Below are 97453 nucleotides of genomic sequence, written 5' to 3'. Positions count from 1 at the left end.
AGCAACGGTGGTTGGCTGAAAACGCCAAAACGCGCGCGCCTCAAACAGGCAGGAAATTCCCCGACGGCCACTGCGCCGTCCCTCCGAGCAGCAAATCTCCGACGAGTTTTTCAACAGCATCAGCCCACTCTATGAGTTCGTACTGTGGGGTACGTGGATTCGTATCGCAGGGAATACAGCCGGATCGATAAATACTACCCCCGCGTGGGATGAGAGCCGGCCATCCACCTAAGCCGCATAGAGGGTTTGTGGTCGCATTTGCGTTTCACGGCAAACGGTGATCACTCACAGCGTTTTAGTGAATTATCCCCCGTGTTACTGCTTGGCTGCAGCCTTCATGATTCCCGCGCGCAGGATCGAAACCATCGTGTCAATTTGCGGTTTCGTTATCGTAAGCGGCGGCGACATGACGCAAGAGTTATAGATCGGACGCACGAGCAAGCCAAGGTCCTGACATGCTTCATCCACCTTTGAGGCGAAAGCGCAGTCGCGGTCTTCGTCGGGATTGCTGGCGTCAAGTTCGCATTCGACACCTGCCATAAGACCCACGACGCGCACGTCGGTTACAACAGGCAGATCGCTCAGGGAGTTCATGGCAGTGGCGAAATAAGGCGCGATGTCGCGCACATGTTCAAGCAACCTATTCTTTGCAAAGAAGTCGAGGTTCGCCATAGCGCAGGCCGCCGACGCGGGGTGGCCAGAATAGGTAAAGCCGGACGTGAACGCGCGATACTCGTTCGTTGACGCATTGATGTTGTTAATCAACCGGTCTGAAATAAGCAGTGCACCCATCGGCAAGTATCCCGATGTCAGGCCCTTGGCCGTCGTGATCATGTCGGGCTCGACTCCAAAGACGTCCTTGGATGCAAAGTGGTATCCTAGCCGTCCAAAGGATGTAACAACTTCGTCTGCAATAAAGAGAATGTCGTATTTTCGACATATCTCATGGCATCGCTTAAAGTACCCTTCTGGTGGAACAATCACACCACCCGAACCCATCACGGGCTCAGCGATAAACGCACCGATTTTATCTGCGCCCACCTCAAGGATTTTATCTTCCAGTTCCGTGATTAACATGTCTCCGAACTGGGCAACCGATGTCCCCTTTGGACGATTCTTAGGTTTGGGGTTGGAGATGAAATGGCAAAGGCCCTCTGCCATGTCCATATGAGCCTTTTCACTTTTCTTGCCCGAAACACTGCTGCTCAGATAGGTACTGCCATGATAGCCATTCACACGAGAGATGATCTGCTTTTTATCAGGGCGACCAAGGCAGTTATTGTAGAAAAAAACAAAGCGCAGCGCTGAATCGACAGCCGTAGACCCACCCGTGGTAAAAAATACATTGTTCAAGTCACCAGGCGCGATGCTGGCGAGACGTTGGGCTAATTTCGTCGTGACGGGCGCAGACATCGTCCAAGGCGAAAAGTAGGAAAGCTCACCCATTTGTTTCACAACCGCGTCGATGATTTCGCGGCGACCATGGCCGACGTTGACGCACCACATACCGCCTGGACCGTCGATAAGGCTATTGCCCTCAGCGTCCTTGACGTAAATGCCTGAACTGCCTTTGAGCACGGTTGCCTCATTCTGTCCAATTGCGGTGACATCCTGCCAAGGGCGCACGATGTGACTGTCTTCGCTGCGGACGGCGGTCGGGCTGTTTGATGTAGCTATCATGATGTGTCCTATCAAAGATCGCGAGTTGTCGCGACGCGTTGTTGCGACTTGGCAGCGCATTGTTGCCATTTTTATAGTCAGTTTTAATTTTGTAAGCAACTACAATATTTCTTGATTTTTGCCCCGAACCGCGCTTACATGGCTGTCATGGGATTACGTGAACAACAAAAAATCGAGCGAACGCAGCTTATCCTTGACGCTGCAGCCGAGTTATTCGGGCGCGACGGATTCGAGGCCGTGAAGGCTGAACAAATCGCCGAACAGGCGAAGGTCTCGGTCGGGACGCTTTACAACTATTTTCCGGGCAAGAACGAGATTCTGATGACCCTGATCGCCATGGAAAATGAGCGGCTTGAGGATATCGGGCAGGCATTCGCGCCGAATTTTGATGCACCTGCGGCTGACGTCTTCAGCGCCTTTCTTCTTCAATACTTTGCACCGGAAACGGTGCTCTTGAACAAGGCGCTTTGGCGTAAGGGTTTCGCAATCTCGTTTGCGGACGTCACATCAGACGAAGCACGACGCCTGCGTCGGTCTGACCGCGTCCTGAGTGATCATGTCGTGGCATTGGCAGAGGGCCTGCGGTCACGCGGCATGTTAAGGCCTGACCTGGATAGCACAGTTTTTGGCAGGACGCTTTTTAACAACGCGAACATGATGTTTCTCGATTTCGCCCGTTCGGAAAGCCGAACCTATCAAGATGTAACGGAAGGAATTGAATCCATGACGCGTGCACTAGTCGCGATTGCATTACCCCCAAAGAAACTGAAAAAATGATAAAAAGCCTACAGCTGGATTCCGATGCGCGACGCGGATTGTCGCAAATTAGTATGCCATTTGCGTTCTCGATCCTGTTGTTGGCAGCACCCCTTGCTATATTGCTCGCGATGAGCTTCTGGACGCAGGATTTCCTGACGCTGGATCGCACGTTCACGCTCGCCAATTTCAAAGAGACGTGGACCAGCCCGATCTATCGGACATTGATGCTGCGTTCACTCAAGATATCGATCATCGTCACTGTGATCACGGTCGGCCTTGCGTATCCGGCGGCCTATTACATGTCGTTTATAGCGCCCGATAATCGCAAGGCATTGCTGGTGTTCTTGATCACCATCCCGTTTTGGACCTCCTACCTAATGCGGATCTTTCTATGGAAGGTCATTCTTGGATTCAACGGGGTGGTTAACGGATCGCTTATGGGGTTGGGGATTATAGAAGCGCCGCTTGATTGGATAAGCTACAATCAGTTTGCTGTGATTATCACATTGAGCCATGCATGGCTGCCTTTTGCGGTACTGCCAATTTTTGTGGTGATGGAAAAGGTAAACCGGTCTTATCTTGAGGCCGCCCAAGATCTTGGCGACACACCGTTTCAGCGGTTTCTGCGGATCACGTTGCCGCTGTCCATGCCCGGCGTTGTTGCCGCCACGCTAATTGTCTTTATCCCGACGATTGGTGACTACGTGACGCCCAAGCTGGTCGGTGGACCAGACGGGTTGATGATCGCCAACATGATCGAAATTCAGTTCAAGAATGCCAATAATGCCCCGTTGGGGTCCGCGCTTGCCTTATCAGCCCTGATATTGGTCAGCAGCGTTGCAGGCATTTTCGTCTGGCTTAATCGTCGCTACCTGAAAGCAGAGGGCGCGGCATGAGCAGGCGCATTCTCACAGCGTTCATGTTCGTTTTTATTATCTTCCTTTATGCTCCGACCATATTTTTGCCAATCTTTGCTTTCAACGACAGTAGCATCATCGCATTTCCGTTGTCCGGGTTCACGTTTGACTGGTTCAAATCGTTGGGCGCTGCAGATGAGCTGCGCAAAGCCGCCGGGACCAGTCTTATCATTGCTTCCGTCAGTTCTATAATCGCAACCACGCTTGGTCTATTGGCGACGTCAGCGACGGTTCGATACCGATTTCCCGGCAAAGGTCTTGCGGTCGGCGCGATCATGCTGCCGATGTTTTTGCCTGAAATCATCATCGGTGTTTCCTTGCTGACCGTTGTGCTTCTGGCGGGGTTCAAGCTCTCGATCTACACGATTATTATGGGGCACGTATTGATCTGCACGCCATTTTGTATCGCAATTCTACGTTCGTCGTTTCAGCAACTTGATCCCAGTTTGGAAGAAGCATCGCTCGATCTCGGTGAATCCCGCGTTAATACATTTCGGAGGGTGACGTTGCCGTTGATCATGCCCGGTGTGATGTCCAGCCTTCTCATAGGCTTCACCATTTCGCTGGATGAGTTTGTGATCGCCTTTTTCCTCTCAGGAACCGAACCGACACTGCCAGTCTACATCTGGTCGCAGCTGCGTTTTCCCCAGCGAATCCCCAGCGTGATGGCCCTCGGGACGCTTCTGCTGATCCTGTCGGTCGTCCTTCTGACACTTTCCGAATGTCTAAGGCGGCGCAGCGCGCGTCGGCTTGGTCACAGAGCAACAAGCGGGGCTTTGTAAGGCGATGATCAAACTCTCCAACATCGAAAAATATTACGGCACGTACCACGCACTGCGCGGCGTGAACTGCCACATCAAGCAAGGTGAGTTCTTTTCGCTTTTGGGCCCATCAGGCAGTGGCAAGACAACGCTGTTGCGCACCATCGCAGGGTTTGAAGGGATCGATTCCGGCACTGTAACGATTGGCGGACAGTCAATGGCCGGGGTGCCGCCGAACATGCGGCCTACAAACATGGTGTTTCAAAGCTACGCTATTTTCCCACACATGAGTGTGGCGCAGAATGTAGCTTACGGACTTCGCTCGAAACGTCTGGACAAGGCCAGAACGGCCGAGATGGTGGCGGAGTCATTAGGGAAGGTGGGCCTTGCAGGCTACGGCGAGCGTGCCGCCCATGCGCTGTCGGGGGGGCAGCGCCAGCGGGTTGCTTTGGCACGCGCACTGATTCTCAAGCCGAAGGTCTTGCTTCTGGACGAGCCGCTTTCCGCGCTCGACCGCAAGCTTCGCGAAGAGATGCAATCAGAGCTGCGCCGGTTGCAACGCAGCCTTGGGATCACCTTTGTTCTGGTGACCCACGACCAAGAAGAAGCGCTGACAATGTCGGACCGCGTTGCCGTGATGTTTGAAGGGCAGATCGCGCAACTGGACACTCCACATGCGCTCTACAAGCGACCCGCCTCCAAACGTGTGGCGGAGTTCTTTGGCGCGATGAACATCCTTAAAGCTGATGTCCTTGAGGTAAAGGGCGACATCGCGACCACCAGGATCGAAGGGCTTGGTGTCGCTGATCTTGTGTTCAACCCACAACAGGCAGCCGACGCATCAGGGTCCTACTGTGCGGGGGTGCGCCCTGAATTGATGACCATTCTGGACGATGGCGCGATGGCTTATGACAAAGAGACGCCCGCAATCGTGACCGATGTCGAGTACCGTGGAGAGCTGACGTATTACGACGTCAAATTCGAAGGCTCTGACACACCGGTTGTCGTGTCGATGCGCAACACCAGCAACCGCCAAATGAGAACAGTCGGACAACAAGTCCGCATCGGCTGGGAGAGCGCGTCGGCGGTTCTCTTGCTGAATAAAATATGAACCAACACCGGAGGCTATGAATGCTGAGAACCTTGAAACTAACGACGGCGGCAATCGCTGTCGTTTCCTTGCCAACCTTTGCCAAAGCGCAGGAACTGATTGTTCTGGATTGGTCCGGCTACGAAGACCCCGGCTTTATCGGTGCCTACGTCAAGGAGCATGGTGGCACACCGAATTATTCATTCTTCGGTGAAGAGGAAGAGGCTTTTCAAAAGTTGCGGGCCGGTTTCGAGGTCGACGTCGCACACCCCTGCTCGCAGTCCGTGTCGAAATGGCAGCTGGCCGGTTTGATTGAGCCGCTTGATACCTCGCGCATTGATCGATGGGATGACGTGAACGAAATCAAGGAAAGATTCGTGATTGACGGCAGTTATTACATGCTGCCGACCGACTGGGGTACGACGTCCTTGGTCTACCGCACCGATCTGGTGGATGCGTCCAGGATGAATAGCCTTCAGGTGTTCCTGGACGCTCAATACGCAGGCCGCATGTCCCTGCCCAACAATGTTGATGATGTTTACGCGCTCGCGTTTCTGGCCACAGGGATCACCGACTGGACTGCAGCGACGCAGGAGCAGTTTGAGGCCGCCTCTGCGTGGTTGCGTCAGGCGCACCCCAATGTCTTGACATACTGGGCGGACGGCGCAGAGCTGGATCAGCTGATGACCACGGGCGAAGTAACTGTCGCATGGGCTTGGAATCAAACGCCTACGAACCTTTTGAGCGAGGGCATACCGGTTGCCATCAACCGTGAGGCCACCGAAGGGTCCTCAACGTGGTTCTGCGGCTATGTGAACGTGGTTGACGGACCAAACACTGAAGACTTGATGTACGACTTTTTGAACGCATGGATGGAGCCTGCTTCAGCCGAATATATCGTCAACGAATGGGGCTATGGCCACGGCAACCAGACCGCCATTGCGGCCTTGCCTGTGGAAACACTGGATCGTATCGGCCTTGGCCCTGTTTCCGCGCCAGTACTGGCACAGGCTCCGCTCGATAATCGGCTGCGCGAGCAGATGATTGTCGAATTCGAAAATATCAAGGCTGGTTTCTGAAAAGAGCCAGTACCGACCCAGGGACGCAGCCTAACGGCTGTGACCAGTCACAGTAGGATACAGTGGTGAGCCCAACAGGATTCGAACCTGTGACCCACTGATTAAAAGTCAGTTGCTCTACCAACTGAGCTATGGGCCCATCACGAGGCGGTTCCTATGGGGGGTGGCCGTTGGCGTCAAGCGCAAAAATCAATCCATCTGGCGGAATCGGTCGATGCGGCCTATATCGCCGCCATGACGTATTCTCATTCGACCGGGCTGCCCTTTCTCAAGATGCATGGGCTGGGCAACGACTTTGTGGTGATGGATCTGCGCGGCGGGCTGGCCCGGCCGGACGCGGGCCTTGTCGCGCGCATCGCGGACCGCCATCGCGGCGTGGGCTTTGACCAGCTGGCCGGTGTCGAGGATTGTGACGACGCCGACGCGCGGCTGGTGTTCTGGAATGCCGACGGGTCGCTGTCGGCGGCCTGCGGCAATGCCACGCGGTGCATCGCGCGCTGGCTGATGGACCAGACGGGGGCCGGGTCGCTGCGCCTGCGCACCGATCACGGCGTTCTGCTGGCTGAGGATGCGGGCGGCGGCCTGACGCGCGTGAACATGGGGCCGCCGGTGCTGGACTGGCAGGCGATCCCGCTGGCGCGCGATGTCGACATCGACCATCTGCCGATCGCGGGCGGCCCGGTGGCGACGGGTATGGGCAATCCGCATGTGACGTTCTTTGTCCCCGATGCGGATGCGGTCGATCTGGACCGGTTCGGCCCTGAACACGAACATCACCCGCTGTATCCGCAGCGCACCAATGTCGAAGTCGTACAGGTCCTGTCGCGGAGCGAGATCCGGCTGCGCATCTGGGAGCGCGGGACGGGGCCGACGCTGGCGTCCGGGTCGTGTTCCTGTGCGGCAGTGGTGGCCGCCGTTCGGCGCGGTCTGACCGATCGGCGCGTCACGGTGCACGTGCCCGGCGGACAGCTGTCGATCGACTGGCGCGAAGACGGCGTCTGGATGGAGGGTCCGACCGCCATCGTCTTTCACGGCACCCTGACGCCCGCGTGGCTGTCATGAGCGCGCCCGTCTTTTCCACCTTGGGCTGTCGCTTGAACGCCTATGAGACCGAGGCCATGCGCGAGATGGCCGCGGCTGCGGGCCTGTCCGGCGCGGTCGTCGTGAACACCTGCGCCGTCACCGCCGAGGCCGTGCGCAAGGCCCGCCAGGAGATCCGCCGCCTGTCGCGCGAGAACCCCGGCGTCCCGGTCATCGTCACCGGCTGCGCCGCCCAGACCGAGCCCGAGACGTTCGCCGCCATGCCCGAAGTGACCAAGGTCATCGGCAACCACGAAAAGATGCAGCCCGACACATGGGCGTCCCTGCGTGCCCCCGACCTGATCGGAGAGACCGAAAAGGTCGTGGTCGACGACATCATGTCGGTGCGTGAGACGGCGGGCCACCTGATCGACGGGTTCGGGCGGCACCGTGCCTATGTCCAGGTCCAGAACGGCTGCGATCATCGCTGCACCTTTTGCATCATCCCGTTCGGGCGTGGCAATTCGCGGTCGGTTCCGGCGGGCGTGGTGATCGAGCAGATCAAGCGTCTGGTCGACCGCGGCTTCAACGAGGTCGTGTTGACCGGAGTGGACCTGACCAGTTGGGGCGCCGACCTGCCGGGCACGCCGCGGTTGGGCGATCTGGTCATGCGCATCCTGCGGCTGGTACCGGACCTGCCGCGCCTGCGTATCAGCAGCATCGATTCGATCGAGGCGGATGAGAACCTGATGCTGGCCATCGCGACCGAACCGCGCCTGATGCCGCATCTGCACCTGTCGCTGCAGGCGGGCGACGACATGGTGCTGAAGCGGATGAAGCGCCGCCATCTGCGCGACGACGCCATCGCGTTCTGCGAGGAGGCGCGGCGACTGCGGCCCGACATGATCTTTGGCGCCGACATCATCGCGGGTTTTCCGACCGAGACCGAGGCGATGTTCGACAATTCGCTGAAACTGGTGAATGACTGCGGCCTGACCTTTCTGCATGTCTTTCCCTATTCGGCGCGCAAGGGAACGCCCGCCGCGCGGATGCCCGCCGTGGCCGGACCCGCGATCCGTGACCGGGCCGCGCGTCTGCGGGCCGCGGGTGATGCGGCCCTGCGCGCGCATTTGCAGGCGCAGGTGGGGCGCACGCATCGCGTGCTGACCGAAGGTCCGCGCCTTGGCCGGACCGAACAGTTTGCCGAAGTCACCTTTGCCAGCGACCAGCCCGAGGGCGCGCTGATGACCCTGACCATCACCGGTCATGACGGGCACCGCCTGACAGTCTGACGCAAGGGGGGCGCTGCCCCCAGTTCGGCTGGGTATTCCCGCAAAGCAGAAATGGCGGGTTGTGGGGACGCGCGGCGGCTTTTAGCCTGTTGGTCCGGAGGAGATGAATGACCGTGATCCTGTATTCCCATGACAGCGCCCGCCGCCATGTGACGCCCGAAGGCCACCCTGAGCAGGTGGCCCGTTATGGTGCCGTGATGGCGGCATTGGAGGGACTGGCGCTGGACCGGCGCGAGGCACCGGTGGCCGACGATGCCGAGGTCCTGCGGTGCCATCCCGCCGCCTATCTGCAGGGGCTGCGCGATGCGGTGCCGCAGGCGGGCACGCGCCAGATCGATGCCGATACGCATCTGTCGCCCGACAGTCTGGAGCCCGCGTTGCGTGCCGTTGGCGGGGCCTGTGCGGCGGTCGACGCGGTGCTGGCGGGCGAGGCGCGCAGCGCCTTTGTCGCCATGCGCCCACCGGGGCATCATGCAGAGGCCGAGGTTTCGATGGGGTTCTGCCTGTTCGGCACGGTGGCGATCGCGGCAAAACGGGCGCTGGATCATCATGGGCTGGACCGGGTCGCGGTCCTGGATTTCGACGTGCATCATGGCAACGGCACCCAGGCATTGTTGTGGGACGAGGCGCGGGTGCTGTTCATCACCAGCCAGCAATCGCCGCTGTGGCCGGGAACAGGGGCTGTGTCCGAACGGGGCGCGCATGGGCAGGTGGTGAACCTGCCGCTGCCGCCGGGATCGGACGGGGTGCTGGCCCTGTCGGAATGGCGGACGGCATTGGCGCGGATGCGCGACCTTGCGCCGCAGTTGGTGCTGATCTCGGCCGGGTTCGATGCGCATCGCGACGACCCGCTGGCACAGCTGGACTGGGACGACGACGATTACGCCGCGTTGACGCGCGAGATCCTGGCGGCGGCGGGCGGGGCACCGGTGGTATTCTGCCTGGAAGGCGGCTATGATCTGGGTGCCTTGGGTCGCAGCGTGCGGGCCCATGTCGATGTGCTGCTGGAGGCCGATCAATGAGCGATATCAACACCCTTTCGTTCGAGGACGCCATGCGCGAGCTGGAGGCCACGGTCGGCAAGCTGGAAACCGGAGAGGCGACGCTGGAGGAATCCATCGCGCTGTACGAACGCGGCGCCGCCCTGCGGGCCCATTGCGAGACCCGCCTGCGCGAGGCCGAGGAGCGGGTTGAAAAGATCACCCTAACCGCCAACGGCCAGCCCGCCGGCACCACCCCCGTCGAGGGTATGTGATGCAGGACCGCCTTGCGCGCGTCCGGACCGATGTTCAGGCCGAACTGGACCGCGCCATCGCGGCATTGCCGCCCGGCGATCTGCGCGATGCGATGGCCTATGCGGTCCAGGGGGGCAAGCGGCTGCGGGCCTTTCTGGTGATGGAATCGGCGTGGTTGCACGGGGTGTCCGACGATGCCGCCCTGCCGGTGGCGGCGGCGGTCGAGGCGCTGCATGCCTATAGTTTGGTCCATGACGATCTGCCCGCGATGGACAATGATGACCTGCGGCGCGGCCAGCCCACGGTGCATGTCAAATGGACCGATGCGACCGCAATCCTGGCTGGCGATGCGTTGCAGACGATGGCGTTCCATCTGTTGACCGACCCGCGGATCGGTGCGGCCGATGCCCAGGTGCGGCTGGTGTCTGCACTGGCGCAGGCGTCGGGCGCGTCGGGCATGGTCTGGGGGCAGGCGCTGGACATTGCCGCGGAAACTGCGGGGACGCCGCTGGACCTGGATGCGATCACCGAACTGCAGGGCGGCAAGACCGGCGCGCTGATCCGTTTTGCGGCGACCGCCGGGCCGCTGATCGCGGGCGACGACCCTGCGGCGCTGGACCAGTATGCGGTCGCGCTGGGGCTGGCCTTTCAGATCGCCGACGACATCCTGGACGTGACCGGAGACGAGACCGTGACCGGCAAGCGCGTCGGCAAGGATGCCGATGCCGGCAAGGCGACCTTTGTGTCGTTGATGGGGCTGGACGGCGCACAGGCCGAGGCGCGGCGACGTGTCGCCATGGGCACCGACGCCTTGTCGCAATATGGTGATGACGCCGGGAACTTGCACGATCTTGCGCGTTTCGTTATCGAGCGCGACACTTGAACGCCCGCCCCGGAGGAGGGCCAGCCATGACCGATCGACCCAAGACGCCGATTCTGGACCGCGTTAGCCTGCCGTCGGATTTGAAGACACTGACCGACGGGCAACTGCGCCAGCTTGCCGATGAGCTGCGGGCCGAGACGATCAGCGCCGTCAGCGTGACCGGCGGCCATCTGGGCGCAGGCTTGGGCGTGGTGGAACTGACCGTGGCACTGCACGCGGTGTTCGACACGCCGCGCGACAAGCTGATCTGGGACGTGGGTCACCAGTGCTATCCGCACAAGATCCTGACCGGGCGGCGCGACCGCATCCGCACCTTGCGGATGGGCGGGGGCCTTGCGGGGTTCACCAAGCGCGCAGAGAGTGCCTATGACCCGTTCGGTGCGGGGCATTCGTCGACCTCGATCAGCGCGGCGCTGGGCTTCGCGATGGCGCGCGAACTGGGCGGCGATCCGGGCGACGCGATCGCGGTCATCGGCGACGGTGCCATGAGCGCCGGCATGGCCTATGAGGCGCTGAACAACGCGGGCCACGAGGGCAAGCGCCTGTTCGTAATTCTGAACGACAACGAGATGTCCATCGCGCCACCGGTCGGCGCCATGTCATCCTATCTGACGCGTCTTTATGCAGGGGGTCCGTTCCAGGAGCTGAAGGCTGCGGCCAAGGGGGCCGTGGGCCTGTTGCCCGACGCCCTGCAGGAAGGGGCGCGTCGCGCCAAGGAAATGCTGAAGGGCATGGCCGTTGGCGGCACCCTGTTCGAAGAGCTGGGCTTTTCGTATATCGGGCCGGTCGACGGGCATGACATGGAACAGCTGCTGCCGTTGCTGCGCACCATACGTGCGCGGGCCGACGGTCCGGTCCTGATCCATGTGGTGACGAAAAAGGGCAAGGGCTATGCCCCGGCCGAGGCCGCTGCGGACAAGGGCCATGCGACCGCCAAATTCGACGTCGTTACCGGCGTTCAGGCCAAGGCGAAATCGAACGCGCCCAGCTATACGGCCGTTTTCGCACAGGCACTGATCGACCAGGCTGGGCGCGACGACCGTATCCTGGGTGTCACCGCCGCGATGCCGGACGGGACGGGTCTGAAACAGTTCGCGCAGCGGTTCCCCCGGCGGTGTTTCGACGTGGGCATTGCCGAACAGCATGCCGTGACCTTTGCCGCCGGTCTGGCCGCGGGGGGCATGAAGCCGTTTGTCGCGATCTATTCGACCTTCCTGCAGCGTGGCTATGACCAGATCGTGCATGACGTGGCGGTCCAGAACCTGCCGGTGCGATTTGCAGTCGATCGGGCCGGGTTGGTGGGCCAGGATGGCCCGACCCATTCGGGGGCCTATGACACCGCGTTCCTGGCCAACCTGCCGGGATTTGTCGTGATGGCCGCCGCGGACGAGGCCGAACTGGTTCACATGGTCGCCACCGCCGCCGCCCATGACAGCGGCCCAATCGCATTCCGGTTTCCGCGCGGAGAGGGCACCGGAGTCGAGATGCCGGAACGCGGCCAGATCCTGCCCATCGGCAAGGGCCGCATGATCGCCGAGGGCAAGGGCGTGGCCATCCTGTCCTTTGGCACCCGCCTGTCCGAAGTGATGACCGCCCGCGAGGCGCTGATGGCGCGGGGCATCACGCCGACCGTGGCCGATGCGCGCTTTGCCAAACCGCTGGATCGAGACCTGATCCTGCAGCTTGCCCGCGACCACGAGGCGCTGATCACCATCGAGGAGGGTGCCGTGGGCGGCTTTGGCAGCCATGTTGCGCATCTGCTGGCGGAGGAGGGGGCCTTTGACCAAGGGTTGCGGTTCCGGTCGATGGTCTTGCCGGATGCGTTCGTGGACCATGACGCGCCACGCGCAATGTATGACAGCTCTTGCCTGAACGCCCAGCATATCGAGGACAAGGTTCTGTCCGTGATGGGCGTCCAGTCACTGGCCGCGCGGCGGACCGACCGCGCCTGACATTTGTCGGCTGATCCCGTTCAGGGGTCAGCCGGTTGCATAACTGCGCACCAGCGCGCCTGCGATCATTCCCCAGCCATCGACCACGACAAAGAACGCCAGCTTGAAGGGCAGCGAAACCACCACCGGGGGCAGCATCATCATGCCCATCGACATCAGTACCGCCGCCACGACCAGATCGATGATCAGAAAAGGCAGCGCGATCAGGAACCCGATCTCGAATGCGCGCTGAATTTCGGACAGCATGAAAGACGGGATCAGCACGGACAGGCGGTCGTCGGGTCCGGTGCCGGGGGCGATCTCGGCCAGGTTGGCCAGGGTGTCCGGGTCGGTGCGGGCGGCCATGAACCCCTCGAACGGAACGATGCCACGCTGGAATGCCTCGGCGATGCCGATCTGACCTTGTTGAAGGGGCAGGCCGGCTACGGTCCATGCCTCGCGCAGGACCGGGTCCATGATGAACCAGGTCAGAAAGATCGCAAGGCTGACGATCAGCATGTTTGGCGGCGACTGCTGCAGGCCGATGGATTGACGCAGGATCGACAGGACCGTCACGATGAACGGAAACGCGGTCACCATGATCGCGATGCCGGGCGCCAGCGACAGCGCCGTCAGCACCAGGACCAGTATCACGGCGTTGTCGCCCAAACCCTCGCCCAAGGCGCTGCCCAGGTCCTGTGCCAACACCGATGATGGCAACAGGGCCGCGACCGCGACAAGGGCCGCGGCGCGGATCACGCCGCCCCCGTCGCGCCCAGCACGCGCACGCACAGCCGGTCCTCGGCCGAGCCGTCGCCTGTCAGTTCACCCCGCGCGATGACCTTGTCGCCCACGCAGATCTCGACCCCGTCCTCGATCGCCTGGTCCAGGACCAGGATGTCGTCTGCGCGCAGCGAGGACAGCTGCGAGACCGTCTGGCGTGTTCGGCCAAGGCGGATGGTCACCTCTACCTGAATGGTGTCGGTGTCGATCAGATGTTTCAGTGCGTCCATGTGCTGTCCTCCTGGGTGATTTCCGCGATCAGGGCGCGGATGTCGCCCGCGATGCTGTCGGGGGTAAAGTCGATGTGTCCGCCCTGCAGCGTCACCGTGATCAGGTCCTGCGGCACCGTCGCGACGTCGATGCCCTCGAGGCCCGCTTGCGTCAGGCAGCGGCGAACCATGTCAGCCAACCGGTCGCTGCACGCGATACGCAGGCTGACGGGGGCGGCGCGTTGTGCCAGATGGGTCAGTTCAGTCTGAAGTGCTTCCTCCAGACGGCGCGACGACAGCGGGGGGGCCATCAGATCCAGAACCTGGTGCAGGATCGGGGTCAGGGCATCGACCGCCTCCTGGCGCAACTGGCGGCGGTGGGCCTCGTCGGCCGCAAGGCCTGCGGCGACCTGCGCCAGACTGGCGTCCAATGCGCGCAACTGATCGTCCTGTGCCTGCGCGCTGGCCTGTGCCATGCCGTCGGCAAATGCCTGGTCAAGGTCGGCCTGGGTATAGGTCACCTCGACCCTGCGGGCTGCAACCGCGTTCGAAAACGATTCAAGCTTGAAGAGGGCCAGGCTCAATTCACCTTCTCCTTGTTGTCGATCCAGCCGGACAGGATCTTGACGCTCTCATCATGGCGGTCCTTCATCATCGCCTTGAGCCGGGCAACCGGATCGGCGGGCGGTAGCGCCAGTTGCTCAAGGCCTGGAAACTCGATCGGCACGATCCGCGGGTTGTCCGGCGAGGCATCATCGTCGATCATGCCCGTCAGACCGCTCATCATCGGCGGCATCGGTGGCAGGCTGTTGTCAAGCATCGGGACCGGGGCGGGCGCACGGTTGCGCATCATTGGACGCAGCACCATCAGGATCACAGCCAGCGCGAAAAAGCCGATCAGCGCGATGCGAGCCAGGTCGTTCAACGCCAGTCGGTCCAGAAAGCCCGGTGCGGCAAGGGTGCCGTTTTCGCCCAAGGCGGCGAAGGGCAGCGACTTGACCGTGATTTGGTCGCCGCGCGCCTCGTCATACCCCACGGCGGACGCGACCAGTTCGCGCAGGGTCTGCAACTCGGCCTCGGGACGCGGAGTCAGGGTCGTCTCTCCGTCGGCACCGGCCTGCGGGACCCCGTTCACCAGCACTGCGACAGTCAGGCGGCGGGTCGAGCCGGGCTGGCGCTGAACTTCACGGGTCGTGCGGCTGACCTCGAAATTGGACTGCGTGCGGTTCTCGGCGCGACTGCTTTGGCTGGTGTCGCTTGGCTGCTCCTCGGCATCGGGCAGGTTCGAGGCGGCGGTGACCGCCCCCGTTCCGGTCGAATTGCTTTCGTCCGTCGTTTCCTCGGTCACGGTCGAGATCAGGGCGCGGGCCTCGGGGTCATAGCGCTGTTCGGTCAGCAGCTCGGTTTCCGTCAAGAGGTCTAGGTTCAGCTCGACGATGGCATTGCCGATGCCGACATGGGGTTCCAGGATGCGCTCGACGTTGCGCTTCATCTCGGCCGCACGGTCCGCACCGGTCTGATCCTCGGTCGCAGCGATGATGCCGCGCTGCGAATCGATAACGGTCACGCGGTCTGGCTGCATGCCGGGCACACCCGATGATACCAGGTATTTCAGCGCTGCGGCCTGTTCGCGGGTGATCGTGCCACCGCTGGTCGTCAGTGTGACGGACGCGCTGCCGTTCTGCTCACGGCGATACCCACGACCGCTCTCGATTGCCAGATGGACGCGGGCGGACTGGACGTTGGGCAGGGCCAGGATGGTTCGCGCCAGCTCTCCCTCCTTGGCGCGCCAATAGGCGGCGTCGAACATCTGCGACGTGGTGCCGAACCCCGACATGCCGTCCAGCAATTCGTACCCTGTGCTGCCGGCGGCGGGCAGGCCCTCGGCCGCCAGATCCATGCGCAGACGGTCGCGCTGATCGGCGGCCACATAGATTGCGTCGCCGCGCACCTCATAGGGAACGCCGGCGCGTTCGATGCCGGCGATGACCTCGCCGGCCTGCGCGCTGTCCAACCCACCATAGATCAGGGCCATGCTGGGGCGGCTGGCCATCCAGCCGAACCCCGCGATCACCAGGAACGTCCCAAGAAAGGCCGCCCCCAGGATCATCCGCTGTCGAGAGCTTCGCTCGTTCCAGTAGTCCTGCAGTTTTTGCAAAACCGTTCCTTTCGAATCATCGCGTCATGGTCGTCTGACCCTGAAATGACATGGGCCACGTTAAGATTTGGTTAGTCGCGACCTGATATTTCGGTCTGGTCAGGACGGAGAATCACGATGACCGACATTGTTGCGGCAGCCCCCGAAAAGGCCTCCGGAAAGAAGGGGTTGCTAATCCCGCTCGTGGCGACGCTTGTGCTGGGCGGGGCGGGATTCGCCTCCAGCTATCTGGAATTTTGGTCGCCATCCGGCATGCTTTCGGGCCCTGAGGCCCCGGTCGCGTCGACCGAGCATATGGCCGTCGAATTCATCGACGTGCCCACGATCGAGATCGTGATCCCCGGCGGCCGTGCCCGCAGCCTGATCATGTCCGCCACGATCGAGACCGACACGACACACAAATCCGAGGTGACCCACCTGATGCCGCGCGTGTCGGACGCCTTCACGACCTTCCTCTCGGGTGTTGATCCGGCGGCCTATGAAAAGCGCGGCGTCCTCGAGGTGATCCGCGCCGAACTGGTTACGCGCACGCGTTTTGTCCTGGGCGAAGAGCCGGTCAAGGACCTTCTGATCACGGAGTTTCGATTCAAATGACCTTGGAGCAACTGATGCAGCTGATGCTGCTGGCGGCCTGCGTGGGCCTTGGGGTGTTCTGCGCCACCCTGGCCCGACGGCTGCGGCGGATGAACAACCTGGAAAGCGGCCTTGGTGGCGCCATCGCCGTCATGGCCGCCGAGGTTGATCGTCTGGAACGTGCCATCCGGTCCGCCCGCGACGAGGCGACTGCCGCCAGCGAGCGCCTGGCCGACGAAATAGAGACCGCGCGCCGCGAACGCGCCATCTGGGACTTGCGTCAGCGGATCGGCGCCGCCGCCTCCGAGGCACCCCAGCCCATGCCTTCGGGCCGCCGCCTGCGCAAGCGCGAGGTGTCCCATGGCTAGGCATCTTCTGCCTGCGCTGACATTGCTGTTCGCGCTGCCGGCCGGCGCGATGATCTGGCAGGGTCAGGATCTGTCACGGGTCTTTGCCGCCGTCGCCGCGCCCGCCGATCTTCTGGACGGCTGTGGCGATGTCCCCGAGGCCGTTGCTCTGGCTGAGGAACTGCGCGATCGCGCGCTGCGCATCGAACGCTATATGGAATCCATCGATGCCCGAAAGGCGGAGCTGGCGCAGGCAGAGGCTACGCTGCGCGAACGTCTGGCCGAACTGCGCGCCCAAAAGGGCAGCATCACCGCCCGCCAGGATGGTGCGACCCAAGCCGTGCGTACCGACATCGACCGCCTGATTGCATTGTACAACCAGATGAAGCCCGCCGAGGCGGCCGCAATTCTGACCAACCTGCCGGCCGATTTTGCGGCTGAGATCCTGATGCGCGTCCAGCCCGAAACGGGCGCCCGCATCATTGCCGCGGTAGAGCCGCGTCAGGCCGCCCTGCTGACCGCCCAGATGGGCGCGCGCAGCGTCCGCAACCCATAAGGAACCCCGCAATGTTCGGTTTCGTCGGAATTTTCCTTACGATTGTCATGGTCTTTGGCGGCTATCTGTTGGCCGGCGGCAAGATGGGGGTGATCCTGCACTCGCTGCCGTTCGAGATGATGATGATCATGGGCGCCGCCGTCGGCGCCTATCTGTTGGGCAATGACACGCATACGCTCAAGGCGACATTGGGCGGGCTGATCCGCGCCTTCAAGGGGCCGAAATGGAATGCCCAGGATCACCAGGACGTGCTGTGCCTGATGTTCCAACTGCTGAAGATCGCCAAGGAAAACCCCGTGGCGCTGGAACAGCATGTCGAAAATCCGGGCGAATCGCCGATCTTCACCGCGTACCCCAAGCTGGCTGCAGATCACCATGTCGTGTCGCTGATTACCGATACGCTGCGGTCTGCCAGTCTGAACTATGACGATCCCTATCAGGTCGAGGACATGCTGTCCCGCCGCATCGCCGTTCTGAAGGAGGAGGAGATGCACGTCCCCCATGCCCTGCAGAACATGGCGGATGCGCTGCCCGCCCTGGGGATCGTTGCGGCGGTTCTGGGGGTGATCAAGACCATGTCGTCGATCGACCAACCGCCCTCGGTTCTGGGCAAGATGATTGGCGGGGCGCTGGTGGGCACCTTTCTGGGGGTGTTCCTGTCCTATGGGTTCGTGGCCCCGCTGGCTAACCGGCTTGGCGCCGTCGTCAAGCAGGACCTGGGGTTCTACGAGGTCGTCAAGTCGGTCCTGGTCGCTGGTCTGCATCAGCATGCCACCACACTGTGCGTCGAGGTCGGCCGTCAGACGGTCCCTGAACATGTGCGTCCCAGCTTCGATACGCTCGAAGGCGCCCTGAGAGAGCTGAAGAAGGCCGCGTGATGACCCGGATCGGCACGCTGTTCCTGATCGCATGCCTGACCGCCGGTCCTGTTGCCGCTGCCGGTCTGGACGGGTTCCGCCGGACCGCCGATGACTGGCTGCTGAGCGGGCAGGGGCTGCCGCGCGATTATCGTGTGACATTGTTGCAGATGAACAGCGCTGATCGCCTGCAGGCGATCGCCTATCTGCGCCGCATCGGCCTGCTGACAGAACGTCCCTGGTCGCTTGACGACCTTTTGCGCCCCGCGGCCACCAGAACGGAGCCCCGCGAATGACCCCCATCGCCGCCCTGCCGGGCAAGTCCACCAAGATCCTGGATGCGCCCCTGTTGGTCACGGGCGGCCTTGTGCTTGTCGTCATCTCGATGGTGATCCCGCTGCCGGCCAGCGTGCTGGATTTCGGCATCGCCATTTCCATCGCCACGGCCGTCATGGTTCTGGTCATGGCCTCTCTCGTGGAGAAGCCAACCGATTTTCAGGCATTTCCGGTCCTGCTGCTTGTCAGCCTGGTCATCCGGCTGTCGCTGAACGTCTCGTCGACCCGGCTGATCCTGACGGAGGGCCAGAATGGCAAGCAGGCCGCGGGCTCTGTTATCAACGGTTTCGCGGATTTCGTGGCGGGAGGGTCGATCCTGGTCGGGATCACGATCTTTGCGGTGATCTCTGTCGTGAATTTCATGGTCATCACAAAGGGTTCGGGCCGGATGGCCGAGGTTGCCGCCCGATTTGCGCTGGATTCATTGCCGGGCAAGCAATTGGCCATCGACGGCGATCTGAACGCCGGCGCCATCGACCACCAGGAGGCCAAGCGCCGCCGTATCCAGGAACAGCGCGAGATCAGCTTTTTCGGCTCGCTGGATGGTGCGTCAAAATTCGTCAAGGGTGATGCGGTGGCGGGAATCGTCATCACGCTGATCAACCTGTGCATCGGCCTGGTCGTCGGGATCTCGATCCACGGGATGCCCTTGGGCGAGGCGGCCTCGACCTATTCCCACCTGACGGTGGGCGATGGCCTGGTCAGCCAGATCCCGTCGCTGATCACCTCGATGGCGGCGGCACTGCTGTTGTCGCGGGGCGGTGCAACAGAGACAACAGCTGGGCTGATGTCGAACGAATTCGTGCGCAGCTGGCAGCCTGCCGCGATGGTTGCGGCGGCTATGGCCGTAATCTCCCTGGTGCCGGGGATGCCAAAACCGCTGTTTCTTGGGATAGCCGCGGGGATGGGCTTCATGGCCTGGCGGATCGCGCAGAAACAGCGCATCGCGGCCGAGACGTTGCCGGATCTGCCCTTGGGCGACAGCGGTATCAAGCCCGCCGCCCGCATCGGGGACGTGCTTGATACCGACGACATCAGCGTCGAGATCGGATCGGACCTGATCGTGACCGCGCTGGACCAGGCGCGGGGCCTGGGCAGTCGCATCACCAACCTGCGCATCCACATCGCCCGCAGCTTTGGCCTGATCCTGCCGGATGTACGCATCACCGACACGGACGACCTGCCGCCAGGCGATTACCAGATCCGCATCCATGGCGTCATCCGTGGCCGCGGTACCCTGCGCCCGGCCGAGATCCTGGCGCTTGGTCCCGATGCGGTGCTGGCCGACCTGCGCGGCGTCGCCGTCCGAGAGCCGGTTTATTCCAGCCCCGCCCGCTGGATCAACCCGGCGGATCAGGAGGATGCGGCAACCATGGGCGCGACGGTCGTCACCCCGATGGAGGTCCTGTCCACGCACCTGATGGAAGTCGTCAAGGCCAACCTGCCCGCGCTGCTGACCTTGGGCGCGATGCAGCGGCAGATCGAGGAGCTGAAGACATTGTCCGATACCGGGCGCGCCGAACGCTATCGTAAGTATTTCGACGCGATGATGCCGGAAAAAGTGACCCCCGAGACCCTGTTGGCAATCCTGCGCGCCCTGTTGGAGGAGCGGATCTCGATCCGCAACCTGCCGCTTATCGTGGATGCCATCTGCGAATTCCGCAGCGTGGAGTCGGCCGAGACGATCTATGAACTGGTGCGCAAGCGCCTGCGCGGCCAGATCACCCAGCAGTATTCGGACGAGGCCGGGCGCATCGCCGCCCTGCAGTTGCACCCGGCTTGGGAGGCAGAGTTCGTGCGCGCCGATGCGGAAACCGGTCGTGCCGGTGGCGGGGCCATGACCCCCGCCATGTCCAAGAAGCTGGTCGAGGCCGTGCGCCGCGCCCTGTCGCTGGCCGAACCGGTCGCCCGCACTGTCCTGGTCGCCCCCGACCACCGTCGGCGCATGGTCCGCGCGGTGCTGGGTGCCAACGGCATGACGGTCCCCGTCCTGGGCCTGGAAGAGATCGACCCCGCCGCCGAACTGCGTCTGCTGGGCACGGTCGAGGCTGCGTGATGTGGGACCAGCTGCAGGCCATCGTGCCGGGATTGGACTGGGCGCTGGTGCTGGTCTATGTTCGCGTGCAGGCTTGCGTGGTGGCCCTGCCGGGCCTTGGCGAGCGCGTGATTTCGGCCCGGGTCAAGGTTGCGATTGCGCTGTCGCTGGCGCCGTTGCTGTCGGGCATCGCGCCGGGGCCGCAGGTGCCTTCGCAGCCCCTGGGCATGATCGCGCAGGTCGTAGTGGAGATGGTGCTGGGCTTTGCTACGGGCATCATGTTGCGGCTGCTGACGATCGCCATCGATATCGCGACCACGGCCATCGCCGCGACCGCGTCGCTGTCACAGATCATGGGTATCCAGAACGAAATGTCGCCCCATCCTATCGGCAACATGCTGCACCTGGCGGGCATGGCGGTTCTGATGGCAATGGGCCTGCCTGTCATGATCGTCGAACTGATGGCCGACAGCCTGCGCCTGTGGCCACCCGCCGACCTGCCCCAGATCGAGGGGTTGGTGATGGCAATCGTGCGGATGGTCGCCGACACCTTCTGGCTGGCAATGATGCTGGCCGCGCCTTTTACCCTGGGCGGGTTCCTGTACCAGGCCCTGTCGGGGGTCATCAACCGCGTGATGCCAGCCTTGCCGGTCGTCTTCATTGGTGCGCCCGCGTCCATCCTGCTGGCACTGATGGGACTGGTGATTCTGGCGCCACTGCTGGTCGGCATCTGGGCCGATGCGGTGTTGCGCTTCATGCTGCCGGCACTGCCATGAAGGATCGGAGATGAGCGAGGATACCGACGACAAGCAGTTCGAGGCCACCGACCAAAAGCTGCAGCGCGCGCGCGAAAAGGGCGATATCCCCCGATCGACCGAACTGAACGTGACGATGATGTATCTGGGCGCGTTCCTGGCCTTTTCGGTCATGGCCGGGTTCGCGGTGCGACAATGGCTGGCAATGGCCACGCGCGCGCTGGGCGCCGAAGGCTGGTCCGACAGCGGACCCGCCCCGATTGCGCGCGGCTTGGCCGCCTATGCGGCAACAGCCACGATCGGGCTGGCCGCGCTGGTGATGGGGGCGATCCTGCTGGGTCTGATCGCCACGCGCGCGCTGATCTTTTCGCCCCAAAAGCTGGCATTTGACATCAAACGCATCAATCCGGTCAAAAACGCAGCCCAGAAATTCGGCAAGGATGGCTTGGTAACCTTTGCGTTTTCACTGGGCAAGGCGGGGCTGGTCTGTGCGGGGGGCTGGTTCCTGTTCGTGTCGCTGCTGGATCGGATCGCGGCCTCGGCCATGGCGGATGGGCAGTGGGTTGCGGCCCTTGGCTCGATTCTGGGGCAGGTGCTGATGCTGGGGCTGGTCGTGTCGATCATCTTCACGGTGCCAGACATGTTGTGGAAATGGTTCGACCACCGCCGCAAGAACCGGATGAGCCGGCAGGAAATGCAGGACGAATTCAAGGACTCCGAAGGCGATCCGCATATGAAGGGCGCCCGCCGCCAGCGCGCCGTCGACATCGCGATGAAGCAGATGCTGGCCGACGTACCCACCGCGGATGTGATCATCGTCAACCCGACCCATTACGCCGTGGCGCTGAAATGGTCGCGCGGGTCGGGCCGCGCGCCCATCTGCGTGGCCAAGGGCACCGACGAGGTTGCCGCCCGCATCCGCGCCAAGGCGACCGAGGCTGGCGTGCCAATCTGGTCCGACCCGCCCTGTGCCCGTGCGATCCACGCGCAGGTCAAAGTCGGCGGCGAGATCGACCGCGCGCATTTCGCCGCTGTCGCCGCCGCGATCCGTTTTGCCGAAAAGATGCGACAGAAGGCCCGTGCCGGATGGTAGACACGATCAAGCAACTGCAGCAATTGGAACGCATCGCACGGCTGAAGGCCGAGCGGCAACTCAAGATGTTCGCGGCGTTCAACGCCCACATGACCGTCGCGCGCCAGCGTATCGATTCGCTGCAGGCCGCGCTGGCGCAAAGCTATGACAGCACCGCGCCCCTGACCCTGCCCGAGGCGCGCATCGCCAATGCCCAGGCCGGGCGGGCCGCGCGTGAATTGCGCCATGCCGATCAGGAGTTGCAGCGGATGCTGCCGCGGTTTCAGATCGCCCGCCAGCAGGCTGCCCGGGAATTCGGCCGTGCCGAGGCTCTGCTGGGCTTGGGTCAGGATGAGGCCGAACGTCGTCGCAAGGAGAAATACTGACCCCCTCGGCGGGATTGGACAGGCTGCGACCGGGATGCTAGGCACAGGACCAAGCCACGGGGAAAAGCCATGCTGCACAGCGATCCGAACACCGACAGCCACCGCAAGATCTGGACCGCCGAGGGCGCGCGCGCCGTCTTTGACCTGCCGCTGATGGATCTGCTGTTTCAGGCGCAGACCGTGCATCGCCAGCATTTCGACCCCAACCGCGTGCAACTGAGCCGCCTTTTGTCGATCAAGACCGGCGGTTGCCCCGAGGATTGCAGCTATTGCAGCCAATCGGCGCGCCACGATTCCGGCCTGTCGGCGTCAAAGCTGATGGAGGTGCAACGCGTGCTGGCCGAGGCGCGGCGCGCGCGCGACGCCGGTGCCACGCGCTATTGCATGGGGGCCGCTTGGCGCAGCCCCAAGGCGCGCGACATGCCGCAGATCGTCGCCATGGTCGAGGGCGTCAAGGCCCTGGGGATGGAGACCTGCATGACCTTGGGCATGCTGGACGCGGACCAGTCGCGTCAGCTGGCCGATGCCGGGTTGGACTATTACAACCACAATATCGACACCTCCGAGGCGCATTACGGCAACGTCATCACCACGCGCAGCTTTGCCGACCGGCTAGACACGCTGGACACCGTCCGGCAGGCCGGCATCAAGGTGTGTTCCGGTGGCATCCTTGGGTTGGGCGAGGGTCCGCAGGACCGCGTCGACATGCTGGTGACGCTGGCCAATCTGCCCGTCGCGCCCGAAAGCGTGCCGATCAACATGCTGATACCGGTCGAGGGCACGCCCCTGGCCGATGCCGCCCCCGTGGACCCCATCGATTTCGTTCGCATGATCGCCACCGCGCGCATCATGATGCCCCAGAGCCATGTCCGCCTGTCCGCAGGCCGCACCGCGATGTCCGACGAGATGCAGGCGATGTGTTTCTTTGCGGGGGCCAATTCCATCTTCGTGGGCGACACGCTGTTGACCAAGGATAACCCAGAAGAGGAAAGCGACATGCGCCTGTTTGCCAAGCTGGGCCTGCAGCCGATGCAGGCGCACGAGCATCATCCCGATGCGGCGCGGCGCGCCGAGCTGCTGGCCGCCGATCCGGCCATTCCGATTCTGCGCTAGGGTCGGGCCCGCGGCTTGGACCGGCTGGCGATCTATCGACGCGACCTGCAGGGTCTGGCGGGCGATGCGCGGCTGCGCAGTCTGGCCGAACGCCGGGGGATCGACTTTTCATCGAACGATTACCTGGGTCTGGCGCAAAGCGACAGGATGCGGGCCGCGGTACGCCGGGCATTGGGGCGGGGCGTCCCGGTCGGGGCGGCGGGGTCGCGCCTTTTGCGCGGCAACACCGACCAGCAGGCCGGATTCGAGGATGCCGCCGCGCGGTACTTTGGGGCCGGGGCGGCACTGGGGTTCGGCGGCGGCTATGTCGCCAATTTTGCTGTCATCACGACCCTGCCGCAGCGGGGCGACCTGCTGTTGATGGATGCGCTGGCCCATGCCAGCACGCATGAGGGCGCCCGCGCCGGACGGGCCGAGGTCGCCAGTTTCCGCCACGGCGATGTCGGCCACGCCGAGGACGTGATCACGGCCTGGCGCCGGGCGGGCAACACCGGCGCGATCTGGATCGCGGTCGAAAGCCTGTACAGCATGGACGGCGACCGCGCGCCGCTGGACGATCTGATGCGGTTGGCGGATGCGCACGGCTTTCTGCTGATCGACGAGGCGCATGCCACCGGCGTTTTCGGCCCGCAGGGGCGCGGGCTGGCCCATCACCTGGAGGGGCGCGACAACGTCGTGACGCTGCACACGCTTGGCAAGGCGTTGGGCGGGTCTGGCGCGCTGATCTGCGGGGCGCGGGTGCTGATCGATTTCATGGTCAACCGCTGTCGGCCTTTTATCTTTGCCACCGCGCCGTCGCCGCTGATGGCGTCTGCGGGGCTGGAATCGTTGGCGATGCTGCAGGACGAACCCTGGCGGCCGGCGACGCTGGCGGGGCATGTCGCGGCCTTCCACGACCAGATGGCGCGGCGCCTGCCGCAGGTCCCGCTGAGCGGCAGCCAGATCGTGCCGCTGATCGTCGGATCAAATGCCGAAACGATGGCCTTGGCCGCACAGGTGCAGGCGCGCGGCTTTGACGTGCGCGGCATCCGCCCGCCGACGGTGCCCGAGGGGACGTCGCGGCTGCGCGTGTCGCTGACCCTGAACGCCACCCGCGCGGACGTGCTGCGGCTGGCCGAGACGCTGGAGGAACTGTGGCCCGATACGTGATCACAAGCACTGGAACCGATGTCGGCAAGACGGTCTTTGCGGCTGGCCTGTGCGGGCTGATCGGGGCGGATTACTGGAAGCCGGTGCAATCCGGGCTAGCGGGGAATGTTGTGAATGATGCCGTTGCCGCCTGTCACGGAAGTACAGCGGCCCAACCCGGCACCGACCGCGCCGAGGTCGAGCGGCTGTCCGACGCCCGCACCCACCCCGAGGCCGTGCTACTGCCACAGCCGCTGTCGCCGCATCGCGCGGCGGAGCTGGCGGGCGTCACGCTGGACCCTGCGGTCTGGACCCCGCCCGATGCCGCGCGGCTGGTGATCGAGGGGGCGGGCGGCGCGCTGGTCCCCGTCACGCGCCAGATGCTGTTCGCGGACCTGTTCGCGCGCTGGCAGGTGCCGGTGATCGTGGTCTGCGCCACGGGCCTGGGCACGATCAGCCACAGCCTGACCGCGCTGGAGAGCCTGCGCGCGCGCGGGGTGCCGGTGCATGGCGTGGCATTCGTCGGCCCCGCGAATGACGACAACATGGCAACCATCGGCGATCTGGGTCGCGTCAGGGTGCTGGGGCGGCTGCCCGTACTGGACCCGCTGGACCGAAACAGCCTGTCCGCTGCCATGCAGGCCGCGTTCCGGGCGGAGGATTTCACATGAGCGCCGTCTGGCATCCGTTCTTTCAGCACGGCACCGAACCCGCTCCTCCACGCGCCATCAGCGCCCATGGCGCGCATATCCAGACCGATCGCGGGCCATTGCTGGATGGGATCAGCAGTTGGTGGGTGGTCACGCATGGCCACAACCAGCCCCAGATCGTCGAGGCGATCCGCCAGACCGCGGGGCATCTGGACCAGGTGATCTTTGCAGGCCTGACCCATGCCCCCGCCGAAGAACTGGCCGAGGCGCTGGTGGCGATGACGCCCGCCGGGCTGGACCACGTGTTTTTCAGCGACAGCGGATCGACCGCGGTCGAGGTCGCGCTGAAGATGGCGTTGGGATACTGGCGCCACGAAGGCGACGGCCGCCACCGCATCGCCGTGATCGAGGACAGCTATCACGGCGATACGATCGGCACGATGAGCGTGGGCGAACGGGGCGTGTTCAACGCCGCCTATGATCCGCTGATGTTCGGGGTGGACCGGCTGCCGTTCCCCGACGGCGACGGGGCCGCAACGCTGGCCGCGTTCGAGGAGCTGGCCGCGTCGGGCCGCATGGCCGCGCTGATCCTGGAGCCGCTGGTTCTGGGTGCGGGGGGCATGCGGATGTATGCGCCAAAGGTGCTGGCCGGGCTGCGCGCGATCTGCGACCGGTACGACGTGCTGATGATCGCGGACGAGGTGATGACCGGGTGGGGCCGCACCGGGCGGCTGTGGGCCTGCGATCATGCGGGCGTCGCGCCCGATATCCTGTGTACCAGCAAGGGTCTGACCGGGGGCGTTGTGCCGCTGGCGGCGACGCTGGCCACCGGTCGCATCTTTGACGCGCATCGGTCCGCAGACCGGCGGCGGACCTTTTATCACTCCAGCAGCTATACCGCGAACCCGATCGCCTGCGCGGCGGCGCTGGCGCAGGTGCGGCTGTGGCAGGCCAGCCCGATGCAGGCGCGGCTGGACGCGCTGACGGCGATGCAGGCCGAACGGCTGGCGGCGTTGGACGGGCGGTTCACGAACATCCGCCAATGCGGGACCATCGCGGCGGCCGATCTGGTCGTCCCCCAAGGCGGCTATCTGTCCAAGGTCGGGCCTCGGATGCGGGCGCACTGCATGGACCGCGGCGTGCTGCTGCGGCCCTTGGGGAACACGGTCTATGTGCTGCCGCCCTATTGCGTGACGGGGGACGATCTGGATGCGGCCTGGGGGGCCGTCACCTCATTCCAGGTCTAGGTCGACCCAGACCAGCCTGCGATGCGAGGCCAGCGCCACCTGTTCCGCCAGCGGATCGTCGGGCGCGGGCCACAGAACGCCCGACGCCACCACCGACAACCCCTGCGCAGGCAGGACATAGTCCAGCCGCAGGTTGCCCGGCGTGCGGTCGTATTCTGCCGTGTCCAGCGCGGGATCACCCCGCTGGCCGGCATTCGGCCCGGTCTGCGGGGGCTGCCATGCACCGCGGGGCTGGGGATCCTGCGTGACTGCGGCCAATGCCGTCAGCGTGGTCGGGTCGCCATCGCCATCCTGCGGATCGACGTTCAGGTTGCCCAGAATGACAAAGGGCGCATTGGGCAGGTGGGTCAGCCAGAAGGTGACCTCGTCATGGTTGCGGGCGGGGTTGCGATCTTCGAAAACCGGCGGGGTAGCGGCCAGTGCCAGCAGGTGCAGCGGGCCCGCGGGCGTGGTCAGCGCCACGTCCCAATGCGCGGTGCTGGACAGGCGCTGGATGTCGGCATGGGGGCTGACAGGCATCCGGTTGCCCGGCAGGTCGCGCCACAGCGTCGCGCTGTGGTCGGTGGCACCCGCGATGGGCAGGCGCGACAGCACCGCCAGCCCCCCCTGTCCGGTGAAGGCGCCATAGCCCTGCGCGTCGCGGGACCGGCCTGCGCGCCCGTCGCCGTCCAGATCCAAGCCGGTGGGCAGGCCGCGATTGGGCTGGGTCGCGTACTGGTGCGGCATCGCATGGCCGTGTTCGGCCAGCAGGTCTGCGAATGCGGTCAGCGCGCGATTATCCAGGTCCCAGTCCAGCCCGGTCAGCAGGATCGCATCTGGTGCCGCATGGGTAATCACCCGCGCCGCGGCCAGCACCTGTGGATCGTCCGCCATGATGTCGCGAAGCAGAAGACCCGGCCCGTTGCGCGACAGGCCGGGGTCCCAGGTGGCGATGCGCAGCGTGTCCGCCGCCGCCGGGGTCGCCAGCAGCAGCGCCAGGCCAAGCGCCCTTAGACCCAAGGGCGGGCCTGGGACATCTGCGTTTCGAACGTGTCGATAGCGGGGGCCTTTTCCATCGTCAGACCGATATCGTCCAGCCCGTTCATCAGGCAGTGCTTTCGGAACGGGTCCATGTCGAAGGCATAGGCGGTGCCGTCCGCACCGGTGACGGTCTGGGATTCCAGATCGACGCTGATGCGGGCGTTCGCGCCCTTTTCCGCGTCGCGCATGAGCGCGTCAACGGCGTCCTGTGGCAGGACCACCGGCAGGATGCCGTTCTTGAAGCAGTTGTTGAAAAAGATATCCGCAAAGCTGGTCGACACGACGCAGCGGATGCCGAAATCCAGCAATGCCCATGGCGCGTGTTCGCGCGACGACCCGCAGCCGAAATTGTCACCCGCGATCAGGATCTGGGCATCGCGATAGGCGGGTTTGTTCAGGACGAAATCGGGGATTTCCTGTCCCTCGCGGTCATAGCGCATCTCATCGAACAGGTTCACGCCAAGGCCGGACCGTTTGATGGTCTTCAGGAACTGCTTGGGGATGATCATGTCGGTGTCGATGTTGACCAGCGGCATGGGGGCCGCGATGCCGGTCAGGGTGGTGAAACTGTCCATGATGTCCTCAGGCCGGTTCGTGCGCGAATTCGCGGATGTCGGTCAGGCGTCCGGTGACGCCGGCGGCTGCGGCCATCGCCGGGCTCATCAGGTGGGTGCGGCCCTTGTAGCCCTGGCGGCCCTCAAAGTTTCGGTTGCTGGTCGCGGCGCAGCGTTCGCCCGGTTTCAACTGGTCGGGGTTCATGCCCAGACACATCGAACATCCGGCCAGCCGCCATTCGAAACCCGCATCGAGGAAAATCCGGTCCAGCCCCTCTTCCTCTGCCATGGCGCGCACCAGGCCCGATCCCGGCACGACCATGCCGCGCACGCCCGGTGCCAGCCTGCGACCGCGCAGCACATCGGCGGCGGCGCGCAGATCCTCGATCCGGCCGTTGGTGCAGCTGCCGATAAAGACCGCGTCGATGGCGATATCGGTCAGCGGCGTCCCGGCGGTCAGGCCCATGTAATCCAGACTGCGGCGCGCCGCGTCCACCTTGCCGCCGCCAAAGCTGTCGGGGTCGGGAACCGCTGCCGTGATGGGCAGCGCATCCTCGGGGCTGGTGCCCCAGGTGACGGTGGGGGCGATGTCCTCGGCACGGATGGTCAGGACCTTGTCGAAATGCGCGCCGTCATCGCTGAACAGTGTCTTCCACCACGCGACCGCGGCCTCCCACTGGGCACCCTTGGGCGCGTGGGGGCGGCCCTTGACGTAGGTGAAGGTGACCTCGTCCGGGGCGATCAGGCCCGCGCGTGCGCCGCCCTCGATTGCCATGTTGCAGATGGTCATGCGGCCTTCCATCGACAGGTTGCGGATCGCCTCTCCGCAATATTCGATGACATGGCCGGTGCCGCCCGCCGTGCCGGTTTCCGCGATGATGCGCAGGACGATGTCCTTGGCCGTCACGCCGGGCGCCAGCCGACCGGTGATTTCCACCTTCATGTTCTTGGATTTGCCCTGGATCAGGGTCTGGGTCGCCAGCACATGCTCGACCTCGGAGGTGCCGATGCCATGGGCCAGCGCGCCGAACGCGCCATGGGTCGCGGTGTGGCTGTCGCCACAGACGACGGTCATGCCGGGCAGGGTCCAGCCCTGTTCGGGACCGACGATGTGCACGATGCCTTGGCGGATGTCGTTCACCGGATAATAGACCACCCCGAATTCGCGGGCGTTGCGGTCCAGCGCATCGACCTGGATACGCGATTCCGCATTATCGATGCCCTGCTGGCGATCCAGCGTGGTGGGCACGTTGTGATCGGGCACGGCGATGGTGCGTTCGGGCGCGCGGACCGTACGGCCGGTCATGCGCAGCCCCTCGAAGGCCTGCGGGCTGGTCACTTCGTGGACCAGATGGCGGTCGATATACAGAAGGCAGGTGCCGTCTTTCTGGCGGTCCACCACATGGGCGTCCCAGATCTTGTCGTAAAGCGTGCGTGCGGGGGTCATGGCTGAGGTCTTTCGGCTGTGATGCAAAGGGGCGGACAGGCGGCCGCCGTCAGCCCTGCGCGGTCACGCCCAGCATCTCTCCGTAGAAGCGGCCCGGCAGGCGCGCACGGTCATGAATGTCGAAATAACGCATCATCGCGCCAGATTAGGCCAGCATTCGCCCGCTGGCAAGCGGGACCGCCCCAAGGAAAATGCTGCGAGAGATTGAGACGGGCCAAAAAGATGCTATGTTGGGGGAACCCCTGCGCCGGGGGTCATCGGCGCGCGGACCGGAGGATCACACCCTGTCACAAGACGCCCCGTCGGCCGGTCGGCCGACCTCGACCCAGCAGACCAGCCAGCATACCAGCGACGACATGCTGGCCCTGGTGCTGAATTCCCTAGATGACGACAAGGCCGAAGAGGTCGTCAGCATCGACCTGCGCGGACGCACGGCCATTGCCGACCACATGGTCATCGCCTCGGGGCGCAGCTCGCGCCAGGTGGGTGCCATCGCCGAAAAGCTGGCCGAACGGGTCAAGCAGGTCACCGGCCGCAGCCCCCGGATCGAGGGCAAGGATGCCGGCGATTGGGTGCTGATCGACACCGATGACGTGATCGTTCACGTGTTCCGCCCCGAGGTCCGCGATTTCTATCAGCTGGAAAAGATGTGGCTGCCCGCCGATGCGCTGGCCCGCGTGCGCGAGCCCGCCCAACCGTCAAGCTATCAGCCGCAGGACTGATCCGCACGCATGCGGATCGACATTGCCGCCGTGGGGCGACTGAAGACCGGCCCCGAGGCGGCGCTGGTCGCCGATTACCTGCAACGCTTTGCCAAGACCGGCCGCAGCCTTGGGCTGCCGGCCGTGTCAGTCGTCGAGGTCGAGGATCGTCGCGCCGGCACCATGGCCGCCGAGGCGGAACTGTTGTCCCGCGTCATCCCGCCCGGCGCGGCGGTGGTGATGATGGACGAGCGTGGCGATCAGCCGACATCGCCGGAATTCGCGGCGCGGCTGGCGGGTTGGCGCGATCAGGCGCGCGACGTGTGCTTCGTGATCGGCGGGGCGGACGGGCTGGACCCGTCGCTGCGCATGCGGGCCGATTGGCAGATCAGCCTGGGCCGGATGGTCTGGCCGCATCTGCTGGTCCGCGTGATGCTGGCCGAACAGCTGTATCGCGCCGCCACGATCCTGGCCGGGTCGCCCTATCACCGGGCATAGGTCGGCTTGGTTGCCGCCGCCGCCCGCGACGCGTAAGTAAGGGCAAAACCACGAGGCTCCGATGACCAAACCCGTGATCCTGTGCATCCTTGACGGCTGGGGCCAGTCCTTGCGCCCCGAACAAAGCGCCCCCGACCGGGCGGCGACCCCGAATTTCGACCGCTTGATGCGCGATTGCCCGCATGCGACGCTGGTGACTCATGGGCCCGACGTGGGCCTGCCTCGTGGCCAGATGGGCAATTCCGAGGTGGGGCACACCAATATCGGCGCGGGCCGCGTGGTCGCGATGGATCTGGGCGCGATCGACCTGGCGATCGAGGATGGCAGTTTTGCGCAGAACGCCCCGCTGCTGGACTTCATCGACCGGATGAAGGCCACCGGAGGGACCGCGCATCTGATGGGCGTCATTTCCGACGGCGGCGTGCACGGTCACATCGTCCATGTGCTGGCAGCGGCCCGCGTCGTGGCCGGGGCGGGCGTTCCGGTGGTGATCCACGCGATCACCGATGGCCGTGACGTCGCCCCGGATTCGGCGCCGGGTTTCCTGGCCACACTGCAGAACGGCCTGCCCGCAGGAGCGCGGATCGGCACCGTGGTCGGACGCTATTACGCGCTGGACCGCGACACCCGGTGGGAGCGGGTGCAGCGCGCGTTCGACGCCGTCGTGGCGGGACGCGGAGAGGCCGCGCCCGACGCTGCGACCGCCATCGCCACCGCCCATGCGCGCGGCGAGATGGACGAGTTCGTGCCGCCCTTTGTCATCGACGGCTATGCGGGCGCGCGGGACGGGGACGGGGTGTTCTGCCTGAATTTTCGCGCCGACCGCGCGCGCGAAATTTTGTCGGCATTGGGCGATCCGGAGTTTGACGGCTTCGACGCCGCCGCGCGGCCACGGTGGGCCGCAATGCTGGGCATGGTCGACTATTCGACCCGGCACGACAGTTTCATGCAGGCGGCCTTTCCCAAGAGGCAGGTCGAGAACACCCTGGGGGCCTGGGTCGCGGCACAGGGCCTGCGCCAGTTCCGTCTGGCCGAGACCGAGAAATACCCGCATGTGACGTTCTTTCTGAACGGCGGCAAGGAAACGCCGGAACCCGGCGAGGACCGCCACATGCCGCAAAGCCCCAAGGTCGCGACCTATGATCTGGCACCCGAAATGGCCTCCGTCGAGGTCACCGACACGCTGGTCCGGGTGATCGGGGAGGGGTACGACTTGATCGTGGTGAATTATGCCAACCCCGACATGGTCGGTCATACCGGCGATCTGGACGCCGCCGCGCGCGCCTGCGAGGCGGTGGATCGTGGTCTGGGCCGCATGCTGGAGTCGCTGGACGCTGTGGGCGGTGCGGCGGTGATCTGTGCCGATCACGGCAATTGCGAACAGATGATCGATCCGGTCACCGGCGGGCCGCATACCGCGCATACGCTGAACCCGGTGCCGGTCATCGTCTATGGCGCGCCGGGGGTCACCGGGCTGCGCGACGGGCGGCTGGCCGATCTGGCGCCGACGGTGCTGGCGCTGATGGGGCTGGACCAGCCCGCCGACATGACCGGGGAAAGCCTGATCATCCGATGAAGACCCGCCTTGTCCTGGCGCTGTGCGCCGCCCTTGCCGGTCCCGCCGGCGCGCAGACCAGCCCCGCCAATCAGGCGGTCGCGGATGCCGAGGCCGCCGCCGCCCTGCTGCGCGCGGCCATCGGCCAGCTGGCCGAGGCGGTCAGCGCCGATGATCAGGTCGTGGCCCTGACCGAGGTGATCCGCGGATACGAACTGGGCCTGGCCGCCCTGCGCGGCGGTCTGCGTCAGGCCAGCGGCCGCGAGGCCGAGCTGCGCGACCGGTTCGAGGCGCAGCGCGACCAGCTGGCCCGCGTGCTGGGCGCGATGACCGCGCTGCAGCAGAGCCCCGAATCGACGATGCTGCTGCACCCCGCGGGGGCGCTGGCCAATGCGCGGTCGGGGATGATCCTGTCGGGCGTCACCCCCGGCCTGCGCGCCGAGGCCGAGGCCCTGCAGGCCGACCTGGACGAGATCGCCACCGTCCGTCAGTTGCAGTCGAACGCCGCGGGCATGCTGGGCAGCGGTCTGGACAGCGTCCAGGAGGCGCGCCGACTGCTGGCCAGCGCCGTGACCGACCGCAGTTCGATGCCCGCGCGATACGCCGAGGACCCCGAGGAACTGCAGGAACTGCGCGGCGCCGCGCAGAGCCTGGACGATTTCGCGACCGGCATCGCACGGATGGAAAAGGACGTGGGCGCGCCCATGGACGATTTCGAGGGCGCGAAGGGCAGTCTGGCCCTGCCCGTCGTAGGCACCGTGCTGCGCCCCTATGACGAACCGGACGCGGCGGGGGTCAGCCGTCCGGGCTGGGTCATCGCCACCGCACCCGCGGCGTTGGTGCAGACGCCGTGGCCTGCGACAATCCGCTATCGCGGGCCGTTCCTGGATTACGGCAATGTGATGATTGTCGAGCCCGCGCGCGGCTATCTTATGATCTTTGCAGGCCTGTCGCAGGTCTTTGGAGAAGTGGGCGACGTTCTGAAGGCGGGCGATCCGGTGGGTTTGATGGGGGGCGCCGAAGCCCCCGCCCAGGAGTTCGGGTCGCAATTCGTCGCCGATGCCGCCCAGGGCGTCGAGGCCGGACGCAGCGAAACGCTGTATCTGGAGCTGCGCCAGGGCAATGAAACGCTGGACCCCGCCGACTGGTTCGTGCTGAATCCCGTCGTCGACCCGCAACAGGACTGAGGCAGGAAAAACCGCCATGAGACATTATCTGATCGCAGGCCTGGGGGGCGTTCTGGCCGGAGCCCTGGCCACCACCCAGATCGCCGGTCCACTGCTGGCGCAGGAGACCGCCGAGGGGAACACCTCTGTCTATGAGCAGCTGGAGCTGTTCGGGAACATCTTTGAGCGTATCCGCACCGACTATGTCGAGGCGCCCGAGGACAAGGACCTGATCGAGGCCGCCATCAACGGAATGCTGACCTCGCTGGACCCGCATTCCAGCTTTTTGTCGGCCGACGACTATTCCGACATGCAGACCCAGACCCGCGGCAGTTTTGGCGGCTTGGGCATCGAGGTCAGCCAGGAGGAGGGGCTGGTCAAGGTCGTGGCCCCCATCGACGACACTCCCGCGGCCAATGCGGGCGTTCAGCCCGGCGATTTCATCACCCATGTGAACGGCGAATCGCTGCTGGGCCTGCCCCTGGACGACGCGGTCGAGATGATGCGCGGCCCCATCGGGTCCGAGATCACCATCACCATCCTGCGCGAAGGCGAGAGCGAGCCGTTCGACCTGACCATGTCGCGCGACACAATCAAGCTGACCGTGGTGCGCAGCCGTGTCGAGGGCCATGCGGTCGTGCTGCGCGTGTCGACCTTCAACGACGAGACCTATGACACGCTGGAGGCCGAGCTGGAGAAGGCCGTCGAGGAGGCTGGCGGCATCGACCGGGTCACCGGATTTGTGCTGGACCTGCGCAACAATCCGGGCGGCCTGCTGAACCAGGCGATCAGCGTCAGCGATGCGTTTCTGGATGCGGGCGAAATCGTCAGCACCCGTGGCCGCGACCCCGAGGAAAGCGAACGCTGGAACGCCGAGACCGGCGATCTGGCCGAGGGCAAGCCGATGGTCGTGCTGATCAACGGCGGTTCGGCCAGCGCATCGGAAATCGTCGCGGGCGCGTTGCAGGACCATCGCCGCGCCATCGTCGTGGGCGAGAAGTCGTTCGGCAAGGGCTCGGTCCAGACGGTCATGCCGGTGACCGCCGACAGCGCCATCCGCCTGACTACGGCGCGGTATTTCACCCCGTCGGGCCGGTCGATCCAGGCCTTGGGCGTGCAGCCCGACATCCTGGTGGCCCAGCCCGCCCCGGCCCCAGAGGCCGAGGAGGAGGAGGCCCGCAGCAACAGCGACTTCAGCCGGTCCGAAGCCGACCTGCGCGGTGCCTTGGGCAACGATGTCAGCGACGAGATGCGCAAGCAGATGGAGACCGAGGCCGCCGAGGTCGAGGCCACCGCCGCGCTGCGCGAAGAGGATTACCAGCTGGCCTATGCGGTCGACGTTCTGAAGGGTCTGGCGGCGGTCAATTTCCGTGCCGAACAGGTGCCGGCGGCTGCGACGCCCGCAGTGACCGGCGAAGGTGCGGATGAGGAGGGGGCCGAGGCCGCCCCTGATCAGGGCTGATCTGATGGATGGACGCATGGGGCCGGGCGGCCTGCCGTATCGGCCCTGCGCGGGCGTGGTGTTGATCGACGAGCGGGGGATGGTCTTTGCCGGTCGCCGCATCGACCGCAACGCTGATCAGCCGCCCGCATGGCAGATGCCACAGGGCGGCATCGATCCGGGGGAAACCCCGCGTCAGGCCGCCCTGCGCGAACTGACCGAGGAAACCGGCATCGACGCGACCTTGGTCGAGGTGCTGGACGAGACGCCGGACTGGTTCTTTTACGATCTGCCGCCCGAGATGGTCGGCCGGATCTGGAAGGGGCGGTTCGGGGGGCAGTGCCAGAAATGGCTGGCACTGCGATTTCTGGGCACCGATGACGACATCCGCATCGACACCGCGCATCCCGAGTTTGACCGATGGCAATGGATGCGCGCCGAGGACGTTCTGGACAGCATCGTGCCGTTCAAGCGCGCCGTCTATGCCGAGGTTCTGGGCGCATTCCGCCCCCATCTGGCCTAGGGTTCGGGCCAGCGGTCCTGCAGGATTAGGTCGTCCAGCGGCAGGCGCGCGGCCCAGCCCCGGCTTTGCAGTTCGGGCTGGCGGTACAGTTCGGTGACATGCCCGATGCACAGATAGGCGACCGGCACGACATGGTCGGGCAGGTGCAGCAGGCGGCGCAGGTCGTCCTGACGAAAGATGCTGACCCATCCCACACCGATGCCTTCGGCCCGGGCGGCAAGCCACAGGTTCTGCACCGCACAGGCCGTGGAATACAGGTCGGTCGCCGGGTCATGGGTCCGGCCCAGGACGTGATCGCCGCCGCGGGTCCGGTCGCAGGTGATGCACAGGTTGACCGGCGCCTGCAGAATGCCCTCCAGCTTCAGCGATGAATAGAGCGCGTTGCGGTCGGGAAAGCGTTCGGCGGCTTCGGCATTGGCCGATGCGAACGCGTCGTGGATGCGCCCGCGCAGGGCGGCGTCCCGGATCAGGATGAAGTTCCACGGCTGTGACAGCCCCACGGATGGCGCGTCATGCGCCGCCTGCAGCAGGCGTCGCAGGGTCGCGGGTTCGACCGGGTCGGGGCGGAACTGGCCGCGCACATCACGGCGTTCACGGATCGCGCGATAGACCGCCGCGCGTTCCGCAGGCGAGAACGGCCCCGCCGGGGCAAGGCCGTCCGCGTCGCTCACCGGCGCAGCTGATCCAGCAGGATCGAGGTCGGATAGCCGTCGGGCGTCACGCCGACCGACCGCTGGAAGGCCGAGACCGATTCCATCGTGGCGGAACCGAACAGCCCGTCGATCTCTCCCTGATAGAAACCGCGTTGGGCCAGACGCTGCTGGATTTCCTGGCGTTCGGCGGTGGACAGGGTGCGGTCCTGGCGCGGCCAGGCGCCCTGGATGCCCGAACGGCCCGCGATGCGTTCCGCCAGATAGGACACGCCCAGGGCGTAGTTGTCCGAGTTGTTGTAGCGCAGGATCGACCGGAAGTTGTCGGTGATAAAGAACGCAGGCCCCCGCGCCCCCGCCGGCATGATGATCGAGCCGTTGCCCGACGGCAGCCCGCCGCCGCCCATCGTGCGCACGCCCTGTGCCGACCAGTCGCCGGCCGACCGCCGGGTGCCCTTGCCGATCAGGCCCATGTTGAAATTGGCGGGCAGCCGCACCTCGGCCCCCCAGGTCGCGCCGCGCTGCCAGCCGCTGCGGGCCAGATAGGCCGCGGTGGAGGCCAGCGAATCGGTCGGATCCTCGGACCAGATGTCGCGGCGGCCGTCGCCACTGAAATCGACCGCGTATTCCAGATAGGATGTCGGCATGAACTGGGTGTGGCCCATCGCGCCCGCCCAGCTGCCCAGCATGTGCTGGGGGTCGGTGTCACCCGCCTGCAGGATCTGCAGGGCGGCGATCAGCTGGTTCTGGAACATCTCTCCGCGGCGGCCGTCATAGGCCAGCGTCGCCAGCGACGGGATGATCTGCATTTTGCCGCGGTTGGCGCCAAAGTTCGATTCCATGCCCCAGACCGCCAGAACGATCTCGCGCGGGACGCCGTATTGCGCCTCGATCCGGGCCAGGACGGGCGACAGCTGCGCCAGCTTTTGGCGGCCCGTGGTGATGCGGACGTCGGACACGGCGCTGTCCAGGTACAGCCACACGGGGCGCGAGAACTCGGCCTGGCGACGGTCCAGGCGGATCACGTCGGGGTTGTAGCGGGCCAGCGCCATCGCGCGGTCATAGGTCGCACCGGATACGCCTGATGACAGGGCGCGGGACCGGAACTGTTGGACGAACTGCTGCAGGCCGGCCTCGTCGCCGGGATTGGCGGCCGGGATGGGGGTCACGGTGACGTCTGCGGGCGCACGGGGGCCGCCCGCGGCGGGCATGCGCGACACCGGCGACGCACAGGCCGCCAGCGCGCCGATCAGGGTGGTGGACAGAAGAATGCGGGAAAAGCTCATGGTGGATCGCCTGTTCTGGACTGCCGAAGTTTCTTGGCCCGGATCCTGATGGCCCGGATTGGTCTTCAGGCTGCAGTCTAGACGAACGACACCCGCTTGGGTAGGGCGCGGGCGCGCTTAGTGGAGCAGCGATTCCGGGTCGGGTGCCTCTCCGAACCACGGCGTCATCTGCGCGATGATGACCGAATTCTCGGCCAGCGCGCGGTCCATCAGCGCGCGTTCCGCCTCGTCGATCTCGTGCCCGTCGGCCAGACGTTCGTCCAGCGTGCCGTATCCGGTGACGTCCAGCGGGGCCATGTCGGCCTGTTTCAGGATCGCCACGGTCTCGCGCACCGCCTCGGGTTCGTCGTGGCCGGCGGCATAGCAGACAAGGCCCGCCCCGGTCGCGCCCTTGGGCAGACCGTCACCCGTCCGCCTGCCCAGTTCGACGACCAGCGTAAAGACCTTCATGGTTCACTCCATCGGTTTGGCGCCACCTTGGACGCTGTCGGCCCCTTGGGGCCATTCGGGGGCCTGCCACATGCGGTTGCCGCATTCGGGGCAGGGCGCACGGGTGGCGATGATCTGCGCGCCGGTGGACGCGCCGCACAGGGCACAACATGTCTGCCCATCCATCGCAAGCGCCTTTGCGGGTGGCGGCGGCCCGTTCAGCAGATGTTCGGGTGGCAGCAGCGACAGCCCCGGCCGCGGTTCGGTGCGGCGAAAGACCGACAGCCCGCCCCCGGCCTCCAGATAGGCGGCGCGCAGTTCGCCCAGATTGGCAACACCGGCCAGGCGCAGCATCGCCTTGATCTCGGCCAGGCCCAGATCGCGGTGCGACGCGGCATCGGGCAGGATGCGCCCGTCCGAGACCAGCGCCACGGGACGACCGTCGATGATCCGCTTGGCCCGGTCGAACCGCACGATCAGCCGGTCCAGCCCCTTGTTCAGCCCCACGACGACAGTGATCACCGCCATCGCCGCAAACAGGGGCACGTCGGGATAGAACATCGCATCGCCCACCGCCGACCCAAGTGCGATGACCAGCAGGAATTCCACCATCGACAGCTGGGCCACGCCGCGCCCGCCGACCCACCGGATCATCAGCAGGGCATAGACATAGACCACAACGGTGCGGAACAGGATTTCGGCATAGAACAGGGGGGGATGCTCGCCCAGAAACATCCGGGCGAGATCGAATGGGATGACCTGCTGGTCCATGAAGCGCCTTTCGCGGCGTGGATTGCCGCATGGCCTATAACCATGCCCTGACGTGGGGGTTCCGCCGCCCAGTTGGGCGGCTTTGTCGCACGAACCCATGCGCCCGTCCGATGCGTTGGGTTGCAACCGCCACAAGGAGCACATGATGACCCAACCGATGATGACCCTGAACGACGGGCATGCCATGCCCCAACTGGGCACCGGCATCTGGCAGATCGAGGATGCGGCGACCCCCGCCGTCGTGGGCGAGGCGCTGCGCCGGGGCTATCGCCTGATCGACGGAGCCGCCGCCTACAAGAACGAGGCCGGGATGGGCCGGGGCATCCGCGACAGCGACGTGCCGCGCGACCAGATCTTTGTCACGTCAAAGCTGTGGAACGACGCGCAGGGCCATGACGCGGCGCTGCGGGCGTTCGACGCGACCATGGACCGCTGCGGGCTGGACTATCTGGACCTGTACCTGATCCACTGGCCACTGCCCGCGATGGACGCCTATGTCGACAGCTGGAAGGCGCTGATCCGTCTGCGCGACGAGGGTCGCGTACGGTCCATCGGGGTCGCGAACTTCCACGAACCGCATCTGCGCCGCCTGATCGACGAAACCGGCGTGGCGCCCGCCCTGAACCAGATCGAGCTGCACCCGTCGCTGACGCAGGAACGGATGCGCACGGTGAACAAGCAGTTGGGCATCGTCACGCAAAGCTGGACCCCCCTTGGCCGCGGCGACAGCTTTGACGCGCCCGCAATCCGCGATGCCGCCGCGCGGACAGCCCGCACGCCCGCACAGGTGATCCTGCGCTGGCACGTTCAGCACGGGCTGTCGGTCATTCCGAAATCGGAAAAGCCGGAACGTCTGACCGAAAATTTCGACGTGCTGAGTTTCGACCTGACGCCCGAAGAGATGTCGGCCATCGACGCGCTGGACCGGGGCCATCGCACCGGGCCGGACCCTGAGACGTTCGATTATCGTCAGCCGCTGTAACCCAGCAGGCGGCGCATCAGGGGGCTGGCAGGATCCGCCAGCCCCTCGATCACGTCGAAATGGTGGCGGCCGGGGTCGATGACGCATTCGGTTGCCGCGCCCAGTCCCGCCCAGACATCCGCCAGCAGGCGTGCGTGGCGGATAAATTCGGGGCGCTCGGCCCCGCCGACCCATATGGTGACCGGAATGCCCGCGCGCGGTTCCAGCAGCGCAGGGCTTTCGGACGCAGCCTCGGCCGCGTCGATGCGCAGCGTGTCGTTCATCGCCGTGCGCATCAGCGGTCGCAGGTCTGTCAGTGGCGATATCGGGACGCAGGCGGTGACATGCGATGCCACGTCATCGGGCAGCACGCCCGGACAGATCATCCGCGCGGCCAGATGCCCGCCCGCCGAATGGCCGGTCAGTGCAATGGGGCCCGCAACCTGTGACGCCGCCTGCACGATCTGGTCGGCGACGATGCCGGTCATGTCGGCGATGCGTGCATCCGGTGCCAGCGGATAGCCCGGCATGATACAGGCCCAGCCCGCCGCCATTGCCCCCGCCGCCAGATGCGACCACAGCGTCGGATCGAACCGCATCCAATAGCCGCCGTGGATGAACACCATCAGCCCGCGCGGTGCACCATCGGGCAGGAACACATGCCCGCGGCCCAGATCCTGCGGCGGATGGGCCGTGCGAAAGGCCGCCGCCGCATCCGTCCAGCGGGGGACATAGGTGTCGGCATTCGGGATATGCGCGCCATTGGCATAGGCGTCGTCCCAATCGGTGATCTGGTACAGCATCGGTTCCCTCTCTTTCGGGCAGCCAATCGCGGCGCTATCGTGGCGTCAAGAGGGAGCCAGAGATGACCGATTTCACCAAGACACGCGCCGCATTCCACCTGCCGGACGGCATGACCTATCTGGACGGCAATTCACTGGGGCCGATGCCACGCGCCGCTGCGGATCGCGTGGCCGCGATGATGACGGATGAATGGTCGCAGATGCTGATCACCGGATGGAACAAGGCGGGCTGGTACGTTCAGCCGCGCAAGGTCGGCGACCGCATCGCGCGGCTGATCGGCGCGGGCGAAGGGCAGGTGGTCATGGGCGACACGCTGTCGATCAAGGTCTTTCAGGCGCTGAGCGCTGCACTGGCCCTGCGGCCCGACCGACGGGTGATCCTGTCGGACAGCGGCAACTTTCCGTCCGACCTGTATGTGGCCGAGGGGATCGCGCGCGCCCTGGGTGCGACCCTGCGCGTCGTGGCGCCCGACGCGGTCGAGGCCGCCATCGGTCCCGATCTGGCGGTGTTGATGCTGACCGAGGTCGATTACCGCACCGGACGCCGCCACGACATGCCCGCCCTGACCGCCCGCGCGCATCAGGCCGGCGCGCTGGCGATCTGGGATCTGGCGCATTCGGCGGGGGCGGTGGACGTGGACCTGTTGGGGGCGGACGCTGATTTCGCGGTGGGCTGCACCTACAAGTACCTGAACGGTGGGCCGGGCGCGCCGGCCTTTATCTGGACTCATCCCCGCCATGCCGAACAGGCCGAACCAATCCTGCAGGGCTGGATGGGCCATGCCGCGCCCTTTGCCTTTGACCTGGAATACCGCCCCGCGCCGGGGGTCGAGCGAATGCGCGTGGGCACTCCGCCGGTCATCGCGCTGAGCGCGCTGGAGGCATCGCTGGACATCTGGGACCAGGTCGACTTGACCGCGCTGCGGGCGCGATCGATCGAGCTGACCGAGGCGTTCATCGCCGGGGTCGAGGCCGCGTGTCCCGATCTGGTGCTGAACAGCCCGCGTGACCCCGCCCTGCGCGGGTCGCAGGTGGGGTTCCGCCATCCCCAGGGTTATGCCGTGATGCAGGCGCTGATCGCGGCGGGGGTGGTGGGCGATTTTCGCGCGCCCGACGTGCTGCGGTTCGGTTTTGCCCCGCTGTACAACGATCTGGACGATGTGTCGCACGCGGTCGCGACGCTGGCGCGGATCCTGAGCACGGGCAGCTGGAACCAGTCGCAATTTCATCAAAAGGCCGCTGTGACCTAAGGTAAGGGGGCTTTCAAAGTCGGTGAAAACCGTCGACAGATTGAGCCACAGATGTCGTGGATCGGTTCTGATGTTCAAGCTGCTGCCCCTTGTCCTTATGGTATTCGTTCCTGCGATGGCGGCGGCACAGACCGTCACCGACGACATCCGTGTTCGTATCGTGACGGCCCGCACCCAGCCCCTTGACCTGGAGATGCAGCTGTCCGGTGAAATCGAGGCTGTGGATACGCTGGAACTGGCCTTTCGTCAGGGCGGTCGCGTGACCGAGGTTCTGGTGGCCGAGGGCGACCGCGTCGTTGCGGGACAGCCCTTGGCGCGGCTGAACGCGGTTCAGCAGGATCAGGCGCTGAACGCGGCGCTGGCCGGTCTGGCGGCAGAGCGTGCGCGTACAGACCAGGCCCGGCAGGCGCGTGAACGCGCTGACGCGCTGTTGTCGCGGGGGGTCGGGACACGCGCCGCGGCCGATCAGGCGGAACAGGCGTTGTCCCAGACCCAAGGATTGTTGGAGCGTGCCGAAACGACGGTCGAACAGGCCCGCCGCGCCGTCGACGACGCCGTGCTGCGCGCGCCCGAAAATGCCGTCGTCACCGCCAAATCGGTTGCCCCCGGTCAGGTGGTCGCCGCCGCACAGCCGGTTCTGACCCTGGCCGCCCTGTCAGGGCTGGAGGCGGTGTTCCAAGCCCCGGACGATCCGTTGCTGCACGATATCCTGGGTCACGACGTGCGGATGGAGACGCTGGACGTCGATCGCCCCGACATGGTCGGCACCGTGACTGAAATCGCCCCTCTGGTCGATCCGCAGACCGGCACGGTGACCGTTCGCGCCCGTCTGCTGACGCCCAATGCCGGGACCGTCCTGCTGGGCGCGTCGGTGCGCGGTCACCTGAGCATGGCGATGGAACGGGGCATCGTTGTCCCCTGGACCGCCCTGATGCGGTCAGGCGACGATCCTGCGGTCTGGGTGGTGGACGACGATGGGCGCGTGACGTTGACCAAGGTGGTCATCAACCATTTTGCAAAGGGCACGATTTTTGTGTCGGAGGGTCTGACTGACGGTCAGCGCGTTGTGGGCGACGGGGCCCAGCTGTTGTATCCCGGTCGCCGTGTCCAGGCTGTCGAAGGGGATGTGCCATGAGGTTTCTGGCGCTTGCCACTTTGCTTGCGCTGGCCTGCGGGCCTGCGGCGGCGCTGTCCTTGCCCGACTGGCTGGGTTTTGGTGTGCAGGCCTCGGCGCCCGCGGGTCCGCCGCGCCCGGTGGTCAGTGTGATCGTGGACGACCGCGACGTCGATGCCCGATGGATTCCCGGCGTGGTCGAGGCGCGCACGCAGGTCCAACTGGGCTTTCAGACCCTTGGTCGGATGATCGCGCGGCCCGTCGATCTGGGTGATCAGGTCGCCGCAGGAGACCTGCTGGCGCAGCTGTCCACGGACGATCTGGCCGCGACCACCCGGGCCGCTGGCGCCGCCCTGGACGCCGCCGACGTGCAGAACCGCACGGCGCTGGCCAAGCTGGAGCGAACGCAGGCACTGGCCGAGCGCAACGTCGCCTCGGACGCGCAACTGGAACAGGCCCAGCAAGAGGCCAGCGCCGCGGCTGCCGCGGTGGAACAGGCCCGGTCGCAGCTGCTGCAGGCAGAGGACGCCGAGGGCCTTGCCAGGATGACCGCGCCCTTTGCCGGGGTCGTCAGCGCGGTTTTCGAGGCGCCGGGCGCGGTGGTTGGCGCGGGCGCGCCCGTGGTCCAGCTGTCCGCCCAGGACACCCCCGAGGTGGTGATCGACCTGCCCGAACAGGCGCTGGTCGGGCTGGCCCCGGGCGCAGAGTTCACCGTTTGGCATCGTACCGACACAACGGTTGAAATCGCTGCCGTGCTGGACCGTGTCGACCCGATGGCCGACAGCGCGACCCGGACGCGGCGGCTGTACCTGAGCCTGCCCCCCGATGCCCCGTTTCGCCTTGGCGCGCTGGTGCGGGCACGGTTCGGAAGCGTTGACGCGCCGTCCCTGTCCCTGCCTGCCGAGGCACTGGTCGCGACCGACGGTCTGCCCTTTGTCTGGCGGGTGATCCGCACCGACGGGGGCGCGCAGGTCGAACAGGTCCCCGTTCAGGCCGCCGCCCCCTTTCGCGGGCGCGTGTCCATCACCCACGGCCTTGACGCGGGCGACGAGATCGTGATCCGCGGCGTGAAATCATTGGCCCCCGGCCAGCCCGTCGGCCGGAGGCTGGAACCGTGAGCACCCCCAAGACCCGCTTCAATTTGTCCGACTGGGCGTTGAAACATCGCAGTTTCATATGGTTTCTGCTGATCGTGTCGATGATCGCGGGCACCATCAGCTATCTGAATCTGGGCCGCGAGGAAGACCCCGACTTTACCATCAAGACAATGATCATCGGTGCAGCCTTGCCCGGCGCCACCATCGACGAGACCCTGACACAGGTCACCACGCGCATCGAGACCAAGCTGGAAGAGCTGGACGAGCTGGATTTTACCCGCTCGGTCACCACCCCCGGCCAGTCTGTCGTCTATGTCGAACTGGACCCCACCATCCGCGGCCCCGCCGTTCCCGAAGTGTGGAAGCGGGTCCGCCAGATGATGGGCGACATCAACCCTGATTTCCCGCAGGAATTCGCGGGCTTTCAGTTCAACGACAATTTCGGTGACGTGTTCGGCAACATCTATGCCTTTACCGCCGACGGGTTCACTCCGCGCGAATTGCGCGACCGGGTCGAGGCGATCCGTCGTCAGGTCGCGGCCCTCGACGCGGCCGGCAAGACCGAGCTGTTGGGCGTGCAGGACGAACAGGTGTTCCTGGAGTTCTCTGCCGCTAGGCTGGCAGCCCTGGGCCTGAACCAGGCGCAGGTGATGCAGACGCTGGCCCAGCAGAACGCGATCGCGCCGTCGGGCGTGATCCATGCCGGGCCAGAGCGCATCCTGGTCCGCGTCGGTGGCCAGTTCGATGGCGCGGCCTCCATCGAGGCCGTGAACCTGCGCGTCGGAGAGCGGTTCTTCAATCTGGGCGACGTGGCGACGATCACCCGGGGCTATCAGGACCCGCCGACATCGCTGTTCCGCCACAACGGCCAGCCCGCGATCGGCCTGCAGATCGGCATGCGCAAGGGCGGAAACATCCTGGAATTCGGCGCCGAGCTGGAGGCGCTGATGGACCGCATCGCCGCCGACCTGCCCATCGGTATCGAGATGGCGAAATTTGCCGACCAACCGCACGTGGTCGAGGACGCCGTGGGTCATTTCGTCAAGGCCTTGGCCGAGGCCGTGGCCATCGTTCTGGTCGTCAGCTTCATCAGCCTGGGCCTGCGGGCGGGGCTGGTGGTGACGCTGACGATCCCGCTGTGCCTTGCGATCACCTTCGTCATTCTGCAGCTGTACGGCATCACGCTGCAGCGGATCTCGCTTGGCGCGCTGATCATCGCCCTGGGCCTCTTGGTCGACGACGCGATGATCGCGATCGAGACGATGATCTCACGGCTGGAGATCGGCGAATCGCTGACGGATGCCGCCAGCTATGCCTGGACCTCTATCGCGTTTCCGATGCTGACGGGGACGCTGGTGACGGTCGCGGGCTTCATCCCCATCGGGCTGAACAGTTCTGCGGCGGGCGAATTCACGTTCTCGCTGTTCGTGGTGATCGCGGTGTCGCTGATCGTGTCCTGGGTCGTGGCCGTGTTGTTCGCCCCCCTGCTGGGCGTGACCTTTCTGCGCGCGGACATGGGCCATGGCCACAAGGGTCCGGGTCGTCTGCGCCGGGGCTTTCACGGATTGCTCCGGGCGGCGATGCGGCTCAAGTGGCTGACCATCGCGGTGACGCTGGCGATTTTTGCGACCTCGGTCTGGGGCATGCGGTTCGTGGAACAGCAGTTCTTTCCGACATCCGACCGTACCGAGGTTCTGGTCGACATCACCGAACGCCAGAACGCGTCCATCGCGCGCACCCGCGCCGACATGGACCGGCTGGAGGCCAGCCTTGCCGACAACGACGACGTGCTGTTCTGGACCTCGTATGTGGGGCAGGGGGCACCGCGTTTCGTGCTGTCGATGGATGTGCCGACCGCGGGGCCGCATATGGGCCAGATCGTGATCCAGACGCCCGATCTGGCCGCCCGCGACCGGGTCAAGGCAGAACTGAGCGTGCTTGCCGCTGCCGAATTTCCCGGCGTGGACATCTATGTCAAGAACCTCGAGATCGGCCCGCCTGTGGGCAAGCCCGTCCAGTACCGCGTGACCAGCCCGGATACCGACGCGGCCCGTGACGCGGCCCAGGGTCTGGCCACGCTGATCGCGTCCGAGCCCCGCCTGCGCGATATCGTGCTGGACTGGAACGAGCCCGCGCGCATGGTCCGCCTGGTCGTGGACCAGGACCAGGCCCGCCAGTTGGGTGTGACCAGCGCCGACATCTCCCAGGCGCTGTCGGCGCTGTTCAGCGGCACAAACGTGACGCAGCTGCGCGACGACATTTTTCTGATCGATGTGGTGGCCCGTGGGGCGGCCGACGACCGTCAGTCGCTTGGTTCGATCCGCAACATGCAGCTGACCCTGGAGGATGGGCGTGTCGTCCCGCTGGCAGCGCTGGTAACGCTGGAATACGGGTCCGAACAGCCGCTGATCATGCAGCGGAACGGCCTGCCCACGGTCACGGTCAAGGCTGCCATCGCCACCATCGACCAGCCCGCGACCCTTGTCTCCGCGTTGGCCGCCCAAGTGGCCGAATATCAGGCGACGCTGCCCCCGCACGTCAGGATCGAGGTCGGCGGCAGCGTCGAGACCTCTGCCGACAGCCAGGCCCCCATCGCCGCCGTGGTGCCGGTGATGCTGTTGATCATGGCCGTGTTGGTCATGGCGCAGATGCAAGGTTTCCGGATGTCGCTGGTGGTGATTGCCGCCGCGCCCCTGGGCCTGATCGGCGTGGTGGCGGTGCTGGTGCCGTTCGGCGTGCCGATGGGCTTTGTCGCGATCCTGGGGATCCTGGCGCTGATCGGCATCCTGATCCGCAACTCGGTCATTCTGGTCCACGAAATTCAGGAACTGCTGCACAAGGGCCGCAGCCAGTGGGATGCCGTCTTCGAGGCGTCGGACAGCCGCGCCCGTCCGATCCTGCTGACCGCTGCGGCGGCGTCGCTGGCGCTGATCCCCATCTCAAGACAGGTGTTCTGGGGGCCGATGGCCTATGCGATGATGGGCGGTATCATTGCAGGCACGTTGGTCACATTGGTTTTTGTACCCGCGCTGTACTGCGCGGTGTTCCGCGTCAGACCACCCCAGTCGTGATCGAACCGGCGGGGGGTCCGGGGGGCGGCAGCCCCCCGGCCATCGCGGGACGCAAAGAAACGCCCCGGACATCATGTCCGGGGCGCCCTGTCGTCACTCGGCCGCGTCGCGTTCAGGTAAAACCCAATCGGGTCGTGGGAAATGGCAGGTATAGCCATTGGGGAACCGCTCCAGGTAATCCTGATGCTCGGGCTCGGCCTCCCAGAAATCACCCACCGGCTCGACCTCGGTCACCACGTGGCCCGGCCAGATGCCGGACGCATCCACATCCGCGATGGTGTCCATCGCGACCTGCTTCTGCGCGTCATCCACGTAATAGATCGCGGACCGATAGCCGGGTCCGATGTCGTTTCCCTGCCGGTTCGGCGTGGACGGATCATGGATCTGGAAAAAGAACTCCAGCAGCCGACGATAGCTGATCATGTCGGGATCGAACGTGATCTCTATCGCTTCTGCATGGGTGCCGTGGTTGCGATAGGTCGCATTGGGCACATCGCCGCCGGAATAGCCGACGCGCGTCTCAATCACGCCCGGCATCCGCCGGATCAGATCCTGCATGCCCCAGAAACAGCCCCCGGCCAGAACCGCGCGCTCAGCCATGATGCACCTCCTCGACCTGCGACAGGTAGTCTCCGTATCCCTCGGCCTCCATCCGGTCCCTGGGGACAAAGCGCAGCGATGCCGAATTGATACAGTACCGCAGTCCGCCCTGATCCTGCGGCCCGTCCGGGAACACATGGCCCAGATGGCTGTCGCCATGCGTGGACCGCACCTCGACGCGGACCATGCCATGGCTGACGTCGCGATGCTCGGTCACGTTGCCCTCGACGGGCTTGGTAAAGGCCGGCCAGCCGCACCCGGAATTGTACTTTGCGCCGCTGACGAACAGCGGTTCGCCCGACACGACATCGACATAGATGCCCGTGTCGAAATGGTGGTCGTATTCGCCGGTAAAGGCCCGTTCGGTGCCGTTCTCCTGCGTCACGCGATACTGCTCCGGGGTCAGCCGGGCGATCGCGTCGGGGTTTTTCTCATAGGCCATCTGGTCCTCCACGGATGGGACGGTTCGATCCCCTATATGGGAAGCGTTCCGCCCATCCGCAAAGGTCACAGGCGTGAAACGGCCTCTTTCGCGGCGTGATATTCTGCCGCAAGCTGGTCGATGCGCGCGCCCGCCGGTTCCACCGCACGGACCGCCCCGATTCCCTGACCCGCGCCCCAGATCGCGCTCCACGCCTTGGGTTTGGACGACCCGTCGCCGAAATTCATGGCGCTGGCGTCCGCCCCCGCCAGGTTGTCCGGGTCCAGCCCCGCCTTGCGGATCGATGGCGCCAGGTAATTGCCCGACACGCCGGTGAACAGCGACGAGGTGACGATATCGGCGGCCGTGCTGTCCACGATCATCTGCTTGTAGTCGGGCTGGGCATTCGCCTCTTCGGTCGCGATGAAGGGGCTGCCGATATAGGCCAGATCCGCCCCCATCACCTGCGCCGCCAGCACCGCGCGCCCCGTGGCGATGGACCCCGACAACAGCAGCGGCCCGTCGAACCATTCGCGGATCTCCTGGATCAGGGCGAATGGCGATTGCGGCCCGGCGTGCCCGCCCGCTCCCGCGGCGACCGCGATCAGTCCGTCGGCGCCCTTTTCGACGGCCTTCCTGGCGAACATGTCGTTGATCACGTCATGCAGCGCGATGCCGCCGCAATCATGGGCCGCCTGGTTCACCTCGATCCGCGCGCCAAGCGACGTGATCCAGATCGGCACCTTGTGGCGGTGACAGATCTCTATGTCGCGCTCCAGCCGGGCATTGCTGCGATGGACGATCTGGTTGACCGCGAACGGGGCCGCGGGGCGGTCGGGGTTCGCCTGATTGTGGCGGTCCAGCTCTTCCTCGATCCGGGTCAGCCAGGCGTCCAGCAGGGACGGCTCTCCCTCCCGCTCGCGCGCGTTCAGCGCCGGAAAGCTGCCGACGATGCCCGCCTTGCACTGTGCGATGACCAGGTCCGGCCCCGAGACGATGAACATGGGCGAGGCGATGACCGGAATGCGCAGGCCCTGCAGGATCGGTGGCAGCATGGATAACCTCCCTTGGATTTGCGCCACGATGCCCGCGCCTTGGGCAACGGACAAGCCGTGACGCGGCGACAGGACCCGACCTCTGGCCATCGCCAAGGCCGCCGCGTAAGCCGGGGCGGAATTGCATGTCGTGAAAGGCCCGCCCATGATCCGTCCCGCCCTTGCCCTGCTGCTCAGCGCCGCGCCGCTGGCAGCCCAGACCACAGATGATACGCCCCGTATCGCCGTCATGTCCGCATTTCAGCCGGAATGGATCAGCCTGCAGGCCGACCTGGAGGGGGCGGAAACACAGACCATCAACGGTACCGATTTCATCACCGGCACCCTGTCGGGACAAGAGGTCGTGCTGTTCCTGTCGGGCGTGTCGATGGTCAACGCGGCCATGACCACCCAGATGGCGTTGGAGCGGTTCGACATCGAAGCGATCGTGTTTTCCGGTATCGCGGGCGGCGTCGATCCGTCGCTGAACATCGGTGACGTGGTGGTGGCCGACCAGTGGGGTCAGTGGCTGGAGACGGTGATCGCGCGCGAAACCCCAGATGGGTTCGAACTGCCGGGCTTTCTGGAATCGCCCTTTCCGAACTACGACATGATCTACACGCGCGAGACGACGGTGGCGTCGGACCGCGGCGCGCCCGAAACGCGGTTTTGGTTCCCGACCGACCCGGCCCTGCTGGAGGTCGCGGCCCGCGTGGCTGAAACGACCGATCTGGCCGATTGCAACACCGACAACGACTGTTTGACCGCCCCGCCGCAGATCCGCGTCGGCGGAAACGGCGTGTCAGGGTCGTCCTTCATGGACAATGCGGGCGTGCGCGACTGGCTGTCCACGACGTTCCAGGCGCAGGTGGTGGACATGGAATCCGCCGCCGTGGCGCAGGTGGCCTGGGCCAACCAAGTGCCGTTCATCGCCTTTCGGTCGCTGTCCGACCTGGCCGGCGGCGGCGAGGGAGAGAACGAGATGGGCGTCTTCATGTCGCTGGCGTCCGACAATTCCGCGGCGCTGGTCAAGGCCTTCCTGGCCCAGATGCCCTGATGAAAACGGCCCCCGGATCGCTCCGGGGGCCGTGTTTCAGTGACCCGACCTTAGTGGACCGGCGGACGCGGGCCTTCGCCGATCGCGCCAAGCCGCGGCCCGGCCTTTCCCACGCGGTGGGCCACCAGCAGCCCGTCAGGACCGGCGCCGACCTTGACCGTCGCCCCGTCCATGACCTCGCCCGACAGCAGCAGTTCCGCCAGCGGATCCTGCAATGCGCGCTGGATCACGCGTTTCAGCGGGCGCGCGCCAAAGACCGGGTCGTAACCCTGGTCGGCCAGCCACATCCGAGCGGCGTCGTCCATGTCCAGTGTGATCTTGCGAGCCGCCAGACGCTTTTCCAGCCGCGCCATCTGCACCGTGACGATCCCGTCCATGTTCGTCCGCGACAGGCGACGAAAGATGATGATCTCGTCCAGGCGGTTCAGGAATTCGGGGCGGAAATGACCGCGGACCGCGTCCATCACCTGATGGCGGGCATCGCTGGCATCGGCGTCCTCGGGCAGGTGCGACAGCGCCTGTGACCCCAGGTTCGAGGTCAGGATGATCAGCGTCTGCTTGAAGTCCACCGTCCGGCCCTGACCGTCGGTCAGAACACCGTCGTCCAGCACCTGCAGCAGCACGTTGAACACGTCCGGATGCGCCTTTTCGACCTCGTCGAACAGGATCACCTGATAGGGACGCCGACGCACGGCCTCTGTCAGCACGCCCCCCTCGTCATAGCCGACATAGCCCGGAGGCGCGCCGATCAGCCGGGCCACGGAATGTTTCTCCATGAACTCGGACATGTCGATGCGGACCATCGCGCTGTCATCGTCGAACATGTATTCGGCCAGCGCCTTGGTCAGCTCGGTCTTGCCGACGCCGGTCGGCCCCAGGAACAGGAACGACCCCAAGGGGCGATCCTCGTCGTTCAGGCCGGCACGCGACCGGCGCACGGCATTGCTGACGGCGGTGACGGCCTCGGCCTGACCGATGACGCGCTTGCCGATCTGTTCTTCCATCTTCAACAGCTTGTCGCGCTGGCCTTCCAGCATCTTGCTGGTCGGAATGCCCGTCCAGCGTTCGACGACCTCTGCGATCTGTTCGGGGCGGACGGCCTCCTCGACCATCAGACCATCGGCGGAATCCGCCTCGGCCAGCTGGCGTTCAAGGCCGGGGATGACGCCATAGGACAGTTCCCCGGCGCGGCCCAGGTTCCCCTCGCGCTTGGCCTGGTCCAGATCGGCGCGGGCGCGGTCCAGCTGTTCCTTGAGGTCGCGCGACCCCTGCAGCTTGTCGCGTTCCGCCTGCCAGCGGGCGGTCATTTCGGCGCTGCGTTCCTGCAAGCCGGACAGGTCCTTTTCCAGCCGCTCCAGCCGGTCCCGGGAGGCCGCGTCGTCCTCCTTCTTCAGCGCCTCTGCCTCGATCTGCAGCTGCAGGATCTGGCGATCCAGCTGGTCCAGCTCCTCGGGCTTGCTGTCAACCTCCATGCGCAGGCGGCTGGCGGCCTCGTCCATCAGGTCGATCGCTTTGTCGGGCAGAAACCGGTCGGTGATATAGCGGTGCGACAGCGTCGCCGCCGCGACCAGGGCCGCGTCGCTGATGCGCACGCCGTGGTGCAGTTCGTATTTTTCCTTGATGCCGCGCAGGATGCTGATCGTGTCCTCGACGGTCGGCTCCTCGACCAGCACGGGCTGGAAACGCCGCGCCAGGGCCGCGTCCTTTTCGATATACTTGCGGTATTCGTCCAAGGTGGTGGCGCCGACGCAATGCAGTTCGCCGCGCGCCAGCGCAGGCTTGATCAGGTTGGCGGCATCCATCGCACCGTCGCCCTTGCCCGCGCCGACCAGCGTGTGCAGTTCGTCGATGAACAGGATGATCTCGCCTGCGGCGGTCTCGATCTCCTTCAGGATCGACTTCAGCCGCTCTTCGAAATCGCCGCGATATTTCGCGCCCGCGATCAGCGCGCCCATGTCCAGCGCCATCAGCCGCTTGTTGCGCAAACTTTCCGGCACGTCGCCGTCGATGATTCGCAGGGCCAGCCCTTCGGCGATGGCGGTCTTGCCGACGCCGGGTTCGCCGATCAGGACGGGGTTGTTCTTGGTGCGCCGCGACAGGACCTGCATGGTGCGGCGGATCTCTTCGTCGCGGCCGATGATCGGGTCGATCTTGCCGTCACGCGCGGCCTGCGTCAGGTCGCGGGCATATTTCTCCAACGCCTCATAGCTGTCCTCGGCGGATGCCGTATCGGCGGTGCGGCCCTTGCGGATGTCCGTGATGGCCGCGTTCAGCGCCTGCGCGTTGACAGACCCTGCGGTCAGCGCGTCGCGGGCGTTGGTGTTCACCATGGCCAGTGCCATCAGCACCCGTTCGGCGGGCACAAAGCTGTCGCCGGCCTTTTTCGCGACCGTTTCGGCCTCGTCCAGCACGCGGACCAGCGTGGGGTCGACATAGACCTGCCCGCTGCCCGATCCGCTGACCTTGGGCTGTTTTGCCACGGCGGCATCGACCGCCTCGCGCACGCGCCCGGCATCACCGCCCGCGCGGGTGATCAGGTTCGAGGCCAGGCCCTGATCGTCATCCATCAGCGCCTTGAGCAGATGTTCGGGCATGACGCGTTGCTGGTTCTCGCGGATCGCGATGGTCTGGGCGGATTGCAGAAAGCCGCGCGACCGTTCCGTGAACTTTTCCATGTTCATCGGCAGTACTCCTTTTGCAAAGCCCCCGTGCTGGTGGCGCCCTGTTGCGGCACGCCCCGGTCCGGGTCTGGTACGTTAGATTTGGGGGGGTCGCGGGGTGGTTTCAAGCGTGCCATAAGGCGTTCGGAACAAACAAGGGGACGCAGAATGGATGACCGGCTGATCGTGGCGCTGGACGTGCCGAACGCGGTGGCGGGGCTGGACCTGGCAGGCAAGCTGGGCGATTCCGTGGGGTTCTACAAGATTGGGCTGGGCATGCTGACCGGCGGCGGGCTGGCCCTGGCGATGGAGCTGAAGCAGGAACACGGCAAGCGCATCTTTCTGGACATGAAGCTGTTCGACATCGGCGCCACCGTCGAGGCCGCGGTTCGCGGTCTGGCGCAGTTCGACCTGGATTTCCTGACCGTGCATGGCGACCCGCATGTCATCGCCGCGGCAAAACAGGGCGCGGCGGGGTCCAGCCTGAAGATCCTGGGCGTGACCATCCTGACATCGCTGGACCGGGCCGACTTGGACGCAGGCATGATGCAGGCGGGCGATCTGCACCAGATCACCGTGGAACGCGCCGCCCGTGCGTTCGAGGCGGGCGCCGACGGCATCATCTGTTCTCCGCGCGAGGCCGCCGACATTCGTGCCCTGCCGGGATCGCGCCTGATAGTGACGCCGGGCGTGCGCCCGGCGGGTGCTGCCCTTGGGGATCAGAAACGGGTCGAGACGCCGGCATCGGCCATTGCGGCGGGTGCGGATCATATCGTCGTCGGCCGCCCGGTCTGGCAGTCTGCTGATCCGCGCGCCGCCGCACAGGCCATCCTGGCCGAACTGGCTTGACGCGTGCCGCCCCCGCGTCCCAGCATGGGGTGAAACGCGGGGGTGGCGATGGACGATGACGGCGGCGCGCAAAAGGTCCGCAACGAACTGGTCCTGTCCTTTCTGTCGGTGCGCCGCGCCATCGGCGCATTGGGATATTTCCTGCCGCTGGCACTGATCGCCTATGCGGTGCTGTGGCCAGAGCCGCTGCGGACCAGCATCTCGGCCTATTATCATTCGCCCATGCGCGAGGTATTCGTGGGCACCCTGATCGCGCAGGCCGTATTCCTGTGGAGCTATGAGGGGTTCCGCCCCGCTGCAGGCGAATGGATCACCGACAAGGCGATGGCGCGGCTGGCGGCGGTGTCCGTCGCGCTGGTCGCGCTGGTCCCGACCGACGGGCCTGACGGGCCATGCACCGCACTGGAATGTCTGGCCGGGCCGGGCCTGTCGGCGCTGATCCATGCGGTCGCGGCGGGGGTGTTCTTTGGGGCGCTGGCGGTGTTCTGTTTGGTGCTGTTCGTCAAGGGCGACGTCGACAGCCCGGAAAAGGCCGCGTCGAACCGCATCTATCGCATCTGCGGCTGGACGATCGTCGTCAGCATCGGCCTGATCGGGGTGCTGTTCGCGACCGGCCTGGACGATGCGCTGGCGGGTCTGCGCCCGGTCTTCTGGCTGGAAACGGCCGCCACATTCGCCTTTGCGACCAGTTGGGCGGTCAAGGGTGACAGCCTGCGCCCGCTGACCCGCGCCGTCATGGCCGCATCGCGGTGATCCAGCGGCGGAAATGCGGGATCGCGCGCGGGTGGGCGAGATAGTCGGCCACGGGCATCATGCGCCATTCCTGCCCCTCGTCACCGAACCGGATCGCGGCGATCCGGGCCGCGCTGATCTGTCCCGCGAACAGCCAGGACACCATGCCGGGTGCTGCATGCGACGGAAACGCCCGCCCGGTCAGCATATCCGGGGGCAGGTGCAGGCCGAATTCCTCGTCCAGTTCGCGCAGCGCGCATTCGACCGGCGTTTCCAATCCCTCGCGGCCGCCGCCGGGCAGGTCCCAATGCGCGGGAAAGGGCAGGTCGGGGCGGTCATCGCGCAGATATGTCAACAGCAGGTCGCCATGCGTCAGCAACAGTTTGGCCCCGTTGAAGCCTGCGTCGGTCATTCCGCGGCGACGCGCCCGCCCGACTGATCCTGACCCAGACCGGACAGGCGACCGATCATCCGGGCAATTCGCGCCGCAAAGTGTTCGAAATCAGCGTGGGGGGTGATCGTCGCCTCGTCCATGTACAGTGAGCGGTCGATCTCCAGCTGGATGACATGGATGTTCTGGGCCGGGCGGCCATAGGCGGAACAGATATAGGCGCCCGAGAACGGTGCGTTGCGGCGCAGGGTCCATCCCTCGGCCTCGACCGCGGTGCTGACCGCATCCGAAACGCGCGCCGCCGCCGACAGGCCGTGACGGTTGCCCAGCACCATGTCGGGCCGCGTTCCCTGTAGATGCGACAGTGCGTCATGGGGCATGGAGTGCATGTCGATCAAGATCGCCTGTCCGAATCGGGCGCGCGCCTGCGCGATCAGCCCGGCCAGCGCCGCGTGATAGGGGCGCCAGCAGGTATCGATGCGGCGGTCGGCCTCGGTCCGGTCGATCTGACGGTCGTGGATGACCCTGCCCTGACTGACCACCCGCGGAATCACCCCCAGCCCGGCCAGTGTACGCTGATTCAACGGGTGACGCGGAACGCCGCGCACGACCAGGGGGTCGATCTCGTCCGCGCCACGGTTCAGGTCGACGATGCAGCGCGGGATGCGCGCGGCCAGCGTGACCGCGCCAAAGGCCGTGGCGGGCGCGATCAGCCGGTCGATATAGGCATCTTCGGACGATCGCAGGGTCTGGATCGGCAGGCGTGTGCCCTGCAGGAACCAGTCCGGATAGTCGCATCCCGAATGCGGGGACGCAAAGATCACCCCCGACAACCAATGGCGGGGGCGGGTCACGACATAGGGCAGATCAGGCTGGGACAAGGCAGACCTCGGCATCCGGCGCGTCATTGCATATAAACCTGAAAAATTGGCATCCGATAGGCCTTGAATACCCCAATCACCTCGGTTAAAGACCTGCGGACCGAGGGGGTTGCATCGGGTTTTCGCAAGGAAACGTGATGGGATCACCAAGGAACGGGCGGTTAGCTCAGCGGTAGAGCACTACGTTGACATCGTAGTGGCCACTGGTTCGATCCCAGTACCGCCCACCATTTTTCGCCGCCCCCGGCCGTTTGTCGGGGGCATTTCGTTTTCCAATGCGGCTGCGACGCGCCGCGACGATGGAGAAAACCGATGAAGGTTCGCAACTCGCTCCGCTCGCTCAAGAGCCGGCACCGCGACTGCCAGGTCGTGCGCCGCAAGGGCCGCATCTACGTGATCAACAAGACCAACCGCCGCTTCAAGGCCCGCCAGGGTTGATCGGCGCGGTCCTGGCCGGGTCAACCGGCAGGTCACGCGGAAACGACAGAATCACCCGCCCCGAACAGGGCGGGTTTTTTCGTGCCCGGACCCTGTCCGCGTTAAGGTTTTATCAACTTTTTCGTACGACGCCTGACCCGTGCGCGGTAGTATTCGTGCATCGGCATGGGGCCGGTCGCGAACGGGGTCGGGTCGATGATCATTCTGGGCGGAATTCTGGGCGTTCTGATGGCCGGGATGATGGTCGACGTCAGCGCATTGACCAGCCAGCGGTCTGATGGCGACGACGATGATGACATACCCGCACCCGAGGATGAGGACAGCGAAAGCCTGCCCCCCACGATGCCCGAACCGCCCGACCACCAGCCGGACGAATCGGTGATCGACGGATCGGACGGTCTGGATTTCCTGATGGGCACGCCGGGCGACGATCTGATCCGAGGTCATGGCGGTGCCGACGATCTGCGGGGTGGCCTGGGGGATGACACGATCGAGGCCGGTTCCGGCGATGACTGGGTTCAAGGCGACGCGGTTTATGGTCCCGGCGGGGACGACCTGATCTATGGTGGCGAGGGTGACGACCTGCTGGCCGGACAGGGCGGCGATGACATGCTGTTCGGAGAGGATGGCGACGACACCCTGATGGGCGGCGAGGGTGACGATTCGCTGTTCGGAGGAGAGGGCGACGACGTTTTGGCCGGCCATGAGGGCGACGACCTGTTGGTATCGACCGGTGGAACCGACGATCTGGACGGGGGCGCGGGCAACGACGTGCTGATCGGCCATGACGGCCCCGAAACGGTCTGGATGAACGGCGGGGACGGAAACGACACCCTGATGCCAGGCGCGCATGATTTCGCATCGGGCAACGGGGGAGACGACACGTTCATCCTGCGTCAGGTCGCGGAGGGGTTCCCGACGCTTGCCGATTTCAACGGCGACCACGATCAGATCGTGCTGCATCTGGACGCACAGATCGCGCGCGATGCGCAACTGTCGCTGCGCGAGGATGGTGACGGCAGCGTGCTGCTGGAGGTGAATGGCCAGGCCGTGGGCCGCCTGCTGAACGCCGAGGCTCTCCGGTTGGGGGATGTGCGGATCGTGGCGATCGGCGGTTGAACGGGGTTTCCTTTTGGTGCGACCTGGGCTAGACGCGCGCATCCGCCGGGCATCCGGTCCGTGCGGTGCCCCATGGACCCTGCTGGACGACATCCCGGCCTGCGCCCTCACCCTTCACCTGAAAAGGAGATCCCGATGTCGATCACCGTCGAAGAAAAAGCCCGCGTCATCGCAGAGTTCGGCACCAAGGAAGGCGACACCGGTTCGCCCGAGGTTCAGGTCGCGATCCTGTCCTCGCGCATCGCCACCCTGACCGAGCACTTCAAGTCGCACAAGAAAGACAACCACTCGCGTCGTGGTCTGCTGATGATGGTCGCACAGCGCCGCAAGCTGCTGGACTATCTGAAGAAAAAGGAAGAGGCGCGTTACACCGCGCTGATCGCCAAGCTGGGCCTGCGTCGCTGATCCGACGAACCCGGTTATGATCCGAAACGCCCGCGACGTTGTCGCGGGCGTTTTGCGTTATCTGGGGCAGGTGTAGGGGACCGGCAGCGCGCCGTTGGTCTGGAAATCCTGGGAAATGGTCGCGGTGACGTCCTGACTTTTCAGGGCGCCTGCCGAGGACAGGTATCTGCTGTCCGAGCGTGTGCCGACATCCAACCGGAACCGCTGATCCTTGGGCGAATAGGCCAGCGTCGCCCCATCACACAGTTGCGCGACGGCACCCCTGCGGCCTTCGTCGATGTTCAGCAGCAGGGTTCCGGTGCCGGTATAAGGGCCTTCGGTGATCTCGCCGCCGCGCAGATATCCGCTGCGGGGATTAGCCATGGCGCTGGCCTGTGGGACGATCGCGGCCGACGCCAGGGCGATCTCGTCCAGCTTGCGGGCGATCAACGTCATGTCGATGCCGTCGTTGTCGTCCTGCAGGGCGGCAAGGCTGTCCTTGATGTCGGTGACATTGGAAAAGATGCTGGTCGTCTGCGTTTCGATCGTGCTGAGGCGTTCGGCGTTCGGGTCCTTGTCGAAATAGGCCATTGCCTTGTTCAGGCCGAACTCGCCCAGATATGTCATCGCGAACAGGACCAGCCCGATCGCGATAAAGGTGCCGTTGCTGCGCTTTTCGGAGTGACGCAGGAAATCGATGACGCGGTTGAACCTCCCGGGTTGTGGGTCTGTCACGGCGGCGGGATCGGTCGGATTGGTGCTCAAGGTCGGACCTCTTGGACGGCAAGGGAAATCATGGTCGGGGCGATATTGCCCCCACGGCCTGCGTTGCGAAAGCGGCGTGGTTCACCGGCATGCGAAATGCCTGGCGACTGTCGCCGCCGTGCCGCATCGCCCGCGTGTGCCGGGTTCGCGCGACTCTTTCCAACAGGGCGCTTTTCCTGTATGTCCCGGCAATCTGCGACGTGAGGTCCTGCCCCGGGGCACATGCAAAGGATAGGGGCGGCGGCAATGGGGCCGCGATACATGACATGGGTGGCTGGAGGGCCGGTGCACCCTTTGAGGAAATCAGATGTTTGATGAAGTGAAGAAATCGATCCAGTGGGGCCAGGAAACCCTGACGCTGGAAACGGGCAAGGTTGCCCGTCAGGCCGACGGCAGCGTCATCGCCACTTTGGGCGAGACCAGCGTCATGGCCAACGTCACCTTCGCAAAGGCGCCGAAGCCCGGACAGGACTTCTTTCCGCTGACGGTGCATTATCAGGAAAAATACTATGCCGCCGGCAAGGTGCCGGGCGGCTTCTTCAAGCGCGAGGCGCGTCCGTCCGAAAAGGAGACGCTGACCGCGCGCCTGATCGACCGTCCGATCCGCCCGCTGTTCGCCCCCGGTTTCAAGCATGAAGTGCTGGTGATGTGCACCGTGCTGTCGCACGACCTGGTCAACGATCCCGACATCGTCGCGATGATCGCCGCCAGCGCTGCGCTGACCATCTCGGGCGTGCCCTTCATGGGTCCGATCGCGGGTGCGCGGGTCGGTTTCTCGAACGGTGAATACGTGCTGAACCCCGAGGTCCAGGACATGGACCACCTGCGCAACAATCCCGAACAGCGCCTGGACCTGGTCATCGCCGGCACCGCCGATGCGGTGATGATGGTCGAATCGGAAGCCTATGAGCTGACCGAGGAAGAGATGCTGGGCGCGGTCAAGTTCGGCCATGACGCGATCAAGCCGGTGATCGACCTAATCATCGACCTGGCCGAAGATGCCGCCAAAGAGCCGTTCGATTTCCAGTCGCCCGACTACAGCGCGCTGTACAGCCGCGTGAAGACCGTGGGCGAGGCCGACATGCGCGCCGCCTATGCGATCCAGGACAAGTCCGAGCGTCAGGAGGCGATCGCCGCCGCCAAGACGAAGGTCAAGGACGCCCTGACCGAAGAAGAGCTGGCCGATGCCAACCTGGGTTCGGCGCTGAAAAAGCTGGAGTCGGGCATCCTGCGCGGTGACATCATCGGCGGTGGCGCTCGCATCGACGGACGCGACACCAAGACCGTCCGTCCGATCGTCAGCCAGGTCGGCATCCTGCCGCGCACCCACGGTTCGTCGCTGTTCACGCGTGGCGAAACGCAGGCGCTGGTCGTGACGACCCTGGGCACCGGCGATGATGAACAGATCATCGACGCGCTGCACGGCAATTCGCGCTCGAACTTCCTGCTGCACTACAACTTCCCGCCGTATTCGGTCGGCGAAGTGGGTCGCGTGGGTTCGCCGGGTCGTCGTGAAATCGGTCACGGCAAGCTGGCATGGCGCGCGCTGCAGGCAGTTCTGCCCGCGGCGACGGACTTTCCCTATACCATCCGGGTCGTGTCCGAGATCACCGAATCGAACGGTTCCAGCTCGATGGCGTCGGTCTGCGGCGGTTCGCTGTCGATGATGGACGCGGGCGTGCCGCTCAAGGCGCCGGTCGCCGGCGTGGCGATGGGCCTGATCCTGGAAGAGGACGGCCGTTTTGCTGTGCTGACCGACATCCTGGGCGATGAGGATCACCTGGGCGACATGGACTTCAAGGTGGCGGGGACCGAGAACGGCATCACGTCGCTGCAGATGGACATCAAGGTCGCGGGCATCACGCCCGAGATCATGGAACAGGCTCTGGCCCAGGCCAAGGACGGTCGTCTGCACATCCTGTCGGAAATGGCCAACGCCCTGACCGCAGGCCGGACCGAGTTCAGCGCCCACGCGCCGCGCATCGAGACGATGCAGATCCCGACCGACAAGATCCGTGAAGTGATCGGTTCGGGCGGCAAGGTCATCCGCGAGATCGTCGAGGTTTCGGGCGCTAAGGTCGACATCAACGACGACGGCGTGATCAAGATCGCGTCGGCGAACGCCGATTCGATCAAGAAGGCCTATGACCTGATCTATTCGATCGTAGCCGAGCCCGAAGAGGGCAAGGTTTATGTCGGCAAGGTCGTCAAGCTGGTCGACTTTGGTGCCTTCGTAAACTTCTTTGGCAAGCGCGACGGGTTGGTCCATGTCAGCCAGATCGCAAACCGTCGTCTGGGTCACCCCAATGAGATCCTGAAAGAGGGTCAGGAAGTCCGCGTCAAGCTGCTGGGCTTTGACGACCGCGGCAAGGTGCGCCTTGGCATGAAGATGGTCGATCAGGAGACCGGTGCCGAGATCGACGAAAACGCGCAGGAATCAGCCGAAGGCTGAAACTGCCCAAAGACAAGCGGTCGGCCATCAAGGCCGGCCGCTTTTTGCTCTCCTGAAGGAACGCAATCTTGCAAGATCTGGGCACGTTGTGGATCGGCGGCGAGCTGGGGGCGATGGAACGCGCCAGTCTCAATTCCATGACGCGACTTGGGCATGCTGTGACACTCTATAGCTATGCTCCGATCGCAGATGTGCCCCACGGTGTTCGTTTGGGGGACGCGTCCGAGATATTGCCTGCAGACCGGATATTGCTCTATCGCGACAAGCGAAAGCCAAGCCCGGCCTTGCATGCAAACCTGTTTCGTTACGCAATGCTGAACCTGACCGATGCGGCCTGGGTCGATCTGGATATCATTGCCATCCGACCGATACCGCGCGCTGACTATCTGATGGGGTTTGAAACGTCATCATCGGTGAACAACGCTGTTCTCAGATTGCCGCACGGCTCTGCGACACTCACGCAACTGCTCAGTTTCACATCCGAAAGTCGCGGAGTGCCGCCCCATATCCAGGGGGCGCGTCGTCTGAAATACTGGATCCGGACCTTGGGTCGTGGTTATCCCATCGAAAGCTGGGCATGGGGTAGTACGGGTCCAAAGGCGTTGACCATGTTTCTGGCGCAGAATGCCGAATTGCATCACGCGCGTCCCGTCAATGCGTTTTACCCGATTGGCGTGCATGACCATGATCAGTTTCTAGAGCCAGGTCGGTGGCGTCTGCGCGATGTTCTGGACGAAACCATTTGCCTTCATTTGTGGGGTAGTAGAATTCGTAAAACCTTGGCCGAGCGGTATGATGGTCAGGTTCCCCAGGGGAGCCTCTATGCCGAAATCCTTCAGACATTCACCGACGTAGACAAATGACCGAACCCCTGCTGATCCTGACCATGAAATGGGGCACGCTTTACAGCAGTGCCGACGTGAACCGGCTGGCGGCGCAGGTGCGGCGGCATCTGGATCGTCCGCATCGTTTCATCTGTTTTACCGATGATGCCGCAGGCCTTGATCCGCAGATCGAGGCGATGCCGCTGCCGGAACTGGGTCTGCCCGAGGGCCATTCGGACACGCGCTGGCGCAAGCTGGCGCTGTTCCGGCGAGACCTGGGCGGGCTGTCGGGGACGGCGCTTTTTCTGGACATCGACCTGGTGGTTGTGGACGACCTGGGGCCGTTCTTCGACCTGCCGGGCGATTTCTTTATCATCCGCGACGATGACCTGTTCCGGGCGAAACCGCTGCGCAAGGTCAATCCGGACCGCGACCGATTTCTACACAGCGTCGGCAATTCCAGCGTGTTCCGGTACCGGATCGGTGATCATGCCTATGTGCTGGACGCCTATCTGGCCGATCCGGTCGCGGCGACCGCCGGGTATGAGATCAGCCAGCAGTTCCAGTCGGCGCAACTGGCCGCGCGTGGTAACCTGCATTACTGGCCGAAGGGTTGGTGCGTCAGCTTCAAGAACGACTGCGTGCCGCGCAACCTGACCAGCTATCTGCGCGATCCGACCCTGCCCGAGGGGGCCAGGATCGTGCTGTTTGCGGGGGCGCCCAAGATGGAGGACGTCTTTGCCGGGCGCGGCCACAAATGGTACCGCCGCATCGGCGACATCGGGTGGCTGCGCCGTGCGTGGGAAAACCCGTGATCCGCGACGCGTTCCGGCAGTTCAAGCACCGTCGCCGACTGGCCCGCGCGCTGGCGGAAACTGCCACTCGCTTGGATCGCCCCGGCAGCCCGCATGACCTGCCTGCACCGCTGATCGTGTCGCTGACCAGCCACCGAGCGCGGTTCGCGACGCTGGCACCGACGCTGCGCGCGTTGTTGCGCCAGACAGTCCAGCCCGACCGCGTGATCCTGTGGCTGGACGAGGGCGACCAGCAGCACCTGCCCGCCGAGGTTCAGGCGATGGCGCGGCTGGAGATTCGCGTCTGTCCGCTGTGGCGGTCCTACAAGAAGATCGTGCCGACCCTGCAGGAACACCCCGACGCCTATATCGCCACGGCCGATGACGACCTGTACTATCCCGTTGATTGGTTGGCGCGTTTGGTGGTTGCCGCGCGACAAGGCGCGGGCATCGCTTGTCTGCGCGCGCATGGCGTTCTGATGGAGGGCGAGCGTCCCGCCCCCTACGAGGCGTGGGATCACAATCTGCGTGTGCCGCAGTCCGGGCCGCTGATCTTTCCGACGGGTGTGTCGGGGGTGATCTATGCGCCGGGCGTGTTTCACGCTGACGTCACGCGCGACGACCTGTTCATGCGTCTGGCACCCGGGGCGGACGACATCTGGCTGTATTGGATGCACCGAATGGCCGGGTCGCAGCCCGTCAAGATTGGGGACCGCGCCCGCATTTTCGAATGGGAGGGCAGCCAAGCCGTCAGCCTGCGGTCTGTGAACCGCCCCGCCGTGGGACAGGGCGGCAACGACCGTGCCATCGCCGCCCTGCTGGATCATTACGGCTGGCCGGTCTAGGCCGGGTCCTTGGCATAGCGCAGATAGGGCAGCTTGATGTCCAGGGGGCCGAACCTTTCCTCGGCCGCCTTGTCGTCCAGCGACAGGGCCACGATCACGTCCTGGCCCGGAACCCAGTTGGCGGGCGTGGCGATCGGCACGCCGTCCGTCTTGCGCACCGCATCCAGCGCCCGCATGATTTCCGCAAAGTTGCGACCGACCGACATGGGATAGGTCATGGTCAGGCGGACCTTCTTGTCCGGCCCGATGATGAAGACGGTGCGCACGGTGGCCGAATGGGCCGGCGTGCGGCCTTCGGTCGGCAGATAATATTCGGCGGGCAGCATGTCATAGGCCTTGGCCACGGCCAGATCGCTGTCGTCGATGATCGCGAAATTCGCGGGAACGCCGGCAACCTTGCCGATGTCGGCCTTCCATTTCTGGTGATCCTCGACGTTGTCGACCGACACGCCCAGCACTTTGGTCCCACGCTTTTCGAATTCCGGGGCCAGCTGGGCCACGGCACCGAATTCGGTGGTGCAGACCGGGGTGAAGTCGCGCGGATGGCTGAAGACGATCGCATAGCTGTCGCCGATCCAGTCGTGAAAGCGGATCTGCCCTTCGGTCGAATTGGCGGTGAAGTCGGGGGCCGTGTCATTGATGCGCAGGGACATGGGCGATCCTTTTCCGGTTGGTTGCGTTGTCCCATAGATAAGGGCGGCGGCGCGGAATGCCAGTGGGGGCGCAATGGAGCCGGGGTTGCGGCGCGGCGTGCGGGGTGACAGGATTTGGCCGAATGCCATTCAGGAGAACCAGATGCTGGACCAGCGGAAATTCTATATCGACGGAGCCTGGGTCGACCCTGTGCAGGGGCGCGACCTGGAGGTGATCGACCCCTCGACCGAGGATGCGGTGGCCACGATCTCGATCGGCGATCAGGCGGATACCGATGCCGCAGTCGCGGCGGCCAAGCGCGCCTTTCCTGCGTGGGCCGCAACGCCGCCTGCAGAACGGCTGGCCGTGGTCGAGCGTATCCTGACCATCTATGAGCGGCGCATGCCCGACATTGCCCGTGCGATGAGCCTGGAGATGGGCGCGCCGCAGGACATGGCGCTGACGGATCAGGCCGAGGCTGGGGCGTGGCACACACGGAACTTCATCACGGCCTTCAAGGACTTTCAGTTCATCCGTCCCTTAGGCGCCCATGCGCCGGGCAGCATGGTCGCGTGGGAGCCGGTGGGTGTCGTGGGCCTGATCACCCCGTGGAACTGGCCGATGAACCAAGTGACGCTCAAGGTGATCCCGGCGTTGCTGGCAGGCGATACCTGCGTCCTGAAGCCGTCCGAGATCGCCCCCCTGTCGTCGATGGTCTTTGCCGAGGTGCTGCACGAGGCGGGCGTGCCCGCAGGCGTGTTCAATCTGGTGAACGGCGACGGGCCCGGCGTCGGCAGCCAGCTGTCGGTGCATCCCGATGTCGAGATGATCAGCTTTACCGGGTCCGCGCGCGCGGGCATTGCGATTACCAAGGCGGCCGCAGACAGCCTGAAAAAGGTCGCTCTGGAGCTGGGCGGAAAAGGCGCGAACATCGTCTTCGCCGATGCCGACGACAAGGCGGTGGCCCGCGGAGCACGGCATTGTTTCTACAACAGTGGCCAGTCGTGCAACGCGCCGACCCGGATGCTGGTCGAGCGGTCTGCCTATGACCGCGCCGTCGAGATCGCAGCCAAGGTGGCCGAAGAGACCGCCGTGGCGACCGCCCATCAGGCCGGCGCGCATATCGGTCCGGTGGTCAGCCGCCAGCAGTGGGACAAGATCCAGGGCCTGATCCAGGCGGGCATCGACGAGGGCGCGCGCCTGGTCGCCGGCGGCACCGGCCTGCCCGAGGGGGTGAACCGCGGCTATTTCGTGCGGCCCACGGTGTTTGCGGACGTGTCCAACGACATGACCGTGGCCCAGCAGGAGATCTTTGGTCCGGTCCTGTCGATCATTCCCTTCGACAGCGAGGAGGAGGCCGTGGCCATCGCCAACGACACGCCCTATGGCCTGACGAACTATGTCCAGTCGCAAGACGGTGCACGACGCAACCGCGTGGCGCGTCAGCTGCAGGCCGGAATGGTCGAGATGAACGGCGAATCGCGCGGGGCCGGGTCGGCCTTTGGCGGTGTCAAGAAATCCGGCCGGGCGCGCGAAGGCGGCGTCATGGGGCTGGAGGAGTTCATGGACAGCAAGGCCATCAGTGGATGGGACCGCGACGCCTGACACGATACGCCGATATGCGTCCCGCGCCGCACCGGGGGGACTTCCCGTCCCCCCGGACCCCCCTACGGGGAACCACCGCGCGCCCTTGTTCCGCGTGGCCAGTTGCCAAATAGCGCCTTTGCTTGCGGGGTGCGTTTGCGGGGGGTATGACCCCCGCGCGCAAGTTGGCCCCTTAATGGGGGCCATCTTTCGCAGCTCCCGCCAGCCATGGAAAATTGTGCTTTGGCGCAGGCGTCAATAGATGTTTGCCAAGGAATATAGCCGACGCCATCGAGCGTCCTGATTGGCCGGGGGTTTCTTGCCCGGCCAGACGCCGAGCCATGAAATGTGCACGACCATCGTTTGGTTGAGGCCATTGCACGCACTTTCATCTGATGTCTCCAGCATCTGGGTACGGGACATCATACGACGGGGTTGTCCGTGATAAGGCGCAGCACCTCTGTCTCGACATCGTTTGGCCGCGTTTCGGTGCCGTCCCGCGATGTCAGCAGATCGCGGTCGAAATTCCCCGCTCACGCTACATTGCGCGAGGGCTGATGCTGTTGGATCGCGCCTTGAGGTAGACCGCGCAGGTGACACGTGCGGCCGCAGGGCCCGGCGCCTTGATGGGATTGGTCCGAGCTATCACCGGCGCGCAATGGATAACCCCGGGCCACCGTTGCCGTCATCACATCCGACACCGTCCTCGCCAGGTCCAGTTCCAGTACGTCCCGCAGCTGAATGTCCGGCAGGGTCACCTTCAGCGTCGCCGGGTCGGTCAGGGTGCGCGCCTTTGACAGGGATGCGGCCTTGATTGCCGCGCGGTCTAGGCCGGTCAACTGCTGTGGAGTTGGATGCGGCTCTGCTAGTCGTTCCTGACCGACAGCGCCTTGCGACAGGCGGCCGCGGCTGGCGCAAAATTACCTGCGCATCGCACGGACCGTTCCGCCCACTGTCAGCTCTATCCAGTCGCCCTTGCGCCACATTGGCGTTCAGGTCCAGCGCCGAACCCTTTAACACGCCGGGATCCAGCATCAGATGTTCCTGCGGCAGGACTACCGACAGGCCCAGCCGCGCCCCCTGTGACCGCGACGCACCCCAACATGGCCATATCTGACAGCAGCGCTGGCAGGTCCGTCAGCGTCAATGAGGTTCGCGGGCGGTTAGCTTAACCTGCAGGCTCAAGGTGATCGTCGGCAGGGTACCGAAATCATCCGCGATGCTGCTGATCAGTTGGGCTGGGATTGCAGCGCGCGACATGCGCCAACGCCTCACGCGATGGACCCCGGCGCTGAGCCTGGTGGACAGGATACAGACGCCCTGTCCGTTGCGGTTGGGGGCGGGTGCAATGCGGATGCGGGGCTGGTACGTGGGACCAGGGAAATGTGCGCGCCACCCGAGGGCGCGCGTTCCATTAGCGGGCAACAGGATGCGGGCGGTGGGCTGTTCCAGCGTCAGCGCGATGATGCAGCCATCGGTTCCCGGTAAGATCACCGACAGGCGGCGGTTGGAGCGTGTATTGCGATATTGTGCATTTATACGGGTGATATGGGCGGGGCTTTTGTCGCGGTCAGCCTGCGGTTCGCCGCTGCCAGCCCTCAGAGATCGGCGGCACACCCCCGATTGCATTACGCCGCCCATCAATGCGTTCGAAGGCATGGGCTGATACATGCTGGCCTGGGCTACGCGCAGGGCGACGGCCTGCTCTATATCCTTGACCAGGATGTATTCGCGACGCCTTGCCAGAAAACGGTCCGTTTTCCGGCAATCGCTTCGGCGCAGTGTCAGCGCCCCGAGCAAGTCGAACATTGGGTGATGTCGATGGTTGACCACCGCTAGCCGCAGGTGCGCGTCAAAGATCGACGCTGGCGACCGATCGGGTTCAGCCCCGGTCAGGTCGACGCAAAGCTGAACCTGCGTGAGGCTGTACTGTACCCATCCAAGCCAAGCACATCTCGTCTGTCCGGCGTTGTACGGGCCCGCATGTGTGAACTGGCATCTTCCGACCATAAGACGATGGATTAGGCTGACGGCAATGCGGTTCAGCAGCCCTGCAGATCACGGACGACCGGGTCTGATTCCGAAATGCCCTCATATGCCTGACCTTTCGGCAAAGCGGGCGGGGGCGCGCCATGGGAATGCCACGGGTTCAAGCGACCATGGCGATGGGGCTTTGTCCACAGCCTGCTTTGGCCGACCGCCCCGATCGGGGCGTGCCTGACCTCCTGCTCGCAGGAGAGAGCGGGAGGAACGCGCGCCGGTACGGCGGCCGGAGGCAGTGCGTCCGGCGCATGGACGATATCGGTATCGACACGCCGCCATCGCAGGCCAAAGCCAGTAAGACCACGGATAGCACCATCGATGCTGCCTTATCCAAGCACCCAGATCCCGCGCGATCAGCAGACCGGTATTGCGACCGCCGGCGATGCATACGACATGCGCCGATGCCATTGCCGACGCGCGGTGCGACATCGTTTATTGCGTCGCGCAGAAATGCCCCGCCACGGGCGCAAATCACTGCCTGCGCCATCGCCGGGAACGACCGACTCCGAGCATCAGGGTATCCGGATCGGGCGCTTTGGCGGAGTTGCAGTGGATACCGCTGCGGCAGCCATGTCGCGACGACGATGCATGGCGTCACGCTGCCGGGCCAGCGGCTGATTGTGCGCAATGCCGGTCGCAATGCCGCCAAGGTTCAGGGACGTTGCACCGTCCTTGGCGTGGCTGTCACGAAAGCACAGATGCGAATCCGTCTGGGCAAAGGAACAGACCTATCGTCAGCAGATCGCCACAACACAGGCGGACAACCACGGAATGCTGCTGGATGTAAGCTATATCAAGGTGATTTACCAACCCATCATAAATGGTTCTGATGCACCTCGCCTGACGATCACAGACAGAGGAATCACTGCGCGCTGAGGGGGACGGGATGGGCAGGGTGACGACGCGCAGCGCGATCTCAGCCCTACTGGCCAGCGTACGGGGCGAAGTGCCAACAGAATCGACACCTGTCAGTGAGGCAATATCACCGCGCAGGCGCCTGCATCGCAGGTACGACGCATGGGCATCCGGGCGACGGCGCGATGAGACTTGCCGGTTGATGAGCACCTCTTGACCGGCTTGTGTGCCCGCCGCGACGGATCGGTGGCGATGACGTGCGACCTGGAGATGGTCCGTGGCTATTTCCAGGGCCCACGCGAAAGCCTGCAAAAGGCAGGCGGGCTAAGCGACGGGCGGCGAGCAGCAGACAGTCGCGATGCAGATTGAGCTGACGTCGCGCCCGCAGATGGCCCTGCCGGACACGCTGTCAAAGGGTCTGGCCCCGCAGGCGGTCGAGCAGATCTTTCAGATCGTCAAGGCGAGCAAAGAGGGCGAGGGCATGTCCGGCCGTTTGGCCGGGGTAAACATCAGCGTGGTGTTGGCTTGTCCACACCAGTGTTAGCTCTTGGAGAAGGGGCACGTTATTATTCAGGGTCGGGCCACTTAACTGCGCAATAGCCCGGTCGTCATGCGTTGGCATATCGAACAATGGGCGAAATGCGTTCCGCCATATGCGCGGCGATCGCCGGGGCATGCGCTGACAGGCCCAAAAGTTACCATTGATTGTTGCGAAGAACTGAAACGCGCGGCGCGGTGCGCCAAGGCGCTGGGCAGAGCCCTGCCGCTGGCGCCGAGCCAGGATACCGCCTGTGCCGGCGCGTCTGCTGCGCGGTTGACCCGCTACGGTCACCGAGGGCGCGATGCTGATCAGTCTTCTGGCGGTTCGCTGGTCCGAGCTGTTTAAGGCGCAGCGCACGCAACCTCCTTTGGTGGCAATACCGCCCGCCCGGCCGCGCAGTTCGCCCACAGGTCAACGTCCCAGCCCGATCCATGAACCCGGTGGGCGAAAAGGTGAACTGGTGCTGTCTTGGCGGTTCCTGCGTGCCGCTGGGGTTGGGCTGTGCGGCATCGTGCTGAACTGTTGCAGTGATCATATGAGACCCACCGGGGTGAAATTTGAATCAGGGGCGCGGGGGGCGGATACCCCGTCCTGTCCGACGTCACCGGGTAGACCGGGTTGCAGGTCCGCGCGGCAGTCGACTGATCACGCTGAGCCCCGACCGGCTACCGGTCAGCTTCGCCATGGGTAAGTTGGCTGCAGTTCCAGACGGCACGATATATTGTGGTATTTCCGACGCGATCATCGAGATGTGGGCGTTCCACGCCGACCTTACTACCCACGCCAACGGCATGTTCACGCGTTCCGAACGGGTGGCTGCGCTGGTCGCCAACGCACCGTCGCTGAACGTCGCAAAGAGATGGAACTGATGACCGTACACGGGCCAGAATCCGTTGACGCCGGGCGGCCGGCATCAACCTGATGATACCGGCAGCCAGCCGAATGACAGAAAGGTCTACGAGGATCGCCGGAGCTATGAATAGGGCGCATTTGATCCGTTAACTTGTTTAGAACCTTTGATCCGGCGACAAGGATATCTGACCGGAACAAAGGGTACACATCATGGCTGCGGGCAAGGGGCTGAACGGGCCGTCCATCATCATCAAACGTATCGAGGCTGCGCCGGACGCTGGCCACCATGGCGGTGCGTGGAAAGTTGCCTATGCGGATTTCGTGACGGCGATGATGGCATTCTTTCTGCTGATGTGGCTTTTGAACGCCACCACTGAGGAGCAGAAGACCGGGTTGGCCGATTATTTTGCCCCCACGGTGATCCAGACCCCGTCGTCGAACGCCAGTGGCGGCGGAGTCGGGACCGAGGATGGCGTCCGACACGCGGTCGAGGCGCCTCTGCCGGACAGCGACAGTGCCGGCGATTTCGATGAGGTGGCCCGTGCTGTTCAGGACAGCCTGACAGGCACCGGCGCCGAATCGGCCCAGCTGACCAATCTGTTGCAGCACGTCGTCACCCGCATGACAGACGAAGGGCTGGTGATCGAACTGGGCGATCTGACCGACGCGCCGCTGTTCGTCGAGGATACCGCCCAGCCGCAGCAGGCCCTGTCCGAACTGATGGGAATCATTGCCCGTGTAACGGGCCATGTCAGGAATGACGTGGCGATTGCAGGGCATGTGCGCGCCTATCCCGAAACGCTGGTGGCATCGCCTGTGTGGCCCTTGTCTGATGCGCGGGCGCACACGGTGCGCAATTTGCTGGAACAGCAGGGTTTCAACGGCAAGCGCGTTCAGCGGGTCAGCGGATATGCCGACCGCAAGAACCGACGTGGAAACCCGATGGATCCGCTGAACAACCGGATAGAGCTGATTTTACTCAGGTAGGCGCCGCGGTTAGCCTTATCTTAAGCGTTCAGGAGCAGGGTAACAGGCAAGACCGAAATCAGAAGGGTGTCTGTCCATGTCCATCTCCTCTGCGATGAATGCCGGCGTGTCCGGTCTCACTGCGAACTCTTCGCGGCTGGGAACCATCTCGGACAATATCGCGAACGCATCGACCTATGGCTACAAACGGGTCGAGACAGAGTTCGATTCGATGATCGTCGGCCAGTCGGGCGGGCTGTACACCGCCGGGGGCGTACGCACCTCGACACAGCGGGTGGTGATGCAGGACGGCGCTATCGTCACGTCGTCTCATCCCTTGGACCTCGCGATGACCGGACGTGGGATGCTGCCGGTGACCACGTTGGCGGATGTCACAAGTGGTGCGGAGCCCACATTGCTGATGACCCGCACGGGCTCGTTCCGGCCCGACGCAAATGGCATCCTGCGGACGGATAGCGGGCTGGTTCTGATGGGCTGGCCGACTGCGTCGGACGGATCGCTGCCACTGGTTTCGCGGGACACTTCCGGTGCCCTGCAGCCGATCGTTATCGAGGCGAACCGTCCTGTCAGCGATCCGACCACACGTGTCGAGATCGGTGCAAACCTGCCCGCGACCGAGACGGGTCCCGACGCGGCTGGTGGCGCGCTTCCGGTCGGGGTCGAGTACTATGGCAACCTCGGAACGGCTGAACGGCTGGAAATGACCTTTACCCCGGATCAGACAAACCCCAACGGCCTGTCCAACAGCTGGGTCGTCGAGGTGCGTGACAGCGCATCCGCCAACGCCGTCGTGTCCAGCTTTCGTGTGACCTTCGATGACAGCCAGGCCCTTGGCGGTACCCTTTCCACGGTTACTCCCATCTTTGGCGCGCCTTATGATCCCGCCACGGGCACGATTGTGTTGGACGTGAACAACAACCAAAGCCAGATCGAGCTGTCCATCGGCACCTTTGGCGCCGCGACGGGTCTGAAGCAGCTTGCTGCGCCTTTCTCTCCATCGAACATAAGCCGCAACGGCTCCCCTGCGGGGCAGTTGGTCTCGGTCGAGATCGATGAGGCAGGGAGGGTCAATGCGACCTATGATACGGGCTTCGTCAAGACGCTGTACCAGGTTCCGGTCGTGGACGTTCCCAACCCCAACGGTTTGGAGGCGGTCGCGGGCCAAGCGTATAAACCATCTCGGGAATCCGGCAGCTTCTTTCTTTGGGATGCCGGCACCGGGCCGACCGGAGAGATCGCAGGCTACTCCCGCGAGGCGTCGACCACCGACATCGCCCAAGAGCTGACCCATCTGATCACCACGCAGCGCGCCTATTCGTCGAATGCAAAGATCATCCAGACGGTTGACGAAATGCTGCAGGAAACCACCAACATCAAACGCTGATCCACCCCTCAGAAGGTCGGATGAAGGAGGCCGGACATGAGCATTGCCAAGGCGATATCGAACGCGATGTCGGGACTGACCGCGACCGCGCGCGGGACAGAGACGGTGGCCTCGAACATCGCAAACGTCATGACGCCCGGTTACGCTCGGCGCGACATGGTCGTGTCCGCCCAACTTCAAGGTGGGGGCGTGCGCATCGATGGCATCACCCGTGTCATCAATTCCAGCCTGCTTTCGGAGTCGCGATTGGCCGCCTCGGCGGTGGGTGGCGGTACTGCGCGCGCGTCGTTCTATCAATCGATGGAGAAAACCATCGGCCTTCCGGGAGAGACGCATTCGCTGTCAAGCGCGCTGACGGACTTCCAGTCGGCGCTCAGCAGCGCGGCAACGCGGCCCGATGACGAAATTCGCTTGTCGCAGGTCGTCAGCACGGCCTCGGCGTTGGCAGACCGGCTGAATGCCGCATCCACGGCGGTGCAGGGTGCCCGCAGTTCGGCGCAGCGGAGCATCGCGTCGGACGTGGCCACCGTGAATGCCTCGCTGGAGCGGGTCGCCTATTTGAACACCCGCATTTCTGTTCTTGATGCGGATGGCAAGGATGCAACGCCGCTGATGGACGAACGTCAGCAGGTGATCGACCGCATTGCCACGATCATTCCCATCCAGGAGGTGGCACGTGATTCAGGCAAGGTTGCCCTGTTCAGCGCCGAGGGCGCGGTGCTGCTTGATGGCAGTGTCCCTGGGCGGCTTGGATTTTCGGGTGCGGACCAGGTAACCGCGGGTCAGGCGGTGGGTGCGCCCTTGGAGCTGTTGACCTTTAACGGCACGCCGGTCACCGCCGCACAGATGCGTTTGTTCAGTGGCGGGTCTCTGGCCGCGAATTTCCAGATCCGCGACGAACTGGCCCCGCAATTGCAGTCCGAGTTGGACGACATGGCCTTTGACCTGCATCAGCGGATGGCCGATCCGACGGTCGATCCGACCCTGGCAGCAGGCGATACAGGGTTGTTCACTGATGGTGGCGCGCTTGCCACCGCCGCGACGGTCGCGGGCCTGGCAGGCCGGATCGCATTGAATACGACCGTCGATCCGGGCCAGGGGGGGCAACTGTGGCGCCTGCGATCGGGGCTGCAGGCCACGACGGGCGAACCGACCGGCCAATCTGCTATCCTGTCTGCGTTGGTTCAGGCGATGGACGCCTCGCGCCCCGCCCAGCCTGGCAGTGGATTCGAGGGCAATGGCTCGTTGACCACACGTTTTGGCGCCGTCGAATCGCGGGTGTCGACCCGGCGGGTTGAGGCGGAGTCTGACCTGACCATCCGCAGCAGTCGCCAGTCGACCATTTCCTCCAGCCTGATGGCAGACGGCGTCGACAGTGATGCCGAGATGCAGCGCCTGCTGCAGTATGAACAGTCTTACGCCGCCAACGCCCGCGTGCTGGTCGCCGTGGACGATATGATCAACCAGATCCTGAGGATGTAGCCGTGACCCTGAACAGTATCGGTGACCAAGCCCGTGCCTACGCACTGCAGGTCGCCTCGAACCGGATCAAGACGACGCTGTCCACCCTGACCCAAGAGGTCGCGTCCGGGCAGGTCGCGGATATAGGCCAGCGCGTCGGCGGCAACACCCGCGCCCTGAACGAGATCGAAAGCCGCATTCAGATTGCTGGACAGCTGCGCGAAAACGGCAAGGACGCGGGTGTTCGACTGCAAGCGGTTCAGGATATGTTCGGCGCCATTCGGCTAAGCACCACCGATCTGGGGTTGGCCCTGGCGACCGACTCCTTTTACAGCCAAGCAATGAAGGACGCCCGATCGACCGAAATTGGCAATGCGTTCGAATCGGTGATCCAGCAGCTGAACGGCACGAACAGCAATCGCTTTCTGATGTCGGGAGAGGCATCTGATGTCGTTCCCCTATCAGATGCAGCCACGATTTTGGACAGCCTGCAAGCCATCGTCGCACCGATGACCACCGCAGCAGATATCGCACAGGCGATATCGGACTGGTTCGATTCGCCTGTTGGGGGGGGCGGGTTTTTGGACACTGCCTATCATGGCACCTTAGGCCAGCCGCAACGGATCACCGTCGGAGAGGGCGTGGCGGTTGAGATGCAGACCACCGGCGCCTCTGGTCCGGTACGTGACCTGCTGAAGGGTCTGGCGACCGCGGCGATCTTAAATCGCGGTGTTCTCGCGGGCGATGCGGACGAAACCAAGGCGCTGCTGGTGACAGCAGGCACCCTGATGATGGCCGGCGACAGCGCTGTTCTCGGAGAGATGGGACGGGTTGGCTTGGCACAGCAGACGGTCGAGAGGGCACAGGTTACCGGCACCACGACCTTGAACACGCTGGAACGGGCACGCACCGACATCCGCAGCGCCGATCCGTTTGAGACAGCAGCTGCCCTGACCGAAGTGCAAAGCCAGCTAGAATCGCTCTATGCGGTCCAGGCCCGGCTTGCCAACCTCAAGCTGGTGGATTTCCTGCGATGAAGACAATTCTGCAAGCGCTGATCCTGTGGATCGCGGTGGCCACCTCGGCCTTGGCCGTCCCGGTGCGGATCAAGGATCTCGCAGATTTCGACGGCGTGCGGGGCAACGACCTGGTTGGTTACGGCCTGGTGGTCGGCCTGGACGGATCAGGCGACGGCATGCGCAACGCCCCCTTTACCGAAGAGATGCTGGCCGGGCTGCTGGAGCGGCTTGGCGTGAACGTGACCGATGACGCGCTGCGGTCCAAGAACGTTGCGGCCGTGATCGTGACGGCAACATTGCCGCCGTTCGCGCGTTCGGGCAGCCGCATCAATGTCAATGTATCGGCGATCGGTGATGCGCAAAGCCTGCTGGGTGGCACGCTGGTCATGACGCCATTGAAGGCCGCGGATGGCAATATTTATGCGGTTGCCCAAGGCTCGATCATTGCGGGCGGGGTGGCGGCGCAGGGTGATGCCGCTCGTGTGGTCGAAGGCGTGCCGACGACAGGCAATATCCCTGTCGGCGCCAGAGTGGAACGCGAGGTCGAGTTCGATTTTGCCGGAATCGACGACATTCGCATCGCGCTGCGGAACGCGGACTTCACCACCGCCACGCGGGTCGAGGATGCGATCAATCGCGACTTCAACCGCCAATTAGCCGTCACGCTGGATAGCGGCACGGTCGTCGTGAACTTTCGCGGCTTGGGCGACGTGAACCCGGCCCGCGTCGTCGGCCGGATCGAAAACCTGCTGATTGAGCCCGAGGACCGTGCCAAGGTCGTAATCGATCACAAGTCCGGAACCATTGTGGTTGGTGAACGTGTGCGGATCTCTCGGGTCGCAGTGTCGCAGGGCAACCTGACCCTGCGCGTGGCCGAGGCGCCGCTGGTGTCCCAGCCCAACCCCTTTGCCGAGGGAGAGACAGTGACCGTACCCCGCACAGCAGTCGAGGTGAACCAAGAGCCTGGCATCGGGTTCGTCGAGGTCGCAGGCGAAACCAATCTGTCGGACCTGGTCGACGGACTGAATGCTCTGGGAGTTCGACCACGCGACATGATCGACATCCTGAAATCGATCCATTCTGCCGGTGCGCTGCATGCCGACCTGATCGTTGAATAACGATCAGCCGCGCAGAGCACCGGTCAGCGCCGACAACGCAAGGGCCGCCGTTCCCGACCGTGTCTGGCGATAGAACCCACCGCGCCGCAGTGCCATCATGGCCTGCGGCCCGTTGCCATTCAGCATCCTGGCCATCTGGTCCAAGCTTGCGCGGCTGTCCGGCGAAAGATCCAAGGGCGATAAACTGGCGTGGTTGGCGTGCAGCCAGCCACCGAACTGCCCGGCCATCAGCTTGCGCAGCCGCGCGGTCAGCGCAGGAAGGGTATCGTTCCGCCCGACCTCGGATCGTGAGTGCTGACGGTATAGCAATCCGGGTTCGGGATCGTGAATCAGCGTTGCGCCATATCCCGCGCTGACCTGATAGGCCCACCAGTCATGAGAGATCACCTTTGCCCGCACCGCATGCTGCGACGCGTGCTGCAGCAATGCAACGGCGTGGGAATTGAAAACTGATGTGTTGCCCGCCATGCAGGCCTGAACCAGCGCGTTGCGGAACCTAAGGGGCCGCAGGAACCGGCGCGACGGTGCCAATGGGCGCAATTCGGCATCGGTTATGATGGTGCGCGCGGCGTAATGGGCGGGGCCATCCCGACCCTGCAGAGCGGCAACGGCGCGCGCCATCTTGTGGGGAAGCCACTGATCATCCTGGTCGCAGAACGCGGCCAGTGCACCGGGCGGAACGTGATCCAGCAGCGATAGAAAGTTCCGTGTGGCACCCGCGCATGGTCCGTCAAGCAGCCGCACCTGTCCCGCAGGACGATTCGCTGCAAAGCGTTCGACGATGTCACGTGTTCCGTCGGTCGATCCGTCATCCGACACGATCAGCGACCAGTCCGGATGGGTCTGGCCCGCGATGCTGTCCAGTTGCGTGCCAATATGCGCCGCGCCCTGCCAGGTAGCCATCAGTATCACCACGTGATGCGTACGCAAAAGCTCCTCCGGAACCGCAGACACCCGGGGCGGTTGCCCCGGGTGTCTGCGGTTCTTGCCCGAAGGCGCGGCAAGGGCAAGCGGTCAGCCGGGCTGGCGCGCGATATCCTCGATCAGAACGGCATTGACGGGCACGTCCGTTGCGGTTTTGGCGGCCTGCAGCAACCCCTCGCGCAGGGTGACCAGGTTGCGGTCTGCGGTAAAGTTACCATCGAATCCGCCGGTATTGGCGTGGATCATCAGCTGGCGCAGCAGGGCGTCGCGCAGGGTGTGCTCTTTTTTCGACAGCGCGTCGAGGCTGGCACCATCGGTCTGCAATGTTACCGTCAGGATCATCACGTCCCGCAGGTCGCCCTGACGCATCAACGGAACGAAAAACTGGGTTGGAAACTGAAACCAGGCTGCGTCGGTCGGATCTCCGCCGGCGTCATGATTGTCGGTGCCATGGTCGCCCCCGCCATGGCCGTCATCGGCAGGGGCGGCATCGTGACCCTCCGCGGCCGTGGTTTCGGTGGCGGTGTTGGCATGGGATGCGGGCGCGCGCAGCATGTCGCCGCCGAATGCGCCGCCGATCAGGGCCAGCACGGGCAGGGCGATAGGGATGATTTTCTTGATCACGGGTACACCTTCAGTAGGGCAGGACGATGTCGGCGATCTGCTGGCCATAGCGCGGCTGCTGCACATCGGTGATCTGGCCGCGCCCGCCATAGCTGATGCGCGCGCCGGCGATGCGATCATACGCGATCTCGTTGCTGCGATCGATGTCGGCGGGGCGGACGAACCCGCTGACGGTCAGTTCGCGCAGCTCGAAGTTCACGCGAACCTCCTGCGTGCCCTGGATCTGCAGCGTGCCGTTGGGCAGCGTGTCCACCACCGTTGCCGCCACGCGCAGGGTCAGCTGGTCGCGCCGCGAAATGTTGCCGTTGCCACGATAGGAAGACGATGCCGATGCGTCGGCCAGGTTGTCGAAACTGGCCCCTTCGGGCAGCTTTTCGCCAAGGCGCTGCGGGATGCCGACCATCTGCGGGATCGACAGGCTCTCGCTGCTGGATCGGTTGCGGCCGCTGCTGTTGCTGATGGTGGCCTCGTCGTCGATCTCGATCACCACGGTCAGGATATCACCGCGAATCGCCGCACGCCGATCGCTGATCAGCGAGGATTGGGTGCCGGCCCACAGGGACGCGGCGGCCTCCGGGCGTCCCGAATCCAGCGGCAGGTTCAAGGGCGGATTGGTCATCGCCAGAAATTCCTCGGTGTCGCGGGGCGAGGTCAGCTCGGGCGGTTGGCCGACGTTGGCGGCGCGCGAACAGCCCGCGGCGGCAAGGGCCAGGCACAGCAGATAGGCGGGTTTCATTGTCGTTCCTCTCAATTCGTGATGGCCAGCGTGCCGTCCGGCATCACCTGCGCGGTGACCGTGCTGCGCGAGCCCATGTTCATGACGCGGATCAGCTCGCCCGCGGCGCCGTCCGACATGGCGCGCCCCTCGGTGTCGATCTGCAATGCGCCACGCTGATAGCGCAGGCGCACGATCTGGTTGCGGCCGATCACGCGGGGCGCCTGCAGCATGTTGGCGTGGAGCGGGCGACCTTCGTAGATGGTGATGCGGGTCTGCATGCCGATCGCGGCGGACGGGTCGATCAGGCCGGGGCGATCGGTGTCGATCACGGTCAGGTCGCCTGCCGCGATCACATGGCCGACCGGCAGGGTATGGGCCGCACCCAGACCCCCCGCAGAAACCGTGCCCGGCAGCAGTGCCAGCATCAGGATCAGCGCGCGCATCACCGCACCTGCGTCGTCGCGCCGAGCATCTGGTCGGCGGCGGTGATGACCTTGGCGTTCAGCTCGTATCCGCGTTGCGCCTTGATCAGGTCGGTGATCTCGCGCACCGCATCGACAGAGCTTTCCTCCAGATAGCCTTGGCGCAGGGTGCCCAGGCCGTCTTCTCCGGGGTTCACGACCTGCGGACCGCCCGAAGCTGCCGATTCGATGAACAGGTTCGACCCCATCGCCTCGAGGCCCTTCTCGTTGGCGAACCCCGCCAAGGTTAACTGGCCCAGCAGCTCGGGCTCGACCCGGTCGGCGAAATAGGCATAGACCTCTCCGCCGGCGTTGATGGTAATGGCGCGGGTATCCTCGGGGATGGTGATGTCGGGCACGACGGGATAGCCGTCCGAGGTCACGATCTGCCCCTCGGGCGACCGCTTCAGGCCACCGTCGCGGGTGTATCCCGAAATGCCCGATGGCAGCGTCACCTCCAGATAGCCGTCGCCCTCGATCGCCAGGTCCAGGTCGCCGCCGGTCTGCGCCAGCGCCCCCTGTTGCAGGTTCACGCTGACCGCGGTGGGCCGCACGCCCAGGCCCAGCTGTACCCCGGCGGGGATCACGGTGCCGTCGGCGGCCGTGACGCTGCCCGGCCGGGCGGCTTGCTGGTAATGCAGGTCGGCGAATTCGGCGCGGCGGGCATTGTAGCCGGTCGTCGACATGTTCGCGAGGTTGTTCGAGATGACCTCGACGCGGGTCTGCTGCGCACTCATGCCGGAGGCGGCGATCTGCAGGGCTCTCATGGTGGCTCCTTATCGGGTCATGGCGGTGATCGCGCCGCGGATCCGCTGATCCTCGCGATCCAGGAAGGTCTGGCCCAGCTCATAGGCGCGCTGAACCTCGATCATGCGGGTGATCTCGAAGATCGGGTCGACGTTGCTGTCCTCCAGGAATCCCTGGCGGATGCGGCCCTCCTCGACCAGCTGCGGGTCGCCCTCGACGGCAAAACCGGTGCCGCTCTGGCGGGTCAGGTCGGTCCCTTCGGGCGGGGTGAACAGGCCGATGCGGCCAAAGGGGAGGCCATTCGACGACAGCGTGCCATCCGGGCCGATGGCCACCGAATTGGCACCCGCCGGCAGGATGATCGGGGCCTGCCCCTCGTCCAGCAGGCGGTGACCGTCGGCGGTCATCAGCTCTCCCTCGGCCGACGGGATGAAGGCGCCGGCGCGGGTCAGGCGCAACCCGTCGGGGGCCTCGACCAGAAAGAACCCCTCGCCCTCGATGGCCAGGTCCATGCTGTTGTTGGTCTGCGTCAGCCCGCCCTGCTGCAGATCCAGCAGGCGGCCGCGCGCATGGGCCATCGACAGCGTGTCGCCTTGGCGGTCCAGTGCGGACAGGTGTTCGGCAAAGATCACGCCCTCGCGCCGGAAACCGGTGGTGTTCGCGTTGGCGATGTTGTTGGCCACGACGCGCATCTCGGCCATCAGGCCGGATTGCCGCGACAGGCTGGCATAGATTGCGTTGTCCATCTCAGCTGCCCGCAATCATGGGGATGATTTCACCCAGGTAGAAATCCGCCAGCGCTGTGGTCATGAAGCTCATCGAAACCCAGAACACGACCAGCATCAGCCCCACCTTGGGCACGAAGGTCAGCGTCATCTCCTGGACCGAGGTCAGGGCCTGGAACAGGCCGATCACCACCCCGGTGATCAGCGCGACCCCCAGCAGCGGGGCCGAGATCCGGACCGAGATCAACAGCGCCTGACGCAGCATGTCAAAGAGGACCGTCTCTCCCATCACACGGGCATCCGCAGGATTTCCTGGTACGCCTCGACCACCTTGTCACGAATGGCCACGACCGTGTTCATGGTCAGCTCGGCCTCGGCGATGGTCTGAACCAGCTGCTGTGTGCTGGTCTGGCCGGTCATCGAACCGGCGGCGACCTGGTCGACCTGAGCCATCTGAGCGGCGAAATCCTCGGCCGCCTGACCCACACGGGCCAGGGCTTCGGACCCCTGCTGGGGGGCCACTGCGGTGCGGGCGGCGGAATAGGCGTTGGCGGCATTCAATCCGGTGATCATGGGTCAGCCTTTCTAGCGGCGAAGAAGGTCAAGAAGCGACGCGCCCATCTGGCGGGTCTGTTCGAACATGCGCAGGTTGGCCTCGTAGCTGCGGCCCGCCTCGCGGGCGTCGGCCAGCTCGATCACCAGATCGACGTTGGATCCGTCGTAATAGCCGTCCTGGTCGGCCATCGGATGCGCGGGGTCGTGAATGCGCGGCAGCACCGACTGGTCCAGCCGCATGCGACCGGCCTCGACCTCGCCCGTGGGGCGGCCGAAACGGACCGCCTCCTCAAACGCGACCAGCTTGCGGCGATAGCCGGGCGTGTCGGCATTGGCGATGTTCTCGGACGTGTGGCGCAGGCGTTCGGTCTGCGCACGCATTCCCGACGCTGCCATGCGCAGCGGTGAAATCGGATCGGTCATGATGGTGTTTCCTTATCAGCGTCCCAGGCTGGACCGCAGCAGGTCCAGTCCCGAACGATAGATGGCCAGCGATCGGTCGTGGTGGGTCTTGACCTCGGCCGCACGAACCATCTCCTCCTCCAGCGACACGGAATTGCCGTTCGGAGAGACAGGGCCCGCGACCTCGATCACCCGGGCCCCGCCGGGGGACCATTGCGGGCTGTCCAGGTGGCGGGCGTTCGACACGCGCAGTGTGCCGCCGTCCTCGGCCCGCCGATAGCTTTCGGCAAAAGGCTGTAGGTCGCTGGCCCTGTACCCAGGCGTGTCAGCATTGGCGATGTTGCGCGCCACTTCGATGTGGCGGGCCTGTGTGTGCTGGCCCATTGCACGGGCCATGCGCAGCATTTCGATCTTCTCAAACATGAGGCTTCTCCTCAATTTCGATAAACCCGGTCTTAACCCCAATTGGTTTAGAAACAGTTTCAGCCGCCGGATTTTCGATGGGCGGCGAAAGGAGACCCGATGGACAAGCTTGAATCGATCGCGCGCAGGCTGTCGCAGCTGCGTCTGGCCACGCATTACGGGCGGGTGCAGTCGATCCGTGCCGGCCTGATCGCCGCCGAGGGGCTGAACGGCCGTGCATCCGTTGGTGACCGGGTGCGAATCGCCCTGCAATCGGGCGATCTGGGCGGAGAGATCGTGGGCCTGTCGCCGCGTACGGCGCAAATACTCCCCGAAGGCCCGATAGAGGGCATGTCGGTCGGCGCGCGGGTCCAACTGGACTTCGCGCCGCGAATCGCACCCTGTGATGCTTGGATCGGTCGGATCATCGACCCGTTGGGACAGCCTCTGGACGGTCGCCCGCTGGCCCAGGGGCTAACGCGGCGCAACTTTCGGACCGAGGCTCCGCCAGCCGCCACACGCAAGCGCCTTGGCGAGCGGCTGGCCACGGGAATGGCGGTCTTTGACACGCTGCTGCCCATCGTCGCGGGCCAGCGGATCGGCCTGTTCGCGGGATCGGGCGTCGGCAAGTCCACGCTGCTGTCGCAGATGGCGCGCGGCGTGCAGGCCGATGTCGTCGTGATCGCCATGATCGGAGAGCGTGGACGAGAGCTGCGCGAATTCGTCGAAAAGACGATGGGGCCCGAAGGCATGGCGCGTGCGGTGATCGTCGCGGCAACCTCGGATCAGTCGCCGCTGATCCGACGGCGCTGTGCATGGGCCGCCATGGCTGTTGCCGAACACTTTCGCGACCAAGGTCGCCACGTGCTGTTTCTGGCCGATTCGATCACCCGTTTCGCCGAGGCCCATCGCGAGATCGCCTTGGCCGCTGGCGAGCCGCCCAGCTATCGCGGCTTTCCTCCATCGGTGTCGAACCTGATCATGGCGCTGGCTGAACGTGCGGGTCCGGGGCCAGAGGGCACCGGCGACATCACGGGCATCTTCAGCGTGCTTGTCGCAGGGTCCGACATGGAGGAGCCTGTGGCCGACATCCTGCGCGGCACGCTGGACGGGCACGTGGTGCTGGACCGCACAATCGCCGAAAGGGGCAGGTTTCCCGCCGTCGACGTGGTGCGTTCCGTATCACGGTCGCTGCCCGACGCGGCGAGTGCGGTTGAGAATATGGCCATCGGGCGCGCCCGCGCCGCTTTGGGCGCCTATGCCGAATCAGAGCTGATGATCCGCGCGGGTCTCTATGCGCCAGGATCGGACCCCAAGCTGGACGAGGCCGTTCGATTGTATCCCCAACTGGACGAATTCATGGCCCGCCGATGTCCCGGTATTCCCGACAGCTTTGCCGCACTGGATGCCGCTTTGCGTGTGCCGATGCGGGCCAGAGGCTGAAGGCCGATGAAACCTTAACTTGGTTGGCCACGTTGGCTTAATCAATGTTATAACGCGAGGGGCGGCCATTGCGTCCAGAATCCCGATTTGCAAATGTCCGGCTGCCTTAGCAGGAGGGGCGGAATGGCGATCACCGAATACTTTATCCGCTTCCTTCAACGTCGTGACAGCGTGCCTGAACGCGATCTTGCGCGATTGCGCGCGTTGCGTACGGAAAATGTCAGCTTTGCCCCCGGAGAGGTTATCGTCCCGGTCGATCGGCTGGCCAAGCGCAGTTGCATGATGCTGCGCGGCATGTCGGCCCGGTCCCATCAGCTGGTCGGACGACCAGATGAACGCGTTATCACAGCGTTGCACGTGCCAGGCGATTTTGTCGACCTGCATGGATTCGTTCTGGCCGGCCTGGAACATTCCGTCGTTGCCGTCGGTCTTGCCGAGGTGGAGTTTGTCGACCACGAAGAACTTCTTGAAATTACGGAAAATTTCCCGCATTTGACGCGCCTTTTGTGGATGGCGACGCTGATCGACGCGGCGGTTCACCGACAGTGGCTGGTCGCGGCGGCGTCCCTGCGATCCAGCGCGCATCTGGCCCACCTGCTGTGCGAGGTCTATACCCGCCTGAATGCGGTCGGCGCGGCGGCCAACCATCAGTTTTCGCTGCCTTTGCTGCAACGGGAACTGGCCGATATCCTGGGCTATTCACCCATTCACGTGAACCGGGCGGTGCGCGACCTGCGCGACCGTGGCTTGTTGCGCTGGTCGGGGGCGGATGTATCGATTCTGGATTGGAAGGGCCTGGCGACGCTGGCCCGGTTCGATCCGACCTATCTGGACATGGAACGTCAAAGCCGCTGAGGCATCACTCGCACAGTCGCCAGCCGCCCTTTCGCGCGGCCATGTCCAGGTGCAGGTGATCATCATGCGCAGCATTCGATCCCGGCCCAAGAACGGTCGTGAACAGCAGACACCCGGTGCTTTGCGCGGCCCGCTGAAAGCTCTCGGCGCCATCGCCATCGCCTTGGCGCGGCTGGACCGGTACCGGCTCGCCGTCGTCGAATCGGAATCCCATCACGTCTATCGCATTGCCATAGCCGTGTTCCGACGGTTTGGGATCGGCATCCCCGGTTCCGACGCGGTCGCGGCACGAATAGGCAGGGCCGGTTTCCAGCGCTGTCAGGCGGGGTGAGTCTGGCAGCAAATTCGCCGCAGGTTTCAGGAAATCACGCGCCCACAGCGCCAGCGACAGCGCGGCCTCGCAGCGCATCACCGGTTCTCCGGACAGGGCGATGTCGGGCAGGATGCGGCTGACCATCAACGGACGGGCCATGCCGCAATCGCGGTTATCCGGGTCCGTGACGGGGGGCTGGGCGCGGAACTGCGCGCCCATCACCGACAGCGCCAGTCGGCATGCATCGTATTGCGCATCGGTTCCGGCCAAGGTGAACCAGACTGGCGGGGGCGGCGGGCCAAAGGGCTGCAGCGTGGGTTGGTCGGCGGCCGATTCATCCGGAGTCGTTGGCGTATCGGTGCCCGGGTCAAATGGCGGGACAGGCTGTGTGGCGCCTGGTTTTACAGGCGGGCGGTCGTCCACGACCGAGGTCTGCGCCGGACCAGCCTGGCCGGCTCCGGGCGGACGGTCTTGTGCCAGGGCGGGAACCACCGCCAGAATCAGGGCGATGGCAGGTCCCGCCGTGCTGGTCATGGTTGACCCTCCTCCAGGGGCGGAACAACGAACCCATCCGGCAGGGCCCCGCTCAGCGCGTCGCTGAGCGGATCGGGCGTCGCAGGCACCGCGGCATCGGGAACGGTCGCTGCGTCAGGCGCAGCCGGGGCAACGGCTGTCGGTGCCGCAAGCGGGTCCGGCAGGGACAGTGGCTGCACCGGGTCGGGCGTGTCGGTCTGCGCGGTCGTGCCCTGGGGCAGCGCGATGTCGGCCACGGGCGGGCTGACGGCGGTACCGCTGCCGGTCACGTCGGCGATGGTGACCCCGGCATCCAGAAACTGGACCTCGGTCCCGCCGATGCTGACCATGCCGGCCAGTTCCTCGGCGTCCCAGTTGGTCAGGCGCACGCAGCCCATCGACTGATTGGCGAACAGCTGTGACGGGGTCGGCGTGCCGTGGATGCCATAGGTCGGCTTGGTCAGCCCGATCCAGACGGTGCCCACGGGTCCGTTCGGCCCCGGCGGGATGACCAGCGGGCTGTCATTGCCCTCCTGCCTGAAATTGACGTCGGGGTTATAGGTATAGTTCGGGTTGATCGCCACCGTGCGCACATTGTGCGCCCCCTGCGGGGAGGGGGTGACGCTGCTGCCGATGGTCGCAGGGTAGTCCACGACCATCTGGCCACGCGCGTTGTATCCGGCGACGCGGCGGTTGTCCTTGTCGATGATGATTCGCGTGACCTGACCGCGCAGGCGGGGGTTCGGCGCCATCACCTGGATGGTGGCGCCGGGCACCAGGGCCACGCCGGGGTTCAGGAATTCGATGAACTTTTCGTCCATGTGGAATCGCTCGCCCAGGCGTTCGGCGATGCTGGTATGGGCCATGGCAGGCATCAGCGCCTTTTCGGCGTAATCGGTGGGGATCGACGCGGCCAATCCGGCGGCATCATCGGCAGTGATGACATAGGACTGGGTGACCGGTCGCGTGGCGAACGACTGCAGCAGGTTCCAGACATGCGGGTCCATCACCCCGTCCTGGGGCAGACCGGTGCGCCGTTCAAAGGCCTTGATCGCGCTTTGGCTCATCCCGCCCTTGAAACCGTCGATGACGCCCGGAGACGTCCCTGACCGATCCAGCAGCAGCTGCACCTTGGCAGTCAGGGCAGAGCGCCCCCCCGGAAGGTCGGCGCCGCCATACTGCGCGGCCTCGATCTGGGCGGCGGTAAAGGGCAGGTCCGGGGTCTGTGCCGCGGCGGGCCAGGCCCATCCCAGGGTCAGGCCCAGGGCCAACAGCAGCGGTCGCGCAGGGGGGGGCGTCATGGGCGGCTCCGATCGTGAAGGTGCAACATCCGGCATCAGGCGGAAAACCGCCAGATAGCGCAGCGGTCACGATCAGGTCAATTCAAGGTTGCGTTCCGCTGTGCGGAATGCCAGCCTGCTAAGTGGAACAGGGAGGAGTTTCACCATGACCACACCGTCGTATCGGACGGCGCTGATGGCTGTCGGCCTGACCGCAGCCCTTGCCGCCCCCGCCATGTCACAGACAACGCTGATCTATGGCGAGCCCGGTCCCAACCGTGGCGCGCGTGCCGAGGCGACCCAGTGGTTCGCCGATCAGGTGGCCGAACAGTCGGGTGGAGACCTGACGCTGGACATCACTTGGGGCGGCGCGCTGTTTTCGGAAAAGGCCGCCGTGCAATCGCTGCGCGATGGCGTGGCCGATCTGGGTAGCGTCATCGGTGTCTATTTCCCCCAGGACATGGTGGCCTATGGCATCGCCGACCTGCCGCTGGACAACCCCGATCCGTGGGTCGGCATGAAGGCGACCGATGCGCTGATGCGCAACAACGAACAGGTCAAGGCCAACCTGGCCGCGCAGAACCTGATCTATGTCGGGACGTATACGACGTCCGCCGTGCAGATGGGATGCAAGGGTCCGGCCGTCACCTCGGTCGACCAGCTGGCCGGCAAGAAGGTTCGCGGCGTCGGCGCCTATGGCCAGACCTTTCGCGACATGGGTGCGACCCTGGTCGACATGAGTGTCTACGAGGCCTACCAGGGCCTGGAGAACGGCCTGCTGGATTGCACCCAGACCTATTCCTATCTGATTGCTGCGCTGAAGTTCGACGAGGTCTTCGACAGCTATACCTTCATCGACTGGGGGCAGGTCGGCGCGCTTGGCATCGTCATGAACAAGTCGATGTACGATGCGCTGTCGCCCGAACAGCAACAGGTCATCATGACGGCGGGCGAGGGTCTGGCCGATGAGTTCGGCCGCATCATCGAACAGGCGAATGCCGAATCGATCAAGATCCTGGAGGATGCCGGCAAAGAGATCGTCAGCTTTTCCGACGAGGATCGTGCCCGCCTGACAGAGGCCGCCCAGCCCTATCTGGACGAATGGATCGCGCGGGCCGACGGCTCGGGTCTGGACGGACAGGCGTTGCTGGACGAATATCGCGGGCTGATCGCGCAATATTCGCAAGAGCTGGAAACGCAGGGTTATCCCTGGGAACGCGGCTGATCCCATGCGCGTGATCGAACGGACCCTGCTGGACCTGGCCGTGCTGGCGCTGATCGCGTTGGGCCTGGTGATCTTTGCCAACGTGGCGATGCGCGCGCTGCTGGGAACCAGCGTGCCCGATGCGATCATTCTGGTGCGCGAACTGATGGTCGCGGCCATCCTGCTGCCGATGGCGGCGGCGACGGCGGCGCGCAGCCATGTCGCCGTCACCTTTGTGTCGGACCGTCTGCCGGCACGCCTGCGCGGTCAACTGATCGTGCTGGGCCATGTCGTGGGCCTGCTGGCGCTGATGCCGCTGATCTATGCGGCCTGGCGGGTGACCGGTCAGGCGCTGACATCGGGCGAATTCTATTACGGCGACCTGAACCTGCCGCGCTGGCCGGGCGTGGCGCTGTTCATGGCGGGGCTGGTGCTGATGTGGGTGCGGCTGGCAATCCTGCTGGTCGGTGACCTGCGGCAGCTGCGCCGGGGCGACCTGATCCTGGACGCCGACGGAAACGAGGTAAGCTGATGGACCCGATGACGATCGGCCTTGTCGCCATGGCGGCGGTTCTGGTGCTGCTGGCGCTGCGCGTGCCCATCGCGTTCGCGCTGGCGGGCGTGGCCGGCACCGGGACATTCCTGGTGTATGCCACCCGCACTGGCGACTGGATGCCGGAACGGGCGCTGAACCCGACCAGTTCGGTGGTCTTTTCCAACTTCTTTGACCTGGTTCATTCCTATGACCTGTCGATGGTGCCGCTGTTCGTGGCCCTGGGCAACATCGCGTTCTATGCAGGCATCACCACGCGCATCTATGACGCGGCGGCGGTCTGGCTGCGGCCGGTGCGGGGCGGCGTGGCGATGGCGTCGGTGCTGGGCTGTGGCGGGTTTTCGGCCATCTCGGGGTCGTCGATCGCCTGCGCGTCGACAATGGGGCGCATCTGCGTGCCGGAAATGCTGCGCATGGGGTACGACCCGAAACTGGCCACCGCGTCGGTGGCGGTGGGCGGCACCCTGGGGTCGCTGATCCCGCCGTCGGTTCTGTTCATCCTGTATGGCATCTTCACCGAAACCTCGATCGCGCAGCTGTTCCTGGCGGGCATCCTGCCGGGGCTCTTGTCGCTGGCCGGCATGCTGCTGGTCATTGCGTGGTGGGTGAACCGCGATCCGGACGCCGCCCCCCGGGGCGAGCGTGGCGATGCCAGCCGGACCGACGCGGCCATCGCCGCCTGGCCCGCGGCCCTGCTGTTCGTGGTCATCGTCGGCGGCATCTATGGCGGCCTGTTCACCGCGACCGAGGCCGCCGCCGTCAGCGTCGTGCTGACCACGATCATCGGCTTTGCCCAACGCCGGCTGACGTTGGAGGTGATGTGGCGCGCGATCCGCGAAAGCCTGGTGCAGACGGCGGCGATCTTTCTGATCGCGGGCGCTGCCAAGATCTTTGTCAGCTTTGTCGCGCTGACGGGCATGGCGGGCGCGGTTGTCGGCATGGTGTCGGACGCGGAACTGTCGCTGGCGATGCTGATGCTGGTCGTGGTGGTGATCTATCTGGTGCTGGGCATGTTCCTGGACCCGATCGGCATCATGGTCCTGACCCTGCCCTTCATGGTGCCGCTGATCGAAGGGTACGGCCTGAACCTGATCTGGTTCGGCGTCATCGTCGTCAAGCTGCTGGAGATCGGGCTGATCACGCCCCCCGTCGGCCTGAACGTGTTCGTCGTCAGCAACGTCACCAAATCGGTCGGCATCGACAAGATCTTTGCAGGCGTCACGCGGTTTCTGGCGGTCGATATCCTGGTCCTGCTGCTGCTGATCCTGTTCCCGATCATCTCGCTCTTGATTCCGGGGTCGATGTGATGACCCCGGACACGCGCCCCGACTATGAGGACGACCGCAACTTTGCCACCGCGCTGGCGCGGGGGCTGTCGGTGCTGCGGGCGTTCCGGACCGATGACGACGGGCTGAGCAACGCGCAGATCGCGGAACGCACGGGCCTGCCGAAATCGACGGTGTCGCGGCTGACCTATACGTTGGGCTGCCTGGGCTACCTGACGCAGCCGCAGCGCAACGACCGCTATCGCCCTGGTCCCACGCTGCTGGCGATGGGGCACGTGGCGGCAGCCTCGCTGGCCTTTCTGGATTCCGCGCAGGGCATGATGCAGGCCCTGGCCGACCAGACCGGCACGCTGGTCCTGTTCGCGGTGCGCGACCGCGACAAGGTCGCGCTGATGCGGACCTGGCGGCCGCAGCGTGCGGCGTCGATCTGGCTGGAGGTTGGCCACCGCCTGCCCATCGCCGGATCATCATCCGGGCTGGCGCTGTTGGGCGCCACGACGCGTGACGAATTCGGGGGCCTTCTGGCCGATCACCCCGAACCGCCGCTGGACGGCGGCACGCTGGACGACCTGCGGTTCAAGGCGCGCGACCAGCTGATCGCGCGGGGCTATGCCGTGGTGCCCCAGAGGTTGCGCTATTCGTCCAACATCTCGGCCGTGTCGGTTCCGTTCCGGTCGGCGCGGCTGGCGGGTCCGGTGATGTTCTCCTGCGGGGCGCTGGACGACGTGCTGCCAGACGACCGCATCCATGCCCATGTCGGCCCCGTGCTGCGCGAAACCGTCGGCCGGCTGCAACAGATGGTCGGCGCCAATGGGGTGCCCGCCTGGTCCGGCAGCCCGAATGACTGAAAGGTTATCCCAGATGCCCGTTTCCTATGCCCGCCAAGGCCGCATCGGCCTGATCACGATCGACAATCCGCCAGTGAATGCCACGGGCCATGCCGTGCGGCAGGGTCTGATGGACGCGGCACGCGATTTCGCCGCCGATGCCGGGGCCGATGCCGCCGTGATCCTGTGCGCGGGCCGCACATGGGTCGCGGGCGCCGACATCGCGGAATTCGGCAAGCCGTCGCAGGCACCGATCCTGCCCGACGTGATCGCCGCCATCGAAGGCCTGGACAAGCCCGTCGTCGCGGCGCTGCACGGCACCGCCCTGGGGGGTGGGCTGGAACTGGCCCTGGGTTGTCACGCACGGATCGCAGCGCCCGGCACCCGCATGGGCCTGCCCGAGGTGACATTGGGCCTGCTGCCCGGGGCTGGCGGCACGCAGCGCCTGCCGCGGCTGGTCGGCACCGCCGCCGCCTTGGACATCATCACCAGCGCCCGTCAGATCGCCGCCGCGCAGGCGCTGGACCTGGGGCTGATCGACGCCGTGGCGCAGGGCGATCTGACCGAATGCGCCATCGCGCTGGCCGAAACGCTGGCCGGTCAGTCGCCGCGCCGGACGCGCGAACTGCCTGGCCCCGCTGCGGACCTAGATGTCGTGCAGTCACTGAAGGCCACACTGGCGCGCAAGCTGCCCGGCCATATCGCGCACGCGACAGCGGTCGACGTCGTGACCGAGGGTTTGGCGCTGTCCTTTGACGACGGCATGGCGGTGGAGCGCGCGGGTTTTCTGGCGCTGATGGACAGCCCGCAACGCGCGGCGCTGATCCATGCGTTCTTTGCCGAACGCGCCGTGGCCCATCTGCCGCAGATCAAGGGCGTGGCGCCACGGCCGCTGGACCGCATCAGCGTGATCGGCGGCGGCACCATGGGCGCGGGCATCGCGGTGTCCTGCCTGCTGGCCGGGCTGGACGTCACGTTGATCGAACGCGACGCCCCGGCGACCGCCCGCGCACAGGCGACGGTCGGCGACCTGCTGGACGGCGCTGTCACCCGCGGCAAACTGGCCGCCGCCCGCCGTGACGCGATCTTGTCCGGGGCGTACCGCACCGACACGGATTACGCGGCCCTGGGTCAGGCCGATCTGATCGTCGAGGCGGTGTTCGAGTCGATGGAGGTCAAGGAACAGGTCTTTGCCGCCATTGACCGCGTGGCCAAACCTGACGCGGTGTTGGCGACCAACACCTCCTATCTGGACGTGGACCGCATCGCCGACGCGACGCGCCGCCCGCGTGACGTGATCGGGCTGCATTTCTTTTCGCCCGCCCATGTCATGCGCCTGCTGGAGGTCGTGGTCGCCGACCGTACCGCCCCCGAGGTCGTGGCAACCGGCTTTGCCCTGGCCAAGCGTTTGGGCAAGATCGCGGTGCGCGCGGGTGTTTGCGACGGATTCATCGGCAACCGCATCCTGTCGCATTACCGTGCGGCGGTGGACGCGATGGTGCTGGACGGCGCGTCCCCGCAACAGATCGACCGCGCGCTGACCGATTTCGGTTTCGCGATGGGCCCCTATGCGGTCAGCGATCTGGCGGGCCTGGACATCGGCGCGATGACCCGACAGCGTAAGGCCGCCGACCGCCATCTGCGCGACCGGGTTCCGGTCTTTGCCGACCGCCTGTACGAACAGGGCGATCTGGGCCGCAAGACCGGGCGCGGCTATTACGTCTATGCCGATGGCAAGCCGCAACCGAACCCGGACCTGCCCGCGATCTTGGACGCGGTGCGCGCCGATCTGGGCATCACGCCCCGCGATTTCGACGACGCGGAAATCGTCGCCCGGACCATGGCCGCGATGGTGAACGAGGCCGCACGGACGGTGGCCGACGGTACCGCGCTGCGTCCGTTGGATGTCGATGTGGCGATGCTCAACGGCTACGGCTTTCCGCGCTGGCGGGGCGGGCCGATGCACTGGGCCGACACCCAGGGGCTGGAGCGCATTCTGGCCGACATTCGCCATTTCGCCGAAACCGACGACCATTTCTGGCAGCCCGCGCCGCTGCTGGCCGATCTGGTGGCCGATGGCCGCCGGTTCGCCGACCTGAACCAAGGAACATCCGCATGAAACAGCCCGTGATCGTCTCGACCGCCCGTACCGCCATCGGACGCGCCAAGCGCGGTGCGTTCAACCAGACCCATGGGGCCGTTCTGGCCGGGGCCACGGCGCGCGCCGTGGTCGACCGCGCCGGAATCGACCCCGCGTTGATCGAGGACAGCATCTGGGGCTGCGGCTATCCCGAATACGTCACGGGCGGCAACATCGCCCGCCAAACGGTGATCCGCGCGGGCCTGCCCGACAGCGTGGCAGGGGTCACGGTCAACCGGTTCTGCGCATCGGGCCTGCAGGCACTGGCGCAGGGTGCGCAGATGGTCGCGCATGAGGGTGCGCGGGCGGTGCTGGTCGGCGGCGTGGAAAGCATCTCCATGGTCCAGCCGCCTGTCCGCAACTCGCGCGAGGCCTGGATCGAGGCGAACCGCCCCGACCTCTACATGACCATGATCGAGACCGCCGATATCGTGGCCGCCCGCTATGGCGTCAGCCGCGAGGCACAGGACGCCTATGCCGTCGAATCGCAGGCCCGCACCGCCGCGGCGCAAGCCGCCGGGATTTTCGACGACGAGATCATTCCGATGTCTGTCACCATGTCGGTCACCGACAAGGCCAGCGGAGAGACCAGCGACCGCGACGTCACCATCGCCGCCGATGAGGGCAACCGCCCCGGCACCACGCTGGACGCGCTGGCTACGCTGCAGCCGGTGCGCGGCGCGGGTCAGTTCGTGACCGCGGGCAATGCGTCCCAGCTGTCCGACGGCGCTGCAGCGCTGCTGGTGATGGAGGCCGACCTGGCCGCGTCGCTGAACCTGGAACCGCTTGGGGCCTTTCACGGCTTTGCCGTCGCGGGTTGCGCGCCTGACGAGATGGGCATCGGACCTGTCTTTGCCATACCACGCCTGCTGGAACGCCACGGGCTGTCGGTGGATGACATCGACCTGTGGGAGCTGAACGAGGCCTTTGCCAGCCAGTGCCTGTATTGCCGCGACACGCTGCGCATCGATCCGGCGAAATACAACGTGAACGGCGGCGCGATTTCCATCGGCCACCCCTTTGGCATGACGGGCGCGCGCACCGCCGGCCATCTGCTGCGCGAAGGCCGCCGCCGGGGCGCCAAATGGGGCGTCGTGACCATGTGCGTGGGCGGCGGCCAGGGCGCTGCCGGACTTTTGGAGATCTTTTGATGGACATGAGCTTTACCCCCGACGAAATCGCCTTTCGCGACGACATCCGTGCGTTCCTCAAGGCCGAACTGGATCCCGCGCTGGCGCGCAAGGTGCGTCTGCATCACGACCTGACCAAGGCCGAGATGGAGGGCTGGCATGCCAAACTGCAATCGCGCGGCTGGCTGGCCGGAAACTGGCCCACCGAATTCGGCGGCGCGGGTTGGACCGCCATCCAGCGCCACATCTTTGACGAGGAATCGGCCCGCGCCCATGCGCCGCGGATCGTGCCATTCGGCATCGCCATGCTGGGGCCGGTCCTGCAGAAGTTCGGGTCCAAGGAACAGCAGGACCACTGGCTGCCGCGCATCTTGGCCGGCGACGACTGGTGGTGCCAGGGTTATTCCGAACCCGGTGCCGGGTCGGATCTGGCCAGCCTGCGGTGCGAGGCCGTCCGCGATGGCGACGACTACATCGTCAACGGGCAAAAGACCTGGACCACGCTTGGCCAGCACGCCAACATGATTTTCTGTCTGGTTCGCACCAATGCGACCGGCAAGAAACAGGAAGGCATCAGCTTTCTGTTGATCGATATGACCACGCCGGGCGTCACCGTGCGCCCCATCGTCCTGCTGGACGGCACCGCCGAGGTGAACGAGGTCTGGTTCGACAATGTCCGCGTCCCGGCCGCCAATCTGGTCGGCACGGAAAACGACGGCTGGACCTATGCAAAATACCTGCTGACGCATGAGCGCACGAACATCGCGGGCGTGGGTTTTGCCACCGCCGCGCTGGACAACCTGAAACGCGTCGCCCGCGCGCAGCGCCATCGCGGCCAGCCCCTGTCCGACGATCCGCTGTTCGCGTCCGAAATGGCAGGGGTCGAGATCGAGCTGATGGCCATGTCCACCACCAACCTGCGGATGCTGTCGGCGGCGGCCCAGGGTCAGGCACCGGGCATCGAGAGCAGCATGCTGAAGATCAAGGGCACCCAGATCCGCCAGCGTCTGGATGCGCTGACCCGGCGCGCCTATGGCGGACAGGCGATGGCCCTGACGTTGGAGGGCAACGAAGGCCCCGACGGCGCCGACGAGGCCCTGGCCGCCAGCGCAACCTGGCTGAACAACCGCAAGCTGTCGATCTATGGCGGCTCGAACGAGGTCCAGCGCAGCATCATTTCCGGCGCGCTGGCGAAAGGATAAGCCCATGGATTTTCAGCTTTCCGACGACCACCGCATGTTGCAGGACAGCCTGCGCGGCATCCTGACCCGCCACTCCGGCGAGGCATTGATGCCCGCCCTGACCGAGGCTGGCGTTCCCCAGGCCCTGCTGACCGAGGCCGAGGGCGGTTTCGACGGATCGGGCGCGGCCGTGGCGCTGATCTTTCAGGAACTGGGGTTGGCGGGGGTGTCGCTGCCGCTGATCGGCACGATGATCGGTGCCGCCGCGCTGGCGCAGGCGGGCCAGCCCGCTGACGACGGCGCGACCATTGCCTTTGCCGATGCCGAACCGGGGACCCGTTATGACCGTGGCGTGGCGATCGCCGCGGACGGCGACCGCCTGACCGGGCGCAAGACCATGGTGGCGGGGGCCGAAGGTGCCGCCGCAGTCGTGGTCACCACCGCCGATGCGCTGTGGCTGGTGACGCCAGACGCGGCGGGGCTGACCGTGCGCCCCTATCCGATGATGGACGATCAGCGCGGCGCGGATCTGATCTTTGAAGGGACGCCCGCGACGCGGCTTGGCGCACTGGCCGATTTCGACGCGGTGCTGGCGCGGGGCGTGCTGGCGCATGCGGCCTATGCCTTGGGGACGCTGATCGCGGCGGTCGATCTGACGTTGGACTATCTGCGCACCCGAAAGCAGTTCGGCCAGCCGCTGATCGCGTTTCAGGCATTGGCGCATCGCGCCGCCGACCTGTCGGTCGAGGTGGAACAGGCGCGTTCCGCGGTCGCCAATTTCGCGGGTCATCTGGACGCGGACGCCCCCCTGCGCGACCGTCACCTGCAGGCGTGCAAGGTCACGTTGGGGCACGCCGCGCGGCTAGTGGCCGAGGAATCCGTGCAGCTGCATGGCGGCATCGGCATGACCGAGGAATACGCGCTTGGCGGCATGATCCGCCGCCTGCTGGCCGCGGACACCGCCATGGGCGATGCCGATTACCACCTGGAACGGTTCGCCCGCGGCGAGCGGGCCTTTGCATGACGGTGATCACGGGGGAAACCGGCACGCAGCGCCTGATCGGATACGTGCTGGACGTGTCCGACCGGGATGGCGCGGCCTGCATTCTGGATCTGGACGACCGGCATCTGAACCGTCAGGGCATCCTGCATGGCGGGCTGTCCGCGACGCTGCTGGACAGCGCGATGGGGGCCACCGGCAGCCTGACGGTCGATGCGGGCGGGCGGCATCCGTTCACCACGCTGGCGCTGACGGTGAACTTTCTGGTACCGGGCCATGCGGGGCGTGTCACCGCGCGGGGACGCGTGGCGGGGGGCGGGCGCACGACCCTGTTCATCGACGGCGACCTGCGGCATGAGGACGGCACGCTGATCGCCACCGCGACCGGCGTTTTCCGCAAGACAAAGGCCGTCCCATGACCCCCTATACCAACCCTCATTGCGAGATCAGTGATCTGGGCGACCGTCTGGTCGTGGAAAACCGCAACGCCGCACGGCGCAATGCGCTGACACCGGAATTCTATGACGGGTTGCACCATGCCCTGCGGCAGGCTGCGGATGAACCGCGCATCGGCGCGGTCCTGATCATGGGCGAGGGTGATTTCTTTTGCGCGGGCGGCGATCTGACCATGCTGATCACCGCGCAGGACATGCCCGAGGACGCCCGCCGCGACCGCATCGACGCGCTGAATGACCTGATCCGCGCGGTCGTGGCCTGCCCACGCCCCGTGATCGCGGTGATCGAGGGCGGCGCGGCTGGCGCCGGCCTGTCACTGGCGCTGGCCTGCGACATGGTGATTTCCGCCCGCAATGCGCGGTTCACGGCGGCCTATGTGACGGCGGGGCTGGTTCCCGATGGCGGGCTGACCGCCGCGCTGACCGCCTGCCTGCCGCCGCAGATGGCCGCGCAGATGGCCCTGACCGGCCTGCCGGTGGGTGCCGAACGCCTGCACGCGATGGGCGTGATCGCGGAACTGACCGACCCCGGAGAGGCGATCATGGCCGCCATGGCCCTGGCCGACCGTCTGGCAGCAGGCCCCGCAGACGCGCAGGCGGCGATCAAGCGCCTGTTGACCGGCGCGCGCGAAACCCTGCTGGAGGCCCAGCTGACCGCCGAACGCGACGCGATGGCGACGGCGCTCGCCTCGGCGGAGGCCGCCGAGGGGATCACAACCTTTCTGTCCAAGCGCCCCCCCGATTTCCGCAGATTGCGCGAGGGAACATGACCCGCATCCTTCAGCTGTTCGACGCCGCCCTGGCGGTCCATCCCCACCGCCCCGCCCTGACCGACTGGACCGGACACGGCCTGACCTATGCGGCACTGGACGACCTGGTCCGTGCCACGCAGGTCGATCTGGCCGCGATGGGCCTGCGTCCGGGCGACCGTCTGCTGGTGGTGGCGGAAAATGCCGCAAGCGTGCCGGTCCTGTTGTTGGCCACAAGCCGCATGGACGCGGTGCTGGTGCCGGTGAACGCGCGCATGACCGCGCCGGAACTGGCCAAGATCGCGGCCCATACAGAACCGCGCCTGACGGTGTTCCTGTCGGATGTCAGCGCCCCTGCGCGCGGTCATGCGGGCGATGCGCGGCCCGTCACGCTGGCCGGGACGGCCCTGCATGTCGCCGGGCCGTTCGATGCCGTGCCGGAACAGGTCGAGCCGGATGCGGCGATGACGGCGGTGATCCTGTACACCACCGGCACGACGGGCACGCCCAAGGGGGTGATGCTGACGCATGGCAACCTGATCTTTGGCGGCGAAAGTTCGGCCCGGTTGCGGGGGATGCAGCCCCATGACGTGATCTGGGGCGTGCTGCCGCTGACGCATGTGTTCGGACTGACCTCGATGCTGTGCGCGGGGCTGGCGGCGGGCGCGCATGTTCGGCTGGAGCCGCGGTTTTCAGCCGCGCAGACGCTGGCGGCGCTGCAATCTGATGTGACTGTCCTGCCCGCCGTCCCGCAGATGCATGCGGCCATCATGGCCGAGGCGCGGGCATTGGGCATGGACCGCCTGACCCGCCCCCTGCGCTATGTCAGCAGCGGCGCGGCACCGCTGGACCCGGACTGGAAGCGGCGGGCCGAGGCGTTTTACGGTATCGCCCTGCAGAACGGTTACGGCATGACCGAAACCACGGCCGGCGTCACCGTCACGGACAACGCCATCGGCGATCCCGATCCGTCGGCGGGGCGGCCCCTGCCGGGGGTAGAGATCGCGCTGGATGAGACCATCGGCCGCGAACCGGGCACCGGAGAGGTGCTGAC

General features: G+C 65.2%; 101 protein-coding genes and 2 tRNA genes (1 of these 103 only partly in view). 67 read left to right on the top strand and 36 right to left on the bottom strand.

Features of this window, described 5'->3' with window-relative positions:
• Nucleotides 1-315 precede the first annotated feature (315 nt).
• Nucleotides 316-1680, bottom strand: a complete 1365-nt coding sequence (locus ACJJVR_RS07755) for an aminotransferase (protein WP_405403544.1) — start codon at nucleotides 1678-1680, stop codon at nucleotides 316-318.
• Between the two features lie 138 nt (nucleotides 1681-1818).
• Between ACJJVR_RS07755 and ACJJVR_RS07750 the strand changes: the two genes are divergently transcribed.
• Genes ACJJVR_RS07750 through ACJJVR_RS07730 form a run of 5 tightly spaced genes read left to right on the top strand, consistent with a single transcriptional unit; the run spans nucleotide 1819 to nucleotide 6286 of the window.
• Nucleotides 1819-2457, top strand: coding sequence for a TetR/AcrR family transcriptional regulator (locus ACJJVR_RS07750; RefSeq protein WP_405403542.1), 639 nt, complete (start codon nucleotides 1819-1821; stop codon nucleotides 2455-2457).
• The gene (locus ACJJVR_RS07745; protein WP_405403540.1) at nucleotides 2454-3335 is read left to right on the top strand and encodes an ABC transporter permease; all 882 of its coding nucleotides are present in this window, start codon (nucleotides 2454-2456) and stop codon (nucleotides 3333-3335) included. Before ACJJVR_RS07750 ends, ACJJVR_RS07745 begins: the two co-directional genes overlap by 4 nt.
• Entirely contained in the window at nucleotides 3332-4138 is an 807-nt protein-coding gene (locus tag ACJJVR_RS07740; RefSeq protein WP_405403538.1) for an ABC transporter permease, read from the top strand. Before ACJJVR_RS07745 ends, ACJJVR_RS07740 begins: the two co-directional genes overlap by 4 nt.
• 4 nt (nucleotides 4139-4142) lie before the next feature.
• Complete coding sequence (locus ACJJVR_RS07735; protein WP_405403536.1) at nucleotides 4143-5228, top strand: ABC transporter ATP-binding protein; 1086 nt, start codon at nucleotides 4143-4145, stop codon at nucleotides 5226-5228.
• Between the two features lie 20 nt (nucleotides 5229-5248).
• Nucleotides 5249-6286 carry an extracellular solute-binding protein gene (locus ACJJVR_RS07730; protein ID WP_405403535.1) on the top strand — a complete coding sequence of 346 codons (1038 nt, stop codon included), beginning with the start codon at nucleotides 5249-5251 and terminating at the stop codon, nucleotides 6284-6286.
• A 63-nt stretch (nucleotides 6287-6349) separates the two neighbouring features.
• Here ACJJVR_RS07730 and ACJJVR_RS07725 read toward each other — a convergent pair.
• Nucleotides 6350-6425: transfer RNA gene (locus ACJJVR_RS07725), tRNA-Lys, on the bottom strand.
• A 95-nt stretch (nucleotides 6426-6520) separates the two neighbouring features.
• Here ACJJVR_RS07725 and dapF point away from each other — a divergent pair.
• The 6 genes from dapF (at nucleotide 6521) to dxs (ending at nucleotide 12668) form a co-directional block, all read left to right on the top strand.
• A complete protein-coding gene (gene dapF, locus ACJJVR_RS07720) occupies nucleotides 6521-7348 on the top strand; it encodes a diaminopimelate epimerase (protein WP_405403534.1) in 828 nt (275 codons plus the stop codon).
• Nucleotides 7345-8598: a tRNA (N(6)-L-threonylcarbamoyladenosine(37)-C(2))-methylthiotransferase MtaB gene (mtaB, locus tag ACJJVR_RS07715; protein ID WP_405403532.1), complete on the top strand. Its 1254-nt coding sequence runs from the start codon at nucleotides 7345-7347 to the stop codon at nucleotides 8596-8598. The genes dapF and mtaB overlap by 4 nt, the downstream gene beginning before the upstream one ends.
• A 107-nt stretch (nucleotides 8599-8705) precedes the next feature.
• The gene (locus tag ACJJVR_RS07710) at nucleotides 8706-9620 is read left to right on the top strand and encodes a histone deacetylase family protein (RefSeq protein ID WP_405403531.1); all 915 of its coding nucleotides are present in this window, start codon (nucleotides 8706-8708) and stop codon (nucleotides 9618-9620) included.
• Nucleotides 9617-9853: an exodeoxyribonuclease VII small subunit gene (locus ACJJVR_RS07705; RefSeq protein WP_405403529.1), complete on the top strand. Its 237-nt coding sequence runs from the start codon at nucleotides 9617-9619 to the stop codon at nucleotides 9851-9853. The genes ACJJVR_RS07710 and ACJJVR_RS07705 overlap by 4 nt, the downstream gene beginning before the upstream one ends.
• Nucleotides 9853-10716, top strand: coding sequence for a polyprenyl synthetase family protein (locus ACJJVR_RS07700; RefSeq protein ID WP_405403528.1), 864 nt, complete (start codon nucleotides 9853-9855; stop codon nucleotides 10714-10716). The genes ACJJVR_RS07705 and ACJJVR_RS07700 overlap by 1 nt, the downstream gene beginning before the upstream one ends.
• A gap of 26 nt (nucleotides 10717-10742) precedes the next feature.
• Nucleotides 10743-12668 (top strand): 1-deoxy-D-xylulose-5-phosphate synthase, encoded by a 1926-nt coding sequence (gene dxs, locus ACJJVR_RS07695; protein ID WP_405403527.1) that lies wholly within the window; start codon nucleotides 10743-10745, stop codon nucleotides 12666-12668.
• Between the two features lie 27 nt (nucleotides 12669-12695).
• Here the strand turns inward: dxs and fliP are convergent, their stop codons facing one another.
• From fliP to fliF, 4 genes are read right to left on the bottom strand one after another with little or no spacing between them, the layout of a single operon-like run.
• Nucleotides 12696-13439, bottom strand: coding sequence for a flagellar type III secretion system pore protein FliP (gene fliP / locus ACJJVR_RS07690; RefSeq protein ID WP_405403526.1), 744 nt, complete (start codon nucleotides 13437-13439; stop codon nucleotides 12696-12698).
• On the bottom strand, nucleotides 13403-13660 hold the full coding sequence (locus tag ACJJVR_RS07685) for a FliM/FliN family flagellar motor C-terminal domain-containing protein (RefSeq protein ID WP_042245210.1): 258 nt from the start codon (nucleotides 13658-13660) through the stop codon (nucleotides 13403-13405). The genes fliP and ACJJVR_RS07685 overlap by 37 nt, the downstream gene beginning before the upstream one ends.
• A complete protein-coding gene (locus tag ACJJVR_RS07680; protein ID WP_405403524.1) occupies nucleotides 13648-14223 on the bottom strand; it encodes a hypothetical protein in 576 nt (191 codons plus the stop codon). Before ACJJVR_RS07680 ends, ACJJVR_RS07685 begins: the two co-directional genes overlap by 13 nt.
• Nucleotides 14220-15797 (bottom strand): flagellar basal-body MS-ring/collar protein FliF, encoded by a 1578-nt coding sequence (gene fliF, locus ACJJVR_RS07675; protein ID WP_405403523.1) that lies wholly within the window; start codon nucleotides 15795-15797, stop codon nucleotides 14220-14222. The genes ACJJVR_RS07680 and fliF overlap by 4 nt, the downstream gene beginning before the upstream one ends.
• 117 nt (nucleotides 15798-15914) lie before the next feature.
• On the opposite strand from fliF, the gene fliL reads away from it, so the two are divergent.
• The 13 genes from fliL to ACJJVR_RS07610 all read left to right on the top strand — a co-directional run bounded on the left by fliL (nucleotide 15915) and on the right by ACJJVR_RS07610 (nucleotide 26852).
• Nucleotides 15915-16391 carry a flagellar basal body-associated protein FliL gene (fliL, locus tag ACJJVR_RS07670; RefSeq protein WP_405403521.1) on the top strand — a complete coding sequence of 159 codons (477 nt, stop codon included), beginning with the start codon at nucleotides 15915-15917 and terminating at the stop codon, nucleotides 16389-16391.
• Nucleotides 16388-16738, top strand: a complete 351-nt coding sequence (locus ACJJVR_RS07665) for a hypothetical protein (RefSeq protein WP_405403519.1) — start codon at nucleotides 16388-16390, stop codon at nucleotides 16736-16738. Before fliL ends, ACJJVR_RS07665 begins: the two co-directional genes overlap by 4 nt.
• Nucleotides 16731-17273 (top strand): MotE family protein, encoded by a 543-nt coding sequence (locus ACJJVR_RS07660; protein WP_405403518.1) that lies wholly within the window; start codon nucleotides 16731-16733, stop codon nucleotides 17271-17273. Before ACJJVR_RS07665 ends, ACJJVR_RS07660 begins: the two co-directional genes overlap by 8 nt.
• 11 nt (nucleotides 17274-17284) lie before the next feature.
• Nucleotides 17285-18151, top strand: a complete 867-nt coding sequence (motA, locus tag ACJJVR_RS07655) for a flagellar motor stator protein MotA (protein WP_405403516.1) — start codon at nucleotides 17285-17287, stop codon at nucleotides 18149-18151.
• A complete protein-coding gene (locus ACJJVR_RS07650; RefSeq protein WP_405403515.1) occupies nucleotides 18151-18426 on the top strand; it encodes a hypothetical protein in 276 nt (91 codons plus the stop codon). The genes motA and ACJJVR_RS07650 overlap by 1 nt, the downstream gene beginning before the upstream one ends.
• A complete protein-coding gene (locus tag ACJJVR_RS07645; RefSeq protein ID WP_405403514.1) occupies nucleotides 18423-20522 on the top strand; it encodes a flagellar biosynthesis protein FlhA in 2100 nt (699 codons plus the stop codon). The genes ACJJVR_RS07650 and ACJJVR_RS07645 overlap by 4 nt, the downstream gene beginning before the upstream one ends.
• Entirely contained in the window at nucleotides 20522-21277 is a 756-nt protein-coding gene (locus ACJJVR_RS07640; protein WP_405403513.1) for a flagellar biosynthetic protein FliR, read from the top strand. The genes ACJJVR_RS07645 and ACJJVR_RS07640 overlap by 1 nt, the downstream gene beginning before the upstream one ends.
• A 10-nt stretch (nucleotides 21278-21287) precedes the next feature.
• Nucleotides 21288-22349 (top strand): flagellar type III secretion system protein FlhB, encoded by a 1062-nt coding sequence (gene flhB / locus ACJJVR_RS07635; protein WP_405403512.1) that lies wholly within the window; start codon nucleotides 21288-21290, stop codon nucleotides 22347-22349.
• Nucleotides 22343-22714, top strand: coding sequence for a hypothetical protein (locus ACJJVR_RS07630; RefSeq protein WP_405403511.1), 372 nt, complete (start codon nucleotides 22343-22345; stop codon nucleotides 22712-22714). Before flhB ends, ACJJVR_RS07630 begins: the two co-directional genes overlap by 7 nt.
• A gap of 69 nt (nucleotides 22715-22783) precedes the next feature.
• The gene (gene bioB, locus ACJJVR_RS07625) at nucleotides 22784-23827 is read left to right on the top strand and encodes a biotin synthase BioB (RefSeq protein WP_405403510.1); all 1044 of its coding nucleotides are present in this window, start codon (nucleotides 22784-22786) and stop codon (nucleotides 23825-23827) included.
• A gap of 15 nt (nucleotides 23828-23842) precedes the next feature.
• Complete coding sequence (locus tag ACJJVR_RS07620; RefSeq protein WP_405403509.1) at nucleotides 23843-24976, top strand: 8-amino-7-oxononanoate synthase; 1134 nt, start codon at nucleotides 23843-23845, stop codon at nucleotides 24974-24976.
• Nucleotides 24973-25626, top strand: coding sequence for an ATP-dependent dethiobiotin synthetase BioD (gene bioD, locus ACJJVR_RS07615; protein ID WP_405403508.1), 654 nt, complete (start codon nucleotides 24973-24975; stop codon nucleotides 25624-25626). Before ACJJVR_RS07620 ends, bioD begins: the two co-directional genes overlap by 4 nt.
• Nucleotides 25623-26852: an adenosylmethionine--8-amino-7-oxononanoate transaminase gene (locus ACJJVR_RS07610; protein ID WP_405403507.1), complete on the top strand. Its 1230-nt coding sequence runs from the start codon at nucleotides 25623-25625 to the stop codon at nucleotides 26850-26852. The genes bioD and ACJJVR_RS07610 overlap by 4 nt, the downstream gene beginning before the upstream one ends.
• Here ACJJVR_RS07610 and ACJJVR_RS07605 read toward each other — a convergent pair.
• Genes ACJJVR_RS07605 through leuC form a run of 3 tightly spaced genes read right to left on the bottom strand, consistent with a single transcriptional unit; the run spans nucleotide 26838 to nucleotide 29873 of the window.
• Nucleotides 26838-27851, bottom strand: coding sequence for an endonuclease/exonuclease/phosphatase family protein (locus tag ACJJVR_RS07605; protein WP_405403506.1), 1014 nt, complete (start codon nucleotides 27849-27851; stop codon nucleotides 26838-26840). The genes ACJJVR_RS07610 and ACJJVR_RS07605 overlap by 15 nt on opposite strands.
• Entirely contained in the window at nucleotides 27842-28447 is a 606-nt protein-coding gene (gene leuD / locus ACJJVR_RS07600) for a 3-isopropylmalate dehydratase small subunit (protein ID WP_405403504.1), read from the bottom strand. Before leuD ends, ACJJVR_RS07605 begins: the two co-directional genes overlap by 10 nt.
• Before the next feature lie 7 nt (nucleotides 28448-28454).
• Nucleotides 28455-29873, bottom strand: a complete 1419-nt coding sequence (gene leuC / locus ACJJVR_RS07595) for a 3-isopropylmalate dehydratase large subunit (RefSeq protein ID WP_405403503.1) — start codon at nucleotides 29871-29873, stop codon at nucleotides 28455-28457.
• A 356-nt stretch (nucleotides 29874-30229) separates the two neighbouring features.
• On the opposite strand from leuC, the gene rsfS reads away from it, so the two are divergent.
• The 6 genes from rsfS to ACJJVR_RS07565 all read left to right on the top strand — a co-directional run bounded on the left by rsfS (nucleotide 30230) and on the right by ACJJVR_RS07565 (nucleotide 35757).
• Entirely contained in the window at nucleotides 30230-30595 is a 366-nt protein-coding gene (gene rsfS / locus ACJJVR_RS07590; RefSeq protein ID WP_045982838.1) for a ribosome silencing factor, read from the top strand.
• 9 nt (nucleotides 30596-30604) lie between these two features.
• Nucleotides 30605-31072 carry a 23S rRNA (pseudouridine(1915)-N(3))-methyltransferase RlmH gene (gene rlmH / locus ACJJVR_RS07585; protein ID WP_405403500.1) on the top strand — a complete coding sequence of 156 codons (468 nt, stop codon included), beginning with the start codon at nucleotides 30605-30607 and terminating at the stop codon, nucleotides 31070-31072.
• 61 nt (nucleotides 31073-31133) lie between these two features.
• Nucleotides 31134-32648, top strand: a complete 1515-nt coding sequence (gene gpmI / locus ACJJVR_RS07580; RefSeq protein WP_405403499.1) for a 2,3-bisphosphoglycerate-independent phosphoglycerate mutase — start codon at nucleotides 31134-31136, stop codon at nucleotides 32646-32648.
• Nucleotides 32645-33814 carry a murein hydrolase activator EnvC family protein gene (locus tag ACJJVR_RS07575; RefSeq protein WP_405403497.1) on the top strand — a complete coding sequence of 390 codons (1170 nt, stop codon included), beginning with the start codon at nucleotides 32645-32647 and terminating at the stop codon, nucleotides 33812-33814. Before gpmI ends, ACJJVR_RS07575 begins: the two co-directional genes overlap by 4 nt.
• A 16-nt stretch (nucleotides 33815-33830) precedes the next feature.
• Nucleotides 33831-35255, top strand: coding sequence for a S41 family peptidase (locus ACJJVR_RS07570; RefSeq protein WP_405403495.1), 1425 nt, complete (start codon nucleotides 33831-33833; stop codon nucleotides 35253-35255).
• A 4-nt stretch (nucleotides 35256-35259) separates the two neighbouring features.
• The gene (locus ACJJVR_RS07565) at nucleotides 35260-35757 is read left to right on the top strand and encodes an RNA pyrophosphohydrolase (protein ID WP_405403494.1); all 498 of its coding nucleotides are present in this window, start codon (nucleotides 35260-35262) and stop codon (nucleotides 35755-35757) included.
• Here ACJJVR_RS07565 and bluB read toward each other — a convergent pair.
• From bluB to ACJJVR_RS07545, 4 genes are all read right to left on the bottom strand, one after another.
• On the bottom strand, nucleotides 35754-36428 hold the full coding sequence (gene bluB, locus ACJJVR_RS07560; RefSeq protein WP_405403492.1) for a 5,6-dimethylbenzimidazole synthase: 675 nt from the start codon (nucleotides 36426-36428) through the stop codon (nucleotides 35754-35756). The two genes, ACJJVR_RS07565 and bluB, sit on opposite strands and share 4 nt — an antisense overlap.
• On the bottom strand, nucleotides 36425-37693 hold the full coding sequence (locus ACJJVR_RS07555) for a lytic murein transglycosylase (protein WP_405403490.1): 1269 nt from the start codon (nucleotides 37691-37693) through the stop codon (nucleotides 36425-36427). The genes bluB and ACJJVR_RS07555 overlap by 4 nt, the downstream gene beginning before the upstream one ends.
• Nucleotides 37694-37810: 117 nt before the next feature.
• Nucleotides 37811-38143, bottom strand: a complete 333-nt coding sequence (locus ACJJVR_RS07550; protein ID WP_405403488.1) for a hypothetical protein — start codon at nucleotides 38141-38143, stop codon at nucleotides 37811-37813.
• Nucleotides 38144-38146: 3 nt separating this feature from the next.
• The gene (locus tag ACJJVR_RS07545; RefSeq protein ID WP_405403486.1) at nucleotides 38147-38893 is read right to left on the bottom strand and encodes a DUF421 domain-containing protein; all 747 of its coding nucleotides are present in this window, start codon (nucleotides 38891-38893) and stop codon (nucleotides 38147-38149) included.
• A 142-nt stretch (nucleotides 38894-39035) separates the two neighbouring features.
• Between ACJJVR_RS07545 and ACJJVR_RS07540 the strand changes: the two genes are divergently transcribed.
• Nucleotides 39036-39875, top strand: coding sequence for an aldo/keto reductase (locus ACJJVR_RS07540; protein WP_405403484.1), 840 nt, complete (start codon nucleotides 39036-39038; stop codon nucleotides 39873-39875).
• Here ACJJVR_RS07540 and ACJJVR_RS07535 read toward each other — a convergent pair.
• Nucleotides 39863-40657, bottom strand: a complete 795-nt coding sequence (locus ACJJVR_RS07535; RefSeq protein ID WP_405403482.1) for an alpha/beta hydrolase — start codon at nucleotides 40655-40657, stop codon at nucleotides 39863-39865. The genes ACJJVR_RS07540 and ACJJVR_RS07535 overlap by 13 nt on opposite strands.
• 62 nt (nucleotides 40658-40719) lie before the next feature.
• Between ACJJVR_RS07535 and kynU the strand changes: the two genes are divergently transcribed.
• From kynU to ACJJVR_RS07515, 4 genes are all read left to right on the top strand, one after another.
• Nucleotides 40720-41907 (top strand): kynureninase, encoded by a 1188-nt coding sequence (kynU, locus tag ACJJVR_RS07530; protein ID WP_405403480.1) that lies wholly within the window; start codon nucleotides 40720-40722, stop codon nucleotides 41905-41907.
• Between the two features lie 70 nt (nucleotides 41908-41977).
• Nucleotides 41978-43042: an efflux RND transporter periplasmic adaptor subunit gene (locus tag ACJJVR_RS07525; RefSeq protein ID WP_405403478.1), complete on the top strand. Its 1065-nt coding sequence runs from the start codon at nucleotides 41978-41980 to the stop codon at nucleotides 43040-43042.
• A complete protein-coding gene (locus ACJJVR_RS07520) occupies nucleotides 43039-44139 on the top strand; it encodes an efflux RND transporter periplasmic adaptor subunit (protein ID WP_405403476.1) in 1101 nt (366 codons plus the stop codon). The genes ACJJVR_RS07525 and ACJJVR_RS07520 overlap by 4 nt, the downstream gene beginning before the upstream one ends.
• Nucleotides 44136-47189 (top strand): efflux RND transporter permease subunit, encoded by a 3054-nt coding sequence (locus ACJJVR_RS07515; protein WP_405403474.1) that lies wholly within the window; start codon nucleotides 44136-44138, stop codon nucleotides 47187-47189. The genes ACJJVR_RS07520 and ACJJVR_RS07515 overlap by 4 nt, the downstream gene beginning before the upstream one ends.
• 93 nt (nucleotides 47190-47282) lie before the next feature.
• On the opposite strand, the gene msrA is transcribed toward ACJJVR_RS07515, so the two are convergent.
• The 3 genes from msrA to ACJJVR_RS07500 form a co-directional block, all read right to left on the bottom strand.
• Nucleotides 47283-47789: a peptide-methionine (S)-S-oxide reductase MsrA gene (gene msrA, locus ACJJVR_RS07510; protein WP_405403472.1), complete on the bottom strand. Its 507-nt coding sequence runs from the start codon at nucleotides 47787-47789 to the stop codon at nucleotides 47283-47285.
• Nucleotides 47782-48231 carry a peptide-methionine (R)-S-oxide reductase MsrB gene (gene msrB / locus ACJJVR_RS07505; RefSeq protein ID WP_405403471.1) on the bottom strand — a complete coding sequence of 150 codons (450 nt, stop codon included), beginning with the start codon at nucleotides 48229-48231 and terminating at the stop codon, nucleotides 47782-47784. The genes msrA and msrB overlap by 8 nt, the downstream gene beginning before the upstream one ends.
• 65 nt (nucleotides 48232-48296) lie before the next feature.
• A complete protein-coding gene (locus ACJJVR_RS07500) occupies nucleotides 48297-49265 on the bottom strand; it encodes an NAD(P)H-dependent flavin oxidoreductase (protein WP_405403469.1) in 969 nt (322 codons plus the stop codon).
• 145 nt (nucleotides 49266-49410) lie between these two features.
• Here ACJJVR_RS07500 and ACJJVR_RS07495 point away from each other — a divergent pair, with 145 nt between their 5' ends.
• Nucleotides 49411-50301, top strand: a complete 891-nt coding sequence (locus ACJJVR_RS07495; protein ID WP_405403467.1) for a 5'-methylthioadenosine/S-adenosylhomocysteine nucleosidase — start codon at nucleotides 49411-49413, stop codon at nucleotides 50299-50301.
• A gap of 50 nt (nucleotides 50302-50351) precedes the next feature.
• Here ACJJVR_RS07495 and clpB read toward each other — a convergent pair whose 3' ends face one another.
• On the bottom strand, nucleotides 50352-52982 hold the full coding sequence (clpB, locus tag ACJJVR_RS07490) for an ATP-dependent chaperone ClpB (protein ID WP_405403465.1): 2631 nt from the start codon (nucleotides 52980-52982) through the stop codon (nucleotides 50352-50354).
• Between the two features lie 147 nt (nucleotides 52983-53129).
• Here clpB and pyrF point away from each other — a divergent pair, with 147 nt between their 5' ends.
• The gene (gene pyrF, locus ACJJVR_RS07485; protein WP_405403464.1) at nucleotides 53130-53810 is read left to right on the top strand and encodes an orotidine-5'-phosphate decarboxylase; all 681 of its coding nucleotides are present in this window, start codon (nucleotides 53130-53132) and stop codon (nucleotides 53808-53810) included.
• Nucleotides 53811-53858: 48 nt separating this feature from the next.
• Nucleotides 53859-54563 (top strand): DUF998 domain-containing protein, encoded by a 705-nt coding sequence (locus ACJJVR_RS07480; protein ID WP_405403461.1) that lies wholly within the window; start codon nucleotides 53859-53861, stop codon nucleotides 54561-54563.
• Here the strand turns inward: ACJJVR_RS07480 and ACJJVR_RS07475 are convergent.
• Entirely contained in the window at nucleotides 54544-54954 is a 411-nt protein-coding gene (locus ACJJVR_RS07475) for an NUDIX hydrolase (protein ID WP_405403460.1), read from the bottom strand. The genes ACJJVR_RS07480 and ACJJVR_RS07475 overlap by 20 nt on opposite strands.
• The gene (locus ACJJVR_RS07470; RefSeq protein WP_405403457.1) at nucleotides 54951-55829 is read right to left on the bottom strand and encodes an N-formylglutamate amidohydrolase; all 879 of its coding nucleotides are present in this window, start codon (nucleotides 55827-55829) and stop codon (nucleotides 54951-54953) included. Before ACJJVR_RS07470 ends, ACJJVR_RS07475 begins: the two co-directional genes overlap by 4 nt.
• A 140-nt stretch (nucleotides 55830-55969) precedes the next feature.
• On the opposite strand from ACJJVR_RS07470, the gene ACJJVR_RS07465 reads away from it, so the two are divergent.
• The 4 genes from ACJJVR_RS07465 to rpsO all read left to right on the top strand — a co-directional run bounded on the left by ACJJVR_RS07465 (nucleotide 55970) and on the right by rpsO (nucleotide 57776).
• Nucleotides 55970-56044 (top strand) — tRNA-Val (locus ACJJVR_RS07465).
• A gap of 82 nt (nucleotides 56045-56126) precedes the next feature.
• Entirely contained in the window at nucleotides 56127-56252 is a 126-nt protein-coding gene (ykgO, locus tag ACJJVR_RS07460) for a type B 50S ribosomal protein L36 (protein WP_042245282.1), read from the top strand.
• Nucleotides 56253-56447: 195 nt separating this feature from the next.
• Nucleotides 56448-57371 carry a calcium-binding protein gene (locus ACJJVR_RS07455; RefSeq protein ID WP_405403455.1) on the top strand — a complete coding sequence of 308 codons (924 nt, stop codon included), beginning with the start codon at nucleotides 56448-56450 and terminating at the stop codon, nucleotides 57369-57371.
• Between the two features lie 135 nt (nucleotides 57372-57506).
• Nucleotides 57507-57776: a 30S ribosomal protein S15 gene (gene rpsO / locus ACJJVR_RS07450; RefSeq protein WP_405403453.1), complete on the top strand. Its 270-nt coding sequence runs from the start codon at nucleotides 57507-57509 to the stop codon at nucleotides 57774-57776.
• A 57-nt stretch (nucleotides 57777-57833) separates the two neighbouring features.
• Here the strand turns inward: rpsO and ACJJVR_RS07445 are convergent, their stop codons facing one another.
• Nucleotides 57834-58520, bottom strand: coding sequence for a hypothetical protein (locus ACJJVR_RS07445; RefSeq protein ID WP_405403451.1), 687 nt, complete (start codon nucleotides 58518-58520; stop codon nucleotides 57834-57836).
• 307 nt (nucleotides 58521-58827) lie between these two features.
• Here ACJJVR_RS07445 and pnp point away from each other — a divergent pair, with 307 nt between their 5' ends.
• The 4 genes from pnp (at nucleotide 58828) to ACJJVR_RS07425 (ending at nucleotide 63435) form a co-directional block, all read left to right on the top strand.
• Nucleotides 58828-60972 (top strand): polyribonucleotide nucleotidyltransferase, encoded by a 2145-nt coding sequence (gene pnp, locus ACJJVR_RS07440; protein WP_405403449.1) that lies wholly within the window; start codon nucleotides 58828-58830, stop codon nucleotides 60970-60972.
• A gap of 68 nt (nucleotides 60973-61040) precedes the next feature.
• The gene (locus ACJJVR_RS07435; protein ID WP_405403447.1) at nucleotides 61041-61835 is read left to right on the top strand and encodes a hypothetical protein; all 795 of its coding nucleotides are present in this window, start codon (nucleotides 61041-61043) and stop codon (nucleotides 61833-61835) included.
• The gene (locus ACJJVR_RS07430; protein WP_405403446.1) at nucleotides 61832-62611 is read left to right on the top strand and encodes a hypothetical protein; all 780 of its coding nucleotides are present in this window, start codon (nucleotides 61832-61834) and stop codon (nucleotides 62609-62611) included. The genes ACJJVR_RS07435 and ACJJVR_RS07430 overlap by 4 nt, the downstream gene beginning before the upstream one ends.
• A complete protein-coding gene (locus tag ACJJVR_RS07425; RefSeq protein ID WP_405403444.1) occupies nucleotides 62596-63435 on the top strand; it encodes a glycosyltransferase family A protein in 840 nt (279 codons plus the stop codon). Before ACJJVR_RS07430 ends, ACJJVR_RS07425 begins: the two co-directional genes overlap by 16 nt.
• On the opposite strand, the gene ACJJVR_RS07420 is transcribed toward ACJJVR_RS07425, so the two are convergent.
• A complete protein-coding gene (locus tag ACJJVR_RS07420) occupies nucleotides 63432-64088 on the bottom strand; it encodes a peroxiredoxin (RefSeq protein ID WP_405403442.1) in 657 nt (218 codons plus the stop codon). The genes ACJJVR_RS07425 and ACJJVR_RS07420 overlap by 4 nt on opposite strands.
• Before the next feature lie 142 nt (nucleotides 64089-64230).
• Between ACJJVR_RS07420 and ACJJVR_RS07415 the strand changes: the two genes are divergently transcribed.
• Nucleotides 64231-65673 (top strand): aldehyde dehydrogenase family protein, encoded by a 1443-nt coding sequence (locus tag ACJJVR_RS07415; RefSeq protein ID WP_405403441.1) that lies wholly within the window; start codon nucleotides 64231-64233, stop codon nucleotides 65671-65673.
• 512 nt (nucleotides 65674-66185) lie between these two features.
• Here ACJJVR_RS07415 and ACJJVR_RS07410 read toward each other — a convergent pair.
• Nucleotides 66186-66491, bottom strand: a complete 306-nt coding sequence (locus tag ACJJVR_RS07410) for a hypothetical protein (protein ID WP_405403439.1) — start codon at nucleotides 66489-66491, stop codon at nucleotides 66186-66188.
• A 304-nt stretch (nucleotides 66492-66795) separates the two neighbouring features.
• On the bottom strand, nucleotides 66796-67461 hold the full coding sequence (locus ACJJVR_RS07405) for a hypothetical protein (RefSeq protein ID WP_405403437.1): 666 nt from the start codon (nucleotides 67459-67461) through the stop codon (nucleotides 66796-66798).
• Between the two features lie 1447 nt (nucleotides 67462-68908).
• Here ACJJVR_RS07405 and ACJJVR_RS07400 point away from each other — a divergent pair.
• From ACJJVR_RS07400 to ACJJVR_RS07370, 7 genes are all read left to right on the top strand, one after another.
• Nucleotides 68909-69094, top strand: a complete 186-nt coding sequence (locus ACJJVR_RS07400) for a hypothetical protein (RefSeq protein ID WP_405403436.1) — start codon at nucleotides 68909-68911, stop codon at nucleotides 69092-69094.
• Between the two features lie 680 nt (nucleotides 69095-69774).
• Nucleotides 69775-69960: a hypothetical protein gene (locus ACJJVR_RS07395; protein ID WP_405403434.1), complete on the top strand. Its 186-nt coding sequence runs from the start codon at nucleotides 69775-69777 to the stop codon at nucleotides 69958-69960.
• A gap of 193 nt (nucleotides 69961-70153) precedes the next feature.
• Entirely contained in the window at nucleotides 70154-70930 is a 777-nt protein-coding gene (locus ACJJVR_RS07390; protein WP_405403432.1) for a flagellar motor protein MotB, read from the top strand.
• Nucleotides 70931-71006: 76 nt separating this feature from the next.
• Nucleotides 71007-72314, top strand: a complete 1308-nt coding sequence (locus ACJJVR_RS07385) for a flagellar hook protein FlgE (protein ID WP_405403431.1) — start codon at nucleotides 71007-71009, stop codon at nucleotides 72312-72314.
• A 36-nt stretch (nucleotides 72315-72350) separates the two neighbouring features.
• The gene (flgK, locus tag ACJJVR_RS07380; RefSeq protein WP_405403429.1) at nucleotides 72351-73796 is read left to right on the top strand and encodes a flagellar hook-associated protein FlgK; all 1446 of its coding nucleotides are present in this window, start codon (nucleotides 72351-72353) and stop codon (nucleotides 73794-73796) included.
• Between the two features lie 2 nt (nucleotides 73797-73798).
• Nucleotides 73799-74812, top strand: a complete 1014-nt coding sequence (locus tag ACJJVR_RS07375; RefSeq protein WP_405403428.1) for a hypothetical protein — start codon at nucleotides 73799-73801, stop codon at nucleotides 74810-74812.
• Nucleotides 74809-75912, top strand: coding sequence for a flagellar basal body P-ring protein FlgI (locus ACJJVR_RS07370; protein ID WP_405403426.1), 1104 nt, complete (start codon nucleotides 74809-74811; stop codon nucleotides 75910-75912). Before ACJJVR_RS07375 ends, ACJJVR_RS07370 begins: the two co-directional genes overlap by 4 nt.
• Before the next feature lie 3 nt (nucleotides 75913-75915).
• On the opposite strand, the gene ACJJVR_RS07365 is transcribed toward ACJJVR_RS07370, so the two are convergent.
• The 10 genes from ACJJVR_RS07365 to ACJJVR_RS07320 form a co-directional block, all read right to left on the bottom strand.
• Nucleotides 75916-76815: a glycosyltransferase gene (locus ACJJVR_RS07365; RefSeq protein ID WP_405403425.1), complete on the bottom strand. Its 900-nt coding sequence runs from the start codon at nucleotides 76813-76815 to the stop codon at nucleotides 75916-75918.
• Between the two features lie 111 nt (nucleotides 76816-76926).
• Nucleotides 76927-77460, bottom strand: coding sequence for a hypothetical protein (locus ACJJVR_RS07360; protein ID WP_405403424.1), 534 nt, complete (start codon nucleotides 77458-77460; stop codon nucleotides 76927-76929).
• A 10-nt stretch (nucleotides 77461-77470) separates the two neighbouring features.
• Nucleotides 77471-78196, bottom strand: coding sequence for a flagellar basal body L-ring protein FlgH (gene flgH, locus ACJJVR_RS07355; RefSeq protein ID WP_405403422.1), 726 nt, complete (start codon nucleotides 78194-78196; stop codon nucleotides 77471-77473).
• Nucleotides 78197-78207: 11 nt separating this feature from the next.
• On the bottom strand, nucleotides 78208-78621 hold the full coding sequence (flgA, locus tag ACJJVR_RS07350) for a flagellar basal body P-ring formation chaperone FlgA (protein ID WP_405403421.1): 414 nt from the start codon (nucleotides 78619-78621) through the stop codon (nucleotides 78208-78210).
• Entirely contained in the window at nucleotides 78621-79406 is a 786-nt protein-coding gene (flgG, locus tag ACJJVR_RS07345) for a flagellar basal-body rod protein FlgG (RefSeq protein WP_405403419.1), read from the bottom strand. Before flgG ends, flgA begins: the two co-directional genes overlap by 1 nt.
• A gap of 9 nt (nucleotides 79407-79415) precedes the next feature.
• Nucleotides 79416-80132 (bottom strand): flagellar hook-basal body complex protein, encoded by a 717-nt coding sequence (locus ACJJVR_RS07340; RefSeq protein ID WP_405403418.1) that lies wholly within the window; start codon nucleotides 80130-80132, stop codon nucleotides 79416-79418.
• Between the two features lies 1 nt (nucleotide 80133).
• The gene (locus ACJJVR_RS07335; protein ID WP_405403416.1) at nucleotides 80134-80400 is read right to left on the bottom strand and encodes a flagellar biosynthetic protein FliQ; all 267 of its coding nucleotides are present in this window, start codon (nucleotides 80398-80400) and stop codon (nucleotides 80134-80136) included.
• Nucleotides 80400-80684, bottom strand: a complete 285-nt coding sequence (locus ACJJVR_RS07330) for a flagellar hook-basal body complex protein FliE (RefSeq protein ID WP_405403415.1) — start codon at nucleotides 80682-80684, stop codon at nucleotides 80400-80402. The genes ACJJVR_RS07335 and ACJJVR_RS07330 overlap by 1 nt, the downstream gene beginning before the upstream one ends.
• A 12-nt stretch (nucleotides 80685-80696) precedes the next feature.
• The gene (gene flgC, locus ACJJVR_RS07325) at nucleotides 80697-81089 is read right to left on the bottom strand and encodes a flagellar basal body rod protein FlgC (protein WP_405403413.1); all 393 of its coding nucleotides are present in this window, start codon (nucleotides 81087-81089) and stop codon (nucleotides 80697-80699) included.
• A 15-nt stretch (nucleotides 81090-81104) separates the two neighbouring features.
• The gene (locus ACJJVR_RS07320) at nucleotides 81105-81491 is read right to left on the bottom strand and encodes a FlgB family protein (protein ID WP_405403412.1); all 387 of its coding nucleotides are present in this window, start codon (nucleotides 81489-81491) and stop codon (nucleotides 81105-81107) included.
• A gap of 99 nt (nucleotides 81492-81590) precedes the next feature.
• Here ACJJVR_RS07320 and ACJJVR_RS07315 point away from each other — a divergent pair, with 99 nt between their 5' ends.
• On the top strand, nucleotides 81591-82913 hold the full coding sequence (locus ACJJVR_RS07315; protein WP_405403410.1) for a FliI/YscN family ATPase: 1323 nt from the start codon (nucleotides 81591-81593) through the stop codon (nucleotides 82911-82913).
• Between the two features lie 123 nt (nucleotides 82914-83036).
• Nucleotides 83037-83768, top strand: a complete 732-nt coding sequence (locus tag ACJJVR_RS07310) for a Crp/Fnr family transcriptional regulator (protein ID WP_405403408.1) — start codon at nucleotides 83037-83039, stop codon at nucleotides 83766-83768.
• A gap of 4 nt (nucleotides 83769-83772) precedes the next feature.
• Here the strand turns inward: ACJJVR_RS07310 and ACJJVR_RS07305 are convergent, their stop codons facing one another.
• The gene (locus ACJJVR_RS07305) at nucleotides 83773-84615 is read right to left on the bottom strand and encodes an extensin family protein (protein ID WP_405403407.1); all 843 of its coding nucleotides are present in this window, start codon (nucleotides 84613-84615) and stop codon (nucleotides 83773-83775) included.
• A complete protein-coding gene (locus ACJJVR_RS07300) occupies nucleotides 84612-85895 on the bottom strand; it encodes a L,D-transpeptidase family protein (RefSeq protein WP_405403406.1) in 1284 nt (427 codons plus the stop codon). The genes ACJJVR_RS07305 and ACJJVR_RS07300 overlap by 4 nt, the downstream gene beginning before the upstream one ends.
• A gap of 145 nt (nucleotides 85896-86040) precedes the next feature.
• Here ACJJVR_RS07300 and ACJJVR_RS07295 point away from each other — a divergent pair, with 145 nt between their 5' ends.
• The 11 genes in view from ACJJVR_RS07295 to ACJJVR_RS07245 are tightly spaced (at most 13 nt apart) and all read left to right on the top strand, a layout consistent with a single transcriptional unit that may run on beyond the window.
• Nucleotides 86041-87099 carry a C4-dicarboxylate TRAP transporter substrate-binding protein gene (locus ACJJVR_RS07295; RefSeq protein ID WP_405403405.1) on the top strand — a complete coding sequence of 353 codons (1059 nt, stop codon included), beginning with the start codon at nucleotides 86041-86043 and terminating at the stop codon, nucleotides 87097-87099.
• Between the two features lie 4 nt (nucleotides 87100-87103).
• A complete protein-coding gene (locus ACJJVR_RS07290) occupies nucleotides 87104-87610 on the top strand; it encodes a TRAP transporter small permease (RefSeq protein WP_405403403.1) in 507 nt (168 codons plus the stop codon).
• Nucleotides 87610-88938 (top strand): TRAP transporter large permease, encoded by a 1329-nt coding sequence (locus tag ACJJVR_RS07285; protein ID WP_405403402.1) that lies wholly within the window; start codon nucleotides 87610-87612, stop codon nucleotides 88936-88938. The genes ACJJVR_RS07290 and ACJJVR_RS07285 overlap by 1 nt, the downstream gene beginning before the upstream one ends.
• Nucleotides 88938-89765: an IclR family transcriptional regulator gene (locus tag ACJJVR_RS07280; RefSeq protein WP_405403401.1), complete on the top strand. Its 828-nt coding sequence runs from the start codon at nucleotides 88938-88940 to the stop codon at nucleotides 89763-89765. Before ACJJVR_RS07285 ends, ACJJVR_RS07280 begins: the two co-directional genes overlap by 1 nt.
• A gap of 13 nt (nucleotides 89766-89778) precedes the next feature.
• Nucleotides 89779-91863, top strand: a complete 2085-nt coding sequence (locus ACJJVR_RS07275) for a 3-hydroxyacyl-CoA dehydrogenase NAD-binding domain-containing protein (protein WP_405403399.1) — start codon at nucleotides 89779-89781, stop codon at nucleotides 91861-91863.
• Nucleotides 91860-93035, top strand: a complete 1176-nt coding sequence (locus tag ACJJVR_RS07270; protein WP_405403398.1) for an acetyl-CoA C-acyltransferase — start codon at nucleotides 91860-91862, stop codon at nucleotides 93033-93035. Before ACJJVR_RS07275 ends, ACJJVR_RS07270 begins: the two co-directional genes overlap by 4 nt.
• Nucleotides 93035-94216 (top strand): acyl-CoA dehydrogenase family protein, encoded by a 1182-nt coding sequence (locus ACJJVR_RS07265; RefSeq protein WP_405403396.1) that lies wholly within the window; start codon nucleotides 93035-93037, stop codon nucleotides 94214-94216. Before ACJJVR_RS07270 ends, ACJJVR_RS07265 begins: the two co-directional genes overlap by 1 nt.
• A 4-nt stretch (nucleotides 94217-94220) precedes the next feature.
• Entirely contained in the window at nucleotides 94221-95219 is a 999-nt protein-coding gene (locus ACJJVR_RS07260) for an acyl-CoA dehydrogenase family protein (RefSeq protein ID WP_405403395.1), read from the top strand.
• On the top strand, nucleotides 95216-95614 hold the full coding sequence (locus ACJJVR_RS07255; protein WP_405403392.1) for a PaaI family thioesterase: 399 nt from the start codon (nucleotides 95216-95218) through the stop codon (nucleotides 95612-95614). The genes ACJJVR_RS07260 and ACJJVR_RS07255 overlap by 4 nt, the downstream gene beginning before the upstream one ends.
• Nucleotides 95611-96420: an oxepin-CoA hydrolase, alternative type gene (locus tag ACJJVR_RS07250; protein ID WP_405403390.1), complete on the top strand. Its 810-nt coding sequence runs from the start codon at nucleotides 95611-95613 to the stop codon at nucleotides 96418-96420. Before ACJJVR_RS07255 ends, ACJJVR_RS07250 begins: the two co-directional genes overlap by 4 nt.
• Nucleotides 96417-97453, top strand: the 5' portion of a protein-coding gene (locus tag ACJJVR_RS07245; protein WP_405403389.1) for a class I adenylate-forming enzyme family protein. Its footprint extends 457 nt past the window's final position; only the first 1037 of its 1494 coding nucleotides appear in the window; its start codon is at nucleotides 96417-96419; its stop codon lies off the right edge, out of view. Before ACJJVR_RS07250 ends, ACJJVR_RS07245 begins: the two co-directional genes overlap by 4 nt.

Origin of the sequence: Paracoccus sp. Ld10 (genome assembly GCF_045064235.1) — a bacterium.
Lineage (GTDB): Bacteria > Pseudomonadota > Alphaproteobacteria > Rhodobacterales > Rhodobacteraceae > Paracoccus.
The sequence above is the reverse complement of the archived record's forward strand: the minus strand, read 5'-3'. Positions and strand labels throughout refer to the sequence as shown.

Excerpts from the sequence above, each read along its gene's own strand:
- ACJJVR_RS07275 (WP_405403399.1), top strand. The coding sequence starts at position 89,779 with ATGCCCGTTTCCTATGCCCGCCAAGGCCGCATCGGCCTGATCACGATC.
- ACJJVR_RS07660 (WP_405403518.1), top strand. The coding sequence starts at position 16,731 with ATGGCTAGGCATCTTCTGCCTGCGCTGACATTGCTGTTCGCGCTGCCG.
- kynU (WP_405403480.1), top strand. The coding sequence starts at position 40,720 with ATGACCGATTTCACCAAGACACGCGCCGCATTCCACCTGCCGGACGGC.
- ACJJVR_RS07260 (WP_405403395.1), top strand. The coding sequence starts at position 94,221 with ATGGATTTTCAGCTTTCCGACGACCACCGCATGTTGCAGGACAGCCTG.
- clpB (WP_405403465.1), bottom strand. The coding sequence starts at position 52,982 with ATGAACATGGAAAAGTTCACGGAACGGTCGCGCGGCTTTCTGCAATCC.
- pyrF (WP_405403464.1), top strand. The coding sequence starts at position 53,130 with ATGGATGACCGGCTGATCGTGGCGCTGGACGTGCCGAACGCGGTGGCG.
- rlmH (WP_405403500.1), top strand. The coding sequence starts at position 30,605 with ATGCGGATCGACATTGCCGCCGTGGGGCGACTGAAGACCGGCCCCGAG.
- ACJJVR_RS07250 (WP_405403390.1), top strand. The coding sequence starts at position 95,611 with ATGACCCCCTATACCAACCCTCATTGCGAGATCAGTGATCTGGGCGAC.
- ACJJVR_RS07740 (WP_405403538.1), top strand. The coding sequence starts at position 3,332 with ATGAGCAGGCGCATTCTCACAGCGTTCATGTTCGTTTTTATTATCTTC.
- ACJJVR_RS07255 (WP_405403392.1), top strand. The coding sequence starts at position 95,216 with ATGACGGTGATCACGGGGGAAACCGGCACGCAGCGCCTGATCGGATAC.
- ACJJVR_RS07730 (WP_405403535.1), top strand. The coding sequence starts at position 5,249 with ATGCTGAGAACCTTGAAACTAACGACGGCGGCAATCGCTGTCGTTTCC.
- ACJJVR_RS07520 (WP_405403476.1), top strand. The coding sequence starts at position 43,039 with ATGAGGTTTCTGGCGCTTGCCACTTTGCTTGCGCTGGCCTGCGGGCCT.
- rpsO (WP_405403453.1), top strand. The coding sequence starts at position 57,507 with ATGTCGATCACCGTCGAAGAAAAAGCCCGCGTCATCGCAGAGTTCGGC.
- dxs (WP_405403527.1), top strand. The coding sequence starts at position 10,743 with ATGACCGATCGACCCAAGACGCCGATTCTGGACCGCGTTAGCCTGCCG.
- ACJJVR_RS07390 (WP_405403432.1), top strand. The coding sequence starts at position 70,154 with ATGGCTGCGGGCAAGGGGCTGAACGGGCCGTCCATCATCATCAAACGT.
- ACJJVR_RS07475 (WP_405403460.1), bottom strand. The coding sequence starts at position 54,954 with ATGACCGACGCAGGCTTCAACGGGGCCAAACTGTTGCTGACGCATGGC.
- ykgO (WP_042245282.1), top strand. The coding sequence starts at position 56,127 with ATGAAGGTTCGCAACTCGCTCCGCTCGCTCAAGAGCCGGCACCGCGAC.
- ACJJVR_RS07455 (WP_405403455.1), top strand. The coding sequence starts at position 56,448 with ATGATCATTCTGGGCGGAATTCTGGGCGTTCTGATGGCCGGGATGATG.
- gpmI (WP_405403499.1), top strand. The coding sequence starts at position 31,134 with ATGACCAAACCCGTGATCCTGTGCATCCTTGACGGCTGGGGCCAGTCC.
- ACJJVR_RS07640 (WP_405403513.1), top strand. The coding sequence starts at position 20,522 with ATGTGGGACCAGCTGCAGGCCATCGTGCCGGGATTGGACTGGGCGCTG.
- leuD (WP_405403504.1), bottom strand. The coding sequence starts at position 28,447 with ATGGACAGTTTCACCACCCTGACCGGCATCGCGGCCCCCATGCCGCTG.
- ACJJVR_RS07385 (WP_405403431.1), top strand. The coding sequence starts at position 71,007 with ATGTCCATCTCCTCTGCGATGAATGCCGGCGTGTCCGGTCTCACTGCG.
- ACJJVR_RS07565 (WP_405403494.1), top strand. The coding sequence starts at position 35,260 with ATGGATGGACGCATGGGGCCGGGCGGCCTGCCGTATCGGCCCTGCGCG.
- ACJJVR_RS07700 (WP_405403528.1), top strand. The coding sequence starts at position 9,853 with ATGCAGGACCGCCTTGCGCGCGTCCGGACCGATGTTCAGGCCGAACTG.
- ACJJVR_RS07370 (WP_405403426.1), top strand. The coding sequence starts at position 74,809 with ATGAAGACAATTCTGCAAGCGCTGATCCTGTGGATCGCGGTGGCCACC.
- flgA (WP_405403421.1), bottom strand. The coding sequence starts at position 78,621 with ATGCGCGCGCTGATCCTGATGCTGGCACTGCTGCCGGGCACGGTTTCT.
- ACJJVR_RS07320 (WP_405403412.1), bottom strand. The coding sequence starts at position 81,491 with ATGTTTGAGAAGATCGAAATGCTGCGCATGGCCCGTGCAATGGGCCAG.
- ACJJVR_RS07480 (WP_405403461.1), top strand. The coding sequence starts at position 53,859 with ATGGACGATGACGGCGGCGCGCAAAAGGTCCGCAACGAACTGGTCCTG.
- ACJJVR_RS07430 (WP_405403446.1), top strand. The coding sequence starts at position 61,832 with ATGACCGAACCCCTGCTGATCCTGACCATGAAATGGGGCACGCTTTAC.
- ACJJVR_RS07290 (WP_405403403.1), top strand. The coding sequence starts at position 87,104 with ATGCGCGTGATCGAACGGACCCTGCTGGACCTGGCCGTGCTGGCGCTG.
- pnp (WP_405403449.1), top strand. The coding sequence starts at position 58,828 with ATGTTTGATGAAGTGAAGAAATCGATCCAGTGGGGCCAGGAAACCCTG.
- ACJJVR_RS07570 (WP_405403495.1), top strand. The coding sequence starts at position 33,831 with ATGAGACATTATCTGATCGCAGGCCTGGGGGGCGTTCTGGCCGGAGCC.
- ACJJVR_RS07420 (WP_405403442.1), bottom strand. The coding sequence starts at position 64,088 with ATGTCCCTGCGCATCAATGACACGGCCCCCGACTTCACCGCCAATTCG.
- fliL (WP_405403521.1), top strand. The coding sequence starts at position 15,915 with ATGACCGACATTGTTGCGGCAGCCCCCGAAAAGGCCTCCGGAAAGAAG.
- flhB (WP_405403512.1), top strand. The coding sequence starts at position 21,288 with ATGAGCGAGGATACCGACGACAAGCAGTTCGAGGCCACCGACCAAAAG.
- ACJJVR_RS07555 (WP_405403490.1), bottom strand. The coding sequence starts at position 37,693 with ATGAGCTTTTCCCGCATTCTTCTGTCCACCACCCTGATCGGCGCGCTG.
- ACJJVR_RS07310 (WP_405403408.1), top strand. The coding sequence starts at position 83,037 with ATGGCGATCACCGAATACTTTATCCGCTTCCTTCAACGTCGTGACAGC.
- ACJJVR_RS07535 (WP_405403482.1), bottom strand. The coding sequence starts at position 40,657 with ATGCTGTACCAGATCACCGATTGGGACGACGCCTATGCCAATGGCGCG.
- ACJJVR_RS07545 (WP_405403486.1), bottom strand. The coding sequence starts at position 38,893 with ATGGACCAGCAGGTCATCCCATTCGATCTCGCCCGGATGTTTCTGGGC.
- ACJJVR_RS07610 (WP_405403507.1), top strand. The coding sequence starts at position 25,623 with ATGAGCGCCGTCTGGCATCCGTTCTTTCAGCACGGCACCGAACCCGCT.
- ACJJVR_RS07295 (WP_405403405.1), top strand. The coding sequence starts at position 86,041 with ATGACCACACCGTCGTATCGGACGGCGCTGATGGCTGTCGGCCTGACC.
- msrB (WP_405403471.1), bottom strand. The coding sequence starts at position 48,231 with ATGGCCTATGAGAAAAACCCCGACGCGATCGCCCGGCTGACCCCGGAG.
- ACJJVR_RS07400 (WP_405403436.1), top strand. The coding sequence starts at position 68,909 with ATGCAGATTGAGCTGACGTCGCGCCCGCAGATGGCCCTGCCGGACACG.
- ACJJVR_RS07550 (WP_405403488.1), bottom strand. The coding sequence starts at position 38,143 with ATGAAGGTCTTTACGCTGGTCGTCGAACTGGGCAGGCGGACGGGTGAC.
- mtaB (WP_405403532.1), top strand. The coding sequence starts at position 7,345 with ATGAGCGCGCCCGTCTTTTCCACCTTGGGCTGTCGCTTGAACGCCTAT.
- ACJJVR_RS07705 (WP_405403529.1), top strand. The coding sequence starts at position 9,617 with ATGAGCGATATCAACACCCTTTCGTTCGAGGACGCCATGCGCGAGCTG.
- ACJJVR_RS07315 (WP_405403410.1), top strand. The coding sequence starts at position 81,591 with ATGGACAAGCTTGAATCGATCGCGCGCAGGCTGTCGCAGCTGCGTCTG.
- msrA (WP_405403472.1), bottom strand. The coding sequence starts at position 47,789 with ATGGCTGAGCGCGCGGTTCTGGCCGGGGGCTGTTTCTGGGGCATGCAG.
- flgH (WP_405403422.1), bottom strand. The coding sequence starts at position 78,196 with ATGAAACCCGCCTATCTGCTGTGCCTGGCCCTTGCCGCCGCGGGCTGT.
- ACJJVR_RS07305 (WP_405403407.1), bottom strand. The coding sequence starts at position 84,615 with ATGACCAGCACGGCGGGACCTGCCATCGCCCTGATTCTGGCGGTGGTT.
- ACJJVR_RS07335 (WP_405403416.1), bottom strand. The coding sequence starts at position 80,400 with ATGGGAGAGACGGTCCTCTTTGACATGCTGCGTCAGGCGCTGTTGATC.
- bioB (WP_405403510.1), top strand. The coding sequence starts at position 22,784 with ATGCTGCACAGCGATCCGAACACCGACAGCCACCGCAAGATCTGGACC.
- rsfS (WP_045982838.1), top strand. The coding sequence starts at position 30,230 with ATGCTGGCCCTGGTGCTGAATTCCCTAGATGACGACAAGGCCGAAGAG.
- ACJJVR_RS07525 (WP_405403478.1), top strand. The coding sequence starts at position 41,978 with ATGTTCAAGCTGCTGCCCCTTGTCCTTATGGTATTCGTTCCTGCGATG.
- ACJJVR_RS07665 (WP_405403519.1), top strand. The coding sequence starts at position 16,388 with ATGACCTTGGAGCAACTGATGCAGCTGATGCTGCTGGCGGCCTGCGTG.
- ACJJVR_RS07265 (WP_405403396.1), top strand. The coding sequence starts at position 93,035 with ATGGACATGAGCTTTACCCCCGACGAAATCGCCTTTCGCGACGACATC.
- ACJJVR_RS07735 (WP_405403536.1), top strand. The coding sequence starts at position 4,143 with ATGATCAAACTCTCCAACATCGAAAAATATTACGGCACGTACCACGCA.
- ACJJVR_RS07650 (WP_405403515.1), top strand. The coding sequence starts at position 18,151 with ATGACCCGGATCGGCACGCTGTTCCTGATCGCATGCCTGACCGCCGGT.
- ACJJVR_RS07330 (WP_405403415.1), bottom strand. The coding sequence starts at position 80,684 with ATGATCACCGGATTGAATGCCGCCAACGCCTATTCCGCCGCCCGCACC.
- ACJJVR_RS07495 (WP_405403467.1), top strand. The coding sequence starts at position 49,411 with ATGATCCGTCCCGCCCTTGCCCTGCTGCTCAGCGCCGCGCCGCTGGCA.
- ACJJVR_RS07365 (WP_405403425.1), bottom strand. The coding sequence starts at position 76,815 with ATGGCTACCTGGCAGGGCGCGGCGCATATTGGCACGCAACTGGACAGC.
- flgG (WP_405403419.1), bottom strand. The coding sequence starts at position 79,406 with ATGAGAGCCCTGCAGATCGCCGCCTCCGGCATGAGTGCGCAGCAGACC.
- ACJJVR_RS07630 (WP_405403511.1), top strand. The coding sequence starts at position 22,343 with ATGGTAGACACGATCAAGCAACTGCAGCAATTGGAACGCATCGCACGG.
- ACJJVR_RS07745 (WP_405403540.1), top strand. The coding sequence starts at position 2,454 with ATGATAAAAAGCCTACAGCTGGATTCCGATGCGCGACGCGGATTGTCG.
- motA (WP_405403516.1), top strand. The coding sequence starts at position 17,285 with ATGTTCGGTTTCGTCGGAATTTTCCTTACGATTGTCATGGTCTTTGGC.
- flgK (WP_405403429.1), top strand. The coding sequence starts at position 72,351 with ATGAGCATTGCCAAGGCGATATCGAACGCGATGTCGGGACTGACCGCG.
- ACJJVR_RS07710 (WP_405403531.1), top strand. The coding sequence starts at position 8,706 with ATGACCGTGATCCTGTATTCCCATGACAGCGCCCGCCGCCATGTGACG.
- ACJJVR_RS07285 (WP_405403402.1), top strand. The coding sequence starts at position 87,610 with ATGGACCCGATGACGATCGGCCTTGTCGCCATGGCGGCGGTTCTGGTG.
- ACJJVR_RS07470 (WP_405403457.1), bottom strand. The coding sequence starts at position 55,829 with ATGCCGAGGTCTGCCTTGTCCCAGCCTGATCTGCCCTATGTCGTGACC.
- flgC (WP_405403413.1), bottom strand. The coding sequence starts at position 81,089 with ATGACCGATCCGATTTCACCGCTGCGCATGGCAGCGTCGGGAATGCGT.
- dapF (WP_405403534.1), top strand. The coding sequence starts at position 6,521 with ATGACGTATTCTCATTCGACCGGGCTGCCCTTTCTCAAGATGCATGGG.
- ACJJVR_RS07645 (WP_405403514.1), top strand. The coding sequence starts at position 18,423 with ATGACCCCCATCGCCGCCCTGCCGGGCAAGTCCACCAAGATCCTGGAT.
- ACJJVR_RS07280 (WP_405403401.1), top strand. The coding sequence starts at position 88,938 with ATGACCCCGGACACGCGCCCCGACTATGAGGACGACCGCAACTTTGCC.
- leuC (WP_405403503.1), bottom strand. The coding sequence starts at position 29,873 with ATGACCCCCGCACGCACGCTTTACGACAAGATCTGGGACGCCCATGTG.
- ACJJVR_RS07500 (WP_405403469.1), bottom strand. The coding sequence starts at position 49,265 with ATGCTGCCACCGATCCTGCAGGGCCTGCGCATTCCGGTCATCGCCTCG.
- ACJJVR_RS07575 (WP_405403497.1), top strand. The coding sequence starts at position 32,645 with ATGAAGACCCGCCTTGTCCTGGCGCTGTGCGCCGCCCTTGCCGGTCCC.
- ACJJVR_RS07750 (WP_405403542.1), top strand. The coding sequence starts at position 1,819 with ATGGCTGTCATGGGATTACGTGAACAACAAAAAATCGAGCGAACGCAG.
- ACJJVR_RS07415 (WP_405403441.1), top strand. The coding sequence starts at position 64,231 with ATGCTGGACCAGCGGAAATTCTATATCGACGGAGCCTGGGTCGACCCT.
- ACJJVR_RS07340 (WP_405403418.1), bottom strand. The coding sequence starts at position 80,132 with ATGGACAACGCAATCTATGCCAGCCTGTCGCGGCAATCCGGCCTGATG.
- ACJJVR_RS07755 (WP_405403544.1), bottom strand. The coding sequence starts at position 1,680 with ATGATAGCTACATCAAACAGCCCGACCGCCGTCCGCAGCGAAGACAGT.
- ACJJVR_RS07270 (WP_405403398.1), top strand. The coding sequence starts at position 91,860 with ATGAAACAGCCCGTGATCGTCTCGACCGCCCGTACCGCCATCGGACGC.
- ACJJVR_RS07395 (WP_405403434.1), top strand. The coding sequence starts at position 69,775 with ATGGGTAAGTTGGCTGCAGTTCCAGACGGCACGATATATTGTGGTATT.
- ACJJVR_RS07405 (WP_405403437.1), bottom strand. The coding sequence starts at position 67,461 with ATGTTCGACTTGCTCGGGGCGCTGACACTGCGCCGAAGCGATTGCCGG.
- ACJJVR_RS07540 (WP_405403484.1), top strand. The coding sequence starts at position 39,036 with ATGATGACCCAACCGATGATGACCCTGAACGACGGGCATGCCATGCCC.
- ACJJVR_RS07685 (WP_042245210.1), bottom strand. The coding sequence starts at position 13,660 with ATGGACGCACTGAAACATCTGATCGACACCGACACCATTCAGGTAGAG.
- ACJJVR_RS07300 (WP_405403406.1), bottom strand. The coding sequence starts at position 85,895 with ATGACGCCCCCCCCTGCGCGACCGCTGCTGTTGGCCCTGGGCCTGACC.